The organism is Chryseobacterium paludis (genome assembly GCF_025403485.1).
Lineage (GTDB): Bacteria > Bacteroidota > Bacteroidia > Flavobacteriales > Weeksellaceae > Chryseobacterium > Chryseobacterium paludis.
Map to the genome: position 1 here is coordinate 1614802 of NZ_CP099966.1, position 115343 is coordinate 1730144.

Below are 115343 nucleotides of genomic sequence, written 5' to 3' on the forward strand. Positions count from 1 at the left end.
CAATACCGTAAATGAAAATTGGATCATTCCTTCCCTTTTGATTCAGCCTTTTGTTGAGAATGCTATAAAGCATGGAATCTCCAGTTTAAAAGACAGAAAAGGATTTATTCATATCCTATTTGACTATGTTGATTCATTACTTTGCATTACAATCGAAGACAATGGTATCGGAATAGGAAGCAAACCAGAATCTACTGCAAAGGCCAATTCTTTTGGTGTAAAATTATCTCAAAAAAGAATTGAAACATTCAGGCAGCTTTTTGAGACTAATATAACTTTAGAACTCAATGATCTTTTTGAAAAAGAGCAAAAATCAGGTACACAAATAAAACTATACATGACTCCTTATGAAAACGAAAGTACAAGTCTGCATCATTGATGACGAACAAGACGGAAGAGATTATATTTCTCTTTTGCTTAAGAATGAATTTCCGGATATTCAGATTTCATTTCAGGCTTCAAGCGTAGAAGAAGCATATATTAATCTTATAAAGAATGCTCCGGACATACTGTTTTTAGATATTCAGTTAAAAGATGGGACGGCATTCGACCTGCTCTCAAAGTTTAGAGAAATCAATTCTCAGATCATTTTTATAACTGCTTTTGAGCATTTTGCAATTCAGGCTATAAAAAACGGTGCCACAGATTATCTCCTGAAACCGATAAAAAAGATGGATTTTATTATGGCTGTTAATAAGGCTTTAGAAATCAATAAAAAAAATAAAAGCTCCACAACAGCAATTAATCAAAATAAAATCAGCCTTCCTACTTTGCAGGGTTTTAAATTAACTAATATTACTGATATTGTACGTTGCGAAGCCGATTCCAGCTATACAACTTTTTATATGAGTGATAAGACGAAGATTATAGTATCTAAAACGCTGCATGAATTTGAAGAATTTCTAGCGGATTATAATTTTTTCAGAATACATCATAAACACCTTATTAATCTCAGTCATTTAAAAGAATATATAAAAGGAAAAGGTGGTCAGGTTATTATGACGGATAATTCTGTTTTGGATGTCTCAGTACGTAAGAAAAATGATTTTCTAAATAAAATTGAACATATGGAATAATTACAAGGGATGTCAGATTTTTTATAAATAGCATAGTCATCTATTCCTGCTTACTAGCCATACTCCTTTTACTTTAGGTTAAATAGTTCTTTTAGAATACAGATCTCTCCATTAAATAATTTAGTGGGGAGATTTATATATCTAAAAATACTCAATTTCGTTCAAAAAGCACTCAATTAGTCACAATTAAGGGAAGTTACATTACACTTACTAATGAAATAAGAACACTTATTAAATCAATATATTATGATAATTAATATCGTTATACTTTTATCAGGAGCTCAATACACAAATTATTAATACTAAAGTTTTTCTTGGTTTTTGATTTATAAAATCAATATTATATAATGACAAGAATATATTTTTTTTTAATCTATCTATTACTCGGATCTCTTTTATTTAAAGCACAAAGTCCCTGTTCCGATTTCAACAGCACCACCAATCCCCAGGGAAATTGGAATACTGCTCCATATCCCAACGGAAATGTTCTTGCTTCAAGCGGCAGCCCTAATACATTTGACAATTCCCAATATCTCGCCTTAGAAGATCAGTCGGGGGGTTCATTTTTTATCAATACCACTGATTTTAAAAATTTAGGTCAACGCTTTTTGGGTCAATGCCTGTATTTTGATTTTTATCTCGAAAAAGACGGGAACTTTGGAGCTCCTATCCACCCTGCTATTCATATTATGGCAGGTGATAAGATCATAACATTTACTGCCAATATTACGGTAACTCCAAATAGCGGCTGGGTTCGCGTACGTGCTCCAATAGCTAATGCTACAGCCTCAGCCTTTCCAAGTAATGCAGAAGGAACATGGAGCATAGCAGGGGGAGTATGGACAGAATTCAATAATGTTATGAATAATTCTACCGCTGCAATGATCACTCCTGACTATACTTCCAATATTGGTGAGAGGGTATGGTACGATAATATCTGTATTAAATCATGCGATGGATGTTCTGCTGATTTTAAATTAGAGACTATATTTGGTAGCAACACCAATACAGCATCTGTAAAGTTAACGCTTAATAATCCAATTTTAGTATCTACACCATCCAGCCCTGGAAGTACCTATACAGTAACCTGGGGTGATGGAACATCATCGGCGTATACTTTATCAGCGTTAACACATACGTATGCCAATTCTGGTACTTACACCATATGCGTAACCGAAAAACAAGGAAAATTAACACTATGTACACGATGCTTTACTTTCTGTTATTCGAAAGCCAGCGTACCCTCAAAAGAAATTAATACAGCGAATACACCCCCTCAAATCGACATTAAAGCAATTGGCAAAGCAGAACTTGCCACAAATAATGACTACAAATTAGTTCCTAACCCAGCCAAAGCCTATGTAGATGTTCAAACAAATCTATCAGCGAGAGGCTCTGTTTCTGTGAGAATAATTGATATGTCCGGAAAAACAGTTTTGGAAAAATCCGAAACTTTAGAAAGCGGCCGTCAAAATATAAAACTAAATACTCAAAATCTTATTCAGGGAAGTTATATTGTTGAAATTAAAACCGACAATAAAACGAACTCTCAGAAATTACTTATTTCAAAATAAATCCTTTTGAAATCCAAAAACAGAGCTACCCTTTTGGGGTAGCTTTTTATAACTTCTTATTTTACTATTGAAAAAAATAAATTAAATTCGGTGTACATAAAATACCATCAATGATACAACTTCCTTTTTCCAAGCTTTCTGATATCGGAACTACAATTTTCAGCCAGATGACTCAATTGGCTAATGAAAACCAGGCAATCAATCTATCTCAAGGATTTCCTGATTTTATGCCTGACAATGAACTTCTGAACTATGTAGATGAATTTATAAAAAAAGGATTTAACCAATACGCTCCTTTAGGAGGTATTATGGGACTAAAAGAGGAAATTGCCCGAAAAATTGAAAACAGTCACCAGGCTATTTATCATCCTGATTCTGAAATTACAATTACCGCTGGCGGAACGCAGGCTATTTTTACCGCCATTGCTACCTTTATTAAAAGAGATGATGAAGTAATTATTTTTGAACCCGCCTATGACTGCTACGAACCCACTGTAGAACTTTTTGGAGGAGTTGTAAAACGTTTTGAAATGAAAGCTCCCGATTATGAAATTGATTGGAATGTGGTGAGGCAGCTGATCAGTGAAAAAACAAAAATGATCATCCTAAATAATCCTAATAACCCTTCAGGAAAGATATTAAAAGAAAAAGATATTCAGGAACTCATCAGTATTGTAAAAAATACATCAATACTTATTTTGAGTGATGAAGTATATGAAAATATTGTATTTGATGGAAAGCAGCATTTAAGTATCTGCAAGTATCCTGAACTGAAAGAAAGAAGTCTCCTGGTCGCTTCATTTGGAAAACTTTTCCATGTTACGGGCTGGAAAGTAGGATATTGTGCTGCCCCGAAGGCATTAACGGATGAATTCAGAAAAGTACATCAGTTCAATGTTTTTTGTGTAAACACACCTATTCAGCTTGCGTTAGCAGAATACATGAAAAATGATGATCATTACAATTATCTGAACGAATTTTTTCAGGAAAAAAGAGATTTCCTAAGACGAGGACTGGCCAATACTTCATTTGAATTGCTTGATTGTGAAGGAACCTATTTTCAAGCATTGAAATATGATAAAATATCTGATAAAAATGATTTTGAATTTGCAAGTGAATTAACGATTACCCATAAAGTGGCTAGTGTTCCTTTCTCTTCTTTCTACAAAAATAAACTGAACGAAAATGTGATCAGATTATGCTTCGCTAAAAAAGAGGAAACTTTAGAAAAAGCAATCGAACATCTCATGAAAATTTAATCCAAACAAATAACCACCACATGAAAGCCCTCAATTTAAACAAAGCTAAAATATTTGATTATTTTATACTAGTCATAAGATTCTTATTGGCTTATACCTTTATTCGTTATGGGTATTCTAAATTAACAGATGGACAGTTTGGTTTAAATGAAAATGAGCTTTTACAGCCTATAAAAGATCTAAACCTAATGAAAGTGGGTTGGTACCTATTCAGTTTCCAACCTTTTTCTTACTTTATAGGTGTATCTCAAATATTATGTGCCATTTTCTTATTGTTTAACAGAACAGTTCTATTAGGTGCATTATTGTTTCTTCCTATTGCTGCTAATATTTTAATAATAGACCTAACAATTATGCCAAAGCAAATGGCAAATGCTTTTGCTTTTCGTCTTTCTTTTTATATCCTTTTAGATCTGCTTATTTTCTATCACTACAGAGAGAAAGTAATAAATGCTTTTAAATCCTTAACATCAGGAATTAAGTTTAAATTCAAGCATCATTTCTCATTATATCTTCTTCTTCCTCTTTTTGCTCTTTTTCTTGAGTTCTCTTCAGCAATACCTACTGCTATATTTATATTTTTGAAGGAGCCTCAGAAAAGCTGGAACTATATCACAAGTATCGTAAATGTATTATTGAAAAATATTTAAAAGCAGTAGAAAAATCCACTGCTTTTTTTATTCTATTCTATTTCTAAAAGTTCTTACTGAATGTTCTTATTATATTTCTTATTACAATGCCATTCCTCCGGAAACTTCAATTCTCTGTCCGGTTATCCAACCTGCATCATCGGTACATAAGAAGGCTACCACTCCACCAACATCTTCAGGAAGTCCTGCTCTGCCCAGAGCGGTAATATTTGAAACCAATGTGTTAACTTCTTTATTATCTCTGGTTCTGCCACCACCAAAATCCGTCTCTATAGCTCCAGGAGCAACAACGTTCGCTTTGATCTTTTTAGGACCTAATTCTTTTGCCATATACTTTGTAAGCATTTCTACCCCAGCTTTCATTGATCCGTATACTGAAGATCCTGGTAAAGCCACTCTGGCAAGTCCTGAAGAAATATTGATAATTCCTCCACCTTCATTTATAAAAGGTAAAAACTTCTGACTAAGGAAAAACACACCTTTAAAATGGATGTCAACAATATCGTCCAACTGTTCTTCTGTAGTTTCTGAAATGGGTGAATACAAAGCTGTGCCTGCATTATTGATAAGATAATCAATGTTTGTACTTCCCATATTCTCCTGTAAATGATTAGTCACATTTTGTACAAAAGCATCAAAACTTTTTATATCTTTCGTATCCAGCTGATAAGCAACAGCTTTTCTTCCTAATGCTTTGATCTCATTAACGACTGTATCAGCTTCCTCTTTACTGGTTTTATAAGTTATAATAACATCAAGCCCTTTTTCAGCAATTCTAAGCGCTGAATTCCTTCCTATTCCACGACTTCCGCCGGTTACTAATGCGATTTTTGTTTTTGGATTCATTTTTTGTTATTTTTAATGGGACAAAGTTCAGATATTTAAGAGTGTCGATGTTTGCTTCAATCAATCTTATATTTGCAAAATTCAAATCAAGAGCGAAACTGCAATGGATTGAAAGATGTTTTTCTCTTAAAAAAGTTTGAAAAATGAGCGATCTCCTCAAAACCGAGAGCATATGATATTTCGGAAACATTCCATGTAGTTTGTCTCAGTAATATCTTAGCTTCCTGAATAAGCCGGTCAGCAATAAATTCTGTTGTTGTTTTACCTGTATTTTCCTTAAGTTTTTTATTTAGATAGTTAACATGCACGGCAAGCCTGTCGGCATAGTCTTTTGCTGTTTTTAGCTGCAACCTCTGATCGTAGGATTCGATTGGAAACTGCCGTTCCAATAGTTCTATAAATAATGAAACCACCCTTAATGAAGCATCATTAGATGTTGATAATTTAGTTGCCGGTTGTAATTTCTGCCCGTAATGAATAAGTTCCAATACATAGTTTCTGATGAGATCATATTTAAAAATATAGTCAGATTCTATTTCATTTTTTATTTTCTTAAAAAGCATCTCTATTTCATTGGCGAGCTCATCATCAATTTCAAATAAAGGAAATCCTCCCGGCTGAAATATTGGGAGATCTTCAAGGGAATTGTGCGATTTATCTTTAATAAAAAAATCCTCTGTAAATACACAAAAACTACCTGACTGATTGGGATCCTCGGGAACCCAGTGATAAGGAACTTTTGGTGTAGCAAATAATAACGCATTATTTTTTATGGCGATTACTTTATCAGCATATTCAGCTCTATTGCGTCCGCGGATCAGACTTATTTTATAATATTTCCTTCTATTATAAGGCATTTCAGAAGTTGTTCTTGCTTTTTCGATCGTTTGTGCTATATCAAATACATTAAAATGGCCTATATCTTTATGTAAACCTTTTGGAAAAATACTTTCCAGATCTTTCCCAAGCTTAGCCGTCATTTCTTTATAGAAATCTTCTAATGAAGCATGAACAATTTTTTCCATAATCACGAATTTGTAAAATTCAAATATATAAAGTTACGTAAATATTGAATTTGATTACTTTATTGCGATAAATAAATATTTTTCATAATAATGTGATATAATAAGTATTTTTTTATAACTTAGATTTAAACTAATCTATTAAACTCATTATCATGAAAAATCAAAATTTACAAAAAGGGAAAAAATTAAACAAAAGAGAGTTAAGAACAATTACCGGTGGTCTGCAAATGTGTATAGATCCTGACACTAATCAGTGTATTGCTTATGGACGCCAGTGTGCGGAATTTCAATGTAGATATATTCCTTAAAATTGATATTTTTTTATACAACCACTCGTAATGAGTGGCTTTTTTTATTCATAAATCTTATAAAACCCTAACACACTTACATATACAAACGGAAAAACGTATAAAAAATAAATATTATTCATAAAAACGCGAGATACATTGAATTATTTTTAATACATTCGTTATCAACAAATTTATTAATTTATAATATGAAAAATCTAAACCTTGGAAAAGGAAAAAAACTGAACAAAAAAGAATTGAGAGTAATTACTGGTGGACGAATGATATGTATTGATCCGTTTACAGGAAGCTGTAAAAGAGTCGGGGCATTTTGCGCGGAACCAGAATGCAGGCCTGATCCTATTGAACCATTAAATTAAATCCTTTAATTATTTACGACCATTTTAACTAACTTATAAAATCAATATTATGAAAAATCTAAACCTTGAAAAAGGAAAAAAACTGAACAAAAAAGAACTGAGAGTAATTACAGGTGGATTAATGCAATGCCGCGATCCAAAAACAAATGGCTGCAGAGTATTTTCAAATGGCTGCGCTGAGATTGACTGTCGTCCGGGATTGATTCCATAAGATAAAAAAGATTATAAGAAAATGCCACTCCACTATTGAGTGGCATTTTTTATTATTTAATTAATTACCCATTGTTTCATTAAAACAAAATCCTTTTTTATTATTTACAACTAAATTAATCCTTCAAAAGTGACATAAAACTAATTATTTTTCCTACCTTAGTTTTATCTAACCTACTAAAAATCATTAACATGAAAAATCAAAACCTACAAAAGGGGAAAAAACTAACAAAAAAAGAATTAAAAACAATTGTTGGCGGGATGCTGGATTGCAAGCAACCTATTGCATGCCCTACTTACCCTTGTGATCCTCCACTTCCAGATTATCCAAATGGTTGTACTACTATTGCTGTAGGTTGTGCACAAAAAGAATGTCGCCCAGGAATTGATCCAGTATAAAAGACTGTTACCGAACAATCCTTTTAAAAATTTATTTATAAAAAACTATAAAAACAATCCTATATAAAGTGTTATTTAAAATAAACTTTATTCCACTTAATTTTTAACTAAAAATCCTTACTATGAAAAATCAAAATGGAAAAAAACTGAGTAAAAGAGAATTGAGAAGCATTACAGGTGGATTACTTGACTGCATCGATCCTGCTACAGGAGGCTGTAAAAGAATATCAATAAGTTGCGCTCAATTACAATGCAGACCAACAATAGAGCCTTAATAAAAATACTATTAAAAAAATACCATTCTTTAATTAGAATGGTATTTTTTTTAATATTCTATTCTCCATCTATTACCCTTCTTTGAATATTTTGTATGATCATTGCATACAAAAAACGCTCCCAAATTCATGAAAGCGTTTTTTTAATTACTATAACTTTAATATTCTTTATACGTTGAATCTGAAGTGCATAATATCACCGTCCTGTACGATGTATTCTTTTCCTTCTACAGATAATTTTCCTGCTTCTTTTACTTTAGCTTCAGAGCCATAGCTTAAATAGTCGTTATATTTAATAACTTCTGCACGGATAAATCCTTTTTCAAAATCAGTATGGATCACTCCAGCAGCCTGAGGAGCTGTCCATCCTTGTCCTATTGTCCATGCTCTTACTTCTTTAACTCCAGCCGTAAAATAAGTCTGAAGTTTCAACAGGTCATATGCTTTTCTGATCAAACGATTAACACCTGGTTCCTCCAAACCTAATTCTTCCAAGAAAATCTCTCTTTCTTCAAAAGTTTCCAATTCATTGATATCAGCTTCAATCTGAGCAGCTAAAACAACAATCTCAGAACCCTCTTTTTGGGCCATCTCATCGATTTTAGCAATCCATTCATTTCCATTTTTAATTGAATTTTCATCAACATTACAAACGTAAAGAACCGGCTTATTTGTCAACAACTGAACATCTTCAATGATCCCTTTTGTCTGATCATTTAAAGGAAATTCTCTTGCATTTTTTCCATCTTCTAAAAACTTCTGTAAATTCTGAAGAGTCTCATAGGTAAGAATATCTTCTTTTTTTCCAGATTTAATAAACTTTTTAGCCTTCTCAACTGCTTTTCCAACAGTCTCAAGATCTTTTAATTGAAGTTCAATGTCGATAATTTCCTTATCTCTCATAGGGTCTACAGAACCTTCTACGTGAATAATGTTTCCATTTTCAAAACATCTTAAAACATGTATAATCGCTTCACACTCGCGAATGTTTGCTAAGAACTGGTTTCCTAAACCTTCTCCTTTACTCGCTCCTTTTACCAAACCTGCAATATCTACAATTTCCACAACAGCCGGTAAAACTCTCTCTGGGTTTACTAATTTTTCCAACTCAAATAATCTTTGATCCGGTACAGATACCGTTCCTAAGTTCGGTTCTATAGTACAGAAAGGATAATTGGCTGACTGGGCTTTTGCATTGCTCAAACAGTTAAAAAGAGTTGATTTACCAACATTCGGTAAGCCTACGATTCCACATTTCATATTGTTCTATTCAAAGTTTAATGTTCTATTCTGACTTCAAGGTTTATATATCTTCAATCATTAAAATTTTAAATCAAGCACCTTGAATTATAAGTTTGCAAAGATAGTGATTTTAAGACGAGTTTCATAATAAAAAAATCTGCCAAAAGTTTGGCAGATTTCTATGATTTCTATTTTACTGTTAAGGATTTGAGCCTGTAGCATTTTGAGCCAATGGGGCATCATCTGGTGTATTCTGTAACGTTTTATCTAAAGTAAATAAAGATTCATCTGTTGCACGATCACCACCGGCAATTTTCAACTTGTCAATTAAGTTCTGAGCCAAGGTTTCTTCTTCTATTTGCTCTTGTACGAACCACTGCATAAAATTCCATGTTGCCCAGTCTTTTTCCTGTAAAGAAAGATCAACAATCTTATAGATTGCAGTTGTATTATCTACTTCATGTTTAAAGATCCCATCAAAACAAGCAGTTAAGGATTCGGGATCAGCAGGAGGCACAGGAATAGCATCTACTTTAGGCTTTCCTCCTCTGTTTAAAACGTACTCCATAAATTTAATCGAATGATTTCTCTCTTCCTGCGCGTGTCTGTATAAGAAATTAGCAATCCCCTGATATCCTTTATCGTCGGCCCAAATTCCATAAGACAGAAATGTATGTGATGCATGAATTTCTTTATTCATCTGATCGCTTAAAGCTTTTTCAATGGCAGGTGAAAGTCTGTTGGTATTCATAATATTTATTTTTAGTGATTATGAATAAAATGATGCAAAAATGGTTCCGATAAAGTTTTTAATTTTAATTAAAACAAGAAAAACGCCCTATAAATAAACTGATAATCAATAATTTAAATTATTAATTTATAGTTATTCTAAAATAAAAACCAATTCTTATTAGAACTGGTTTCTATTTTTTTCGGGTTGTAAGCTGTTATAGCTCATGTTTTATATGGAATGACTATTTTACTTTCTTTGCCATATAATCACTCTCATTTCCTAATCTATCTACTGCTTTTATAGCCACAGCATTTAGTGTTTTTCCATCTTTATATTTTGGAATATCTTTTGAAAGTGTATCCAGTGTTAAAATTTCTGTTTCCCAAACACCATTGTACTGCTTAAACAGTACCCATTGAAAAACGTCTTTCAAATTTTTACTACTCCAGTTTGCCTGCGCAAAGCTTCCATTCTCCGTAATGAATAGTGTTGGAGTCAATATTGGTAAAGCTTTAATCCAAGGGCTCTTAGGAACCAAAGCTTTTTCTTTATAGGGCCCGTTCTTCAATGTACTTAGCATCATTGGATTTTTTGTTAATCCCGCAATACTCCAATGAACCTCTCCGGCATCACTTTTTAAGATCTGTCTGGAAAGTTCAATTTGGTTTTTAATTTCATTAGGACGATCTGGCGTTCGAATTTCGACCGTGTTCAATCCCGGCCATAAATGACGATTCATTGTGTTTTCAGATTTCCACCAATTTAATAAAGCTTCAAAACCTTGTCCCTTAGAATCAATCGGCCAGTATAATTGTGGTGAAAAATAGTCTACCCAGCCCTTATTTAGCCATAACTTTGCATCAGCATACAATTCGTCATATTGAGAAGAACCTGTAATTCCTTCGGGGTATCCGGGCTTCCAAATTCCAAAAGGGCTGATCCCAAACTTTACATAACTTTTTTCAGCATGAATTTCTTTATAGATCCGCTCTACAAACTTATTTACATTATCTCTTCGCCAGTCAGCTCTGGATAATGTCCCACCACTATTTACATAAGCACTCCAGGTAGCATTATCCGGAAAATCAGCGCCTTTGTTATAGGTGGCATAAGGATAGAAGTAATCATCGAAATGAACAGCATCTATATCATATCTTGTCACGATATCTTTTACTACATTGGAAACGTGTCCCTGGGTTTTAGGATTTGCCGGGTCAAACCAATACATTCCATTCTTTAATCTCACAACAATATCAGAAAGCTTATTGGCCATTGACAGACTGTTTACAGAACCTCCATTCGTATGATGTGCTCTGTATGGGTTTAGCCAGACATGAAGCTCCAACCCTCTTTTATGTGACTCTTCAATCCAGAATTGTAAAGGATCATAATTGGGATATGGTGATCTTCCTGTTTCACCTGTCAAAAAATAAGACCAGGGCTCCAAAGAACTTGTATATAATGCATCTGCTGATGGACGTACCTGGAAAATAACCGCATTGAAATTATTATCTTTCAGCATATCGAGCATACTGATTGCCTCAGCTTTCTGTTGATCAATAGACAGATCATTTCTTGACGGCCAGTTGATATTGGCAACACTTGCGATCCAGGCTCCACGAAATTCTCTGTTCACAGCTGGAAGAATGACTTTCAAAACTTCATCAACAGGTTTTACGGGATTGGGTTTATTCACTACCACCAGATCTTTAGGAATATTTTTAACGGGATTTGTTGTGTTTGGATTTCTGGTAGGCTTTACCGTGTTATTCTGAACAGTATGGGTACTTCCACAAGAGGCTAAGACACCCAGAAACAATACCAGTTTTAAATTTCTCATTTTCATAGTTTGCAAAACTACATTAAATTATTTTTTCTAGAATTTTAAAAATATTATAATAAAATGGATTATGTATCTTTTTAAACATAAAAAAGCCTCGAATTCTCGAGGCTTTTATTATAATAAGGAATTTTTATTAAGCTTTTCCTGATCTTTCCATTCTTTTTCTTTCTTCTTCAGAAAGAACTTTCTTTCTCATTCTGATGAAGTTTGGAGTTACCTCAATCGCTTCGTCACCTTGGATGTATTCCATACATTCTTCAAGTGAGAATAAGATTTTCGGGGCAACACCTGTATCTTTATCTTTTCCAGAAGCTCTCATGTTATTTAACTGTTTTGCTTCTACGATGTTTACAACTAAGTCACCTGGCTTGTTTTGCTCCCCAATGATCATACCTGCGTAGATTTCCTCACCCGGATCAACATAGAACTTACCTCTATCCTGTAATTTAGCGATAGAATATTCTGTAGCAGGACCTTGAGTTTTGCTGATTAACACCCCGTTGCTTCTTCCAGGAATAGCACCTTTGAAAGGCTTGTATTCTGTAAAACGGTGTGCCATAATAGCTTCACCCGCAGTAGCTGTTAACATTTGAGAACGCAATCCGATCAAACCTCTTGAAGGAATTTCGAATTCCATGTGTTGCATCTCACCTTTGGTTTCCATAATGTGAAGGTCACCTTTTCTCTGTGTCGCTAAATCGATTACTTTAGAAGCAAATTCTTCAGGAACGTCAACAACTAAAGATTCATAAGGCTCACATTTTTCTCCGTCGATTTCTCTTAAGATAACTTGTGGCTGTCCGATAGTCATTTCATACCCTTCTCTTCTCATTGTTTCAATTAAAACTGACAAGTGAAGAATACCTCTACCAAAAACCAGGAAAGTGTTTGCATCACCAGTCTGCTCAACTCTTAATGCTAAGTTCTTCTCTAATTCTTTAGTTAATCTTTCCTTTAGATGGTTAGAAGTTACATATTTACCATCTTTACCAAAGAAAGGTGAATTGTTGATAGAGAACGTCATGTTCAATGTAGGCTCATCAATTGAAGTTCTTGGTAATGGTTCAGGATTTTCAAGATCTACAAAAGAATCACCAATCTGGAATGCATCGAAACCTACTACAGCACAGATATCTCCGGCTTTTACTTCACTTACCTTTTTCTTTCCAAGACCTTCGAAAACGTATAATTCTTTTACTTTTCCTTTCAAAACCTTACCGTCAGCCTGTGCCAGACCAATCCATTGAGATTCTTTGATATCACCTCTGATTACTTTTCCGATAGCAATTCTCCCTAAGAAAGAAGAATAATCTAAAGAAACGATTTGCATCTGTAAATTTCCTTCCTCAACTTTAGGTTCAGGAACATATTGTAAAATACCATCTAATAATGGGAAGATATCTTCAGTTTGCTCTAATGAAGTGTTGAACCAACCTTGTTTAGAAGAACCATAGAACGTAGGGAAATCCAATTGTTCTTCTGTAGCTTCTAAGTTGAAGAACAAATCAAATACCTGATCGTGAACTTCATCCGGACGACAGTTTGGTTTATCAACTTTATTGATAACAACCAATGGTCTTAATCCTAATTCCAAAGCTTTTTGAAGTACGAATCTTGTTTGTGGCATCGGCCCTTCAAAAGCATCTACCAACAAAATTACTCCGTCCGCCATTTTTAAAACTCTCTCAACTTCACCACCAAAATCGGCGTGACCAGGAGTATCAATTACGTTAATTTTAACGTCTTTATAAGTAACAGAAATATTTTTAGATAGAATGGTAATTCCTCTTTCTCTTTCAAGATCGTTATTATCCATTATTAATTCTCCACTTTCCTGATTTTCTCTGAAAATGTTTGTAGCATGAATAATCTTGTCAACCAAAGTCGTCTTCCCGTGGTCAACGTGTGCGATAATCGCAATATTTCTAATGTTTTGCATGAATGATTTTTACGGGTGCAAAAATAGTGTTTTTTAATTAATTAATTAGTATGATTATGTATTATTTAACAAATTCATAATGAGAAAGTTAAAATAAATAGTGGAGTTAAGGCCTTACACTATAAGTTATCATATAAACTCTAAGTGCTTAATAGTCCGATTATAAGATCATACTTGATATATAATCTCAGGTATATTTTCTGAAAAAATAAATCAATGCTATTTGAATAAGAAGGATCAGTCCAAATTTAAGTAAGAAAGATTTTTTAGAAATTTTGTGCCTGAAAATCAACATTCCCAATATCGCACCAATTGTTCCGCCCAGAAATACTGAAATTAACAGGGTGTTTTCCGGAATTCTTCTTTGATGCTTTATAGCACGCCTTTTATCGAACCCAAATACAGCAAAAGAAAATAGATTAATAATCAAAAGAATGTAAATCATAAGTTTGCAAATGTAATAAAATTGGTAATTCGGAATTTCTCTGCATCCAACGATTGATAGTAATAGGTGGCTCTCGAAGCCACCTCTGCCCTCGAGGACCCCGGATCACATCAGGTAATCTCGGTATCAGATTCATTTCTTACATCTCTATAAGCAATTGCCAATTTTGGTAAAAGTTCCGGCATACCATTGATCAGTGCTTCTTTTTTCTTTCTGCTCCATCCCCGCACCTTCTTTTCCCGATAGAAGGAAAAATACACCTGTTCATACTCTTCAAAATAAATAAGATATACAGGAAGTCTTTTACGGGTATGATTGGCACCTTCACCCTTTTGATGTTGTAAAATCCGCCTTCTCAGATCATTTGTACTACCGGTATAATAGCTACCATCGGAGCATAGCAATATGTACAACCATCCTTTCATTGCTTTCTTTATGTTTTATATAAAGATAGAAAATTTAGTTAAAGGTGGCTTCGAGAGCCTCAGCCACCCGGTAGAATTCTATAACGTATAAAAATTAGTCCAAAAAAAAGCATCCAATTTAAAGTATTAAATAAACCTTACTTCATCATCCTGGAAAAGTCAGTATTTTAGCGGTCTAATTTTACATAATGACACATATTGAATTCATCCAGAAGATTGTAAATATTTCCGAAAAAAGTATCCGTGCTACGCTTGAGCTATTGGCAGAAGACTGTACCATTCCTTTTATATCCCGCTATAGAAAAGACAGAACCGGAAATCTGGATGAAGTACAGATTGAACAGATTTCAAAAATCAATAAGCAGTTCGAAGAAATTTTAAAAAGGAAAGAAACCATTTTAAAATCTGTTGAAGAACAAAATGCACTAACATCAGAATTCAGGCAAAGAATAGAAGAAAGCTTCGATATTCAGGAGCTTGAAGATTTATACCTTCCTTTTAAGAAACGTAAAAAGACAAAAGCAGATACTGCAAAGGAAAAAGGATTAGAGCCTTTGGCAAAGATCATAATGAGTCAGAAAAGTAATGATCTTCAATCTTCAGTGTCAAAATATTTAAATGATAAAGTCATCTCTGAAGAAGAAGCTCTTCAGGGAGCCCGAGATATTATGGCAGAGTGGATCAATGAAAATATGTATGTCCGTAAAAACCTTCGTCGTTTATTTCAGCGTAAAGCTATCATCTCCTCTAAAGTAGTTAAGGCTAAAAAAGAAGAAGAGGGAGCTCAAAAATTCGCGCAGTATTTTGAATGGGATGAAAGCTTAAACAGAACTCCATCTCACCGACTTTTAGCCATGTTAAGAGCAGAAACTGAAGGTTTTGTAAAGGTAAATGTGGACATTGATAAAGAAGAGGCTATTGATTTCATAGAGAATGCCATTATCAAATCCAATAATGAAAGCGCTGAACAGATTGCCCTGGCTATAAAAGACAGCTACAAAAGACTATTGGAGCCCGCTATTTCTAATGAAACATTACAGGAGGCTAAAGAAAAAGCAGATAAAAAAGCAATTGAAATTTTCTCTGAAAACCTCAGCCAGTTATTATTGGCACCTCCTTTAGGTGAAAAAAGAATTTTAGCGATTGATCCTGGTTATAAAAGTGGTTGTAAAATTGTCTGTTTAGATGAAAAGGGAGATCTTCTTCATAACGAAACCATCTACCCTCATGCTCCGCAAAATGAATCAGGAATGGCTATGAAAAAAATCCGCTCTATGGTTAATGCATATAATATTGAAGCCATTTCTATAGGAAACGGAACGGCGAGCCGTGAAACAGAGTTTTTCATCAAGAAAATTGCCTTTGACAAGCCATTACAGGTATTTGTGGTTTCTGAAGCCGGAGCATCTGTTTATTCCGCGAGTAAAATTGCCAGAGAGGAGTTTCCAAGTTATGATGTAACCGTTCGTGGAGCGGTTTCTATAGGAAGAAGACTGGCAGATCCATTAGCTGAACTCGTTAAAATTGATGCCAAATCTATTGGTGTCGGGCAATATCAACACGATGTAGATCAGACCCAATTGAAAAATGAACTGGATTCTACGGTTATGAAATGTGTGAATTCCGTAGGGATCAACCTTAATACTGCGAGCAAATCATTGTTAAGTTATGTCTCCGGAATTGGTGAGAAAATGGCTGAAAATATCGTTAATTACAGAGCTGAAAATGGCGCTTTTGAAGACAGAAAGCAATTAAAAAAGGTTCCTCGATTGGGAGAAAAAGCTTTTCAACAGGCTGCAGCATTTATTAGAATAACCAATGGGAAAAATTCTTTAGATAATTCAGCTGTACACCCTGAAGCTTATGGTATTGTAGAAAAAATGGCAAAAGATCTTGGAATTAAATCCAATGAATTAATTGCCAACAAAGAGAAAATCGCTTTAATTCAACCAGAAAAATATATTACCGATGATATTGGTATTTTGGGTATTAAAGATATTCTAAAGGAACTTGAAAAACCGGGACTGGATCCCAGAAAGGCAGCTAAGGTATTCGAATTTGACCCTAAAGTAAAAAGTGTAAAAGATCTGAGAATAGGAATGATCCTTCCCGGTATCGTCAATAACATTACCGCTTTTGGATGTTTCGTTGATCTGGGAATCAAAGAAAGCGGATTGGTTCATATTTCTCAGCTAAAAGAAGGTTTTGTTTCCGATGTGAATGAAGTGGTAAAATTACATCAGCATGTTCAGGTAAAGGTTACAGAAGTGGATGAAGTAAGAAAAAGAATTCAACTAAGTATGATCTTATAAAAATGATATGAAAATATCAGAAATCAAGGAAAGAAAAATCATTAACAGACCTACTCCATATTTTGATGAGTTGGGTTATCGTATCTACCATGCTTATGAATATCACCTTCCTTATAATCCCAGTTATAAAGGAAATGAAACAGAAAGACTTTTTGCCAAGTGGATTGATATGCTTCCTTTCTGTCTCATTTTTTACTTTATATTCCACAAAGTGGTTTTTATAAGCATTTTATTTTCTGTTCCATGTGTTCTGATTTTGGGAACAATAACAGAGTTTTATTGGGGAACAACTTTGGGTAAGAAAATATTCAAAATTAAAGTCCTCGATGACTATGGGAATTATCCAAACTTTTTAAAATCGCTAAAGAGAAATCTTTTATGCCTGGCTAATTTCTCTCCTGTTTTTTCAGAATACACTTCCAGAACCGTTGCGATGGGAAGAAGAACAGGTACGCGAATGAATTTCAGTATGCATATGAATAATTCAATTTGTACAACTTATATTGTAAAAGAAAGTAAAATACCGGAAATCAAGGAACTTCTCAAATACCAGGGAAAACAAGATTTACTTGATCATGTTTCGAAATAAAAAACCGTCTCAGTACTGAGACGGTTTCATTATATTATTTAAATTCTTTAGAATCTCTTCTTGGCTCTTTTGCTTCAGGCCATTTTATGGTCTCTCCTTTTTCATCCTGTGGCATTACCCTTCTCTCCCTGCTCGTAAATTCAGGATCTTCTGATGCCATATATGCTAACGTAGCTGTCAGGATCACATTATTTTTAAGCTCATCAAAAACAATCTTATCATAGGTATCTTTAGTTGTGTGCCAGGTATATCCGAAATACCCCCAATTCAGTGAGCTTAAAGAAAATCCAGGTACACCTGCTGCAACAAATGAAGCATGATCAGAACCTCCACCTCCAGGCATTCCTGGGAAGTCTGTTTTGATATTATCTCTTACGCTTTTAGGAGCAGCATTCAGCCATTTTCCTATATAGTCATAGGACTTTACGAATCCCTGACCACTGATATTCACCACGCGACCAGTTCCGTTGTCCTGATTAAAAACCGCCTGAGTTCCTTTCATAATTTCAGGATTGTCTGCTACAAATCCTCTGGAACCATTCAATCCCTGTTCCTCACTTCCCCACAGTCCTATTACAATGGTTCTTTTATTGTTGGGATAGTACTTTTTCAGAATCCTCATCGTCTCAAGCATGGTGAGCGTACCAGTTCCATTATCTGTAGCCCCTTGAGCTCCGTCCCATGAATCCAAATGCGCAGAAAGAATGACATATTCATCAGGCTTTTCTTTTCCTTTAATCATTCCTATCGTGTTAAAGCTTTTTGCATCAGGAAGTATTTTTGACTGGGCTTCTACTTTAATTTTTGGCTTTTGACCTTTTTCAGCCATCCTATACAGCATTCCATAATCTTCTACATCGATGTCGAACATTGGGATTTTTGTGGTTTTAGCACCAAAAATCCTATTGGCTCCCATAACTCCAGTCCAGTTGGATATTGCAATTCCTGCTGCACCAGCCTTTTCTAAAGCCTCTGGAAGTGTAGTATTATCATATCCTATATTCTTTACATAATCACGAAAATCTTTAGAAGCCTGTTCTTTTTCAGCTTTCAGTTTCTCATAGAGTTCCGGAGTACCAAATTCTTTGATCTGTTCATCAGAGCGGCCAATCTTTTGATATTGCGCCATCAATACAATTTTACCTTTTACAGAAGGTAACCATGTGTCGAATTCGGCTTTAGAAGATACCTTAGGAAGTACGATCACTTCTGCTTCAACAGCTTTTTTTGTCGCCGGGCTCCAAGCCAGTTGTGTAGCAGATAATGATTTTATACGCGGATAAACCATATCTACATGCGTAATTCCTCTCTGCCAGCCTTTCCATGTTCCAAATTGCTGAAGATTTGCATCCACTCCCCAAGAGCGTAAAGTCTTTGCAGTCCATTCATTAGCTGCCAGCATTTCAGGAGTTCCTACCAAACGGGGTCCAATACCATCAAGCAGCTCGTAAGCCATATTTTCGAGTTGAGAATTAGTATTCACTTCATTAACAAAACTTTCTACAACAGGATTGAGTTTTTCCTGAGATTTTGCCGGGACTTGTGCTAATGAAAACTGCGCTGCCAGAACGACTGCGGGCATTGCAAAAAAGGTGTTTATCTTCATAGTATTATTGATTGGACTAAAGATAAAAGAATTCGGGGAAATTAAAAAAAGGAATGAGAAAAAATTGATTCAACACCACTTATACATAAATCAGTGAAATGAATCACAATCTTTAGATAAGAATATCGTTTTATTTTTAATTATTTTAGCACGACAAATACGGTAACTACCTATAAAAAAATGAAATTAACAACTACAATTTTTACAATTTGCTTAATAGCTGGTGGAAACAATCTTCTATTTTCACAAAATATAAATGAAGATAAAGCAAAAGAAATCATTGAAAAGGCTATTCAAGCGACTGGAGGCAAAGAACTTTTAAATAGTATAAAAACACTCTACTCTATTTCCGAAACTACAATGGACGGAAGAAAAGTAAATTGGATTACAAAAGAAATGGCTCCTAATAAAGGTAGTTTCGAGATTGAATACCAAGGTCGGATTGTTTATCGCTCGTGGTTTGATGGGAAAATCGGATATGAAACGGTAAATGGAGAAAAAAAATTAGCAGATCCAGAAGAGTTCAAAGAAAAACTTAATCGAAAGTATATTATGAATGAGCTGGCTTATTTAGATCCTTCTTTATACAAACTTGAACTTGTTGAAAATAATCCTGATAAAACATACAACGAAATAAAGGCGACTTCTACAGATGGAAAAGTGCTTCATCTATTTTATGATGCTAAAAGTTATTTATTAAAAAAAGAAACTAAAGAAAATCCAGACAAGAATGCCTTTTCAACTGTAATTTATAATGAATATAAGAAATTTGGAGCTCTAACTTATTGTTCTAAAACTACATTTCCTACTGAGGATGGAGAGCAAATAATAACATTAACAGATCTTTATTACAATAAAAAAATCTCAGAAAAAGATTTTAAATAATAATAAACAAGATTGTTCTATTGTCCCCTAAAAAAATAGGCCAGCTAAAATAGCTGGCTTATTTTTATTTTTTTGATTCTTCAACAGAAACTTTTCTGAAATCTTTGAACAATTTACTTAGTTCTAAAGCTGATTTACGAGCTCTTGTTCCAGCTGCTTTGTTTCCTTTTTCAGCTTGTTGGTTTGCTTCAGTTGTAAATGCTTCAAATTCCGCGTTGATTTTTTCGATTAGTTCTTTCATTTATTTTAAAATTTAGGGTGCAAATATAGGTTTTATGGTGATTCCAGCCTAACTGTGATGAAAAAAAATTAGAAATATTTAAAAAAAATACTCCTTGGGAATAAGCGATAATCATTTAAATAATATAAAGCAAATAAAATTTTTAATTTAAAGCAAAATTGACCTCTATATTTATCTTTATAATAGAAATCATTATAAAAAAAATTCTATAAAAGAAGTTCTATAAAAAGAGGGAAAATGTTTTTAAAAGTTCATAAGCTGAAAAACAATGGAAGATTTTAAATATCCAGTCTTTTCCTTTTATCGGTTTTATGTACCTTCGTTTTTTTAATAATCATTCGCTTGTCGTCAGTATGGAGTTGCCAAAAGAATATATTTTACCGGATACTTATATCAGTACACTTTCGATATATGAACTTTTAAAGCACACCCAAACGGCAAGATTCATAGAAGAAAAGGACTTCCGGGATATTGAACCTATTGCCCTTGAAATTAACTCCGGGGTTTTCACCAGAACAACTTCAGTAATCAGTTTCCCAAATGTTTCGGTAAGTCAGGTAGGATCTGCATTGGTGACGACATGTTCGTGCGAAAACCCAACCGATAAACTTTGTGAACACCAGGTAGAAATTATTTATTGCATTCTGGAACAAAAAAACTATCGGATTTTCTTTGATACTAATCTACGACAAAGAACACTGGTTGCCTTTGCTAAAGGTTTTGGTTTAGAAAACGAGCCTCATCTTGATACCTTTTTTCATCTGAACTATCAGGATGGAAAGCTCGACATTCAGCCTAAAATTAAAGAGTTGTTTCAAATTGATGAGCATGCTATTAAACAGAACTTACTGCCACTGCGAAAATCAGTCCTCAAAGAACTGGCGATACAGGATACTGATAAAAGACAAATAATGGTTATTGGTAAACACCGTTATTATAATTTTTTGAACTTTTCATTAATGGAAGCTGAGGTTACCCGAAATGGTAAAATTAAAAACCCTGTTACCCCTATTGATGCAATGCAATTGATCTGGAAATCTGAGCAGCCATCAGAAATTAAGTTTTACACAGCCATTATTGCTTTTCAAAATAAATTTAATGAAGAACAAAGCCCAACAGAGTTGGAAGCTTTGAAATTGATCGTTCAAAATCCTTTGGAGCTCGATGTATACTACCATGATCCTCATCTGGCTGAATTTGTTTCTTCTAAATCTCTGATTCCTGTGGCGCTTAAGCTTCTTAAAGCTGAGATACAGCTGACCGTACTCAAAAAAGATCCGTTCTATGAAATCACAGGAGAGCTCCTCTTTAATGATATTTCACTGCCATTTAAAAATATCATTATCCGAAATGATTATTTTATTCATTACCAAAATACTTTAAGCTTAATTGAAAATCCTGACATGCTTCGGGTCATTAAGTTTTTTAAATCTAACAATGAAATTCTTCTCATCCACGCTTCAAAGTACGAGAACTTTCTGCAGACCGTTTTAGCATCATTAGAACAGTATATTCACATTAATTACAGTTATATCCATTCTGCGACTCCCGTACAGCTGCAAGAAAAAAATTTCGGAACAGAAAAGATTATTTATTTGCATCAGGAAGGCAATTACGTGTCGATTACTCCGGTAATGAAATATGGAACTGTAGAAGTAGCTGTTTATTCAAGAAAACAGCTGTATGACACAGACCAGAATGGAAATCAGTTTAAAATAGAACGAAATTATGAGGCTGAAACCTCTCTTACTTCTATTATTATGATGCAGCATCCGGAATTTGAAGAACAACTGGAGGCAGATGAATATTTTTACTTACATAAAAATAAATTTCTGGATGCAGATTGGTTTCTAAAAGCCTTCGAAACGTGGAGAAATGAAAAGATAATCATTCTTGGTTTTAGTGAACTAAAGAACAACAAACTGAACCCGAATCGTGCTAAAATCAACATTCAGGTTACGAGTGGCATTGATTGGTTCAATGCTAAACTGAGCGTCCGTTTCGGAAAAAAAGAAGCAACCCTAAAGCAGGTGCACCGTGCTCTCCGTAATAAAACAAAGTTTGTACAGCTCGATGATGGCACGCAAGGTATACTGCCCGATGAATGGATCAGTAAAATCACCAAATACTTTCAGGCGGGTGATATCGATGAAGAATTATTGAAAATCCCTAAAATCAGTTTTACTGAAATTTCAAGTTTGTTTGAAAAAGAGATTTTAAGCGAAGAGGTACAGGCAGAAGTCCTTTCTTACTCAAACCAATTTTCCATGTTAAGAAAAGCTCCGGAAATCCCTGTTCCAACTGAATTAAAAACCAATCTGAGAGATTACCAACGGGAAGGATTGAATTGGTTAGGCCTTCTCGACAGTTTCAATTTCGGTGGATGTCTGGCCGATGATATGGGATTGGGAAAAACAGTGCAGATCATTGCTTTTATTTTACACCAAAGAGAAAAATATGGAGCAAATACAAATCTTATCATTGTACCAACTTCTCTTCTTTTTAATTGGCAGGAAGAGCTGGAAAAATTTGCCCCTTCTCTTAAAGTATTGCTGCATTACGGGCCAGATAGACTAAAGAACATCGATCATTTTAAGGAATATGAAGTCATATTGACCAGTTATGGAATGCTGCTTTCAGACATTCGCTTCCTTAAATCATTTCGCTTTAATTATGTTTTTCTCGATGAATCACAGGCGATCAAAAATCCCAATTCAGAAAAATATAAAGCTGCCCGTCTGTTACAGTCCAGAAACAGAGTCGTACTGACAGGAACACCTGTTGAAAACAATACCTTTGATCTTTACGGACAGCTTTCGTTTGCATGTCCGGGATTATTGGGAAGTAAGCAATATTTTAAAGACGTTTACGCCATTCCAATTGATAAATTTGAATATGGTAAACGCACCATCGAACTTCAACAAAAGATCAATCCTTTTATTTTACGAAGAACGAAAAAGCAAGTCGCAAAGGAGCTTCCTGAGAAAACTGAAATGGTCATCTATTGTGAAATGAACGCAGAGCAGCGTAAAATCTACGACCTTTATGAAAGGGAGTTGCGTGATTTTATATCTGCTTCCACTGATGATGAGACTTTGAAAAACAGCATGCATGTGTTAACGGGCTTAACCAAGCTCCGACAAATCTGTAATTCTCCAGTTCTGTTGAAGGAGGGCCATTCCGGAGAACATTCTGTAAAGATTCAGCTGTTAACTGAGCAGATCGAAAACAAATCAAAGGAACACAAGATTCTTGTGTTTTCACAATTTGTAGGAATGCTGGATCTGATCAAAAAAGAACTTGAAGATAAAAATATTCCTTTTGAATATCTTACAGGGCAGAGTAAGGATCGTGGCTCCAAAGTCCACCGATTTCAAACGGATGAAAATATCCGGGTATTTCTTATTAGCTTAAAAGCCGGAGGTGTTGGTCTTAACCTTACTGAAGCCGATTATGTTTATCTCGTAGATCCATGGTGGAATCCTGCCGCAGAAAACCAGGCAATCGACAGAAGCTACAGGATAGGACAGACCAAACATGTCGTAGCAATACGAATGGTTTGTTCGAATACGATTGAGGAAAAAATACTGAACCTCCAGAAGAAAAAAAGCAAACTGACACAAGGACTTATAAAAACAGAAGAATCCAAAATACTTGGTTTAGGTAGAGCTGATCTGCTAGAGATATTGGACTGATCCGGAAATAAAACCTTCTTTACAGTTAGCTTATGCGATTCCTTATTGATTTAACCAAAAATCAGCAAGTTTCCGTATCTTTGATTTTTATAATTTTTAAATCATGAGTGATCATTTAGAAACGATAGAAGATTATTACAGAAACATCAGGGAAAACCAGTTAAGAATGTTTGATTCCCATGATTTTGAGTTGGGAAAATCACATTTTAACATTTCTATGCGGAAGTATTGCAGCTTCAAGAGCCCTTATAATCGCCGGGATTATTATAAAATAAGTTTTATCATAGGTAAAGGTACTTTTCAGTATGGGCAACAAAACTTATACATAGACCGTCCTGCTTTATTCTTTCCTTCTCCCAACATCCCTTATTCATGGGAATGTGACGGAGATCTACAGGAAGGCTATTTCTGTCTTTTCAATCAGGAATTTTTTAATGGAAATTCTGAATTTAAATTATTTAAAAAGACTTCCTTATTTAAAGAATGGAGCATGCCTATTGTCTTTTTAACAGAAGAGCAAACCCAATTGGTCACTGTTTATTTTGAACAAATGTATAAGCTCAATAACTCCACCTATCCATTTCGTTGTGGCAGTATAAAAAGTCATCTGGCATCCGTTCTACACCTGGCATTAGAAAATCGCGTTGAAGATGTTGATCCGGACGAGCTTCCTGCTAACGTCCGTTTATACCGTATGTTTGATGAATTGCTTAATAAACAGTTCCCGTTAGACTCTCCTGCTTACCCGCTTGCTTTAAAAACAGCTTCGGATTTTGCCGATCACCTCAACGTACATGTCAATCATTTAAACTCTTCCGTAAAATCGGTAACCAATCTTACAACAACGCATATCATTAAGGAGAGAATGTTCGAAGAATCTAAAAACCTTTTAAAATACACCAACTGGGATATTGCTGAAATCGGTTATACATTAGGATTCGACCAACCTTCTCATTTCAATAATTTCTTTAAAAAGCACTCAAACACATCACCGCTTAAATTTAAGCATGCTTTCTAAATCTTTGAATTTTGTAATTTTTACTTTGTCTTTTAAAATAGATATCAAAGATTCTTGACGTATTTTTGTATCGTTAAAAAAAGAATGAACTATGTTGAGAGAAGCATCTGAACAACGCATCAGATTAATCACTATTATGGCCTTCATATCAATCCCATTATCAGGGTTTGTTACAGATATCTATTTACCGTCTTTTCCATCAATGGCCAAGGGAATGCAAGTTTCGGAAAAAGACATCCAGATTACCCTTACCTCCTATTTGCTTAGCTATGGAATTTCTCAATTATTTGTAGGTGGAATTCTGGATAGTATTGGACGCTACCGTCCAAAACTGGCAGCACTACTTCTATTGGTAGTAACGAGCTTTTTAATCACCATGACCAATAGTATTTTACTGATATGCCTGCTTCGTGTTCTTCAGGGAATAGCTGTTTCTGTAATGGTTGTTGCCACCCGTGCTATTTTCGTAGATATTTACGATGCAGAAAAAGTAAAACATTATCTGAGTTATTTTACTATCGTATGGTCACTTGGGCCTATTTTAGCACCTTTCCTTGGTGGTTATCTTGAAAAATTATTTAACTGGCATGCGAACTTTTATTTCCTTGCTTTTTATGCTGGGGCTATATTCTTATTTGAATGGTTTTTCAGTGAGGAAAGTCTGCCTGAGAAAAAGAAACTGAATCTTTCAGAAAATATCAACCTATATAAGATGATGTTGAAAAACCGCATTTTTATGCTGGGAATTATTATTCTGGGGCTAAGTTATTCTATTGTCATGTTATTCAATATTACAGGCCCTTTTATTATTGAAAATACTTTTCACTTTACTCCTGTTGTCATTGGATATTGTACACTAATCTTAGGGTTCTCATGGATGATTGGTGGTTTTATCGGAAAGAAACGGGTTTCATTAGGCTTTAAATCAAGAATACTACAGCCTATTATTTTACAGTTAATGCTTATTACAGGATTAATCACGGCAAGCTACTTTACAGAAAGCTTATATATCATGATTCCATTCGCCTTTTTCATTCATATTTGTTCGGGAATCTTATTTACCTCCTTTTTTACGACAAGTATGTTATACTTCCCCAAGAATGCAGGTACAGCGGGCGGACTAATGGGTGGACTGGTTTACATCATCACCTCTGTTACAAGTTTTATTATCTCAGTAAGCGGAACTGTTTCCTTACAAAAAGATCTCTCCTGGCGGTATTTAATTATTGCTCTGATCCTTTTTGGTATTATACTTACCATGAATCACACCTTAAAAAAAGAAAAAGCAGAGAATTGATCTCTGCTTTTTTATTTTATACCTCCTTTATTTAAGATGTAATTTTACAAATTACTACAATCCAATTGTTGGTGCCTGCAATCCAATTGTTGGTGGATAATACTTTCATTATAAGCTATATCTGAACTAATATTGCACTGTCAATATAGGATTACTATGATTTTTATGGCGAATACGGAAATTTATTTTTCTATTTTAATTAAAATAAAAATGATAAAAAGTTTAAAACAAGGTGTCAAAAATAATAGCATTCGTCAGAAAACAATGGAAGCAGATATTAGTTACTCTAGTCATTTTTGCAGTATGGAGTCTGGCAGCTTTTCTATTTCTTATTACCCTAATTCTATTGTTGACACCAGTAATAGATTCGTTGATGAATAATATTCTTATTGTAAACAGCATATAAACTAATATTGCAAATTATTGTAATTTTAATAGGTATAGCAGAAATTTATTTTTCTTTTTATCTATTTCCCATTAAATTATAAAAAACTAAAAATAAAGTATAAAAATGATAACGTTCGTCAGAAAACAATGGAAGCAGATACTGATCATTCTGATGGTTTACACGCTATGGAGTCTGGCGGCATTTTTATTTCTGATCAGATTGCAGGGATTGGAGACGACCCTTAAACAATTTGGAACAGGCAAAATGCTTTACATCAATTTTATCCACACTATTGTTAAAGGCACTATTGTATATTATATCCTTATTTATCATCTGGCCATTCCTTTAATAAAAACCAGGAAATGGAAAAAAATACTTTTACAGGTGATCCTGTTTTTCATCGCATTAACTGCTTATGAATATGTATGGAATTTTAATATCCAGGGTTCAAAACCCACCGACGCCGGCTACGTGACACCGAATGTATTTTTTCTCACTGCCGCATTGCTTGATGTAGTTATTATAATGATATCTGTTTTCTTTGCCACTTTAATAACTTCCAATGAGATGCGTAAACATAAAGAAGAACTTGAAAAGGAAAAATTGAAAGCTGAACTGGCTGCTATAAAATACCAGATCAATCCTCATTTTCTCTTTAATTCATTAAGTTTTATTTATACAAAAACAATTAAAACAAGCCCGGAAGCAGCTCATGCCGTACACCTGCTTTCAGAAATTATGAGCTATGCCCTGGACGATTGGGATGAACTTGGAACTGTACCTCTGGCATTGGAAATTGACCATATGAAAAAAGTAATAGAAATGAATCAGATCCGGTTCAATCATATGCTGAAAGTGAAATATCATGAAAATATTGAAACAGATGATGCCTATGTATCTTATGTTCCCACTTTAGCTTTCGTTACATTGGTAGAAAATGCTTTTAAACATGGGGAATTAAATGATGAAAAAAACAAGGTAACTATAGAGCTGGAAGCTACCAAAAGTAAAATCTACTTCCTGGTTAGCAATAAAAAGAAAAATGGACCAAAAGAACCTTCAAAAGGAATAGGATTAAGTAACGTCCGACAGCGACTGGAATTGATGTATGGTATCAAACATTCGTTTACCATCAAAGAAGATGAGAACTATTATTTAAATGAAATAACCATAAATCTTTAGATCATGATCAATTGTATTGTTGTAGATGACGAAGCCCACGCTATAGAATTACTGACCCTTCATATTGAACAAACCCCCTTTTTAAAGCTGGTAGGTTCCGCAATGAATCCGGCAGAAGCGCTACAGCTTTTGAATACAACCGATGTAGATCTTATTTTTCTGGATATCCAGATGCCGGGAATGTCCGGTGTTGAATTTCTACCCTTACTGAACGATAGGTATAAGGTTATACTAACGACAGCTTTCAGAGAATATGCCCTTGACGGATTTGATCACAACGTTGTAGATTATCTCCTGAAGCCCATTTTCTTTCCAAGATTTCTAAAGGCTGTACAGCGCGTGCAAGAAGGTATTTCTTCCCCTAAAAAAGAAATGGAAGATGATTTCATCATGGTGAAAACAGAATATAAAGGAAAATTGCTAAAGATCAAGATCCAGGATATTATTTATATCGAAGGAAAAGGAAAATACGTTTGCTTTCATACTAAGGATGGAGAACAGGTAATGGCTCTTCTTAATATTGGCGGGCTAGAAAATAAACTACTCGGTGACCGTTTTTTACGTATCCATAAATCCTTTATTATTGCCATTCCTTTTATCATGATGATCCATGGAAATCTGGTACAATTAGAGTTTACCAAAAACCAGATTCCCATTGGCCAGACCTACCGTGATAATTTTATGGGACAAATGCTCAACAAAGTAATCACCAATAAAAAAGACGAAGGTGAACAAGAGCCTAATAATTAATATCTATTTCAAAACATATTTAAAAACCAAACAATTAAATTATAAACAAAAAAAATGCGAAAATCATTATTTATCCAATCCGTTGGAATTTTAGCCCTTTCAGTGGCAACATCATGTGCACCCTCTTACTTTGGAAAAACCTACGCTCCTACTCAAAACGTAGATGTTTATTTCGCTGCGGGAGATGTAAAAAGAGAGCACGAAACTATGGGGACAACAGAAATAGACCAGGGATTCAGTTCTATGGATAAGATGCAGCAGAAAGCCATTGAGCTTGGAAAAGCCAGAGGTGCTGACGGTGTTATTATGAAACTGACAGAAGAAGTTACGGGAAGCTCTAAGAGCGATTTTGGAAATGTAAAAAAAGGCAGCAAAAACGATACATATAGTGGCGGATCTGTCACCACCAATATGAAAGTAAAAAAAATACAGGCCACTTTTATCAAATATAAATAGGATCTTTAAAACTTATTTAAGGCAGCTTTTCTGACTTCTGTCGCAGATCATATTCTACTGTTAGCTGCAAATTTCATCTGTTTTTCAATCATTTCAACATCATTTTAATAGCTTGTCATATAGCTATTGGAAAGCTATGTGTCATAATCAAATATCAATCCCCGAAAAATAGATTTGAAAATATCAGAAGTCAGTTAAGCCTGCTGATTATATCCAATACAACCTGTAATTATTAAAAAATCAATCTATCTTATTATTGAAATAGTCGTTTTTATTATGAACAATTCAGATTGTTTTTATCCGGAGTCAAAAGTGGCTTCGGATTTTTTCAACTAAGAAACGAGCTTCTTTTAATTCAAAAAATATTATAAAAAATCGAGGAATAACTTCGTTTTCTTACAATTTACATCCTCTCTAAATCGGTAGATTTGTTTATCAAAATATTCTAAAAAAATATCATCATGAAAAAGATTCTTTTAAGTATTCTCGTTTTAGTAGCTGCATTAGTTCTCATAATTGGTATCCTTGAGCTTACCAGTAATTATAAAGTTACGGAAGATATTAACCGGAATGCACCCGTAAAAACCCAACAGCAGATCGTCATTCATGCTTCTGCGGAAAAAATATATAAAATTATGAGTGATGTCAATCACTGGTCCAGTTGGAATAAAGATATTCAGGATCCGGTAATGAATGTTCCTTTCCAAAAAGGCAACAGCTTCGACTGGAAAAGTGGTGGCCTTACCATTCGATCAACTTTACATTCCACAATTCCGTACCGAAAAATAGGATGGTCCGGACCCGCTTTCGGCGCTTTTGCAATCCACAACTGGATGTTGGTTCCCAATGGTGATTATACAACAGTAATTGTGGATGAAAGTATGGAAGGATGGCTGGTTTCTATGATGCACAAAAAGTTCCAGAGTCATCTTGAACAGTCATTACAAGTATGGCTGAAAGACTTAAAAACTGAAGCTGAGAAATAAATAATTCATCTAAAAAAGGATAATAATTAATAAATATATTATTAGTAATTGTAATCCTAAAATTTAAAATTAAAATTTTGTACTTTTATAGTCTAATAACCTGTGTTATTACAATCTCAACAGTTTATTAACCTCTCGTTCACGCGGGAGGTTTTATTTAAAAAAAGATTTCTTGTTAGTTTTACAACTGGAAAAGTTGAGACCTCTCAGAACTGAGAGGTTTTTTATCAACTCTTATTTTTGCTTATTAAATAACCCGTTTCTTAATTTTATATCCATTCTTCCAGCAAATGATACCAACTGATGCTGTTATCAGAATGTAATAAAAATACAGCAGATGCCTTTCTGGTATTTATTTCTCCATCAGCATTTTGTTTTTCTACATATTCTGCCAAAGCATGTTGTCCTGAAAGTTGAATATTAATCTCAAAAACCTTAATCTCCATTTCTGAAAACCTTCCAAAAGCATCAGGTAACCAATTTACCAAACCTTCATAATCCAGTTCATTTCCCCTACTCCCTTTCATTCGGAAATAAGGATGAAAATCCTTCAACATAGCTGACAGCAATGCTTCTTTATCCGGTGTATTTCCTTTGAACCAATTTTCAATTTTCTCATGAAAATCCAAAATCTCTTTCTTTACTAAATCTTTTTTATCCATTTCTTTTTATGTTGTTTCGAATAATTAAATGCAATGATCAAACCCAGGATCTGAAAACCTCCAATAGCAGAAAGAGCAACAACAATCGCATCAGTCATCTGAGTTCCTTCTGCAATTGAGAAAAAAAGTGAACCAATGACCGCACCTCCAAGAACACTCCCTATCTGAATAGCAGTGCTTACAACCCCTGAAGCCTGTCCGGCTTCATTAGCAGCAATATCCGACATCACATTCTTGAGCATTGCAGGCATAACTGTTCCATGCCCTGATCCTGCTATCAATAATGCCAGATAAACACAAAGTCCCGGTTCGGCATCCCAATAGAACATAAAAGCCGATAAGAATATCCCAATAATCAACAAAAGTAAACCTGCTTTAGTGAGGCTAATACTGCTTGCATTTATTTTAGTACTGATTAATGGAGCCACAAAAAAACCTATTCCATAAGGTAAAATCGCCAATCCTGTATCTAGCGAAGACCACAATAAATACTTTTGAAGATAGAACGGATAACAAATAAAAAGTCCTGCCGTAAAATTGTAGATTAAAATAATACAAAGACCCAGACTAAATGTTTTGTTCTTCAGAAGACCTGTATAGATTAACGGCGTTTTTCCTGATCTCTCCAAATGGGATTCATATTTAATGAAAATATAAAAAAACAGCAATCCTAAAATTATCATCATAAAAATCCAGATCGGCCAGTCTGAATTATTTCCTTCTATCAGAGGATATATAACACATAACAAGGCGCCAATAATAAGAAGAATTCCTATAAAATCTATATTTGTTTTTTTCTCGGATCTGGTTTCCTGAAGGACCTTTGACACTCCAATAATACAGATCACAGCCACAGGAATATTAATTATGAATACAGACTGCCACGTAAATCCAAACAGCTGAAGTTTAAGGAGTATCCCACCAAGCAACTGTCCCATAATCGCAGCAAAACCAAAAACAGAGCCAAATATTCCGATTGCTTTAATCTGTTCCGTGGAGGGAAATATCACTCTTATATTTGCCAATGCTTGTGGAGCCAGCATTGCAGCACCTACTCCCTGTAAAATCCTGAACCCTATTAAAAAATAGATTGTCGGTGAAAAAGCACATCCCGCTGAAGCAATCATAAAGACATAGAGACCTATAATAAACATCTTTTTCCTTCCAAAAATATCACCAAATCGTCCGCCACAAACTACTAATGCAGCATACGTTAATCCATAAGCAGCAATTACCATTTGTAAAGAAGCATTACTTGCATTAAAATCATTTCGGATCGCAGGCAGTGCAATGTTGACAATAAAATAATCAAGAGGTGAAAGGAAAGCTCCCATCGTAAGGAAACCTAATGCCCGCCATCTTTCTTTACTATATTCCATTCTAAAATTCTTACAGCAAAGAAACCATAATAAATACACGTATATTTGTACAATTAAAGGTTTATTATGTAAGATTAAATACCATGAGCAGAGAAGGAATCGATATATTTTCAGTACAGGAAAAAGAGCTTAATGATCAGACATTTTCAGTAAATTCTAGGCAGTCCTTTACCATAGTTTTTATTAAAGCGGGAAAAGGATCTGTAAACGTAGATGAACACCATTATGACTTTAAAATCGATAAATTTTTCCTATTGAATACCTCGTTGATTTATCATTTTTATGCTCAAAAGGCCAGTTTAATTGTCATTCAATGTCCGCTTTATTTTATTGACCAGATCAGAACTGAGGCAGACCGTATTGAAACCTGTGAAAATCTGAATAAACTGAATTACATTTCTAATAATTATCACAGCAAGGCCGGCTGCATTTTCCGCAATAATGAAGATCTCCAGTTTGCTACACTTTTAATCTATAATATACTGAGAGAATACAGATCTCTATCCAACAAAGATTACCTCATTATCCGGCAATCCATTTCCATTCTCCTTAATCTTGTGGCCCGGAATCTCATATTGAGCGACACTAAAGAAGTAAACGAAAACAGCACTGAATTCCTGGTTATGAAAATCATTAGCTATGTTCAACAGCATATTAAAGATCCTGAGAAAACAAAAGTCACTGTTATCGCTCAACAATTCGACCTTTCTAAAACTTATTTCGGTGAATTTTTTAAAAAAAATGTGGGTGTTGCCTATCAGTCATATCTACTTGAATATCGTTTGAAACTGGTCGACACCCGCTTAAAATTCAGTACGATGAGATTAAAAGAAATTGCTGCTGAATTTAGTTTCAATGATGAAAGTCATCTGTCTAAAACATTTAAAAAACACAGAGGATTAAGTCCTTCAGAGTACAGAAAAAGTTAAAACACAGAAAATAAAAAGCCTTAAACTTCCGTAAAGTTGTTTAAGGCTGTTCTCATACTAGCTAGTAAGCTCTCACATTGTAATAGAATTCATGGTTTTGATGGTTTCAATTCTTTAGCACTAATAGTATATTTTACCGTGTTCAATCTTTAGCGTTTTTTCATTTTCCATTTTTTTAACCGTTCGTATAACGGTTTCTACCCGTAGGCCAGTCAGATTAGCAATTTGTTTCCGGGTAAGTGGAACCTGAAAAGAATAAGGTCCATTGTCAGAGGTATCTCCTTTTAAATATTCTATTATGGTTTTAATTTTAAAAGAAGGATCTGTAGCCGAAATATTGAAGAGCATTATATATTTATAATAAAGTCTGTCGGCAAGACATCTGAACATATTTAAAGACAGTTCCTGGTTTTGGTTTAATAAATTGAAAAAATCAACTTTTGACAATTTCAATATTTTACATTTGGTTTTAGCGACAGCACTCATTGGATAAGGCTTTTCATTAAACAATAAAGATTCACCAAAACTTTGACCGGCGGAAAGAATATTTTGTGTAAATTCTTTTCCATCCTCATGGTAATTGTTTAATTCGACAATACCATCTACAATCTGAAAATAGAATTTAGGCAGACCTCCTTCATGAAAAATACTTTGATTGATATCATAATCTTCGTAGTCTGCACCGTAAGCTAATAGTTGATCTTCACTGATTATCATATAAAAACTTTTTTAAGGTTAAGCGATGAATATCTTAGTAAAAATGGTACTAACTGCCGTACAAATACCGAGCCATATTTATTAATTTTTAAAGATAATTGCAATAATCATCATTAAAATATTAATTTTAATTAATAATTAGAGAAAAAAAGCAGTTTAATCTCAATGATATTTAATTTAGATTGAAAGAAAGCTAAACCACTTTTGCTTTACGGGTAATTTTCGCCAGCCAAGAGGGGAAAAATCTTTTAAGAAAAACTCCCATAACTTCCCTGCCTCCGATAGCTGACTGATATTTTTTCTTTTCTATAGCACTAAGCATCTTTCTTGCAAAAACATCAACAGGCATTCCTTTCTTAGTGGCATCATCCATTGTTCCCTGTACTGATCCGTCTCCTGTAACCGCATTAATTGAAATATTGGTTTGTATAAAGCCAGGGCAGATAATCGTGATAAGAACTTTCTCTTTATACAGCTCAGCACGCAGAGAATCAAAAAAACCATGCAGTGCATGTTTTGCCCCACAATAACCACTTCGCATTGGGGCTCCGAATACTCCCATCAGACTGGATACTACAACAATTTGTCCACCACCGTTTTTGATCATATAGGGCAGCGTCGCCTTAGTAAGTGCCACTGTTCCGATATAATCAACATCTATTAAATGTTTGTCCACTTCAATATCAGTTTCCATGGCTAAAGAACGTTGTGATAAGCCTGCATTATTGATTAGGATATCAATGGTTCCGAATTTTTCAATTGCTTTTGCGGCAATAGCAGGCATATTTTTATAATCATAAAGATCTAATGGTAATATCACATAACGATTTTGTGCCAATCCTATCTTTTGTGCAATTAACTCCAGCTGCTCCTCTTTTCTTGATGAAAGAATGATCCTTGCTGCCGTTTTTGCCAATTCAGTTACGAGTGCCTCTCCTATTCCAGATGAAGCTCCTGTGATCCAGATTGTTTTATCATCAAAATAATTACCCATACCGATCTTATATTTTTAAGTTTTTATTTCCGTCCACCAATATATTTTCCGGCTGTCATTCCAGAAAACAGACATCCACCAAGAAATGTCCCTTCCAGGGCACGATAGCCATGCATGCCACCACCTCCAAATCCTGCTACTTCTCCGGCAGCATATAATCCTTCAAGCACAGTTCCATCCTCTTTTAAAACCTGCCCGTTAAGATTTGTCTGAATTCCACCCAGTGTTTTTCGCGTTAGGATATTTAGTCTTACTGCAATCAGGGGTCCATTCTCAGGATCTAATATTTTATGTGGTGTGGCAACTCTTCCTAGCTTATCGCCGATATATTTTCTTGTACTCCGGATATAATTAACCTGTGTGTCTTTTGAAAACTTATTATCCAGTTCCCGGTCTCTGGCTTCGATCTGCAATTTTATCTTTTCATATTCTAAAAGATGATCACCTGAAAGTTCATTCATCCTTTGTACAAGATCCTTCAGGTTATCGGAAACAATAAAATCTTTCCCGTGTTCTTTAAAAGCTTCCACAGGTCCGGGAGCTTTCTTACCGAAAATCCTTTTTAAAAAGAGCATATAATCTTTATTGGTAATATCCGGGTTTTGTTCTGATCCTGAAAGGGCAAATTCTTTTTTGATAATTTTCTGTGTCAGGATAAACCAAGAGTAGGAAAAGCCCGTATCCTGTATATATTTCAAAGTTCCTAAAGTATCGAATCCTGGCAAAAAAGGCGCCGGAAGTCTGTTTCCTTTTGCATCAAACCAAAGGGATGATGGCCCGGGAAGAATCCTGATTCCATGATCCGGCCAAATAGGATTCCAGTTTTGAATTCCTTCTGTATAATGCCACATCCTGTCGCGGTTGATGATATTAGATCCTGCATTTTCAGCAATCCCTATCATTTTTCCGTCCACATATGCAGGTACTCCACATACCATATTTTCAGGAGCTTTTCCTAATCTTTCCGGCCAGTTTTTACGCACAAGCTCATGATTCGCCCCTATTCCTCCGGAGGCAATAACAACATGAGGTGCATTATATTTAAATTGTGAAACAACCGTTCTACTGGTTGCTTGCCCTCTCTCTTTATTATCATTTTCCAACACATCACCTTCAACACCTGTTATCTTACCATTTTCCATAATAAGATTAGTAACCCGGTGCCTGAATTTCATCTCTAGCAGTTCTTTTCCCTTTGCTTCATAAGCTTTTTCAACAAAAGGTTTTATGACACCAGTACCTGTACCCCAGCTAACGTGAAAACGTGGCACTGAATTTCCATGACCATCCGCCGATCCATCCCCTCTTTCTGCCCATCCCACCATAAACATCAGCTTAATTCCCATTTTAGAAATATAATCATACTTTTCAGTGGCCGCAAACTTCAGATAAGCTTCCGCCCATTGCTTCGGCCAGTAATCTTCCTCGCGGTCAAAACCTGCCGTCCCCATCCAATCCTGTCTTGCGAGTTCATAAGAGTCTTTAATTCCCACCCTGCGTTGTTGGGGTGAATTGATGAGGAAGAGTCCACCAAAAGACCAGAATGCCTGACCCCCGATGTTCTGTTCTGTCTCCTGGTCGATCAGCAATACTTTTTTTCCGGCATTGGTAATTTCCATAGCAGCGGTAAGCCCTGCTAATCCGGAGCCGATGATAATTGCATCAGGTTGAAATTCTTGGTTCATTTGTTTTCTTTATCAGTCTAGATTTCTGTAAACTAAGATAATCGTTTTTAAAATTATAATAAACTGATATACCGATCTTTCGTTTAAATTCTTTCAAAATTTAGTATGTATTAAATATGATATTTAATAATATCTTAAAAAAGATTATCTTTCATCAAATAAGAACTACCATGAGAACATTAACGATTCAGTTATTAACGATCCTTAGTTGCTTAATGTGGTCGACGACAGCTTTCTCACAATCAAAAACATATATACCAGTTTCTAAAGAGCTATATCAGACCATTTTGAAGAAAGACAGTCTACTTTTTAGTGCAGCTAATTCCGGAAACATTGAAAAGCTAAAAACTTTCTTTACAGAAGATCTCGAATTTTTTCACGATGTAGGAGGCTTGGCAGGATACAAAGAAACTATTGATAATTTCAAAAGAGTTGCTGAAAACTATGGTTATACCAGAAGAGTTCTCGAACCAGGTTCTATAGAAGTTTATCCAATCAAAGATTATGGAGCAGTTCAGACGGGAGTACATAAATTCTGCCGTTTGGAGAATGGAATACTTATCAATTGTGGAACGTTCAAATTTGTTCATGTTTGGAAAAATACCTCTGATGGTTGGAAAATCTCAAGAGTCATAAGCTATGGCCATTAAATAATCTTGTACATTTGCAATCCGTTTCTTAATTGAAGATTCCCATGAACATTGAATATCGAACCCTTTTACCTTATGAAAGCAAAATATACAGAACCATTAGATTAGAAAGTCTGGGAAAATTTCCGGAAGCCTTTGGAGCTAAATATGAAGAGGCCTTACAAATTGAGAAATTCCGAATGGAAAGTGATATTGAAAACCAACTATCAGAAAGATTTGTCGTTGGAGCTTTTGCTGATCAGGAGTTGGTCGGAATTTGTGCTTTTGTAAAAGAGGAAGATCATATCGGTCATCTCTATCAGATGTATATTAAAGAAAATTTTCAGGGGAGAAATATTGGATTAAGATTGATTCAGGAAGTAGTGAATGAAGCTGAAATCCGATTTGATGCCATTGAAATTATTTTGGAAGTAACTCATAACAATGTAAAAGCCTATCAGCTATATAAGAAATTCGGATTTCACGAAGTCATTGAGGCTCACAAAAGTAAGGAAAGTAACCACCATATCGTTATGAGGTATTATAAAAATCAATTTTAACATCATTTTTAGAAATTCAGCAAAATACTTTCCGCCTATTTTTTGGAAAGCCCAAGTGAAGCAATAGAAATTTATTACTTTCAGTGTACTATAGAATTAGTGGTGATTTTAGTTTTATCAAACTTCTTTTCTTTCTAATTTATTTTGAATAAAAGGAACCACAACTAAAGGGTACTGCTCTACTTCCAAATGACTTTTATCCAATCCAAAATTAATATGATCTTTTACAGACAGATAACGCAAATTGTAATAAGCTTTCATAATGAAATTCTTCCAAAACGGTATCCTGTTATCATAAGAAAGGAAACTATCCATTAGAATAAATTTAAAATCACCTATTTTATTTTGCTGATAAGCCTGCTCCAGGGAATCAATAATATCTATTTCCTCTTTTTCTATCATATCATTCACGACCTGTTTAAAATAGTAGCCAACCCTTGGTTCTTCACGGAATCCTAAATCAAACTGTACATAATAGACATCATTTTTTATAATAGTATCAACAGAATATTTCTGTGCATAAGGTTCGTCCAGGATATTTACATGTACAAACCAATAAATATCAGCTCGTTTTGGCAGTCCGAATTTTAATATTGAATCTATGATTGTTTTTTCAATCTTCTTTTCAGAATTTGAGTTAGTAAGATAAACGAGATTTGTTGCATATTTCGGTATATTTTCATCTACACTCAATTTGTTAAGCGTTGGAATATAGTCTGCTAATTTTTCAAAAGACTGAATATCCGATTTTATTTGTTTTCCCCGCCACCAAACATACATAATGGCAAATAGTGAAAATCCTATTATTAAAGTGATCCATCCACCATCTTTTACTTTTTGCAGATTGGCGATCAGGAAGCTCATTTCTACTGTTAAAAAGATCCCAGTAATGATTATGTTTAAAATTAAAGGAACTCTTTTTATTCTTAAATAAGAATTGATCAGCAAAGTACTCATCAGCATTGTAAGGGTAACACTTAGTCCAAAAGCGGCTTCCATTTTGGTACTTTCCTTGAAATGTAAAACCATACCGACACATCCACACATCAGAAACCAGTTGATAGCAGGGATGTATAACTGTCCTTTTACATTACTTGGAAACAACACCAAATGTTTAGGCCAGATATTTAACCTGATTGCCTCGTTGATCAAAGTAAAGCAACCACTAATTAAGGCTTGTGAAGCAATAATTGTCGCTAAAGTTGCAATTCCTAAAGCAAGCCAGAAAATAGATTGTGGAACAATATGATAAAAAGGACTTAAGTTTCCTACTTCCTCACCTACATGATTGAGTAACCACGTTGTTTGTCCGGCATAACTTAGTATTAAAGCAATTTTTATAAAGACCCAGCTTATTCTTATATTATTTCTTCCGCAATGTCCCATGTCGCTATATAATGCTTCAGCACCTGTAGTACATAGAAAGATACTACCCAAAAGCCAGAACCCTTTCGGTTCATTTACCAGCATCTGATAGGCATAGTAAGGATTTAACGCCTTTAAAACACCCCAGTTATCACTTAATGCCATTGCCCCTAAAACTCCGATAAATCCAAACCAGATTACCATTGCCGGACCAAATACTTTACCTATTTTATCCGTTCCAAATTGTTGAAAAATAAATAAAACAATTAAAATCCCTATGATCACAGGAACCGTGTTAAATCCCGGAATAACAGCCTGAACGCCCTCTACTGCAGAAGCTACTGAAATTGGTGGGGTAATAATCCCATCAGCCATTAAAAAAGCACCTCCCGCCATTGCAATAAAAACGAGCCACTTGCCACTATATCTTCTTACCAAAGCATATAATGAGAAAATTCCGCCCTCGCCTTTATTATCAGCCTGCAGGGTAATGAGTACATATTTTATTGTAGTTTGAAAAACGAGTGTCCAAAAAATACAGCTTAAGCTGCCAAGCGCAATGGCTTCAGTAATAATTTTATGATGAAAAACTGCATTTAGCGTGTATAATGGTGAGGTACCAATGTCTCCAAATACAATACCTATAGCTATTAATGATCCTGCAAGAGTAATTTTCTTATGAAAATCTGAGCTATTCTGTCCGGTCATATGATGTTTTAATGCAAAATAAGTTAAATTTTACAATCTAATTATCAAAGATGTAATATTTTTTTCTTCAAAAAAAGATTAAGCCTCACAGCTAACTGCTATGAGGCTTTTGTGATAGTTCTATTTTATAATCAATCTGTTATGCTCTTTTTTTATAAACCCTCATTGCAAAAATATAAGCCACGATCATAATTCCCATACACCATGCAAGAGCAACCCATATCTCATTACCCACAGGTTGGTTTGAAAGTAATGCGCGGATAGCTTCAACTATTGAAGTTACAGGTTGATTTTCTGCAAAGGCACGAACTACAGATGGCATTGATTCTGTCGGTACAAATGCAGAGCTTATCAATGGCAGAAAATGGATTGGATAAGCAATTGCAATGGCTCCATCTACAGATTTTGCAGACAGTCCTGCAATGGCGGCTACCCAAGTTAAGGCCAATGTAAATAGAATAAGTATCCCTGCCACAGCGAGCCATGATAATATTCCTGCAGGTGAACGAAAACCAATAATAAGGGCCACTAGAACCACTACAACAACTGAGATCACATTGGATACCAATGAAGTCAGAACATGACCCCATAATGCAGCAGAACGTGCAATTGGCATAGAGTGAAATCGCTCGAATATTCCCCGTTGTACATCGGTAAACAGACGGAAAGATACATAGCCTATACTGTTTGCAACAGCAATCAGAAGTATACCGGGTAAAAGATAATTTACATAGTTATCCGTACCTGTTTGAATGGCACCACCTAGCACATATACGAACAATAGCATAAGTGCGATCGGCATGATGGTAACGGTGACAATGGTATCCATGCTTCGGGAAACATGACGGATAGAACGCCAGAACATAATAACCATGTCAGTGAAGAAATAACTCTTTATTGTTTCCATTTAGTTTTCATTTTTTTTACCGATGATTGCAAGAAATATTTCCTCCAGGGTCGGCTGTTTTTCAATATATTCTACTCTTGCTGGCGGAAACTGTTTTTTAAGCTCCGTTAGCGTACCACTTACAATGATTTTGCCTCCATGAAGGATGGCAATTCTATCTGCAAGCTGCTCAGCCTCATCCAAATACTGTGTGGTAAGAAAAATTGTTGTCCCACCAGCAGCAAGCTCTTTAACGATTTTCCATACTTCAATACGAGCCTCAGGATCTAATCCGGAAGTAGGTTCATCAAGGAAGACAAGCTGCGATTTTCCAACAAGGCTCATAGCGATATCAAGTCTACGGCGCATCCCTCCTGAGTAGGTTGATGCCCTCCGGTTGGCAGCATCAGATAAACCAATGCGTTTAAGCAGATCATCAGCAACCTGGTGTGGATCATTAAGATGTCGCAGCCTTGCAATCATAACTACATTTTCCCGTCCAGTTAAAACCTCATCTACAGCTGCAAACTGTCCTGTCAGACTAATTGATTGTCGTACATTATTGGGTTTTAATAAAACATCGAATCCGTTTACAGTCACGTTTCCGCTGTCTTGTTTTATCAGCGTACTCAGTATTTTGACAATTGTTGTCTTGCCTGCACCATTGGAGCCAAGTAAGGCGAAAATACTGCCTGCTTTGACTTCAAAATCTACTCCTGTTAATACAGAGATATCCTTATAGGATTTTTTCAGCCCTTGTACCGAAATGGCAATTTCATTCTGTAACATATTTTCCTAATTATGATGTTAACAAAGTGATACCGGCCATATCAGCTTTTCCATTTTTCAGGAATTCATAGGTCATTCGATCTGCGTGACAGTCAATAAACTGTATCTTTTTCAGATTATTATTTTTAAAAAAGGTATTTATAAGTGTTGAATTCTGAAATGTAACCCTTTTAAAATCAGAATTTTCAAAATAACAATCCTCCAGTCTACCATCGAAAACAATATCTTCAATCTGTATCCCAATAAAAGAGGTCCTATTCCATACTGCACCTTCAACGGTATTATTGATGAAAGCCCCGGATTTAAATTTCACGCCTGAGAAATCAGCTTCGGAAAAATCACAACCTTTGGTATGGCTTTCTAAAAATTCAGCATCTTTCAGTGAACACTCAATAAACTGATTATTAGCAAGGCTGGAGCCCAGAATATGACTGCTGCTCATATCAGATGTTGAAAAGTCGCACCGGTCAACATGATTTCTTTTAAGAAAATTAATTCCAGTAAGATTGGCGCCAAAGAAGTCACAGCTTTTGATGTAGCTTTTTGAAAATTCAGTTTCTTTCAGGGAGCAGCCTTTAAATATATTATTGACTAAGTTGGAGTTCTGAATCTTGCTTCCGCTAATGTTGGAATCTGAAAAATCACATTGATCAACATTATTCCCTTTTAGGATAAGACCTGATATATCCGACCCAATAAACTTACATTTCTGTATATCGGACGAACTGAATTTGTCATGAAGATTATTTAACCCCGAAAAATCCGCATCTATCCAACTTCCGTTTGACATATTCCAACTGGGCTTTTTCTCATCTTTTCCGGATAAAGGTTCTTCATTTTTTTCAGCTAAAGGTTCAATCGGGGTTTCCTCCGGGATTGCTGACTGAAAATTATCTGAAAAATAATTAAGATCAACACCCAGAATTTCCGCAAGACGGATAAAAGTAGTGATATCGGGCATTGATTCGCCACGCTCCCATTTTCCAACAGCCTGTGAGCTTATGAATAAACGCTGGGCAAGCTGAGCTTGTGAGATATTAATTTTCTTTCGTGCCTCGACAATTTTATTGCCAATGATTTTAGTATTTAACATGATCGTATTTATTTATTTTTTCGACACTACAAAGGTATTGGGGCCTATTTCCAGAATCAAAAAAATACAGAAACTTATAGTTGTATTTACGCTACTTTTAGTTGTAATCCACCACTGTGAGTGGTCTATTGAGTTATTTCGATGAATTTGCTCTTCATAAGACCTGAATAGATACATTTTCTTTAAAAAACTAATGATCTATTTTTTCTGCTATCCTGTCTTTCTTTAATATCAATTTATATTACTTCCATTCTGCCCTGTGCATGATAAAACTGCTTTCCTGTTTTACGAATCCTACTTTTGGATAATACTCCATCGCGGTTGGCACTGATAAAAGCAATACCATCGATTGCTCACCCACTTTTTCTTTCGTTAAATTGATCAGTTTTCTTCCAACACCTTCTTTTTGATATTCACCTCTAATGGCAAGATCGGAAAGATAGCAGCACCAAACCCAATCTGTAATAGATCGCGAAACCCCTACCAACAGATCATTATGCCAAGCTGTAACAATGAGATCTGAATTGTTGAGCATCTTTTGAATCCTTTCTTTATCATTCGTTGGGCGAGGCAGCCCCGCATTATCATAAAGTTCAATAACCTGATCAGCGGTTGGTATTTTATCTGTACAGTATTCTATTTCCATGGTTCATATATTTTTTTATTCATAATTATTCTTTAAAATTGATGTCTTTGTTTTTTATCATGGTATTTCTAACGTCAGATATGTAAAATCAATTAAGATCATTAGTTAAAATAAGTATCTAAATTAAACATAAAATATATAAATCATCTGTATACAAAACACAATATAAATTTCATACAATACATTGATTAATATTGATTTATATTTGTTTTTGAAAATAATACGTATAAATAATTTTCCACCAATCATTAAAAAATGAAACTTAATCACCTTAATTTAAGTGTTCCAGATATAGCATCAGCGCGTTCTTTTTTTGAAACTTATCTGGATTTTACCTGTACCGACAGCAAGTTAAACGATAGCCTTTCCGTATTAACCGGTGAAGATGGCTTTATCTTGGTACTGATGAGCCAACAGATGAATCGTAATGGAAACAACGCTTACCCAGATAGCTTTCATATTGGGTTTTATCTTAAAAATGAAGCGGAAGTTCTGGCGAAATTTGAACAGTTAGCAAGCGCTGGGTTTATTCTGGAACACGAACCACAAAGGATCAGAAAAGTCTTTGGTTTTTATTATCTGCATCAGAATATACTTATAGAAATTGTCTGCGAACTTCAGGACCCCAATGAATAGGTATTTAAACTTATAGCATAATGAACAGCAAATTACGACTTAGTTTTCGTTATATCTTTTGCTATATCTAAATAAATAACAGCTCTAAACTCCTATTAATAAAGGGTTTTTAATTTTTATTATGTTCAGACATAATAATGTTATATTTACTCCGTTTACTATACACGTAAGCTCATATTTTGAGTTTTCATGGTTATTAGTTTTTAATCCTCAACTTCGGTTGGGGATTTTTTTGTGAGCTATAAATATAATAATCCCTTTCTACCAGAAGACTTTGTTTATAAAAACGCCTACCCCAAAAACCTTTAAATAAAAGATTTCGACAGTCTCCTTTTTTAAAATCCTTTTTTTAAATTTGACTCATATTTGTCATATATTTGTAAAAACACATATATATTTTGGTTATGGAAAAGCTAAGAAGTTTAAGAAAACAAAGAGGAATATCACAGGAAAAAATGGCTAATGCAATTGCCACTGATCCTTCCAATTATTCACGCAAAGAAAGAGGTGAGGTAAGGATATACGATGATGAATGGGAAAAATTAGCAAAGTTCTTAGAGGTTCCTGTTGAAGATATTAAAGAAGAAGTTGTTGCAAATATTGTCAATAATAATGACAGTACCACTTTCAATGATAACGCAGGTAACTTTAACCAATACTATACTATTCCTAATTCTATCATAGAGAACTTACAAAGTTTTATTAAAGTATTGATGGAGCAAAATGAAGATTTGAAAGAGGAAAATAAGAAATTGAAAGGTTAATAAGGGTAACAGTACCTTTTTTTTAAAAATATAAATACCACTTTAGAAGCGGTATTTTTTTTTTAAAATTAATAATGAAAATTTAAAGAATAGTAGAGTTAAAATCTAATACAAGATTACAAATATTTCTAAATCCTTTTACAAAATCAAAATTCAGTTTTTCTCTTAACTTTACAGGAATACGAAGTGAGCTCATCTAATAGAGATGGCTTTATTTGACTCGTTATTTATTATGGATTTTAATAACATTTATTTTAAAGATCAATACTTAATTATTGAAAACTCTTTCATGTTGGAAAAGATTGATATAACCTCTTTTGATGACATCATCATTTCCCATGAATTTCCGACCCAGAAATACAAGTTGTACATGTTCTTTACACAACCTGTAAAATATGAACCAAGGAAAGGCTTTATTAATAAATTGATTTGCGCAATCTTCAATCGCAATAACAACCCTAAGGAGATCAAGAGGTCTTATTATGATACTTCTGTAGAAAAATTGCTTCCAATGATTAAGCAATGTCTACCGGAGGCTAATATTCCAGATTTAAGAAACAGTGTATTTTGGGGAACAGAAGACGAAAAAAATGGGTTTCAAAGAACCCTTCATATTTACAGTAAGGATAAACTTTCTTTAACCGATGTATTTAAAAAGCATAATATGATGCGTAAATAAGAGGCCTCATAAGTTTCTTAAACCAGTTTAAGAAGGTATAAAATCTAAGTATATAAATTTGTTTCAAGAAATTAATACAATGGCATTACATACACCAAAACTCGTCGCTGGTATATCCATCCCTGATAGCAGTTTAGCCAAACAGGCTACTGAACTTTTAATTGAACATGGTTCAGAATTCCTTTATAATCATTCACTGAGGACGTTTATTTTTGCCTCATTGAATGGCGATCAAAGAAAACTGGTTTATGATCCGGAACTTTTATATATCTGTTCTGTTTTTCATGACTGGGACTTACGCCACATTACAGCAGTCCTAATAAACGTTTTGAAGTGGACGGAGCCGATGCAGCACGTAATTTTCTGAGGGGACATGGCTTATCAGATCAGACCTTACAATTGGTTTGGGATGCCATTGCACTGCATACTACACCAGGAATTGTAGAATATAAAGAGGCTGAAGCGGTATTACTAAACTCCGGGGTTGCACTGGATGTGGTAGGAAAAGGATATGATCAGCTATCGGATACTATTCGAAAGGAAATTACAAGTTATTTCCCACGCACCAATTTTAAGAAAACAATTATACCCACTTTTTTTGAAGGGTTCAGACATAAACCACACACGACCTACGGCAACATGAATGCTGATATCTGTACCTGTATGATCCCAGGTTTTAAAAGCCCCAATTTTTGTGATGCCATCTGGCAATCTCCCTGGGAGGAATAATATATAATTTTCAAACTCAGGTCTGTAGTATAATTTAAAAAAGAGGCTGCTCACAGTGAGCAGCCTCCTTATACCTAAAAAAATTTTATCAAAGATGATTAAGGGGTTACATAGAATCTTGGCCCATGATATTTCCACGTGTCATTTCCATATCCCAATTCATTAAAACTGGTTGTATAGAAATGTGATCCTCTTTTAGTATTGAAATATTCGTATACCGGAATGTTAGTTCCATTTAAATTGATAGGTGCACCTAACATTTTAATTTTCCTCCAACCGTTTGCTTCTTGCAATTCATCAACAATTCCACTAATATAAGAATCCCCGGTGTTTGTATTATGCCAAATTGTAATATAAGGGTTACTGGTTACTACAGGACCTACAGCTCCTAAAACTCTCTCTTTAAAATAGGATGCAGGAAACGGGTGATCCTGAATGGTATAATAATGTTGCATTCTAGAGTCACTGTAGTAAGCTTGAATTATGTTAGGCATTTCAAACTTAGCCTCTCCATTCTGTGTTCTTGCTTTTGCTGCCACTACATTCATGTTTTCATCATTTTGCATATCTGTATCAGATGAGCAGCTTGTGAAAGTTAAAAATACCGTTAATGTCAACGCTGACATTCTGAAAAAATTTCTCATAAAACTGTTTAATTATTTAACGTTAAAGTTTTGACAAAGGTACAAAAATTCTTTAATTAGTGATTAATAAACAATATATAAACACCATTAATATTACATTTCTTACAAAAATTATATCACTTATTAGTGTAATAAAACAATCAATATTTACAAATTTTAAATGATAAAGAATTTAAACATTCTTTTTATTAAATTATTTTAAAATAAATTATAGAAGTGATAATTTATTACACAATCTCACCAACCGTTTCAATTCTTAATAAGAAATCTTTCACTAGTATTTCATTGTGTCTTCTTACATTTTGAATATCTTATTATTTTTTATAGCTGAATTATTTTAAAATACGTTCTAAAACAATTCACAAATCAGGGATCGTATAAACAACTGCAGACAAATCATTTAACATAAAAAAAAATATTAAAAAAACACAAGTAAATAATATTTATATCTATACATTTGACTAATTAACACATAAATACAATGAGAAAAATTTTTATTATTGGTGCTTATTTAGGGATATATTCTTTGAATGCACAAACGACCATTTTTGAAGACAGCTTTGAAAGCTATGCAGACTTTGCTTACACGACAGGAACTGTTGGCAGTTGGACTTTAACAGACCTTGATGGTAAAAACTCGTATATTTTAAACGGTTCTAGTTTTCCTAATCAGTCGATTCCAAAAGCCTTTATTGTCTTTAATAAAGCAGGAATAGTTCCGGCTACGATATCTGACCAGACAGGTGCCAGAACTGGTAATAAGGCAATGGCCTGTTTTAATGTGAGTACTCCAGCTCCACTTGTCAATAATGACTGGCTGATCAGTCCTAAGATTACTTTAGGATCTACTGGAAATAATGTTAGCTTCTGGGTAAAATCAATCAATGAATTATACGGTGAAGAAAAATTTAATGTATGGGTATCTACTACAAATACCAATACCACAAGTTTTACTAAGCTTAATCCTAATGTGATTGTTACTCCAGCTGTCGTAGAATATAACCAGCATACTTTTAATTTAGATGCTTACGCCGGACAAAGTGTATATATTGCTATACAGTGTGTTTCAGATGATCAGTTTGCCTTGTTTGTTGATGACTTTAAAGTTACAACAACAGGAACCTTAGGTACTTCTGAAACGTCTAAAGCTTCTTCTAATATCTCTGTATATCCAAATCCGGTATCCGACATTCTTACTGTTAAATCTAAAGAAAAGATTAATAATATAGAAGTTTTCGATATCAGCGGAAGAAAAGTAAATGCTACTTTAAATAATGACAAAGTTGATGTGAGAGCTTTAAATTCGGGAAGTTATATCATCAATATTGAAACTAAGGAAGGTAAAACTACTGAGAAGTTTATCAAAAAATAAGTACTGACAGACTTGAATTCATAATTGAAAAACACTCCAAATGGAGTGTTTTTTATTGGATACAAATCCACTTTCTACATTTTCCTATTGTCGACAATGACATCAAATGGGTTTTCAAAAGAACTTCTATCTTTTAAATATTGCTTGTCTTCTTCTGTTAATTCATCTGTTCCCAGCCCAATGTCTTCCCACTCCTTTCCGTCCTCTCTTCTATGGGCAAATTCAATACTTTTAATTGTTGGTTTTTTATTTAATCCTAAAACAGTCAGATCCATCAATTGACCTTCTTTAATTTCACCCTTCATAATTCGTCCAAACAGGAAAAACTGTCGTCCTGTAATTTGGAAAACATAATCAAGTTTAAACTGAGCAACAACTCGATCTCGCCAACTATGTCCACAATACCTGCATTGCTTTGCCTTTGGTGTACGGGCAAGTTTATAACACTTCGGACAGTTGTTGAAAAATACCTTTTCTGGAGTTTCAGCCATAATCCGCTTAGCTACTTCCAGTTCAAATTCTTCAGGAGTACTCTGAATATACATATGATACTGCAATGCTAACATTTCATCATTAGTCATCAAATTGCTAAAATAGTTTTTGATATAGTCTACAGTCTCTTTTTCCACGTTCAGTCTTATTTTGATTCTTACTCAGTGAAAAGGATTTTCAATCAGAACCTTCCTTTTCCATTTCTGTATTAATATTTCCTAATTTTCACACAGGAAACACCATTTATTTTTAGCTTCTTCCCTATTTTTTTTAGTAAGCCTGTTTTTTCATCACGCCGGAATACAAAAACATTTCCGCTACCTGCATTGGCTACAATTAAAAACTTCCCTGTTTCATCCATATCAAACACCCGTGCCTGTTTTCCATAAGTAGATTGATAACCAACATTTTTTAATGTTCCATCATTAAGAATTGAAAAAATGGCAATATTATTTTCATCACCCCGATTAGAAGCATATAAAAACTTACCGTCTGGAGAAATGTGAATGTCAGAGCTTTCAAAATTTTCTTTAACCTCATCTGAATGGGTATTGATCCTTTGGATATTCTCTAGTTTCCCATTATCATATGAATAAGCATCGACTGCTCCACCCAATTCTTCAATGCAATAGGCAAATTTACCATCGGGATGAAAAGTAAAATGTCTTGGTCCAGTTCCCGCATTGGTCGTTATAAAAGGCTGTTCAGCAGTTTGTAATGGTTCGGTTCTATCACCTTCAAATCGATAGGATCTAATTTTGTCCGCACCCAGATCAGGGGCAAAAAGGTAATTAAAGTCTGGTGAAAAAACAGTTGAATGAACATGGGAGCGGTCTTGTCTATAAGGATTGATACTCCCTTCTGAAAACTGAAAATTCTGAACACCCGGCTGTATGGTTCCATTTTCTAAAATCGGATATACAGAAATACTTCCTTCTGTATAATTTCCATTGACCAGCCATTTTCCATTCTTGTGAACAGTTACATACACCGGATTCTCACCGCCACTCTTTTGACTGTTGATAAAACGGAGCGTTTTCTTTTCGGGATTAAATTCAAAACTGCTTACACTTCCTGCATTTTGCGTTTTACTTTCGGTGCATGCAAAAATGTATTTCCCATTGGGAGATAAAGTTAAATAGGACGGATTTAAAACACCTTTAAAAGATGTTATTTTAGATAGTTTTCCACTAATGGTATCCAGTCGGTATACATAAATACCTTCTGTAGTTTTATCCCGGTTAAAAGATCCGAAAAAGACGTAGTTATTTTGTGAGTACAGATGTATTGATGCAAAAACGGCAACGGTTAAGGCTATTAATTTTTTCAATTTCTTTAAAGTTTATTGGAAGCTCTGGTAATAGAGTAATACTCCACAAATTTAATCATTGTACCCATTCATTGCATCAGATACATCTTTATTATTTTGATGTATAAAGTAAGTTGCCAAATCTGTATTGGAAAATCCGGTAAAATTCGCTTGGCGCAACAATGTCACCAATTGTCCCCTATGATACGTAGCGTGATTAACATAATGAGGAAGTGTTTGCCAAAACAGCATTTGTTCTTCTCCACCTCTTGGATATCTAATCGTGATTGGCTGTTGATAGTGATCTTCAGGATAGCTTTCTATAAAGCTTTTTATGTCAACGGATGCCTTTTTCCAAATTTCTATCAACTCACTTTTCGTCCCTTTAAACTCAGTTGATAAATAAATTGGATCAGGAGTATTTGTCCAGAAGTCAATCCAAATCTTTTTGGCACTGACCATATGGACAACAGTTTGTTTAATACTCGTGAAACTACTAACAATAGGGCGCTCCCATTGCTCATCATTAATTTGATCAAGCCATTCAATCGTAATTTGGTCTGCCCAATTGTTGTAATTAACTAATTCTAAAAAAAACTTTTTTGTCATTTTACTTTTTATTTTAAGTTCAATGCAAAAGTAAGTTCAGGGAAAGCTATAAAGCTGTAGTTAATCGTTCAAAAGCTGTTTATAAGCGTTCATATTTTGTTGCTGAAATTGTTTTGGACTTATTCCATAAATCCGTTTAAATGATTGAGAAAAACTTGAATGATTTTCATATCCAACTTCGTAAAATACTTCGCTCGGGTTTTTGTTTTGTAGTAATAGTGATGTTGCTATTTCCATTTTCTTTTGCAGGAAATATTTACTGGGTGCCACATTGTAAAGTCTTAGAAATTTTCTTTTGAAAGTAGAAATGCTTGTATGGCACAAAAAGGCTAATTCATCTAATGTAAGATTATTGGTGAGATTTTTTTCAACTGCTTTCTTTATTTCAATATCTGAATATTCTTCCATTTTTCTTGTTTGAAATGACAAGATAGCACTGGGGTATTTTTCAAGGAGATATAGCATTAATTCTTCAAACTTCAGTTGCAGCATTTGTGTTGAGACAAAAGATGATTTTTGCTGAATTAATTTAAGTGATAAAATATAATGGTTAATGAATTCATCCTTTTCAAATACGAGAAAGGGCTCTTCAACTTTTTCTGCATAGGCAGAAATACTTTTAATAATATGATCATATTTAATAAAAAAATGCGAGAGTGCCAGATCATTAAAAAAAAATAAAGTGCTGCGGTATTCATTATCAACAGAAAGCTTTTCTGTCATTAAACAATTATTTGAAGAAAGAATGGCAAATTGAGCGTTCGTAATTGTAGTTGCTTTATTTGCATAATGCAACACTTTTTCACCTTTTTCTAAAAAATTAATAAAATTCTCCTGAAGGAGTATTTTATTTCTTTGAGCCTGTTCCTTAGAAATGTAGCTGTATGTGCTAAGAATATCTCTGTCTGGTTCTCTGTTCACCTGTTGTTTGATCGTTTCCATAGTCCATCTGATGTCTTAGATGAGGATTCAGTTATATACAAATGTAGTAAACAGAATTCATTCTTAAGGAGTTTTAGTTTTTATTGAGACGCTCCATAATTAATGATGAAAAACATTTAACTCCTGTTCTGATACTTTCTTCGTCCACCTGAAAATTAGGTGCGTGATTCATCGCAATAATTCCTTTTTCAAAATTGGAACCACCAAGTAAGAAATAAACGCCGGGTGTTTTCTGTTGGAAATAAGCAAAGTCATCATTAAAAAATGGAACCTGTCCGTAATCGGGAGTGACTGCATTTTTTCCATATATATTATCAAGCGCTTTTATAGCAACTCCTGTTAATTTTTCGTCATTGATCACTGTGGGATTTTCCTGTATAAATGACAAAGAAAGCAGTTGGTCTTTATAACCGTTGTCTTCTATTATTTTCTTAACACGAGGAATGATCTCCGTCAGATGAGATTGATCTGTTTCATATAAATAAGCTTCCAGGAAGAATTGATTGTTCTTAGAACGGGTAGAAAAATGTTCATCAACAAACAGATAGTTCTTAAAAATAGTATTGGGGTTCATCAATCCAATTTTTGGATCAACCATATTTTGTATTTCCCATGGCTTACTCCCAGTAGTTGCACGAAATAAGGAACTACTGATCTTTTCCATTAATCCTTTTGCATCGTCTTTTGATAGCTCATTTTTTAACTGGATTCGTATTCTTTTCTGATAGGCAAACATCTCATTGGGTTTAACCATTATTTGTCCTACCGGTAGAGCTGACACATGCAATCCGTAGATCTCATCAGGGTTTATTTTGGACAGCAATCCACTATCAACCATCGACTTGGCACCCACAAAGGTTTCTTCTTCCGGTTGAAATATAAAATACACTGTTCCCTTTATAGATTCCTTATTTTTTGCAAGGACATCAGCTATTCCCAATGCAATAGCCATATGCACATCATGGCCGCAACCGTGCTGAATACCTTTTATTTTAGATTTAAAAGCCACTGCATCAGGAAAATCGTTTGGCAATGCATCCATATCAGATCTCCACGCAATTTTTTTTCCTTTTTTACCTCCTTTTAAAATTCCCACAACACCATGACCATACACATCTGTTTCCACTTCAAGCCCCAGATCAAGTAAATATTGTTTTATGATCTTTTGAGAACGAACTTCGTGACCTGCCAATTCCGGATTTTCATGAAAGTCTCTCCTGATGGCTACCAGTTTTTTAAAGATGCGATCTGTTTCAAGCTCAATAGACTCGTGAACTAAGTGCTCTTTTGTCTGTTTTGGATTAGCAGTTTTATTTTTCAGTTTTTGAGCAGATGCAATGGTAGTAACAAGGCACATTAAACTTAAAGCAAGTTTTTTCATAGTCTATGGACGGCAATTTTAAACACTTAAAATAATCAAACAAATATACCTCAAATGATATTTGCTAAATTGTAAAAATGTAAGCCTCTTCATGAAAACAATTATGGCGCTTGATCTGTTACATTCAAGCAATTTATACCACTTTATATCACTAAGTTATGTAAAGAAGGTGTATACATTCATCAAACGTCTATATTTCTGTATCGATTTGAGTAGTAGATTGATATTATAAAAAATACATTATATAAAACATTAATAAAATATCCATAATTATATTTTTCCGCCGAAAGTCCAGAATCTATAGAATATCCTGAAATATTAATTATTACAGCAATAACTAGCAATGCTAACCAAAAAAGAATAAAGCTTACCGTGTTTCCTTTTAAGTTATCTATGGATTTTTTATCTTTTAATGAATATGAATAAATATAATTAGGCAACCAGGAAGCCACTGTAAGTAGCATAGATAGATTAAAGGACATGAAAAAAGGGAACAATGTTAATGCCAACAATGCACAAAAAAAATAAATAGCTACAAATCTATTTTTATCCTCTTTTTCACCTTCCTTATAAATAAACAATGGAATATTCATCAGTAATAGAAAAAACAACACCCAAAAATTAAAGAAAGAGGATTTTTCTACATTTTTGTTTTCTAAAAACATATACAAATTAAAGCCAGCCCATATCAGGTTGATTCCTATTTGCACAAATGCAGATCGGGTCAATGGGCTGGTTTTCTTTTTATTCTCCCGGTATTGTTGTTGAACTTTTTCAAGTTCTTCTTGCAATTTCTTGTTTTTGCTAAACATTCCTTATCTAATGATTTGCAGGCTGTCCGTCCCCTTTGGAATATACAGTAACATGTCTATAAAAGTTTTTCTATTCATCCCATTTTTGTCAATATCATCATAGCCTAATAGAGACTCACCACGATTTAACCCTTCTTTTGGTTCTAATCTAACTATTTTATTATTGGCATAAAATTTCATCACATAATTTTCTATAGGATAAACATTTTGCGAATATTTATCTGAATTAGCACGTGTTGTAGATACAGATTTTCCCTTTCTACCTTTTGTTGACTGAAATTTTGTTATCATGTCTTTAGGAAAATACTCTGCCTGATACCATTCTGAGTCTGCATTTAAAAAAATTGTATTCAAATAGTCATAATCCTTTTCTTTAAAGGCTGAAACCATATTTTTATAGAAGCTTACAACTTTTAATTCTAAGTCTTTTTGATTTAATTTTGACAGGTCTTGTCCATCCTCCCATCCTTTTATAGTATAAGGTACAGAAGCTTCGAAATTCATGCTGGTTCTATATTCTGCTAACTTTGAATAATCAATGTTCTGATCACTATTCTTAAACTCTAATACCTCTTCCGGAGTTTTTATTGATCCATCCTTGTTCCATGCCGTTTTTTCTACTTTCAGGATAAAGTTCTCACCATTCTCAAGAAAATTCTTTTGAGTTCCATTATTATCATATCCCGGATAAAGCTCAACCTCAATGCTTTGTTTCCCACTTTTCAGAATAGAGGAATTAATATTTACTCTTGCCATTCCAGGAATTTTATCAAAGTTTGAATAAACAGGAACTCCATTTACCATTACTTTGAAGTTAAATATAGATTGGATATCTAATTGATAAAGCGGTTCATTGTCAAATTTCTGAATTTTTTTAGAAATATATTCTATTCTCTGTTCTGCCGTCATTGTTTTATTTTTTGATTCTTGTGCACAGCTAATAAGACTTGCTGTCAATAATAATGTTAATATAAATTTTGTCATTATCTCATTATATTATAGGTAATTTCCAACCTGTTTTCCATGTATAAGCGTCTAGTACTACTATTTTTCCATCTGCGGTATAATGTATTCCGTCTTTTTCTTTTAATGCTTTTATATCACCTGCTCCTCCATCATCAGCAACAAATCCAAGACTGATATTAGCTTCAAGTAACAATCCTTCAAATTTTACTTCAGGCTCTACATAAATACTGTGGGTGTCAGCTTTTGTAACAAACTCCAAAGCTACTCCTGTCTTTACTTCAACACTGGCTTCAATGTATGCTTTTGATTTCCAAAAAACAAAAACTTTCATACTTCCATTAGCCTGTAAATATCCTTTAATAGCAACTGAAACCTTTCCACCAAATTTACAAGGACTTCCATCATCATCCTTCATAAGTCTGGTCGTAAAATCACTGCCGGAAGCAGTGTTAATACTTCCCTTTAAAGACCCAAAAATTTCACTGCTGATAATTAGATCTAAATTAATATCAAAATTATCACCTAATGCTTCATCAAGGACATCAAGTATAGCAACAACTGCAAGAACTACAGGATGTTTAATTTTGTATAGCAGCTGATAGAGATCATATTTTGCTTCAATTCCAAATAAAGGATCTAAATTAATTGCCCCTTCTATTAAAGTACCCATTACCGGAGTTTTCAAATCTGAAGGTGCTTCAGCACACCAGCTTACAGAAAGTCCCACTTTCGGTGGCGTAAGTTCGAAACTCCAATTGCTTTTACTTTCACCTCCCCTTTTTTTAATAAGCTCCTCTAGTTTTGCTTTACGGTTACTGATTGTGGCATTACCAGAAGGGGAATTTCTGGTAGTTTCGCTATTATTTCCTTTAACAATTTTTTCAATAAGTTCCTTTAAATTTACAATCTTTTGAAGAAACTCTTTAGCTTTACCAAATTCAGAACTAAAATCGAGTGCTGCATACGGCCTGTCAAATTCACAAATCAGATTGAATTCTGCATCAAGTGTACCATGTGCTTTTTTAATAAGATTCGTAGCCTGACTTCTTACAGAATTACTTTTACGCGCCCTGTTTCTTTCCTGCGAAGCCTGTTGAATTTTTCGTTTGTTTTTTTTCTTTTTATCTTTTGGAATATTTCCTTCCTGCTGGGCATTTAGCTGCTTGATACGTTCATCGGCTTCCAGCTCTTTAAGTTTCCATGTTTCATGATATTCTTCCCTTAAATCATTGAATTTTTCACCATCATAATTATAAGCTATCTGAAGAGTCCATTTTGTATCTGGATAGACAATAATATTTAATGGGGTGCGAAATGCACACGTATTGAGATTTACGGGGTATTTTTGAGCAGCCCAGCTACTATTGGGCCAAATGGTGTTTACCAGACCAATCAAAGGACTCATTGTATTGCCCCAACTGTAATCATAGCCTATCTTTAACTTAAGCAATTCATCAGTCGGAGGCTGGTATTCAAACGGATAAGAATCTTCTAATATTTTAAAGCCTGATTGTCCTTTCACTTTTTTACCACCCGAAACCAAAGTAATCGCCTGGGTCAGGGTACTTTTATTTTCTGCTTTTTTTGTCTGTGCTTCACCTCCACTAAATAGTTCTTTGCTTTCCGCTAATCTCCATTTCCTTTTTTTTGTTGTACTATCGATCTTCAGAAGCTCTTCTATTTTTGAGATATCTATTACTTTTCCTGTATGCCTTAGCTTACCTTCATACAGACAATCTTTTGAGTTGACGTCTTTTAATTCAATGGTCAGTTCTTTTCTCATTTTATCTACTCCAGCAACAACAGGAAATATTAACTGTGTAGGATTTGGATTGTCTTTCAGTGGAAAAACCTGTATATCTACTTCCTCTTCATCCTTTTTATACTTCCCATGAATTTCTGAATAACCACAAGGTAGAAAATTAGCATAGTTCGTTTCAACATCTCCAACTAATATCACTTGATTTCCTGTAGGTTCAAGCAAAGAAACCCCAGTATGTAATTTTACTATATTAATACTATTCTTATCGCATTCCAATTCCTTTCCTGAAAAAAAGACAGAGGCTTTTAATTGAATTGAATTTTGATCAAATTTATTATTTTCATCATTTGCATAAAAACTCCAAACAGGATCAACGTAAATATTTGTTATACATTTCTGGTAATTTACACCATCTTTTAATTCACTTTTAGTGGTGTTAAAAGCAGGTTTATTCTTAGAGAGATATACTCCTACTTCTCTCGTAATTTTAGGAAATGAATTGGGTAATTTTTCTTTACTAATTTTATCCAATTCTACTTTTTCACCATCTTTCTTCCATTTTCCATCCACTTTTTCGTGCATAGGTAAATCCTCTGCCTTATAATTATTGTCAAATAATTGTATTTCTATGTCTTCCCCATATAATCCATCTGTATAAATATGTAACTGAATAGTTTCTCCATATTTTACATCTCTGGTTATTTTTTTACCATCGTTATTAATGTCATATTCTCTCCATTCATAACCAAAAACTTTTGGTTTAGTTTTTACTTTTACAAATACTCCATTTTTTGTGCTGTTCCCTGGTTTACCCTTTCCGAGAATGTAAGGTTCCAACCATGCGATCCCACCCCAATACAGACTAATAAAATTCATGGAGTGGCCTTTAACCTTACCAATACCTACAGTGGTATTATAAGAACCTTCCTGGAAATCAGGTTTATGTTTACATACACTCCAGATCCATACTAAATTATTTTGTTCGTCAACTGCCAGTTTATCCCAGTTTTCAACTTCTGCTCTTAAATATGCTTTTCCTTCCTTTGGTTCCAGAAGGACATACTTATTCGTTTCGTTATACTGATCTTTACTTTCAGGATATATTTTTATTTTAGGACTATTCATGACAATACATTTAACTGGACATAACTTTGATTATCAACAAAAAAGGGTAACATCTCAGTTAAAACTTCCTTATCTGCATTCTTCGCATTCTTCTTGGTGGCTTCAGCTGTCTGTCCGTGATTAATGATCATTATACAATCAGGGCCACCAATAGGGCATGTTGCCTTACTGTCTTCCAGTAAAACTTTTCCACTATTATCCTGAAGTGTTATCTTTTCGTAGAAACCACTCCATTGGGTAACTATAACCTGACAAGGATTATTATTTAATTTTGCACAACTTCCAAAAGTGTTTTTCTCAAACGTTTTGCCAATATCCATATGTGTGGCTATCAGTTTATCACCGCCATCCTTATCATTGATATAGCGTTTACTCTGTGTCTTCACCTTAAGTTTATCTGGCGTAGTACCAAAATTACACTTGCAGGTAGCACCTTGGCAGACTAAATGTTTTTCACTCATCTTGTATTTTTTGGCATTTAATTACTATGATCTATTCTGGTCATAAAACTGAAAATCAATCATATATTCTATCTCTTTTTCAAAAGTTGATAGATATCCATTGATTGAAAATATTTCGTTGGTTTCCTGATTAAATTTATACAAAAGCTCAACTTTCCCTTTTTTTCTGTTTTTATTGAACATATCTTCTTCTTCGGTTCCGGTGATCTTTAATGCTATTCTATTCCCTCCCGTATATTCATGACTTAAAATATATTCAACTTCATATCCGACATTACGTGAAAGACCTGAAAAGTAGATATCCAAAGAATCCTTCTTTAAAAAATACGGATAACTTTGATAAACAGGCATAAAGAACAGTTTATAAAATGTATTCCTGCTAAATAAATCTTTTTTTGAGTCGATGTCAGCATATGCCTGGTTTAGCTGTTCTATTATTTCGTCTGTAACTTCTGACTGGTAATATTCTTTCAGTTTTGGAAAACATTCTGTTTGCCAACGTTTAGCAATGTCTTCATTATTCAGTATACTTTTAAGTTCTCCATTCTTGTTGGTAGAAACTTGTAAAGGGTACAAAACCTGTTCAGCTTTCTCAAACAGCTGCTCAATAATTTTGTCGATTTCCTGGTTATTTATATATGTCTTTTCCTTTATCAATTCAATATACGCTTCTGTTCTTTTTACTCTGATTGTATAATGAATCTGTAAATTTTTAGGCTTAAACTTTATAATTACCCCATACACTTTATCACTCGGTTTCTCTGGAAGTTCTATTGTCGAACTTTTCAGCAACCTAACGTCCCTTACCTTATATTTTTCTGAAGGAATATAGATGTATTCAACATATTTAGGTAATGAAACAGTCAGTAATTCTAAAAGACCACAGTGTCTATTATGAAAGCCCACAAGTTCTTCAGCTGTCATATCATATTCATTACAGAGAATTTCCAAATTAAGGATTCCCTCTGTTTTTACTTTGATATATTCTTTTACGACAGAATCTTTCATAATTCTTTAATACCCTTTGACTAACAATTATTTTGTTGCTGGTGCTGCGTATCAGCTATTTCTTTTTCTTTCTTTCTTCAAATGAAGCCTCTGTTACCTTTCGGCTGTCATGATCTGATTTCGACTCAAATCCTATTTTAAGATATTCCAATTTCTTGGTCGCAGTATAAGTTAATTCATAATACTGTAACCTTCCGTCTTTACATTCCGCTCCCGGAGCACGGTAATCACCACCAAAAGTCTCAGTTGTAGTTCCTGAATCATTTACACCATCAATATCATCATCTACATATCCGAATTTACCTGAATAAGGAAGATCTGAACGATAAGAATTAATCTCCTCAACTTTCATACCCGCTTTTACCGGAAAACCATTAAGATTAACAGCTTCTTTATATACTTTAAAGGGATAGATGTAATTTTTCTTCTTTAATTCATTTTCAGCATTAAACTTTTTTACCTGATCATCACTTATTAATGATTTTCCACCCTCCATATTTCGAGCTGCTATATTTTCTCCAGATTCAAAATCTCTTGCGTGATTTAACTGCTGAGACTTACCTTCCGGGCTATCCAGATTGAGAAAGAAAATATACACTCCGGCAACTTCTTTATTATTGTTCTGCCAATCATCTATCGCAATACCCAAATCATCCCAGACATAGGCAAGATCTGTATCCCGGCTTGGTTTTCCCAATACTTTTATCCAATCTTCAATCGGTGTTCCCAACTCTAACTTTTTCCCTTTGTAGGTTAATCCACAGGATTCTATTTTAATAGTGGCTTGGGACACATCTATAGTTTCTTTTTTCATATTTTGACATTGAAAATTTAATATTGCAAATAACAGTACTGAAAAGATGATCTTTATTTTATTTCTCATTTTATTTATTACTTACAAGGTATATTGTTGAACGACTATTGTCATAATATCGACGTACTATTACTTTATCATTAAATGGATTTTTCCACTGCATTAAATTTATCTGATCCAGATTGTTGTTATAATATTTAAAATCCATACTATTCTTACCAATTTTCAGGCGGTAATAGGCATATCCATAAGGGTAGAATGAGAAGAAAAAGTGGTTTCCAGAACTGCTATTTCCTAATACAGATGTTTCATACAACTTTAAATTAGTTTCAGTCTGGATCATCTTTTTTCCTGAAAATAAACTAAACATCTTTTTTTTACCCTCATATTGTTTTTTTAATTCATAATCATACAGACAATACTCTTTATCTTTATAGGTATACAAAATATAACCCGAATCTTCAAAACTATAACAAGATATATAATTTGAACTTATTTTTCTCCCCAGAATCTTTAATTTTATACTATCAACTCTTTTTTGTTTAATACTATCGTTGTTCTTAAAATCCACTTGTGAATTTTCTAAGCTTGTACGAATAGAATCTCCAATTTTATATCCATTTATGATTTCAATCTTTTTTATTTTGGACCAAGGAAATGAATATTTATAAACCCCATCATTATTGTACACATAAATATTTTTATTCTCGTCTACCTCAATATTATAAAAATCATTTTTTACTTGCCATATCTTTTTAAAATCTCCATTGTAAACAAAAAGAGATTTATCACTGGTTGCATAATAATATTCTGAATCATGTTTTAAATTTATAATACTGTCATTAATAGAATCCATTTTAAACTTAGAATCTGAAAGCTTAGGAAAAGAATCCTGATCAGGATGCTTATCTTTTTCCGGTATAGAATAATTACAACTAAAAAGAAATATAAGAAGAAGCAATCCTCCAATAGATCTTATAAAAGACGCTTTTCTCATTTGGTCATTTTTTCAAAATATCCCATGATTTCTTTTATCTTCTTTACCGCCTCCGTGTTCATTTCTTGTAGTTCGTGCTCTGCATGATCATAAATAGTACCATATTTTAGATCTTTTGTTATAGCAGGGTTTCTTGCTACCCAATCATTCAGATATTTATCACACCATCTTGCATTGGGAGATGATGGATGTACAAAATATGTTTTGGTGGTATAATCAGCTAAGGCAGAACCGTCCATTCCATTTTTAAACCTTGTGGTCACTTCTTTTATTGCCATCTTTGCCAGTTCTGCACTGATCTTATTCAGCGGATGAGAATAGCTGTCTTTTGCAATCTGGGAGTGAGAAGGATTAACACCATAATTGGTATTCAGATGGGACTGTGCTTCTGGAATAACCTCATCAAAAGAACCCAGCACCAGATTGAAAACAAGTTTCGGGAAAAAGGCCATGATCTGTCCGGTATACCCCATTCCTTTCTGAAGGTTTTCGGCACTACGAGCTCCTAATTTTTCAAAGAAATCCCTCGACATCCACTCTTTCTTGTCTGCATTCTGATATTCCTTTGCAAGAAAATCCTGAAATTTAAGAAATTGATTGAACCAAGATAGCCATGTAGCGAATTCTACACCCAGATAGCTGGAACTTTTCTCCGCTTTATCAGATTTCTGTCCTTTAGAAAGATCTTCCAGGACACTAATAATAAATTTCTCAGCCAGAGATCTTTGTCCCGGTACCCGTCTTTTGTATTCTTTGATTTTAGGATCAAACAAAAGGTCTCCCATTTTCGGTCCGACACTGGCCATTGTATCATCAGTCAAAAAACGACCGCTGACTACTGGAATTCCAGTATACTCTTTTCCTTTATAATAAGACACCCATGGATAAGCATCAACTCCCAGTCTTCTCAAAGAGATTTCAACAAAATTGGTATGTGAGAAATAATCTTCCAAAACGTGAAGTGCCCCTCCCAAATGTCTGAAGCCTTCCGGTGTTCCTCTTTTAGAAACCGCAAGTTTAAGTTGTTCTTTTACATAGGTAACAGAAGACGGACGTTCAGGAAAGTCTTTCCAAAAGAAAGATGACATATTTCTGGTTGCGTCTATTTTCCAGGATTGACCATTATCTCCGGCATAAAGTTTTTTTTCTGTACCCGTTCCATCATACATAAAAGAAATAACCTTTCCTTTATCATCTTTAGCATCAGATTCATCTGCCAGTCCAAAAGGATTATCAATATGCTCTTCCGGACGGTAAATTCCAAGAATATCTTTTGTAAGGCCTCCATATTCTTTATTAAATTTTTCTTCCAGTGTTTTATAATCGTCAGCAGGATTTTTTCCCGCATCTTTCAATGGATCAAAAACAAATTCTCTAATAGCCAGAATTTTGATCAACTGCACCCAGCCTTCATGTGAAAGCTGCATTGGGCTTACTTCTTTGATCACCTTATTTTTCTGGGCTTTAATAGCCGCATTCGTTCCTCTTACTGTAATTTTTACAATTACCTGGGAAAAATCCCTTAACCAGTTTCCAAAATAAATTTTACGAACCTGTTCTTCTGTATACAGCTCCTTTGAAACTAAAGCTTCAAATTCTATATCTCCATGAGCAAAAGCGGCATTTTTATTGTGTTTCCTGTTTCTTCCGGCACCGTAATTGGAAATATCGTCAGTAGGATCTTCATCATATTGCCTGTCTTCTTCCACATACGCCGTGACTTTGGAATGTAAGGTAGAAAAGTCTATGATAAGATCACCCTTAAAAGTAGGAAGTTCTGCCTTGGCAAAATTCAGCTGAGATTCATTAAAGATGTCAAACCTAAACAAATAATAAGCAAACTTTGCCCCTTCGTCTATCACATCTGTATCAGGAATTCCGTTGGAAGTTAGTTCTGTACGCAGAAGATTATCTATATGGTGACCATATTCTTCAACCAGCGCTGCCATTAATTCAGCTCTTTTATCATTGTCTTTCGAAGCTTCTTCTACAAACTTTTCATTAACAATTATTTTTTTCCTTTTATTACTGTATCCGGCGGGACCACCTCTCCTTCCTACCAAACCTTTAGAAACAATAATTTCAGGAGCTTTGATCTTGTTATCGCTCAGATCTCTGTAAAGCCTGCTTAATGCCTCAGCATCGATCTCATAACCGAAAATCTGGGTCATAAATAACATGAAGGTAATCTCTCCAAGCTCTTTTGCAAGACTCATCAGCTGCTCGTGAGCATAGGTACTTTCAAGTTTATATTCACTTTCCTGCACATCTATCGGAGGTGGAACAAATTTTTCCGGCTCTCCGTAAACTACTCCATTCTCTTTTCCTATCTGGATAACTTTACTTCCAATATTTTCAATGTCATCTTTAGAGTACCTTTTATAGTCCCCACCGATAACTTTGGTGATATTCCCTTTAACAATTCTTGTTCTGCTCATGGCTGTAATGATTTAAAAATTATTACCCTTCTCTGAGCTGTTATTCTTTACCGTTTTATCAGAATGCTGTTCGTTAGTACCCGTACTTTGTGTTATGATCTTACCTTCACTTACTTCATTTCTCTCTTTCTTTGTCTCACTGTGTACATCTCCATCTATAATTTCCGTAAGTTTTCCTGTAATCATCATACTTGCATCGCCAACAACAGAAGTAATTTTCATCGCACCAACACTTTGTGTGTCATTCATTGTAACAGATTCGGTTTTATTCATCCCCACTATATTACTTTGATCGGCACCTACAGTAGTGCTCATATTTTGCCCTACATTAATCATGAGATTTTCTCCTGCTATAAAGGTCATATTTTTGGGAGCACTTACTGTAATATTCCCTTTGCCATCCATAAAATAGGAATTGCCACTAGGATCTTCAATAAAGATACTTCCTTCAGTATCATTAAAGATTACTTTATTACCACTTCTTGTCTGAATGGATTTAATATGATTTTCAATTCCTCCACCCAGAGCTACCTGACCATGAAACATTCCACCCATTGCGAAAGGAAAATCGGGATGATTATATTCGAAGCCTATCATAACCTGATCTCCAACTTCTGGAACTGCTACAAATCCTCTATTCTGAGTAATCTGATCAGTACCTCCTGCATCGGGGCTCATCATCCGGATAAAATGGGTCGTATTATTTTGCTGCCAATCGAAACGTACCTTGATGCGGCCTTGATTGAGAGGGTCGGTATTAGAAATGACTGTTGCAATTTGAGGCACTGCATTGGGTGTTTCAAATTGAGGTTTGGGCATAAAACCGGTTCCATCGGCTATCGCTTCAAACGATCCTGTATAATATCCTCTTGCATCTACTTCGTGAGTGGCTTCTGTGATCATTAATTTCGTAAAATGCGAGGTTTGGTTTGTGTCCGGCTTTCTCATTTCAATATCTGCAGTACATCCCGGATATAAAAATGGGACTGTGGTATTTCCTGAAACCGTAAAAACCTGGACAGCTGCACTTCCTGCTGCGCTTTTTTGAGACTGATCTACATCTAATGAAATATTAGCATTAATAGGAGCCGGAGTTAATGACTGACTTGTAAAAATATTATCATTCAACTGGTAAGCATTTGAAGCTAACTCGCCAAGGTGCTGAATGTTTGTAGATGTACTTAACATTTTTGTGTTGCCGATACTGTCATATCCAAAAAATTGGGGTTTGGTATGTACCGCATTCATCTCAACTTGCACATCAGTTACATTGCTTCCATAAACAAGCTTTACCGGTTTCTCTGAAGGAGGAAGATTTCCAAAGCGCAGAACATACCCATCATAATAAAACTGCTCTCCATAAGCCTCTGCAATCCTTGCCAGGTAATTATAGTGGGTTTCATTGTATTGAGCACTGTAATTGATATAACTCTTATTCCGGCTGTCTACATTAAAATCAAATTTCCCTGAAGCTGAACCTAATGTTTCTTTGATAACGTTTTCGGCAATAATCCCTGTGTTTACAGATTGATCCCCTCCGAAACTTTGTGTATGAGGGGCAGAATCCATTAGGATAGTAGGGCTTTTTCCTCTTAAAATAACATTGCCCAGACTCATCTTATCCTGGCTGAAGGCTACTTTTGTAATAAGCCCCACAAAACTTCTTTCTGGGCTCTCATTTTCGGCATCCTTATACCTAAATGTTACGGTCAAACGCTGTCCTAAGAACTTTTGACTATCCAAAAGGTTATGATTTTGTGCTTTACCTAAAGAATCATGCGCTAAAATTAACTCAAAATCATGGTGTTTTTTGGCACTCTGTTCTAGTCTGAAATGTTTAAAATGCTTGATTATATGGCCATCTATAACGATATCCAACTTGATTACACGGTTTATACCTGCGATGTTATTCTCTGAAATTCTTTCTGAGTTGGAAATACTTCTTTTCATTGGTGTTATTTCATGAAATATAGAAATATTTTACCTTTTCATCCTCTTTTAGTATATAAATTTAAAAAATTGTAGTAGAAGTACGATTTTTTTTAATGAAATCATTTGGATTTATTTGTGCTATTTTAGAAGTATTAAAACATTTTCAGATCAGATTTACGCATAGAATATTTGCCTGTTTTAATTAGTATTTTACTTTTTGGGAATTACAAAAGTAAAGAGAAAAACCTAAATAAAGCGATTAAGTTGCATTAATATAAAAAGAAAACAATCTGCTTATTAAATTGGTGGATATCTATAAAGCAAAAAACCTTCAAATTAATATTTGAAGGCTTTATTTTTAGCAGAGTATGAAGAATTATCAAAAATAGATTCTAAACCGCTGCAAAAATTTTTAATTTATTTTAGTCTAAGGAGAAAATATATGTAAATAAAACATCAAACAATTAAATCACAGTTCCTCCTTTCGATTGAAAATCTTTCTTAACACGCTCATATCTTTCTAAATCTATCGGCTTAGAGGCGTTCTCTATAATGCTTGATTTAAAGCCTAAATCTAAGGCATCATTAGCTGTATAATACACACAAAAATCAGCTGCCACACCGCAAACTGCCACCTCTGTAACTCCTCTACCTTTAAGATAATCGGCCATGCCTGTAGATTTTTTCCTACCATTATCAAAAAAGCCACTGTAGCTATCAATTTCTTTATCCATCCCCTTTCTAAAAATAGCTTCAATAGCATTCGTTGAAAGTTCTGGAACCAATTCAGCTCCTTTTGTTCCTTGGATACAGTGCTCTGGCCAAAGCACCTGATTTAATCCGTTTAATGATATTTCTTCAAAAGGTTTTTTATCCGGATGGGAGGTAAAAAAACTTTTATGCCCTATTGGGTGCCAATCTTGCGTGGCTACTACGAGATCATATTTTGACTGTAACTCGTTAATTGTTTGTACAATTTCATCACCATGGTTAACAGCTAGTGCGCCTCCCGGTAAAAAATCATACTGTACGTCGATAATAATTAAAGCATTCATAAATAAAATGTTATTAGTTTAATGGTTGAAAGCAAATTTAACCATTTTTCCACATAGTGTGATTTTTTTTCTTATAAAGCATTATATTTTATCACAATTTATTGAATTAAATACCATTTACGCATTTAATATCAACTTACACATATAATAAAATTACTTTCAATACTATTTTCTCCCTACTATAATTTTTATCACATTAATTTCAGGCTAAAAAACAGCACTATTAGAAATCTAATAGTGCTGTTTTTTCTTGAAAATGATTATTGGTTTTTAAATCCAACAACTAATCATATTTCTTTAAACTAATATTTTTCAGCCTTTTGCTTTTTCATCTGTAAAAAACAGAAATCCTTCCTTTTTCTCAATAAGCTGTAGTGGATACAATTTAGGATTGTATTCTCCATTTAACACCTCATTCAATGCCTGTTTTTTTGACTCACCAAATGCAACGACCAGTATATTTTCAGCTTTATTGATCAATGGTGCAGTTAAAGTGATCCTGAACATTTCCTGAGGTTTCAGATAATACGCAGAGACCCATTTTTCATTTTCATCCAAAACACTTTCACCTGGAAATAAAGAGGCAGTATGCCCGTCATCTCCCATTCCTAGAAGGATAAAATCAAAAATACCTTTATCTCCAAGAACACTTCTGATCTGTTGCTCATATACTTTAGCATAATCCTCAGGAAGTATTCCGTCCTGATACATTGGAAAAATCTGATCTCTATTCACCGGAACTTTATCAAGAAGGGTTTCGAAAGTCATCCGTGCATTGCTTTTATCATCATCCAGAGGAACCCATCGCTCATCTACCCAAAAGAAGTACACCTTATTCCATTCAATTTTTTCTGCATATTCTTGCGTTGCCAACAAATTAAAAATTGCTTTAGGAGAAGAACCTCCACTTAATGCTACAACAAAACGATTGTTTTTCTGAATAGATTTTTTTGAAAGATCAACAAATGTATCAGCTGCCTTTCTATATAATTTTTCCAGATCTTCAAATATGGTAATATTCATTTTTAGTCTATTTAATTTATATTGTTACACCCAGCTGTGACCTTGTCTTTCAACCAATGCAATACTTTCTTTTGGTCCCCAACTTCCTGCTTCATAGTTTGGAAAAGATGACTCTTTATTATTTTCCCAGGCTTCCTGTATGGTTTTTACAACATCCCAGGCTTCTTCTACCTGATCAGAACGCATAAATAAAGTAAGATCACCTATAAGTGCATCCAGCAATAATGTTTCATAGGCTTCAGGAGTATCTTCCTGACAGGCCAAATTATCAAAAATCATTTCAACCGGCTTTAAAACCAATGAAAGTCCCGGTTTTTTTGCCATAAACTGAAGTCTAATATCCATCAGTGGCTGAATATTGATAATAAGTCTGTTAGCTGATAAGTGTTGAGAACTCTCTGAAAATGTGGAATGTGGGAGTGGCTTAAACTGAATGGTAATATAAGAATGCTTCTCTTTCATTTTTTTTCCGGTACGAACGTAGAAAGGAACATCCTGCCATCTTTCATTATCCAGATAGAATTTTACAGCTACAAAAGTCTCTGTATTAGAATCCCCGGCAATCCCATCTTCCTGATGATAACCTTTAGCCTCAACTCCGTTTATAACCCCTTTTCCATATTGACCTCTTACTGCATAATGATCAACCTGATCAGATGAAATCCTGCGAATTGACCTAAGGACATCCACTTTGCGATCTCGGATCTCACCCGATTCTACTGAAGCAGGAGGCTCCATAGCAACCATACACAGAATCTGTAATAAATGATTTTGAACCATATCCCGTAATGCTCCGGTCTGCTCGTAGAAAGCTCCCCTAGTTTCAACGCCCACTTCTTCGGCAACTGTAATCTGTACCGATTCTATATATTTATGATCCCATAATGGTTCAAAAATAGAATTTCCAAATCTAAAAGCCAATATATTTTGTACCGTCTCTTTTCCCAAATAATGATCAATACGGTAAATTTGTTCTTCTTCAAATGTTTGTGCCAAAAGACTATTGAGTTCTATCGCCGATTGTTTATCATGACCAAAAGGTTTCTCAATGATGATACGATCTTTTTTAGAATCAGAAGCTAATGAGGCATTTTTAATGTGATTGGAAATAGTGGAAACAAAATCAGGTCCGATCGATAAATAAAACAACCTGTTCCCTCTTGTTCCATAGACCATATCAAAATCCTCTAATTTCTGATACAGGTTCTTATAGGAACTCTCCTCATCCAACTGATGTTGAAAATAGGTAATATGAGCTTGGAAACCTGCCCAATCTTCTGAAGTTATTTTTTTCCGTGAAAAATTTTCAAGATTTTCTTTAATGTAATTTTTAAAATATTCGTTGGTATTATCCGCCCTTCCCAGTGCCAGGATATTAAAGCCTTTGGGCATCCTGCCATCTATATATAAATTATAAAATGCCGGGAAAAGTTTTCTTTTTGCCAAATCTCCAGTAGCACCAAAAATGATTATCGTCGTTGGTTTTAGGATTTTATTTTCGTTCATTTTTCCGAATTTTAGTTATTTGTACTTTCCCAAGAAGTATGAAAAACACCTTCTCTATCAATCCGCTGATAGGTATGTGCTCCAAAATAATCACGTTGAGCCTGGATTAGATTTACTGGCAACGATTCCGTGGTATAGGCATCAAAATAACCTAAAGCAGTCTGAATTCCTAAACTTGAAATTCCATTTAAGGCAGCAAACGCAGCTGTTTTTCGCAATGAATTAACTTTTTCTTTAACAATGACTGAGATCTCTTTATCCAATAAAATATTGGAAAGATTAGGATTCCTGGTATATGCCGAATAAAACTTTTCTAACAGAACTGAACGAATAATACAGCCTCCTCTCCAAATTTTCACAACGTCCTTTAATGGAATCTCAAAATGATATTCATCAGACGCTTTCACCAATAAAGATAAACCTTGTGCATAGCTGATTAAAGTAGCCAAATAAAGGGCATCTCCCACTTCCTTGATAAATATATTGATATCCTCCGGACTTGTAATTTCTTTTTCTGAATATAACCCAGAAGCCTGAATTCTTTCATCTTTATATGCTGATAAAATTCTCGATGTAACAGCAATATCTATTGTTGGGATAGAAACACCAATTTCCATAGCTTGTTCTGAAGTCCATTTTCCAGTTCCTTTTGCTCCCGCTTTATCTAAAATCTGATCTACAAGATAATTATCCGTTAATGAATCCCTCTGTTGAAAAATATCTCGCGTGATCTCGATCAGAAATGAGTTCATATCACCATTGTTCCAGTCTCTAAAAACTTCGTATAGCTGCTCATTATTTAATTTAGCTCCTCTTTTCAGTAAATCATAAGCCTCACTGATAAGCTGCATAATGGCATATTCAATTCCATTGTGTACCATTTTCACATAGTTTCCGGCAGAACCTTTTCCCATATAAGCTGTACAAGCTTCCTGATCAACTTTTGCAGAAATGGCTTCAAGCATTGGCTTAAGAAGATGGAAAGCTTCCACATCTCCACCTGGCATAATGCTAGGTCCTGTTCTTGCACCTTTTTCACCTCCTGAAACTCCCATTCCCATAAAGTGTAGATTTTTTGATGCTAAATCAGCAATACGCCTGTTGGTATCTTCGAAATAAGAATTACCAGCATCAATAACGATATCCCCACTGCTTAAAAGTGGTGTAATGCTTTCCAGGACTGCATCAACTGGTTTCCCTGCAGGAACCATAAGAATGATTTTTCTTGGGGTTTCTAGCGCAGATACAAAATCTTCTAGTGTTCCTGTACCTTTTACTTTCATTTCTGAAGTTGCACCTTCTTCAAGTTCTTTTACCTTCTCTTTATCAAGGTCAAATCCTGCGATTGAAAACCCATTATCAGCAATATTATAAAGAAGATTTCTCCCCATTACTCCGAGACCAACCATCCCGTAATTATATCTCTCCATTTTATTTATATTAATATGAATTCTGTTATTCCTGTTAAACAAAGAATAAATTTACGCAAATGCCTAAGAGGAAAAAAATAAAAGAGCGGAAAAGTTCCCTAACTTTTTACATATAGCTAATTGATAAGCTGATAGTATGATGCTCACTTTTATAATCATACTTAAGAATAAAAAAAATCCGACTCTTGTCAGAATTTTATGTAAACGCCATCTGTTCTATTAATTAGGGCATATATATTTCTTTAAACGGTGAATAAAAGCACAATTCTTTAGTATTCTGTATCTAATAACTGAATGGGGCGTTATAATTATGAAAATAATCTATCAAAAAATGACTGCTATTTAGTACAATTAACTATATATTTGCCAAAATTTAAATTCATGAACTACAAACTTGCGCTTAATACGCAGGAGCCTAACTCTAACATTGTTTTTAATACAATTATATTTGATTCATTCAAGATTAATATAATTGAGAGGTATGCTGGATCAATGAGTTCTCATCCAAAATTATGCGAAGTTATATTTAAGGTCAGAACTTTAGATGATAATCTGATTGAAAAAAGAGATGGTAATACAAGGGTAAAAATCACAGGTAGCGATTTCGAAGCCTATCTGAAATTAACTCAAAAACTGAATTCATACGAATATAAAAACAAACTGATCAATAGAAAAGACAGCGAGCAGGATTATGTTCATTTTATTCTGGGTTTGGTAATTTCTAATTATAATCTCAATTAGTTTTACTTTTTTTGATCAAATTTGTAACCTATCCGGTAAATATCAGTTCGTCCGGGGCTTTCTGGAAGATGAGAACTGAAATACAGGTACCCAGCCTCATTAAAATTAACCGAAGGTCCAAAGGTCCAGAATTCTTCAGCATTGATTTGAGAAGGTAATGGTGTTGGGACACCAAAGCTGTTCTTATTTTTATAGGACACAAAAAGAGCTGCTTTTTTATTTTTGCCAACAAGTGAAGTAAAAATCAAAGTATGATTGTCTGGCAATAGAACGGCATCAAAATCATCTTCCGGGCCATTAACTTTAGATCCCAGATTGACCACTTTTGAAGAATTTCTTAATGGCAATTCAACCGTGAAAAGATCCTGACCACCAAAACCGCTGTGTCCATTAGAAGAAAAAAAGAGATTCTTAGCTTTAGCATCTGTTACAGGAGCCCATTCATTGCCGGAGGTATTAATTTTATCCCCCATATTTACTGGTGGATCAAAAGCATCTGTAGTTGCATTGTAACTTGCAAAATAAATATCATCGCCACCAAAACCCTCTGGGCGATTTGAAAAAAAATATACTCCCTTTCCATCTGGCGAGAAGAAAGGATCAAAATCATTAAAATCACTGTTGAATGTTGCTGGTTTGGGAGTTGTCCAGTGTCCGTCTACATAACTTGACTGCCAAATATCCATATCCTCTTTTCCTTTAATCCAACCAATTCCTCCCCAAAGCATTTTTTTATTATCGGGGCTAAAGGACATCTTTACGTCAGCATTAGGTGTTGATACCAAAAAAGGCATAAATAATTCAGAATGATCTTTGAAGATAATTTTTTGGCTTTTTACAGGTACTGAAATAAACATCATTATGCTTAAAATACCCATGCAATATTTTGATCTATTTTCCATAGCACTCAATCTTTTTAAGATATTCATTTCCTAATGGTGAAAGTTCATAACCTACCAGATGACTTATCGTTAGACCCAGATTCTTTAGTTTTCGAATATTAAGTTTAAGCCACTCTTTTTCAAATCCCGTCAAATTTGCAATTCCAATTGCGTGAAGCTTAGGATTTTCTTTTATAGTACATAAAACAGATTTTGTCCAGGATCCATGTTTACTGAATTGATCCATGCGCTCCAGCTTTTTTGTCAGATCTGTAAATTGCTGTTGTGACAGTTCCGATTGTTCTCTTAACTTAATACGCGGATCTGTGGAATGATAACTTACTTTTATTTTAAAAAGTATTCCTGTGCTGTTGTTCTTAAACGATTTTTGCAAATCCTTTTTATCAATAAAACCTGCATTTAAAGCATCTTCATCGGTTATATCATTTTCATTCACGGTTTCAATGTTATGGATTTTAACTAAGCCGATAGAAGTATGTAAAAGGCTTCCAGTCTTTACAGAAGCCTTTTGCCAGTTGCGAAAAGCCAATGTAATTTTTCCAGATTTGATACCTTGCAGATGTACTTCCTTAAACAGCATACTTCGTTAAATTTATTCCATTTCGTAGCTTAAAGCTACATTTAATCATAATTGTATTTAGTTTAAGATAAATATACTTAAATAAATTTTTAATGGATTAAACTATTTCATCCATAATAAGAGAGCATAATTTTATTGATCTAAAGCTTTTACTAATCCAAAAGTGTCTTCCAGCAAGGTATATTTTACAATCAGCCCATCAATAATCATTATTTCAGTGAAGAATAGTGATCTGAAATTTTGACCAGTTTTAATCATAATTGTTTCAAAACTTCCTGAACTAAGTACTACATTTCCATCGGTTACTATATGATCAATTTTTGCAGAAACGGGTTTTGTATTTTGCCATAAAAGCTCAAAAAACGCTCTTACCTGACTACTGGTTTTTCTGTGTCCCAACCAAGGTGCAATTGTTTCGTTACCTGGAACATACCAGTCCAGCTTTTCAGGGAACAGTTTCATTATCATTTCAATATTACGTGCTCCCAATGCTAAATAATATCTTGAAACGACATCGATTGGGGCTTGGCTTTCAATTAATTCCATTTATTTACTTTTAAATTATTATTTGCCTGCCAGATTCAATTCACTTGATCTGGCAGGTTTTAAGTTTTATTTTAGCTCTTCCAGAAGTTATCCTCCTGTGTCATATCTGCGGAAAAAATATCTACTCTTGAGATTTTATCATGCTCAACCGTATAAATATCCGTATTGTAGACATCAAGTTTTTCTCCGGAAACTTTTTCTGCTGTCCAATGTAGCTGGCATGCAACCCGGTTATCATTTATGCTAATGGAATTAAAAGCATTTAATTTTAGTGTATTACCTGTAATGGCAAACATCTTTCCTACCATTTCAAAGACTTCCTGCTGAGAATTCTTCAATCCTGAAACATCATTATTTCCAGGCTGGGACCATTTTACTTCAGGGTCTAATAAAGAACCAATTTTTTCAAGATCAAGTAGTTTAACGGCTGTCAAAAATTCTGTTACTAATTGTTTTTGTTGATTTTCCATACAATTTTTTATTTTTTGTCTGGGTCAAAGTTCGCCGCTTTACCTGAAATCTGAAGTACCCCAAAACGACATTTAATGATCATTTCCCGCCAAACTTTACGCTCACCTGCCAGAATATTAATATTTTAGCATACTATAGTGATCTACCATGGAAGACCAATCTAAAAATTTCTGCTCAAAATTAATCAGCTACACAGTTCAGCGAGATATTTCTGTGGATCAGCTACTCCTTTCTTCAAACATCACTCTAAAGGAACTGACCAATTCAAAAAAGCCACTTAGCCCCAAACAAATTGATAATCTATGGATTAATGCAGTTACCATGACCAAGGATAATATGTTTGGCCTTCATCTTGGAGAATCCTTACAGTTGCAGGCTCTTGGAATAGTAGGAGAAATTATCAAAACAAGCAAAACTGTAGGTGAAGCACTGATGAATGCTGCTCCACTTACCCGCTTGATCACAACGTCAGTCGAACTTAGTATTTTCAAGGATGATCATCATTTCTCTATAGCTTTTATCCCTCTCAACCCTTCTTGGCATAAGAACATTGTCGACATACAAATAGTCGATCTTTTAATGGTTTTGGTGATACATGAACTTAATGGATTATTATTTAAAAAGCTTTATCCCAGCTCCGTCAGCTTTGCCAGACCATTGGAGAATCCTGACGAATATGAGCGTGTTCTACGTTGCAAACCTCAGGACAATGCAAAAATCAACCAGATTTCATTTGATCTGTCTTATTGGGATGAAAGAATTATAACTGCCAATCACGAACATCAAAAACTTCTGCTCAGCCAATCAGGTATTTGGCAAAATAATGTTATTACCGAGCCATTATTTAAAGACCGTGTGTACAATTATATACGTGCAAACTCTTATCTGAAAATGATTACCCTGGAAGATCTCGCAGGTAACTTCAACCTCAGTACACGAACTCTTCAGCGTAAATTAAAAATTGAAGAAATTAATTTTCAGCAGCTTGCTGATGAAGCGCGTAAAAACCTGGCTTTAATGTATCTTAAAAATGATTCTTTTCAAGTAACTGAAATATCCATTATGCTAGGTTATAATGAATTAAGTGCATTTATACGTGCATTCAAACGATGGACAGGAATGTCCCCTGCACATTATCAAAAAACGTTACGCCAATCACTAAAAGAAGTTTCTTCTTATTAAAAAATATTTCAAACGTATTGACCCGAACACTATTGTCAAGTATTTAACTAACCTAACTCGCTCATCAAGCTGAGTACTTTCCGTTAACTGATTTCTGGCAAATTTCAATAAAGATGGTTAGATTAAAAAATATCCATTATAAAATAAAAATCATCCATTTCTTACGAATGATTAATAAATCATCTTTGCAACAGACAAAATTTACATATTTAAAACCTTAAAAATTCAAACAAAATGTCTGTTTCTGATCTATTTAAACCACTCACTCTGCTGCATGGTCCGGCAATGAGAAACCGTTTCATGCTGACTCCATTAACCAGCCAGCAAAGTGATCATGATGGTACCGCATCAAAATATGACCAATTGTGGATGGAACAGCTTTCAAAAGGTGGTTATGGATTGATACAAACCAGTGCCGCTACTGTGGAGGCGGGAGCCATTGCATTTGAGCATCAGTTGGGTATTCACAGTGACAAGCATCTGCCCGGATTGATCCAAATGGCTACAGCTATTCGAGAAGGAGGTACATTATCTGCAGTACAATCTTCGGAGTTTAAAATCCTGGAGACTGAAATCATTCCAAAATGGGGTAAAAAACCTACAATTGAATCAGGAATATTGCAACATGAATGTGAACTCCTGAATCAGCAATTTACAAATTATCTATCCAATCAATAAAACCTCGTGCAGGCTTCTTTGATATAGATCTTAGATAAGTCAAAACATTCTTATCAATTTCCAAAATTCACAAAATGAGGAATGTCTGTTCCAAAATTGTTGATTGGCAGAAGGTTGTTTCTATTACTATTAAAATCAAAAACCGAATTATTATCGAAAGGAACACGGGGATAATAGGTAAAAGAAATCTGGATCCTATTGAAAACGAGAAATGGATTATTAATTAAGACACCAATTCCTATTTTTGTGTTTGCATTTGTTTTCAGGAGTTTATCATCAGGCATCCCTAACCAACCGACTGCTGCAGTTAAATACGGACTGAAATGAAAGTTCTTCCACGTTTTATTAATAAACAGTTGAAGTTGATATCTTAAAACCAATTTTTTAGTTCCTATATAATCTGAATTATAAACAGGAAATTCATCTGCAGAAGAAAGATTAATTCTGTCTTTATAAGTATAATTGTGTTGTGGATTTCCCAATGCCAGAGTCGGAGAAAAGAAATGTCTTACTTTAGCAAATTTCCAATCCATAAGATGGGTAAAATAAGTTCCATCCAATCGGAAAGATTCGCGATTTTGGTCATCTTCATTAAAAAATCTTCCAAACTCAGCTTTCAAATTGAAATAACCCAACTTTGTAAATTGACCATAAGATCCTGAAATTCCCACATAGGGTTTAACATCATTACTTCTTGATAAACCTCCTGCAGTAAAATTTACCGAATTACCATAAGCAATATCCTCTGGCAGATCATATTGAAAAATATTCTTCTGAACCGAAAAATTCCTGTGAATAAATCCGATAGACATGAGAAAACTGTTGTATGAGCTAAAATACTTATACTGATCACTTTCAGGACTGTCTTTGTATTGATAATTTTGAAATCTCCCAACCACTGAAATATTGCTGGAGACTTTTTCACTTGGGTCAGATGAAATAGGGATTTGATAACCACCCCATAAGTCCTGACTGAACACTTTGATCTGAACTTCCGGATAAGTCGTATCAGTTTCTATAGGAAGCAGAACATTTCGCATAAAATATTCAAAAGTAAAACCACCTGCCCATCTTGTCAGAGGTGAGAAAAAATCTCTTCTGACATTGAAATTGATCCTCTCATTTCTAAAAAAATCACGTTCCCCCAGAACCTGGGCATTGATATAAGAACCAAAAAGATTATATGCTGTATAGCTTCCCAAAAGATAGTTTTGTTTTTCCTTGGAATCATTTCTATAAAGAAAATCCAGGGTATGGCCTAATCCCAATACATTTTCTTCGGTAACCCCCAAACCTATTTTACTTCCTGAATAGCTGACTCTCGGTTTTAGGCTCCAGGAATCGAGAACTTTTACAACAACATCAATAGAATCTTTGCTGGAGGTACTATCAGAAACACTGATATTAACTCTGTTTATAAAAGGCATTGTTCTCAGCAAACGTTCAGATTCGTAGAGTTTCTGAGCATTATATTCTTCACCTTCCTTAAAAAGCAAATAATTATTAACTGTAGAAGTTTTTGTGTTAGAATGAAGATGATCAATCAGCCAATCGTACCATTTGAGTTTTTCTTTATTATCTTTAGAGCCATATCCAAAAGGATCGATGGTCTCTACCCGGATTTTTCTGATATATTTTTTATTGTAAGTCTCCTGAAGCATCTTTTCGGTCCTGGATTTAACAGAAGCTGAATCCGCTTCCCTACGAAATATCAAACGATGAATGAATTTGGTAACTTTTCTTTGATCTGAAAATTCTTCTATTTTATAATAAAGAGAATCTTTTTTTTCCTGTGCATTTAAAAAGGAAAAACCACTTATAAGCATAATTAAAATTACAATCGATCTAGTCATTAGTCATCAAAAATTCAATAAGATTTCTAATATCAATTTATAAGCCAATAAAGATTAAAAACATACTAATATCTCGAAATATTCATGTAAAGATTAGAAGTCGTTGTTATTTTGAATTTTCGAAGGCAGCAGAAACATAGCTTAGTAGATAAGAACCTTACCATAAACCATTGCGGATATACTGGATTTTGAAAATATGGCAATTATTATCATTTAGTGTTAAAGAATTAAAATCTTCTTAATTTTTTCAATTATAAGGCAAATATCCATTTTCGAAATCTTTAAATGAGTAATTTAGCATTGGATTAAAAATGCGCTAAGATATTTATGAAAAATATATTCTTTTTATTGCTTCTTTCAATTGCACAACCTGTATTGTCACAAACTAAATTAGAAAAAGCAATTACAAATCTTGAAAATAACTACGAACAAGAAAAAGTATACCTACTTACCGACAAATCACAATATGTAGCAGGTGATAAGATATGGTTTAAAAGCTTTGTATTTGATGGCTATAATCGTTCTGCATTGTCTACCACTCTATTCGTTGAATTGTACAATTCCGATAAAAAATTAATAGACTGGAAAACCATACTTCTAACGAATGGTGAAGGCAGCGGAGATTTTAAACTGAAAGAGGACCTTCCTGAGCAAGTTTATTTCGTAAGGGCTTATACGCCTTATATGAATAATTTTAGTGAAGATTTTCAGATTGTTAAAACTATTCCTATTTACAATCCCAATTCAACTGAAGCGTTGGAAATTTCTAAAAATTCTGATTGGTCCGCTAAAGCTTTTCCGGAGGGTGGAACTTTCATTAATGGTATGCCAACAAAATTTGCCGTAAGATTATCAGGCGATGCTTCTTTACCGGAAAGCTGGACCGGAAAAATAATAGACATACAAAATCCAAATGTGCCTATAACGACCTTTACATCTTTTGATAAAAATGTTGCATCTTTTAAAATTACTCCGGTTTTAGGAAAAAAATACCAGGTCATCATTCAGGATAATACAGGGAAAAGTCAGACCATAGATCTCCCACAAGTTGCAGGCAGTGGTGTTAATCTGGAAGTTTCCAGCTCTAAGGAAGGTATTAAATACAGCTTAAAAGGAGTTAATCTAACACAACAGCTCCAAAATTATAAAATCGTTGGAACCATCAATAATCATCTTGCTTATAAAGCTAATATCACTCAGTTAACCAATGAAGCTTCAAGTCTTATTCCTACAAAAATTAACAATGGAAACAACGGTGTTTTACAATTAGCCATTTTTGACGGCCAAGACAATCTGGTCGCACAAAGACTTTGTTTTATAAAGCCCAATAATTTAAAAATTGAAAAAGCAGAGATTATCGGTCAGAATTTAAAACAAACGCCAAGATCATTCAACAGCATTGATCTTTCACCAGAGTCTGTTTTTAAAAATTATACTGTTTTGGTAAGTGAGGATGACGGTAGCCACAATCAGGACGAAGAAAATATACTGAGTAGCCTTTGGTTAACAGGAGATTTTACTACAAAAATAGACACGCCAGCACAATATTTTTCTAAAACTGCCAATAGCGAAGCTTTGGATGCTCTGCTTATTTCTGAAAACTGGAAGAGATTTGACTGGAACTCTTTACTTAGCAGATCTTTACCGGTCATTAAAACCAATTCTCAAAAATTTCTTTCTTACAGGATAAAGCCACTTAAAAACAATGCTTTGCTGAAAGATACTAATGTAAATTTAGTATTAAAATTAGGTGAAAATGAGCCTGTCATTAATCAATTCAAAACCGATCAAAATGGATATATCTATTTAGACAACCTTAGCTTCAATGAGCCTCTGGATGTTTCATTATTTGTAAATTCAGAAAGTAATAAAGAATCGGGAACAGATAATTTATTCGTTACCATAGAACCACTGGTAACTCCTACACAATTTAAAGGCAGTTTCCCAAGTACAAAATACAAATTGGTGAAAGCCGCTGAAAATAAAAAAGTTTCTCCAGCAATTTCCAGAGCCATCAACACTCAGAAAAACATAAAAAAAACAGAGAATATTGATGTACAAATTGAAGAAGTAAAATTAGTAGGAAAAAAGAAAGATCCAAAAGAAGACTTAGACAAACAACTTTCTACCGGAATGTTTAGTTCTATCAATTCTACAATTTTTGACTTTGTAAATGAAGACCAACAGGCCGCAGGATCAAACAATATACTAGATTGGCTGCAGGGAAGAGCTGCTGGATTAACATTTCAAAGAGATAACTCAGGTGTGAATGTCCCCTACATTCGTGGTCAGAAGGCTAAGTTATATTTGGACGAAGTACCTACTGATCCCAGTATCATTACAAGCCTTCCTATAAGCAATATTGCGATGGTAAAAATCATTAAAGAATCAGGGTTAATAGGTAATGCCGTTGCAATCTATACCATGAAAGGAAATATGAAATCTAAAAATAATGTAAAAGAAACTCAAAATAACAACTCATCTATACTAAAAGGTTATGATAAACCTTCAGAATTCCCTATTGAAATGTTAGATGATGATTCTCCAGCGAAAATTGAAAATGACACCCGGGAAACACTCTATTGGAATCCAAATTTATTTGATAGTGATTATGTTCCGCCGATGATTAAATTTTATAATAACGACAGTGCAAAACAATACAAAGTACTTATCATAAGCTTTGACGAAGACGACAATCTACTTTACGATAAAGAAATTTTAAAATAATATATTTCTCTACATTAAAAAGCCTTTCAATTATTTTGAAAGGCTTTTTTAATATTTTAAAATGTCCTCGTGGTTTGAGGATATTCTTTTTGTCAAAATAAATTCAGTACATTTAAAATATATCGAGCGATTTATTTATGAGGAAGAAGCAAGCTTGCCCATTACATTTGATAACTATTGTCTGGTTTTTATCGATTGCATAAATGTAACTTATTTACCAAGGTATTTGTTAAGGTTCCTTAACCATAACCTAAATCCGCCCAACATTGGGATACATAAGATTGTGGGTTACTTTTTAATACGATTAATGACTTCTTGTTGTGTCATTTTCTTATCCAAATATACTTAGATTTTTAGCAATATCTTTACCTGCATATGGAGGAAATACATCTAGTTCTAGATCAGGGTTTCCTACTAGTATAGATTTTCTATTGCTTAGTGCTTCGAAACCTGCTTTTCCATAATATTTACCCATTCCTGCATAACCTACGCCGCCAAACGGGAGACTGTCTATAAAGCAGTGTACGTTAGTCTGATTGACACACCCTCCACCAAAAGAAACGGCATTTAGGAAATAATCAATATTCTCCTGGTTTTTACTAAAAATATAAGCAGCTAAAGATTTGGGCTTGCGTTTAATGATTTCTATAGTTTCTTTTAGATCACTGTATATTAGAATTGGAAATACAGGACCGAAAATTTCCTGCTGCATTGCGGGGTCTTCCCAAGTACTCGGGTATAAAATAGTAGGCTCAACATACCTATCTTTAACATTAAAACGACCTCCTAAAACCACTTTTTCAGGAAGGATGTATGATGCAACTCTTTCAGTATCGTGTTCACTTATCATTCTGGCAAAATCTGGACTTTGACTTGGATCTTCTCCATACATTTTGACTGTTGCCTTTTTTAGCTTATCAACAAATTCATCAGCAATACTTTCGTGTATATATACATAACCTGGCGCAATACACCACTGACCAGATATAGCCATATGTCCCCATAGAACACGGTCAACAGCAATATCTAGATTTGCCGTTTCATCTACGATCGTTGGATTTTGTCCCCCAAGCTCTAAGATAATAGGCGTTAAATTTTCGGCAGCTGCACGCATCACGACTTTTCCAACAGCTGAGCTACCAGTAAAGAAGATAAAATCGAAAGGAAGTTTAAGTAGTTCTGTGATTTCTTCTCTCCCTCCTGTTACTACAGATACGGATTCTGGTTCAAAATATTTGGGAATTAACTCAGCAAATAATTTAGCAACTGTAGGGGTCGTATTCGCGGGTTTTAAAATTACAGGATTTCCAGCAGCAATGGCAGCAATAGCTGGGTCTAATAACAATAAAACAGGAGCATTAAACGGACCTATAATTAATGTTGTACCAAATGGTTCTTTATAGATTAAACCTCTGTTACCTGTTTCTTCTAATCCTATTGGTATCTCCACTGGTTCAGGAGCCATCAGAGCTTTCAGATTTTCTTTAAAGTATTTAATTACTCCCAAGGGAACGGTTATCTCAAACAATTGCTCGAATGGCGGCTTATTGAAATCAGTTTTCAAAGCCTGACAAAAGGTTTCTTGATTTTCGGTTAAGAATTTTTCTAACCTGTTGAGTTGATCTATTCGCCACTCATAGGTTTTGGTAACATCGGTATAAAAAAATTCTTTTTGTTTGTCAAATAATGATTGGTAAGTATTCATAATTTTGTGTTTTTGGTTAATTTTCCTGATAAATTATTTCTAATTTTAGTCTGATAAACACCCGACCTTATTTATTCTGATAAAGCCTCAATAACTAATTGAGATGCCAGAAAGCTACTGTGTTGTTGTTGGGCAGTAATCAACCTACCATCTCTAATGGCAAATGGTTCCAATGCTCCGGCAACTTCAAAGTTGGTGTTTGGGTTTTTTCTAGCTTCTGTTTCAATGGTGTAATCATTTACCGTCATTCCAAACATTTCGTTAATCATATTTTCTTCACTATCTGCAAACCCAGTCCAGGTTTTTCCATCTGCCAGGAGTTTTCCATCACTTAATTTTGTCCATAAAAGCAAAGATGTTCCGTGGCAAATTAAACAGGTAATTTTTCCAGCTTCATAAAAATCGGCAATCAGTTGATGCAGCTTAAGATCATCTTTGAAATTAATTAATGGCGCTCCACCACCCGATACACAAACGGCATCATAATCGGCTATATTGATATCTGCAATAGGAAGGGTATTTTCCATCCATTGACCAAATGTTGAGTGATGTACAAAACCAATACTTATCAAATCGTTTGGATAAGCACCTTTAGGGTTTTCGGGATTGCTGTGTCCATCAAACACTACTTTACCACCATTGGGAGAAGCCACATCTACATCATAACCTGCATTGATAAAATCAAAAAATGGTCGTGTCATTTCTTCGGCAAAAAATCCAACTTCCATTCCGTGGAGTTGTGCTGCATTGGAAACCAAACACAAAACCTTTTTCTTAGGGAAAGTATGCTTGGGCTGTTTTCTAATAATATTCTTTTGTTGGTTCATAACTTTTATTTTTTTTATTTTTATTTATTTAAGAAATTGCCCTTTTAATAGCTGCTATTCTTGTTTCCCAAAAATCTTTAGAGACTTTTGCATCTGGCACCAATGTATCAAATACATGTGTCATACCTGGATAAATATGCAACTCTACCTGTACACCTGAGGCGGCTAATTTCTGGGCATATTCAATACCTTCATCCCTTAAGCAATCCATTGTTCCCACAGCTATATATGCTTTGGGCAGATTACTCAAATCTTCTACCAAATTGGGTACTGCCTTTTTATATTCGCTTTCAGGAACACCGGTAAGATAACTTTGAAAACCATAATGATTCATCCAACTATCCCAAACTCCTATACTACATATTTCTTTGTTACTTTCAGAAGTAACTCTAATGTCGAGCATAGGATATGCTAGTACCTGTAAACATATTTTAGGACCTTTTTCATTTCGGGCCCTAAGGCTTACTGAGGTAGATAGTAATCCTCCGGCACTGCCCCCTCCAACAACGATCTTATCTGTATCATTCCAAATTCAGCTGCGTTATCCGATACATATACCAAGCCTTCGTAACAATCATTCAAAGGTTTAGGATAAGGATTTTCTGGTGCCAAGCGATAGTTTACGGAAATGATAACACTATCTAATTCCAATGCCAGTTTATATAAGGTGCTGTCTTCCTGTTCTGGTAATCCGCTGATCGTTCCCCCTCCATGCATCCAATAAAGAAGTGGTTTTGGATTGGTCGCTGTTCGTGGCGTAAAAACTCTTAACTGTATTTCAATCCCGTCGCTGTTCGTGAAAAATTTGTTCTCTACTTTTAATTCAGAGGTGCTATTGACACCTACTTGCAGAGCCATTTGTTTTAATGCACCACGAAATACCTCGTGGAGAGGTGTTCCATTGGGTAGAGCAGGCTGACCAGCATATTTTCTTAGTATTAAGGCCAGTTCAGGGTCTACGTTTAATTGATATTTCATTTGTGTTTTTTATTATTAGAAGATACCTTAAAAAATCAGCAGTTTCCAGGCTGCTGATTTTTAAAATATTTCTAACTTATCTGGTTGTATAACCACCATTTGAGAAAATAGTTTGCCCAGTAATCCACCATCCATCAGTTACTAAGAATGTAATTAATGGAACGATATCTTCAGGATCTGTTAGTCCTGTTTTACTAAAGCTACTTAATGCTGCTGCAGATTTGTTATAAGCTGCCGAACCATCGGTTTCCTGACCATAAAAGAATGGAGTTTCCATAGGACCCGGTCCTACAGCTGTTACCGAAATCCCTCTTGATCCAAACTCTTTAGAAGCTGCACGGGTGTAATGCTCAATAGGAGCCTTACTTCCTGGGTAGATAGCATAATCATTGGTATAGGCTGCTAACAATGAACTAACAATTGTACAAATCTTACCATTATCAGCAATTTTTTTTCTGCCTCTTGTAAAAAGAAGAAAGCAGCTTTTGAATTTACAGCAAAAATTTTGTCGTAGTCTTCTTCTGTTACGTTCACAATTGGTTTCTTAATAACCATACCTGTAGTATTTACGGCTATATCTACTTTTCCATATTTTTCGATCGCAGCATCAAACAATTTTGTATTGTTTTCTACTACTGTTAGATCTCCTTGTATTGCAAAAGCTTCTCCACCTGCTGCGATAATATCAGCTACTGTTTTGTCTGCATCTGGTTTAGTTGCATCACTATTGAAGTGCACTACTACTTTAGCCCCTTTACCTGCAAAATCTAAAGAAATTAATCTCCCTAGGTTTTTCGCACCACCACCTACTATGGCTACTTTGTCTTTTAAATCATTTCTTGACATACTTTTGTGTTTTTTTAAATTAAATAAATTGAGAAAATAAATATGAAATCATTCCATTGGAAAATATACCTTTCTAATTTTATATTATTTTTAAAAGCAATATAAAATTAGGTTTAGTCCTTTTTTTGCAATCTATTTGCATTTAATTGATAGTGGAAACAATTCCTCCATTGATGTAATTTGTTGTACCTGTAATCCAGCGCGCTTCAGGAGATACAAGATAGAGTGCCAAACCTGTAACATCTTGGACGTTGCCAATGCCCCCGTCAATAGACATAGATTTAAGCCATGCAATGTTTTCATCTGATTCTGCAGGATAAAAAAACGAAGTATCAAGTGGCCCTGGCGCAATACAATTGACTGTTATCCCACGGTTCCCTATTTCTTTGGCAAGCGATTTCGAAAAATGCTCTAATGGAGCTTTACTTCCTGCATATCCAGCATACGTAGGCGCGAAAGCAGCTACCATTGTTGTTACGAAACTTAAAACTCGTCCATGATTAGCCATCTTTTGTGAGGCTTCTTTCAATAGAAAAAATGCTGCTTTTGCATTAACATTGAAGAGATCATCGAACTCAGTCTCTGTAAATTCAGCTAACGGCTTACGTATTATTTTTCCAGCTGTATTGATAAGAATATCAACCTGTCCAAATTCGGCAAGCGCTGCATCAAAAAGTTGTGTGGCTTGTTCCGGACGTGTTAAATCAGCCTGAAATACAATAGCTTCACCGCCGTATCCACGTACAACAGATGCGACCTCCTCGGCTTGTTCTCGCTTTGAATCACTATTATAATGAACAACAATCTTAGCCCCTTCTTGTGCCAATAATTCGGTCAGTGCTCTACCAACATTAGCTGATGCCCCCACCACAATTGCAACCTTGCCAACAAAACGGCGGGCTCCAGTGCTCGTTGCAGTTGGATAACTTGTTGAAGTTAAATCTTTCATAATCTTTGTGTTTTTTAATTAAGAACTAAAGATATAAAAAAAAGCATTAATCACACTATTGGTTGAAGCTACCCATTTTTTTGTACAACCTGTACCAAGTCCATTATACCATTTTTAATTTAATTTCGCCCAAGTAAAGTTTGATGTAATGCTTTCAGCTTTATTTAAATTCAACAAAGGTGCTGTGCTTTTTAAATTTACAATACTTTTTTCATTAATTGAAATGCCTGTTTGTAAATAAAAGTATATTTCTTTAAGATTTGGTTTTATAAAATTATTTTGAAAATCTTCATCTAAGTTATCAAGAGCAGATTGTGATTTTATATAATTTTTAAGTCTTCTTCTTTTTACTGTTCTGTAAAATTTAATACTGAAGTATTTAACAACGTTCCAATAATCACACCTGCAATAGGAGTTATGATTTTCATAATTTCGATGTTCATAATTAAAGAGTTTTAGATCAAATTTATTTTGTCTACTTGTGGTAATACAATACCCTTCAAAAAGAAAATATTATATTTGAAATGAAAAGGTAATTTTTTTCATCATTTGTGTTTTTTAAGTCTCTCTTTTTGTGGGAGGTTTTTGTATTAGGTCTAATTAAAAACCTTTACCAAAATTGTGGTATAGAACTGCGAAAAATTATATTAACTAATTTATTTATTAGTAAAGAAAACCTAAAGTGTATATAAAAAGAATAACCCCTATAAATAGGGGTTATTTGTGACCGCAGAAGGACTCGAACCCTCACTGTCGGAGCCGAAATCCGAAGTTCTATCCATTAAACTATGCAGCCAGTTCAGGTAGTGAATTCTAGGACTTAGGTAATTTTTTACTTGTATCCTCCAATTTTACTACTAGAAGGTAATCTTCACACCACCCAAAATTTGAGCTCCCAACACTTTATATCCTTTATAGGTTTGATAGTTTGAGTTCAGAAGATTATTTCCGGTTGCGAAAATACTGAAATTTTTGTGAAATTTATACTCTGCGGAAAGATTTAAATCAGCATAACCACCAACTTTATCATTGGTATTCTCCGTAGACTGGTATACCATTGCCGGATTGGCTACTCCTTCAATTGAGTAAGAGTTTGTTGTTCTGTCACTTGCAAAGATTCCTTTGAATCCTAACAATAATTTTTTATCCAACATGCTATACTTAGCTCCGATACTCGCATTGAATAATGGAACGTTATAAATGTTATCGAAGTTCTTCAAATTATATTTTGTGAAATGAAATTCACCGTCTAAAACAAGATTAGCTAAAGGAAAATACTGAATACTTCCTTTGATATCACTTACATTACCATCATCATAAATTGCAGAAAATGTATTTGCGAAATTATAAGCAGAACGGTTCAATGTATAATCGTTGTTGAATAAATCATTTGCTTTAAAGAAAAGAATATCTCTCATTTTCCCGAAACCAGCAGAGAAATCATATTTAATTGTTTCATCAATATCTCCTCTTAAACCTGCATAGAAATGATATTTTGTTTCCGTTGGCTTCAGCATCTGATCAGAAAGGATAAAAGGATTCTGCTGTAAAAGATCACTATAAGTATTCAGCTTTAAACCTCCATCTACCCCACCGTAGAATTTAAATTCTTTAGCAGCAGCAACCTGAAATTCAGCTTTTGGAAACCAATAGCTTTTATTATTTTTCACCTGCTCCATCATAGTATTTGAATTTTTAGCATTCAAAAATGCAAATGAAGAACCTACCATCAAATAAGATTCTCCTTTAGCAAATGTAACTTTCGGATCTAAAGTAGCATTGAAAAAGTTGGATGAGTTTTTATCTCTGATGTCAAAATCTGTTTTTACGGTTTCTAATCCTACTCCTAAATCAGCATTCATCAGAATCCCATTTTTAGACAGTTCTACTGCATGTTTTGATAAATTAACCAAAACGGATGCCTGATTTTCCTGCGCATCAAAATGGTCTTTTAAAAATGATGATTTCACCCGTACATCGTTTAAGATCTCATTAGAATAAAAATCATAGTATCCATTCACTTTAAACTGATTCACCCTTTGGTCCAAATCAATATCCGCAGCAGGTTCTAATGCGTAGATCCCATAATATTTATTATTATCCAATCCATATTGAGCATTCAAATTGAATTTCCCTTTTTCACCATAAGAATTTAAAAAAGCTCCAATAGATGCCGAGCTCTGTTTAGAATCCCAGGCATATTCTTTTTTCAAACCTAAAGTCGAGAGAAAATGAACGTCTGCTCCTACTTCCAGTTTATTATTAAGTGTTTTAGAAATATTGGCATCACCAAGAATTTTTCCAAAATTCCCCATTCCAAATTGGAGATAGTTGTTTTGAGCTGTTCCCTCAAATTTTGGAGTTACATCCTGTCCCTGAATAGTCGAAGTTTTGAAGTCTGAAACCGCTGGAACATCCGTAATTTTATATTGTACAGGATTCTGAGATTTCTCTTCAGGCGGGTAATTCTTAATCGTTTCAATAGAAGTTTTTTTCTTTTCGATCTTTTTAACTTCCGGTTCTCTTTTTTTATTAAGAATCAGTTTCTCTTCTTTGATCTGGGAAAACGCAATCTGCGAAACCCCTAAAAATAATATGGATAATATTTGAATTCTTCTGTTCATTACGTATTGTATTTATGTATTCACGTAAAATGTATTAATGAATAATACCGATGAATACGAAGTACATTTTTATTTTTTGATCTGTTTTTTCACTTCTTTAGCTTCTGCTACGATTTCCGGGAAATCCTTGTAGTTGGCAATGATCTGATCACAAGTATAACTTGCCTGATAATTATCTTTTAAGCCAATATAATTTTTAGCCATTATTACCAGAGCTTTAGCTCCCCAATATTCTTCGGAAGAATAATTGTTCGCCAATTTGAAGATGGTTTCGTTGGAAGATTTGAAAGCTTTTCCTTTATTCTGGTAGAATGCTTTTGCATATAATGCTTCTGCCGCCACTTCTGTATTGGAAGACTTTTCAAGAGAAGCATATGCGGTCTGAGCATCTTTATCTTTGGAAGAGTTCATTAAGCTTCTTGCTTTGATCACTTTTGCCGTTTCAATTACTGCTGCAGAGTTTTTTGTATTAGCAATGACATCATTAGCCAGTTTTTCAGCCTGTGAGAAATCTTTTTCTTCAGCATACATCTTCATCAATTCTACGTTAGCATAGTTCTTAATATTAATATCAGAAGAGTTTTTAATGTTCTCTAAATATTTTTTGGCTTCGGCAGTATTACCTTGTGCTACATAAATCTGCGCTAAACGGGTCTGAGCATCATCCTGATAATCATTCTGAACGTTGGCAACCTCCTGCAACACTAATAATGCTTTTGTAGAATTGTTCGTTTGATAATAACTTTCTCCCAATTCATATTTAGCCTGATAAAGGCCGTCTCCTGTTGGGTTTTGGGTTAAATATTTTTCGTAATAAGAAATAGCATTCTTGTAATCTTTCTTCGTGAAATATTGTTTTCCCGTAGAAAGATTGATCTCATCGATCTCTGAAGCATCTACATTAACCCCAATATTTTTAGCAAAGCTTTCGTACCCTGCAACATCACCACTTTTAGTGAAAATTGGTTTCGCTGCTTGAACAATTTTCTGAGCATACGCTGTATTCTTATACTGGTCCCCAAGAGTTTTTAATTCAGCAATCGCCTTATCATTTTGATTCTGATCAATGTAATTCTGAGCTCTGTAAATAGATGCATTGGCAATTAAATCTTTATCTGAAGATGTTTTAATTACTTTAGCGAAATAATCATTTGAATTCGCAAAATCATCCTGTGCTGCATATGCCGTTCCTATTTCATATTGAGAATCATCATAATACTCAGATGTCGGATACTTAGATAAAAGTGATTTTAAACTGGTTATTTTTGCCTGAGTATCACCTTTAAATCCTAAAGCCATTCCTTTTTGATATAAAGTATAGTCTGTAGCATCTTCATTTTTATCATAGATCGCAATTGCATCATTCAGCTCATTATTGGCATAATGAATATCTGCTAAACGAAGTTCTGCATCGTTTTTAAATTCCGGTTTAGGATTAGTTAAATATTGTTTGAAATAAGTTTGTGCCTGATCAAACTTTTTAGATTTAAAATAAGCATAGCCAAGATCGTAAGGCAACTGTTGCTTTTCAGGGAAAGTTGCTGTAAGAAGTTTTTCATAACGGGCAATTGCAGAAGGATAATTTCCTTTCTGGTAATACGTCTGAGCCAGCCAGTATAAAGCTCTGCTATTAAATTCTTTATTGATGTTGAAAGCTAAACTTCTTAAAAAATACTTCTCAGCTTCATCATAATTTCCTTTGTTGAACTCTTCAGTTCCCAGTAAATAAGAAACTTCCTGATCTACTTTGTCAATTTCAGGAGTGGAGCTTTGCAATCTGTCGATCGCATTGAGTGTTTCTTTATAATTTCCTGAGTACAAATAAGATTTCACCAAGAGAGACCTCATCTCTGAAGCATTGTCTGCATTCTGATTTTCATTGATATAGCTTTGAATAACCCCTGATGCACTTTCAAAAGGGTTTCCGATATCGTAGCTTAATTTTGCATACTGTTCATGAGCGAGCTTTTTCACCTTCGCATCATAATCCATCTGATAAGAAGAACGGAATGCTGAAAGAGCTTCCTGTTTTTTATCAACTGCCAGATAAGCATTCCCTAATTGGTAATAAGCATTTTGAGCCAATGCAGAATTGCTGTTTAAGAGCTGATTGTAATAAGAAACGGCTTCATCGTATTTTTTCAATTGTGCAGCTACAAATCCCATTTCATACAAGTCATTTTCAGAAGGACTCTGCTGAACACTCAGATAATCTTTTAAGTGCGGATACGCTGAAGTATAATCATTCTTCATGAAATAACTTTCTCCAATGATCTTATGAACTTCCGCTTTATAAGAATCGGAAATATTTTCGTTCAATAACAGATTTCCTTCAGAGATCGCTTTATCATAGTCCTTATCATTGTAATACATCTGAACATAATACGGGCGAACAAGTTTAGCATATTTAGGCTGATCTTTTACAGAATCAAAATACTGAAATGCTTTATCATTCTGTTTATTAGAATAATATAAGTGCCCAAGCATGTAAGCAATATCTCCTTTTTGAGATTCATCCGCAGATTTGTAAGCTTCCTCCAGGGCATCAGTCGCTCCTTTAGAGTCTCCTGTCATAAATTTTGCGTACCCTAGTTTCAGAATATATTGTGTATTTTCCTCCTTTGAAAGCTGATACTGATTCACATTTTTTAAGGTCTCTAACGCCTTATCAAAATCTTTTTTAGCCAAATAATAATCCGCTAGTGGTAGATTAGCCTGAGCAAAATAAGCAGAATTCGGATATTCTTTAATAAAAGCAGTTAAACCTTCTTCAGCATGATTCTTCTGAAGGATCACTCCGATCACATTATCAAAAAACTGTGCAGCTTCTTTCTTAGACCTGGACAGATTTTGATTATAAAAATACTGTCTGGCATATTCGTATTGAGAAGCGTTGTATATTTTGGTCTGGTAAAGATTTTCGGCTAGATTGAATCTATAATTTTCTTTCTGGGTAAAGTATTGGGACTGTTGAGCATCGGAAATTCCGAAATAGATCACAGCAGCCGCTAAAAGTATTTTTTTTGATTTCATTCTTTATTTGAATAAAAAAATTAGTCTATATAAGTTAACGAAAATATTAAAAACTTATTGTTTAAGCAAGTTTTAAAAGGTTTAATAATCAAAAATATCAATTGAATACATTTCACTATTTCATGACAAAAATTGATTAATTTAGTGTCATAAAAGATTAATTATTTCAATATAAAAATATCAAATTAAATTTTTTAATCTGACATCCATTTTACAGCATCTAAAAACATACCATTACATGAAATTTAAAATACTTTTAGCATTAATATTTGTAAATCTGCTGCACGCCCAAAAGTTTTACTTTCCAAAAACTGCTGTGACGGACTCTACAATACTCGAAAAACAACTCCCTGTTCTTGCATCGGAACTTATGACCCAAAAGCCTTTGCTTAAACTTAAACAACAAAGTAAAGTTAACTTTTTGGATAACCTCTTCCGTTTGGAGATGCTTTCAAAAGATTATAAAAAATCTATAGCTACTTTATCAGATTATCGTAATGAATTCGCTGATCATGATATGGTTGGAAATAAATTCATCGCTCACGAAGTCTATAGTTTAGCTAAATTAATTGAAAAGAGGGACAATATAACCTTCCACAATGCACTTCAAAAAGCATTTGATAAGAAATACAAAAGCCTCTCCGATAAATTGCTCGTTAGATTAGGCACCTATTTTGACGGAGATGTCAACAATTTCCGAAAGCTTTTTAAAAAGGCGATTGATAAACAAAAAGATAAAGACAGTATAGATTACCCGTCAGCTTTGGCGTTATGTAAAAGTTATTTAAGTTATAAAATATATGCCAGCATTAAGCCTCAGATAATGCAATTGCTGGCTGCAAAAGATCAGGAAAAATTCATTATTGAAACTAAGGATATTAAATTAAAAAGTGGAAATACTTTAACGATTACCATTGTCAGAAAAAAAGAAAACAAAGCTCCACTCCCTGTTATTCTTAGCAATAACATCTACGCAGGACCAGTTGATGTGCTTTTTGGAAAAAGAGCTGCCATTTATAATTATGTAGGTACAGTTATCAATACCCGTGGTAAAAGAAACAGTAAAGATGAAAATAATCCTTTTGAAAATGAATCACAAGATCTTTATGAAGTTATAGATTGGGTAAGTAAACAACCCTGGAGTGATGGTAAGGTTGGAATGATTGGTGGAAGTTACCTTGGTTTTAGTCAGTGGGCAGCTGTAAAAAAATTACACCCAGCATTAAAAACGATTGTTCCTCAGGTAGCTGTAGGAATAGGAATAGATTACCCAGCTCAAAATAATATATTCATGAGCTATATGCTACAGTGGATCAAGTATGTTACTAACAATAAATTTACAGATGAAGCTGACTTTAATAATTTCCCAAAATGGGATTCTATCAACACAGCATGGTACAAAAGCGGAAAATCATTCAGAGCTTTAGACACTATAAGTGGTCAGCCCAACAAGATTTTTCAAAGATGGCTGGATCATCCGGGTTATGATGAATACTGGCAGAAAATGGTTCCTTATAAAGAAGATTTTGCTAACATAGATATTCCTATATTAACGACAACCGGTTATTATGATGATGATCAGATAGGAGCATTATCATATTTTAAAGCTCACCATCAATACAATAAGAATGCTAATCATTATCTTGTAATAGGCCCTTATGACCATGGAGGCGCACAAAGTTTTGGATATACCTATGTCAGTGGAAATCGTATCGATCCGGTTGCGAGAATAAGTATTGATGACCTTGCTTTTTCATGGTTTGATTACATTCTTAAAAATGGTAAGAAACCGGATCTTTTAAAAGATAAAATCAATTTCCAGGTGATGAATACCAACACATGGAAACACGTTCCTACCTTAGAAAAAATGCACACCTCAACCATCAAGTTTTATCTTCAGGATCATAAAGATATTCCATCCGTTTTTATTCAGCCTCCAAATAAAAGTTTCACTAAACAAACCGTTGATTTTAAAAATAGGGATCAAAAAGATTCTTATCGTCTGGTAAGTAAAAAAGACAGTGTAAAAGCGACCAATTCAGTTTATTTTGAAAGTGAAGTCTTAGACAAAGATCTTATTATAAGTGGAAATCTATCCGGATTTTTTAATGTCTCTATTAACAAGAAAGATTTTGACACTGATACTTATTTATACCAAATACAACCGGATGGTAAATCTTTTTTACTATCAACACATATCGTAAGAGCCAGTTATGCAAAAAACAATGCGGTTCGTCAACTTCTTGAACCAGGTAAAGTTGAACAAATCCCTATTAAAAATTCAATATTTATCAGTAAGAAAATAGAAAAAGGAAGCAAACTGGTATTATTGGTTGGCGTTAATAAGAATTCTGCATGGCAGATCAATTACGGAACAGGAAAAGACGTAAGTGATGAAACCATAAAGGACGCAAATGAACCGTTGGAAATAAAATGGTATAATGACAGCTATGTGGAAATACCTATCTACAAAGAATAAAGGTTTTTATTTATTTAAACCACACCATTTTACCTAAATATTGTGGTCTTCGCTGACAACCAACCAAAAAATCATTACATTTGCTTTTTTTCAAACTCAAATATAGACATTGAATGAATCAACTTTTCAGAAGGAAAAACTATTCAGCAACAGACACATCGACTAGCCTTTTAAGGGTTTTAGGTGTTTGGGATATCGTTTTTTTTGGTATTGCAGCCATTATAGGAGCAGGAAGTTTCAGCAGTTTAGGTGAAGCAGTTTTTAGAGGTGGTCCCGGAGTTATTCTATTATATTTGATTTGTGGCTTTGCCTGCGGCTTTACAGCACTTTGCTATGCAGAGTTTGCAAGTAGAATTCCTACAGCAGGTTCTGCTTATACCTATGCTTATGCAAGTTTTGGAGAATTAATCGCATGGATTATCGGTTGGGCATTGATCATGGAGTATTCTTTTGGAAATATCTATGTTGCCTTTTCGTGGTCAGATTATTTTACCAGCTTTTTAGAAAGGTTGGGAATGCATATCCCAGATTATCTGACTTGCAGTTATACAGAAGCCAAAAAGGCTTTTATGAGTGGCTCTGAAAATAAGGAATTGCTTAATGCATGGAAATCTGCCCCTTTAATCGGAAGTTTAAAATTTATTGTTGATATTCCAGCATTGGTAATCAACGGATTGATCACATGGCTTTGTTATGTCGGGGTAAAAGAAAGTAAAAACTTCAACAACTCACTGGTTATCTTAAAACTAGCGGTTATTGTTCTCGTAATTTTAGTAGGATTCTCTTATATTAATACTGAAAACTGGACTCCGGTAAATCCCGAGACACATGTAGCTTCTTTCATGCCTAATGGTTTTGCCGGTGTAATGAGTGCCGTTTCCGGAGTTTTCTTCGCCTATATAGGGTTCGATGCTTTAAGTGTACTTTCTGAAGAAACTAAAGATCCTCAAAGAACATTACCTAAAGGGATGATCATCTCTCTTGTACTTTGTACAGTGATCTATATTGCTTTGACCTTAGTTCTAACGGGAATGGTGGATTACAGAAAATTTGATGGTATTGGAGATCCGCTTTCATTCATATTTGAGAAATCTAATGCTAATGTTGCCTGGATGGAACTCGTTGTTTCTTTCGTTGCCATTGTTGCAATCACCACAGTATTATTGGTGTTCCAAATGGGGCAGCCAAGAATCTGGTATGCGATGAGTCGTGACGGATTGATGCCTGAAAAATTCAAAACGGTACACCCAAAATATAAAACCCCTTCATTCGCAACTATTGTTACTGGTATTGCAGTGGGAGTTCCTATTTTATTTACTGATAAAACGTTCATTCTTGATTTTACAAGTATTGGAACCATCTTCGCTTTCGTGCTTGTTTGTGCCGGAGTTTTAATGCTTCCTGCAAAAGAAAAAGTTAAAGGTACATTTCACCTTCCTTATATTAATGGTAAAATCATCTTCCCTGTTATTTTTATTGGTGGATTAATCGGTTTCTATATCTGGCAGCCTGAATTTTTCCATAACCTAATGGATTGGAATGATCCTAAAGAAGGTGAATTTAGAGCTTCTATTTTCGTTTTCTTCCTGATTAATTTAGCTCTGTGTGTCTTTACCTTTATTAAAAACTTTTCTCTAATTCCATTAATTGGTTTAAGCTCTTGTTTATATCTTCTTACGGGAATGAGCCATGAAAACTGGTTCTGGTTTGGAATATGGTTCGCTATAGGTCTGGTAATTTATTTCTGCTACGGATATAGAAACAGTAAACTGGGGAAAGAGCATAGTTTAAAAAATTAAATAGTATAAAGCGAAAGACTTGAAAAATCAAATCGCTGAATAATAAGATAAAAAAAGGCAAATTTGCGGCTTCGCAGTTTTGCCTTTTTTTTATTAAAAATTGGCCAACTTATTGCTTTTATTTATAAGAACTTAAAACCAATATACCATGTCCGACAGAATAAAAACGTACAGAGAATTTTATCAGTTCTACCTTACTGAACACAGTAAACTGGGAACAAGAATTTTTCACTTTCTGGGAACACTCCTTATATTCGGAGTCATTGCTTATGTGATCAGCTCCGGTAAAGAAAGGTTCTTATGGTATATTCCTATTTTTGGATATGGATTCGCCTGGTTCAGTCATGCGGTAATTGAAAAAAATAAACCAGCTACTTTTAAATATCCTTTATGGTCATTAATTTCAGATTTCAGATTGTTTTTTGAATTGCTAACAGGAAAGCAGAAATTTGTAACAAAGTAAATCATATATCATATTAACAATTCTTCTTTTTTCACACTATTTTATCATAATTAAGGCTTGTTCTTTGACTTTCCAGAGCTTTTTTTAATCTCTGTATATAATGCCTCTAGTTCTTTAGGTGGCTTCCCTTCATCGAAACTAGCGGAAGTGAATGTAGATCCATTGGACACAATCACGATTGTTGCAGACAAAGCCTGATCGGAATACCTTCCTGTAGTGGGTGATTGAAGTTGTGATATTTTCGATAAATCAATCATTTCCGCTTGTGTGGATATACTCTTCCAATAAGAAGGGGGAATAGAAGATTTTACAGCTTCTCCATTTAAACTTGATACTATAAATGTAGGGGTAAATACAGTACTTTCATTAATACCTCTTGTTTGTTCTATTAATTGAATATTTTCAATATTCTGTACTTTCATCGAAGTAGTTGATTTATTTTCGTTGTTTTCATTTTTACTCTGATGAAAACAACCTGTATTAAAAATTATCAAAATAATATTAATTGTCAAAAATCGCTTTTTCATTGTGTATTTTTTATTTTATTATGATATTTTATGATTGTTAAGTCTGTTTTTTAATAAATTATTATATATTTGCTAAAATACAAAATTATTATAATAATGACAAAATCTATTATTTCGAAAATTTCTTTAACTCTTTCCATTTTTATTGTTACCGGAATGGTGAACGCTCAAAATAAAAAAGAGATAAAGTTTCAAAAACAATCAACAGAAGGGAATACAGATCCCCGAGGTATTGAAAGATGTGCAACCAATGAATATGAAGATGCTTTAAAAGCGAAATTTCCGGGAAGACTAACAACAGAACAATTTGAATCCTGGTTAGCTCCTTTAATAGAAAAGGCTAAGCTGAATAAATCCCAAAACGGAAATGTTATTACCATACCTGTAGTAGTACACGTAATTCATAGTGGACAAAATATTGGAGTAGCTCCCAATATTCCAGATGCCCAGGTAATGTCTCAGATTACCGTTATGACTAATGATTTTAGAAAATTAGCCAATACTCCAGGTTTCAACTCCAGCCTAGTAGGAGCTGATACTGAAATACAATTCGTACTTGCTAAAGTAGATCCTAACGGAAACCCTACCAATGGCATTGACAGAAAAAATCTTTGTCAGGAATACTGGAGCAAAGATCATATTGATAGCATTGTAAAGCCTCAAACTATTTGGGATCCTACTAAATATATGAATATGTGGAGCATTGATTTCGCAAGAAATGGACTTTTAGGATATGCACAATTTCCTTCCAACTCCAGTCTTGCAGGATTAGATGCAAATGGAGGACTAGCTAATACAGATGGTGTGGTTGCCGGTTATAATACTTTTGGAAGTATAGATTATAACGACGGAACATTTATTATGCAACCTGGTTATGACAGAGGAAGAACAATGACCCATGAAGTTGGACATTTTGTAGGATTGAGACACATCTGGGGAGATGCAACATGTGGAAACGATTACTGTGCAGATACCCCTACTGCACACGGTGCCAATTACAGTTGTAATGCCAGTATTCCAAGCTGTGATAATCCAGCAGTATTTGAAATGGTTCAAAATTATATGGATTACACCAATGATACTTGTATGAATATTTATACTAATGATCAGAAGACAAGAATCAGGGCAGTGATGGACAATTCTCCAAGAAGAAAGGAATTGAAGACATCTAACACTGATCAGGCAATTCCATTGTTTGCAAACGATGCCGAAATAAAATATGACGGAGGCTGCTCAATAGGTGTTACTAATTGTGGAGCTGGTGTATTACGCCTTGTTATATATAACAGAGGAACAAGTAATTTGACCTCTGCAGTTGTTTCCTACTCATTTAATGGAGGAACGGCTCAAAATTATAACTGGACTGGTAATCTAGCTCAAGACAAATCAAGTGTAATCCTTATTCCTGTAGATAACACTATTACATCTTCACCTGTTTCTGTTTCTATAGTATCAGCTAATGGAAGTGCTGATCAAAGAAGTACGAATAATGTTTCAACAGGTAATTATGTAAAACCTGTAGCGCCTGAATATTTTGCAACAACTACTGTAACGTTCAAATTACTAAGAGACAGATATGGCAGAGAAACGAGATGGAATTTAAAAAATAGCGCTGGGCAAGTTATCAAATCCGGAGCTTACTCTAACACTCCAGCTGGACAACCAAGCCCCTCTTTAATCACTCAAACATGGACACTGCCATTGGATTGTTATGTATTCACAATCTCTGATGATTTTGGCGATGGATTAAGTGACGGAGGGTATGTAAAACTATCTACAAGTACTGGCCAGGTTATATATCATGCAACTGACGATTTTGGATTCTACGGAACTAAAGCATTTACGACTCAGAACAATCTGGGAATCCACGAAACTACTAAAAACAATAAGTTTGGTATATACCCTAATCCTGTAAATGATATCCTCAACATCGTTAACATCTCTGGAAAAACCCAATTTGAAATTCATAATGCAGTAGGACAGATTGTTAAAAAAGGGAACGTTAATAATAGCCAGATTCGTGTATCTGATTTAACCAAAGGAACCTATACCATCACAATAAATAATGATAAAATCTCTGAAAGCATTAAATTCATTAAGAAATAATAAATAGATCAAAATTTAAAAATCCCCATGAAAACTGGGGATTTTTTATACTTCCTACTTATTCAAAAACCATATTTTACACCATAAAAAATTAGTTCAGGTTTTGCTTTGCAAAACCTGAACTAATTATAATTAAAATTTTCAACTTATTTAAATCGCTTTTTAAAGCTGAATTTCAATCTGTTCATTAATCCCGGTTCAATGATATCAATTCCTAATCCGAAGTTACTGTCTGCAACCGTATGATGTGCTGTTCTAAAAGCTTCAAATTCTTCCTGAGGAATCTCCAGATTCACTAAAGGTTTATAATCAATAAAAACTGTAGCCCCATTTTTTGTTATCTTTTTACGGCTTGTATAATCAAAATATGGATTTTTAATTGTACTTTCCTGAACCGTATATTTTTCTTCCGTATCTATCTTCTGATCCGTATACAAATTGATCTCATATTTCTCTGTATCGAAATTATGCCAGAAAGGTAAGTCTTTATGTAAGAAATCCCTTGCACTGGCTTTGATCACATTACGATCAAAATACATTAAGAATCGATTGTTCTGTGGATCTACATAATAAGGTTTGTCAACGGTTGCATGATATTCAATTTTAAATTCATTCAGCTTTTTATCATCGCTTACAATATCTATTGAAGCATCTTTAAAGATGTTTCTTACATCCGTTCCATTTCTGTCATTAGAATAATTTAAACTATAGAACAGAAAATTATTCCAGCTGTCTACTACCTCTCTTTTATTTGTATTTTTAAAATACCTTCTCATAGCATTAGCGCGATTTCCTTTGTAAGTGGTGGTTAATTTTAATTCTCCAGAAGCATTCTGAGCATTAAATTCAACTTTTTCATCGATACAATAATAAGGATAGCGGTACGCTTTCCTTTGCTGTAGCTCCTGATCAGGTTTTACTTCCAGATAATGCATAAAGTATAAAAATCCCCTGTTTTCTATTAATCCAAATTCATCACGAATGGTAGCATCGATAAAGTATTCTTCTCCTTTATAGTTGATCCTTACTACAACATGATTAAATGAAAGCAAAGAAGGCAGATAATATTTAATATAATAATCCGTGTGATAATTTACCAGAACTACAGAAGAATCAATTCCTATATAATCTAAAATAACCTTCAATAAAACACATTTGGCCTTACAGTCACCTTGTTTATTTTCATAGGTCACAGAAGGTTCCTGAGGTTTATGCCCGTTCATTTCATCTGCATTGAAAATATAATAGATATTATTCTGAACATACTCAATCGCAAACTGGAGTTTCTCATCCTGATCGGCGATAGCATCCAATTTTTCAATTAATTTCGGAGCAAAATCTTTTATAGATGATTTATTATAAATCTCTGCATAGATAGGAGCAATATAGTTGGAAAGATCTTTCCAGTTACTTTCTGTTGCGAAATCAATGAAGGGAAAAATCTCACGACTTGCATCTACTGGATTGATATAATTTTCTTCCTGAATTGCAAACCTTTCTCCTTTCTTTAGCTGATAGACTTCCGGTTCTAAAACATTCCCCTGTTCATCTCTAAAGAATACTTTTTTATAGGCTACAGGTTCTTCCCTGTCATTAACGAATGTGAATTGATAACTTCCATATGCCCAATAATTATCCGGGCTCACCCATACATATTTAGAAAATTCTTTTCTTAAAAAATCACGTTCAGTAAAAGCTTTTACCCTTGAGTCTTCGAGTATTAGAATATCATATAATCTCAAATCCTTTATGGTGATATTAATCTTTTTGTTACTGCTTAAAATCCCACCACTACTTTGATTTTCACTATCTAAAACTTTGATCTTCATATCAGGAATTTTATCAATTAAAACGCCTTCTCTCAATACACTGATCCTATGAAGATTGTAAACTTCATTTTCTTCAACCACGATATCCATTACGGATGCCCTTTCAAGGTTGGATGGTTCATTCAGCGTATAGGCCATACATACATATTCATTGCTTTCTGCATTGCTTGTATAGTAGATCTTATCAAGAAAATAGCAGTAATCCCTTCCTTCATTAATTTGCATATTGGAGAAATCCGATTCTTTTATTTTTTCAATAAGCTGCTGATCATCTACGCTTCCCGCCCACGATTCAGGCTTTTGAATTTTGTAATTTTCAATTTGAATTTGATTATCCATATTATTATTTGCTATTTAATGTGTTTTGATTGAAATAATTAAGGGGGATGAAATTAAATAATTAAAAATTAAAAAACAAGAGTAGAACAGCGACGATTCTTAATTTGCATTCGGCACAGTAATTGTCGCGTTTTTTTTAAAATTAGATTTATGAAAAATATGATGACCGTTTTAAAAGGCGCTTTTCCAGTATTGGCTATTGCTGTATTAACACAATGTACAACTTCTGCAAAAGTTTCTGACGGAAGTGAAAAGACTTTTATTGTAGGACCTCAAACCGCTGACTGCACAGGAGTAGCACCAATGAAGTGTCTTCAGGTTAAAGAAAAGGCTTCAGAAAACTGGACTAATTTCTACAGTAACATTGAAGGATTTACCTACGAACCAGGATATGAATATGTATTAAAAGTAAAAACTGAAAAAATAGCAAATCCGCCTGCCGATGGATCTTCTATCAAATATACTTTGATAAATCAGGTTTCTAAAACAAAAAAATAGTAAAAGCCTCCTAATATTGGGAGGCTTTACTTTTATTATACATTTGATATGTTAGTGTTCATGATCTTTTGGGGGTGGTGTATACTTTCCTTTGGTTGTTTCACCTACTGCATTTGCTGTAGTCATGGCAACCACCAGATCGTTAAGCATTCCACTTGCTGCTGTAGGTGAATTAGGAAGCAAAACCAAACTGCTCCTATTTGTCGCACCTATTGAATGTAAAGTATCATAATGCTGCGTAACAACAATCAGTGCTGATGCTTCATGAGAATTGATATCTACATTATTCAGCATTCTTACAGATTCCTCAAGACCTTTAGCAATTTCCCTTCTTTGATCTGCAATTCCCTGTCCTTGTAATTTTTTAGATTCTGCCTCTGCTTTTGCAACGGCTACGATTCTTATTCTTTGTGCTTCTGATTCATATTCAGCAGCAGTTTTTTCCCTTTCTGCAGCATTGATTCTGTTCATCGCATGTTTTACCTGTTCATCAGGATCGATATCTGTTACCAAAGCTTTAATAATATCATAGCCATAACTCTGCATTGCTTCCTGAAGCTCCGCCTTCACGGCAACAGCAATATCATCTTTTTTCAGGAAAACATCATCCAGCTTCAGTTTTGGAACTTCTGCTCTTACCACATCAAAAACGTAAGAAGTAATTTGATCATGTGGACTTTCTAAACGATAAAAAGCATCCGCTACCTGTGATCTGATCACCTGGAACTGAACTGAAATCTTCATTTTCACGAAAACATTATCCAGTGTTTTTGTATCGATCATAACATCTAATTGCTGAATTCTAAGATTCATTCTTTTAGAGATCTTATCTAAATAAGGTATTTTCAATTGCAAACCTGCATGACGAACAGAATGAAATTTTCCCAAACGCTCTACAATAGCTGCTGTTTCCTGTTTTACAGTAAAAAAGGACGCAAATAAGGTAACAAGTCCAATGAAAATAATAATGCCTAAATATGCCATAGTATAATTTTTAATCGATTAGTCGTATAAGTTACGCATTTGTTATTTTTAATTCTATTAAAATTACATGGTCATCCCTATATCGATACCCTTTATTTTTCTGTAGAGATCAGTAGCATAATTATCCGTCATTCCCGACACAAAATCAATAACCCCCAATACTTTCTGATAATCTGTTCCACCCTCATATAGAAATTGATTAGGTAAAAGTTTTAACGCCATTTTATCGTAGGATTTTCTTTCGTCTTTCGATTTTAAAACAGAAGGAATAAAATGATCTAGCAACTCATACATTACATTATATCCTGCATTTTCAATTTCAACGACAGCTTTATGATTGTAGATCTTCTCAATAGAGAAACTTTCAATATCCTGTAGTGTTTTATTATTCGATTTATAAATATCAAGTAACGCCCTATCTAAATTACCATGAAGAATTGTTTCAAAATTCTCTTTATAGGTTTCAATTGATTTGTTGATCAGTGCATTAATCACTTTAGCCCTTAAATAGGAAATCCTTTCATTATCATTAGAAATAGACGTTAACTTCTGCTCTACTCTTTTTGTATCTTGGTTTTCAGATTTTATCAATTCTAAAAATAAATTCTCACAATCTGCTGTAGAAACAATTCCCAATCGGTGGGCATCTTCCATATCAATGATATTGTAACAGATGTCATCCGCAGCTTCCACGAGCCACACAAATGGATGCCTTTTAAAGATATGAGGTTCATTACTTTCACATATCAGATTTGTTTTTTCAGCGATCTCTAAGAATGTTTCTTTTTCATTTTGAAAGAACCCGAATTTTTTTCGGTGTATAATTCCTTTTTGTCTGGCGATTGCTTCACAAGGGTATTTTGCAATACTTGCCAGTGTCGTTAAAGTAAGCTGAATTCCGCCTTCATCCTTTCCTTGCTGTTGATGAGCTAAAACCCTTATCGCATTGGCATTCCCTTCAAAATTAACCAAATCTGCCCATTCTTTCTCTAAAAACTTAGGTTTCAAATCCTTTTCATTTCTTTCAAAATAGCTTGCAATAGCATCTTCTCCTGAGTGTCCGAATGCGGGATTACCTACATCATGACATAAACATGCTGCCGCTATCACATTGCCCAAATTATGCAGATAAAAATTTTTAGAATCTTCTGTAAGTTCATTCACATAATTTTCAGAAATAAACTCTCCAATAATACTTCCCAAACTTCTTCCAACTGATGAAACTTCTAAAGAATGTGTAAGACGGTTATGTACAAAAACACTTCCAGGAAGTGGAAAGACCTGTGTTTTATTTTGTAATCTTCTAAAAGCAGCCGAGAAGATAATCCTGTCAAAATCTCTCTGAAAATCTGTTCTGGATGCTATAGTATGTGGGTTATTTCCGGTACGCTGATTGGTAAAAATCTGATTTAAATTCATCATTTTTCAAAATTACTTCAAATTTTACTTTTACGGAATACTATTTGAATTTTTATAGAAAATTAAAGCTATGCCAGAAGGACCGTCTATATTATTAATGAAAGAAAGTCTGCAGGAATTTGTAGGCAGGAAAGTGACTGAAGCTTCAGGAAATGCTAAATTTGAAAAGAAAGCATTAGTAGGGAAAACCCTTCTTGATATCAGAACTTTTGGAAAACAAACCTACCTCGTTTTTCATGCTGTGAGTGTCCGAATTCATTTACTGATGTTTGGTTCTTATAGCATTAATGAACAGACAAAGCCTGACAAGAGCCTGCGATTATCATTAAAGTTCAAATCCGGATCTATGTATTTTTATACATGTTCTGTAAAGCTCGTCGAAGCTGAGTTCTTAACAACCATCGATTGGGAAGCTGATATCATGAGTGAGGATTGGAATCCCAAGAAAGCTGAAAAGAAACTAAAAGCAAAACCAGAAATGATGGTTTGTGATGCTTTAATGAATCAGGATATTTTTTCCGGTGTGGGAAACATCATCAAAAATGAAGTCCTATTCAGAATCGGAGTACAGCCTGAGAGTAAGACTGGAAATCTTCCACCTAAAAAATTAAAGGAACTTATTAAAGAGGCCAGAAATTATAGCTTCGACTTTTTAAAATGGAAGAGAGAATTTGTTTTGAAAAAACACTGGCTTGTTCATACCAAAAGTACTTGCCCCAAATGTGGTCAGAAACTCATTAAAAAGCAAACCGGCATTGGGAAAAGGCGGAGTTTTTATTGTGAAAAGGATCAAAAATTTTATTAGTTTCTATAATATATATCATTAAAACAATAACAAAAAAACTAATAACAAGTTATAAGGTTTATTGGACAAAAATACAGCTAAAGCCTGAAATTGTTTCTAAATCTAAACGTCAGAATTTAAAAACCCACCTGTATATTTTGTAAAAAAATCTAATTTATATACCTCTCCTATGGGAATTTCTGAATCATTGATATAAATATTGTGATTATCAAAAGAGTCAATATAATCAATGTTAATTACATATGATTTACTAACCCTTATAAAAGAATCCGATGTAATTTTCTGATGAATAGTTTTCAGGTTCATTGCTGTAATCAGTTTCTGATTTTGAGTATGAATAACAACATAGTCCTTTAAACCTTCAATATACTTAATATCTACAAAATTGATTTTATAAAATCTTCGTTCCGCTTTAATAAATAAAAAATCGGCTGTATTAGACTCCACGGTACTTTTTATGGTGTCTGCAGATAAAAGTTCAGTATACAGAATGGCTTTATCTATTGCTTTTTTTAACCTTTGCTTATCAATAGGTTTCAATAAATAATCCACCGCTTCCAGTTCATAACTTTTCAAAGCATATTGTGAATAAGCGGTTGTAAAGATGATTAAAGTACGCTTTGGAAGCATTTCTACAAATTCCAATCCAGTCATCAAAGGCATTTCTATATCCAGAAATATGAAATCAACTAAGTTATTCTTAAGAAAATCCAAAGCGGAATGTGCATTAGAAAATTCACCAAGAATCTCAATTTTAGAAACTTCATTAATTAAAGAATGCATTTCTGCTCTTGCCAAAGGCTCGTCATCTATGATAATACAATTCATAAGGGAATGGTTAAATCAATGGTAAATTCTTTTTCTTCGGAGGTTATATTCAAATGATGTGTATCACCATACAAAAGCTCCAATCTTCTTTTAATATTGGCAAGCCCTAACCCACTATTACTAACATTAGAAATAGGAAAATCCGGATTTTGAGAATTGCGGCATATAAAATGAAGCTTTTGGCTTTCTATTTCCACAACTATTCTAACCCACGACTTTTCACCGCTAATATCTACACTATGCTTTACGGCGTTTTCCACAAAAGATGTAAACAGATTAGGTGGAATAAATGTGCTATTCAAGAGTCTTTTGTCTGTATCACTATGGATATCGAACGAAAAATTTTCCCTTCTTATATTTTCCAGATTGAGAAAGTTTGATAAAAACTCAATCTCAGAAACCAGCAATGTTTTTTCCTCACCATTCTCATACAGCTGATATCTTAAGAACTCTGATAACTTCACGATCATCGTAGATGCCTTTTCAGGATCAGTTCTTATTAATGCTTTTACATTATTCAGCATATTGAACAAAAAATGAGGGTTCATCTGGTTCCGGAGCTCATTTAATTCCATTTTCAATGTAAGATTACTCAACTCTATAATTCTTTTATTATCCCGTGTCCATTTCTGGAGTAATTTCACTGTAGTTGTAGCCAATATAATAGGAACACATGTCATCACTCCTTCATAAAGGCCACCTTTGTTACTATTTTTAGGTATTTCAGTAAGCCTGTAATCCAAAAAGAAATGATTAAAACTATATGCAATAAGATTCAGCCCAATAACCCCGAGTAATATCAACAGAATTAAATACGAAATATAATACGTTTTAAAGAAAAATAATGGCACCAGAATATAAATATTAATATACACCATACTTACTAAGCAAACGTATACATAACATAAAATATAATATTGGTAATCTTCAGCAAACCAACGCCAGAAACTTGCACTATATAACAATGCAAAAAAGATTATCAAAAACACTAAATGTCTTAAAAACCGATATCGCTCTTCTACAAGAAAATCGATAACTAAAATATTTTTCAACTCCCGTGAACTGTATTTCATATCATTACAACGAGCAACAAAATTAGTATTATTAAAAACAAAAAGCCGAAAATTATACCAAATCCGAAGTTTATTATACCAATTTTCCAATCAGGATTTGGTATAATATCTAAAGGATTTGGTATAAAAAAATTCTAATCCCTCCCTATTCTATTTTTCTTTGCCCTGTTTAATTTACCATTTATGGATATTACCGTTTTCCAAGAACTAACAGAACAAATAACATTGGAATGTTTTTTTATGACCGATTCTCAACAAGAAGAAAAAGTAATTCAGCTAATTGACCTTCATCATTTTATTGAATGTTATGATCCTGGAATAAAAATCCACAAAGCTATTCACAATCCTATCAATATTATTGAAGAGAATGGCATTAGGAAGGGAATTTTATTTTACGACCATAAACATTCCAGTCTAATTGACATATCTGATTGTGAAGCATTTAAGAGACTACATCAATTACAGGAAATGTGGTTTGTATTCGTAGAAGAAGACATGCATAATCATTCTAATCGTCATATTGACTTTATCATAGAAAATAGTCTTGAAACATTTTATGACAGAATATTTCTGTTCAATTTCTTCCAATCAATAATTAACAAATTAAAATAATTTATGAGAAACTTCCGAAAAATCCTCTTGCCATTCGCTATCCTCCCTTTTAAGAGTATTATTTCTGCCCAAAAAAAAGATAGCATCCCGCAAAAAGTCATTGCTTTTGTAACTGATAAATTCCCGCAAACGAGGGATTTCAATCTTGAGTATACTCAACTCACTCCTTATAAATATTCTTCTTCCTTATATGGAGCCAATCAACCGGATAATAAAATCAAAAACTTTCAACAACTGAAAGCTAATGCAAATATTTATTTTTTTAAACATGAAAAATGGATTTTGAATGCAGCATTAAATTATCGTTATACCTCTATTAATGCTGAGAACAACGTCTTCTTTTTACCTGAAGAAAACAATAAAGGAGATTTCCATTATCATTCTGAAGCTTTGAGTATTACCCATATTTCTAAATTATTCAATAAAATGGCCATCTATTCTGCAACAGCCTCAGTGGATGGAAGTGAACAACACTTTGAAAGAGTTCGTGGAATGCTGACGGGTTCTTTAATATTAAAAGCTAATGCTAAAACTAAAATGACATTGGGAGTTGCTTTATTTCTGGATCCAAGCACACAGGTTCCGGCACTTCCTATTTTCACTTATGAACATAGGTTTAACAACGGTTGGGTCGCAGATGTTGTTCTTCCTAAAAAGATATTGATAAGGAAAGATATGTTTTCAAATGGTAGAATTTCTTTTGGAACTGAAATGGATAATACATCTCTTTATATTTACCGATCAGATAAGAGATACGAATTCAGGCAACTTGAAATTAACTCTGGAGCAATTTATGAACATAATCTCGGTTCAAACCTTATCGCCACGCTAAAAACCGGGGTTAGAGTAATGCCAAGGGCTAGGCTATTTGATAAAGAAGAATCTTTCAAAGATTATACGTTAGAAACCACGGCAAAGCCTTCTTTATATTTCAATCTGGGTATTTCTTATAATCCTTTTGCAAGACCGAAGGCGAAATAATTAAAATTTTCCGGTTTCATATTTAACCTCAAGGTTAAATCACTATCAAACCTCCAACACAGCATTTAGTTTTCACATTAATTCGCCACTAAAATTATAGTGGCCGGTTCTACTATTGTGTATTATCTAAACCTGTTAATTAATTAAAATATGTCCATTCCAAAACAAATATTCCAGACTTTTAAGTCTAAAAAACTTCCCTGGCTAACCCAATGGTATATCTGGAGGATGAAAAGAAAAAACCCAGAATATCAATACCACTTTTACGATGATGCTGATATCGAAAATTTCATAACAAATGAATTTCCACCTGAGTACATCGAAAATTACAACAAGCTAACTATTGGTGCTGCAAAAGCCGATTTTTTCAGATATGCTATCTTATATAAGAAAGGCGGAATCTATTTAGATGTAGACAGTGCGGTTACAAGACCGTTCAAAAATCTGATAAATGATGATGATGAAGCTGTAATCAGCAAGGAAAGGCATGAAGGATTATATGTGCAATGGGCACTTATTTTCAATAAAAATCATCCTTTTTTGAAAAAGACATTAGATCTGATGCTTGATAATATAAAGACGCATCGGTATCCTAATAATATCCATGCTACTACGGGTCCATCAGTATTTAGTAATGCAATCAATCAAAGTTTAGAAGAGAACTCAAATATACCATACAGTTTATTTAAAGGGGTTGAATTTCGTGGGTATCTACAATTCAAATATAAATTAGGGAAGTTCTTTTTATACGAAAAAAGGGCTGAACATTGGAAACAGAAACAAATATCCCAGGATATTATTACACAAAATCGAATAACACTATAGAGTTCTTTATATAAAGTATCCTTATAATCATAAAATATTCATCTTAGAATATATCAAATTAAGATCAGATTAATGTTTAAATTTGTTTTCGGGTATTCACTTTTAAACAACATCTCTGCTCATGATTAATATCAACGATTTCATTGATAATTTTTTTGATTTCAATTCTAATATTTACACTCTTCCCTGGGAAATCATCAGTAACCTTGATGATCTTCTGAAAGAGAAGTTTGATAATTTAAATGATGAGTATGAAATTTCCGGTGATGTTGCCGTTCATAAAACGGCAACCGTAGAGCAGAATGTTATTTTCAAAGGTAGAATCATTATTGGCGCAAATTCTTTTATTGGTGCCAACGCTTATTTAAGAGGCCCTATTTATATAGGAAAAGATGTTAAAATTGGTCCCGGAAGTGAGATCAAGCAAAGTATAATTTTTAATGAGACTGCTGTGGCTCATTTTAATTATATAGGAAATAGCATTATCGGAAACAGAATCAATTTTGAGGCAGGATCTATTTGTGCTAATCATTACAATGAGAGAAAAGACAAAGAGATATCTGTTCTATTGAATAATGAAATTATAAAAACAAATACAGAGAAATTTGGATCTTTAGTTGGTGATGATTCCAGGATAGGTGCTAATGCTGTTCTGTCTCCCGGAACTTTATTACCAAAAGAAAGTATCGTTAAAAGATTGGAACTTATTGAACAGATTAAATAGATAGATATACGTTACCATATAAAAATTTAAACCCAAAAAGTTGTAAAAGCTTTTCTTATCAATTTAAAAAAAATCTGACAAAAGTTCGCAAAGGATGAAAATCTATGATTTTCATAACTTACTTATTTTTAACGTTAAGATATTTCAGGGTCTCCCATTAATGGGTTCCCATTTTTGAAAAAAGGTTGATAATGATCACGCCAATCACAATTAATGCAATACCTATGATCGCAGGTAGATCTGGAACCTGTTTAAAAGCTACTACTCCTATAATTGTTATACATATAATGCCGACACCTGACCATATCGCATAAGTAACTCCAATAGGAATATGACGAAGTGTAAGGCTTAGGAAATAAAAAGCAGCAGAATATCCGGCAATGGTTACAAGAGATGGTATAAGCTTTGAAAACTCTTCAGATTTCTTCAGAAATGTTGTAGCAATGATTTCAAAAACAATTGCCAAAATAAGATAGATATAACTGCGGCCCATAGAAAAAATCTTTATTTACAAAAGTAGTAAAAGTGACTGTCATTTTTTTGCTCAAATTCTGTCTATTATTAAATATCCGTAATGAATTATTTATAAGCGCTTTAAAAATAAATTTTTCTTAATATTTAATCTCCCATTTTTCACTTTTAAGTGTTTTATATGATAATGCATTTTATAATAATATGCATAGCATTTCATTTATCAATCTGTAAATACAGAACGGAAATCTTTTATCAAATTAATAATTTTTACGAATAAGATAATAATAATACACATATTTTTTCAATAATACATTAAATTAATGTAAACAATTAATCACGAAAAGCACACACATAAAACACCTAAATACCTGATAAACATCACACTTATTCTATTTGGCATGTCGTTTGAGAGTTGTAATATTGCAATTAGAAAATTAGTAAAGAAAGTATAATTAAAATTTAAAAAAAACAAAAATGGTAACTTACGCTTTTATCGCAACATGTATAGTAGTATTCGCTTCTTATTTTACAACAGTTAGAAGAGAAAGAAATTAATTAAAAACGCTTAGCTGCATTCAGCTTCGACTATTTATATTAGTTTGTATTGTTTATGTTTGCAATCTGAAAAATCAGATCGCCGCTCTTTTACTCCACTGGAGTAAAAGGGCCCAAAACATAAATTAAATGATCCACCAACTTACTCATATTCAAAAATCAGTTTTTACAAAGCTGAATCAGACAATTTCCAATTTACATCCCGATTTAGAATGCGAAGAATACTCGGGGTATAACTTCCGGCTGAATCAATACCATATCAAATTCAGAAAAGCTAAAATAACTCCGAAGAAAATCGGACAATTTGTTACGTTATGGAAAAGAAATCCAGACACACAACAAACAGAACCTTTTACCATTTCTGACCAATCCGATTTTTATATCATTTACGCTGAACTTGACAACAAGTCCGGTTTTTTCTTTTTCCCGAACACTATACTTTCTCAACAATCTATTTTAACCACGCCTTCAAAAGAAGGAAAACGAGGATTCAGAGTTTATCCTGACTGGGATATTCCACAAAATAAACAGGCTGAAAAAACAAAGAAGTGGCAAGAAAGTTTCTTTATAGATTTTTCAAAAAGTACATATCTGGAAAAATTTGAAGAGATTTTAAACCTAAACCTATAGCAAGCACCTCAAAATACTCTAAATTTTTATCTTTGTATATTCTAACATGTTCTATAAGAAACATCTTAAAATCATTTAAAAAGCATGAACCTGTACAATCTTATCATCCAAGACAAAGAAGAAGTTACCCTTAATGATGTATTTCTGGAAGAAACCAATAAAGAACAACTTGTACAACTGATCAAAGAACATACATATCTCAAGGAGCTTCAGGAATATGGGCTTCCTGTTAACAATAAAATTTTTCTGCAGGGAAGTTCAGGATGTGGAAAAACAATGACTGCAAAAGCTATTGCCAATGCTCTCGGTAAAAGCATCATTATCTTAAACCTCAGCAATATTGTTTCATCCCGTATCGGAGAAACTTCTCAGAATATCAAAATGATCTTTGATAAAGCAAGCCGGGAAAGATCCGTTCTCTTTCTGGATGAATTGGATCAGATAGGTAAGGCAAGAGGTAGTGATGATAAAGATGTTGGCGAAATGAGGAGGCTCGTTAATACTTTGATCCAGCTTATCGATTATTATCCCGAGAATGCTCTATTGCTTTGCGCCACCAATCATCCGGAAATTATTGACACTGCTCTATTAAGACGTTTTCAATTAAAAATTAATTATAAAATGCCTCCAAAAGAATTCCTGGATCATTTTTATGACAATCTGCTATCTAAATTTCCAGAGGATTTAAAGCATATTGATCGACAATACAATATTTCTTTTGCTGAGGCTAAAGATCATACGTTTACTGTTGTTAAAGGGAATTTAATTAAAAAACTGGAAACTGAAACTCAATCCGCAAAAATATAAGATAACCTTCAATGGTTTACACAGCTTTTTTAAATGACCAAGATGACAAAATAAAAAGTAATACCTCTCAAAAATTTGAGAGGTATTACTTTTTTAATTTCAAAAAATACCTGTACAGCTATAGTTTAAAACGATGTGCTATTCGAGGCATATAACTCTAAAATAATTCACTCGTATTCGGCATATTTATTGCTGATAATTCACTAATAACCAAACATATGTAAATATGATAAAAAAACTACTCCCTATTTGCCTATTTATGGCAACACTATTCTTGTATTCTTGCGAAAAAAGCAATAGTAATTTACAAGTTAATGAAAGTCAATCTGCAATTAAAACTACATCTATCATTACGTTTGTTGTAGTGGCAGTAATACTTCTCATAGCATATACGTCAAAATACATGTCGAAAAGAAGACCGTAGAATAAAACGTAAGATTATTAAAAATAATAACCCACTCAGATTTTGAGTGGGTTATTTATGTTTATCTAGAAATAGTCTATTACATATAAGCTTCAATAGGCTCACAAGTACATACTAAGTTTCTATCTCCGTAAGCTTCGTCTACTCTGGAAACAGAAGCAAAGAATTTGTGATCTCTTACCCAATCCAATGGATAAGCTGCTTTTTCTCTGCTGTATGGTTTATCCCAGGAATCTGAGATGACCAACTGCTCTGTGTGTGGGGCATTTTTCAGTACATTATTTGCCTGATCTACTTCGCCGTTAGCAATCTCATCAATTTCTTTTTTGATCGCAATTAACGCTTCCGCAAAACGATCGATCTCTGATTTGCTTTCAGACTCTGTAGGCTCAATCATCAATGTTCCTGCAACAGGGAAAGAAACAGTAGGGGCATGGAAACCGTAGTCCATTAATCTCTTCGCCACATCAGCCACTTCAATTCCTAATGATTTGAACTGACGGAAATCTACGATACATTCGTGAGCTACTTTTCCGTTTTCGTTTGAATATAAAATCGGGAAGTGTTCCGCTAAAATTTCTTTTAAATAGTTAGCATTTAAGATCGCATGCTCTGTCGCTTTTTTCAACCCTGATGTTCCAAGCATTTTAATGTATGCATAAGAAATATTCAAGATCAGTCCTGAACCGTAAGGAGCTGCAGAAATTCCATCAATAGCTTCTTTAGATCCTATTTTAATGTTAGCATTAGTAGGCAAGAAAGGCACTAAATGTTTAGCAACACATATTGGTCCAACTCCAGGTCCTCCACCTCCGTGAGGAATTGCAAAAGTTTTATGAAGATTTAAGTGACAAACGTCAGCTCCAATGTTTCCAGGACTTGTGTATCCTACCTGAGCATTCATGTTGGCACCATCCATATATACCTGTCCACCATGTTCGTGGATCAGTTTGGTAATTTCTTTAATATTAGCATCAAAGAATCCGTAAGTAGAAGGATAGGTAATCATCACTGCGGATAAATTCGCTGAATTAGCTTCAGTTTTAGCCTTTAGATCTTCGAAATCAATCTCCCCGCTTTCAAGGTTTTTAACAACAACGATCTTCATTCCAGCCATTGCTGCAGAAGCAGGATTTGTTCCATGTGCAGATTGAGGAATCAGCACTACATTTCTATGACCTTCACCTCTTGAAATATGATATTCTCTGATTACCATTAAACCTGCATATTCCCCTTGAGCACCAGAGTTTGGCTGAAGAGAAGTTCCGGCAAAACCAGTAATCTCAGCTAAATCTTTTTCCAGCTCACGGATCATTTCCTGATATCCCCCAGCTTGGTCAACCGGTACAAATGGGTGAACACTTCCCCAATTATCCCAAGAAAGTGGCAACATTTGAGTGGCAGCATTCAGTTTCATTGTACAAGAACCCAAAGAGATCATTGAATGTGTTAATGATAAATCTTTTCTTTCCAGACGTTTGATGTAACGCATCAATTCTGTTTCCGTATGGTATTTATTGAATACTTCTTCCGTAAGAATTTCATCTTTTCTTAAATTCTCTTCAGGAATACTGTAGCCTTCTTTTATTTCTAATTTAAAAGTCTGCTTATCTTTAAACTGAGCGAAAGAAGCCATTAGTATATTCAACTTTTCTAATGTTGTACTTTCATTGATCGCGATACTTACAACCCCTTCTGTAAAATAGTTCAGATTAAGTTTATGATCAAGCATCATTCTTGATAACCTTCCTTTTTCATCTTCGCTCATCGCAATCTTTACAGTATCAAAGATCGGTTCTTCAACAGTCTGATATCCTAAAGCTTTAAGACCACCTTTCAAAGCATTTGCTTTAAAGTGAATCTGATCGGCAATATAATTCAATCCTTTTGGACCATGATAAACGGCATACATTCCAGCCATTACTGCTAAAAGTACCTGAGCTGTACAAATATTTGAAGTTGCTCTTTCTCTCTTAATATGCTGCTCTCTTGTTTGTAAAGCCATTCTTAATGCACGTCTTCCGTACATATCCTGAGAAACTCCAATGATTCTTCCTGGAATATCTCTCTTATAATCCTCTTTACAAGAGAAGAAAGCTGCATGAGGTCCTCCATAACCCAACGGAATACCAAATCTCTGTGAAGTTCCAACCGCACAATCTGCTCCCATTGAAGCAGGAGATTTTAATTTTACTAAAGCCATAGGATCACAAGCTAAAGCAACCTGAAGATCGAATTTTTTATATTCTACGATATCTTCAGTATAGTCAAGAACAATTCCATTCTTTCCAGGGTATTGTAATAAAACTCCATAGTAAGATTCATCAAACTGATGGGTTTTATGATCTCCTTCTACGATTTCTATTTCTAAACCTTCCGCCTTTGTCTTTAGTACCGAAACAGTCTGAGGTAAAACAAGATCAGATACGAAAAATTTATTTGCATTTACTTTTTTCTGATCTTTCGTTCTGTTATTGAAGAACATATGCATTGCTTCTGCTGCTGCCGTAGATTCATCCAATAACGAAGCGTTGGCTAATGCAAATCCTGTAAGATCACATACTACAGTCTGATAGTTCAATAATGCTTCCAATCTCCCTTGAGCAATCTCTGCCTGGTAAGGTGTATAAGCAGTGTACCAACTTGGATTTTCAAAAATATTTCTCTGAATCGCCGATGGTAAAAGCGTATTATGGTATCCAAAACCAATATAGCTTGTATAATCAGTATTTTTAGAAGCCAATTCTTTTGAATGAATGAGCATCTGATATTCTGAAAGCGGTTCTGAGATATCAAGGTCTTTTTCTAAACGGATAGAAGAAGGAATGGTTTGAGAAATTAACTCTTCGATACTTGAAACGCCGACTCTTTCTAACATCGCCTGTTTATCGGCTTCATTAATAGAAATGTGACGGCTCACAAACTGTTCTGTATTCATTTTTTTTATTAGATTTTGTTTGTAAAAAAGATGGGTAAAATTACATTTTTTTAGGGGATTTCACAACAGTCAAAAATAAGTGATGGATATTGATAATTACTATTGATTAATAAACGAGTGTTTAATAAAATCAATTCAGAAAATGATAATAGTTGAAAATTTTAATTTGTCATATTTATTTTAAAGCTTCAACACACTTTATGAAAAAGGTATAAATCCCATGATTAAACAATAAGAACAACATGCTGATTTTCAGGGTTGATATTTTTATGAAATTTTATTAATTATATTTATTCTAAATTAATATATTTGCAGCATGAATATGATTACCCCTTTTAAAGTACCGCCTCTAACTCCTGTTTATGCCTTCAATAATGAAGATATGTATTGCGAAAAAAAATCTTGCTGCAAGAAATTTAAGAAAGGAAAAAGATGTAAAAAATGTCCGGGAAGGAAAAAAATGGCTTAATCTAGTTGAAACTTTTTATTAAGAAATAAAGAGCAACTGCCAAAAGTATTATTGCCGCTAAAATTTGTATGATTTTTGGCTGCCCTTTTGGATTTGTTACTGTTCGTGGTTGGGCTTTAAATAAGTCTTCCGCTCCACTTCTGAACTTCTCCGTATTATTTTCAAATACTTC

The 115343-nt window shown here is 34.1% G+C and carries 103 protein-coding genes, 1 tRNA gene and 2 pseudogenes (2 of these 106 only partly in view); 45 read left to right on the forward strand and 61 right to left on the reverse strand.

Annotated elements, in window-relative coordinates; all coding sequences use genetic code 11:
* The 5 genes from NG806_RS07075 to NG806_RS07095 all read left to right on the forward strand — a co-directional run.
* A protein-coding gene (locus NG806_RS07075) for a sensor histidine kinase (RefSeq protein ID WP_214831349.1) crosses the window boundary here: on the forward strand, nt 1-379 show its final stretch. Its footprint begins 2549 nt before the window's first position; only the last 379 of its 2928 coding nucleotides appear in the window; its start codon lies beyond the left edge, outside the window; its stop codon occupies nt 377-379.
* A complete protein-coding gene (locus NG806_RS07080; RefSeq protein ID WP_261512491.1) occupies nt 348-1076 on the forward strand; it encodes a LytR/AlgR family response regulator transcription factor in 729 nt (242 codons plus the stop codon). Before NG806_RS07075 ends, NG806_RS07080 begins: the two co-directional genes overlap by 32 nt.
* A gap of 347 nt (nt 1077-1423) precedes the next feature.
* Nucleotides 1424-2650 (forward strand): T9SS type A sorting domain-containing protein, encoded by a 1227-nt coding sequence (locus tag NG806_RS07085; RefSeq protein ID WP_214831354.1) that lies wholly within the window; start codon nt 1424-1426, stop codon nt 2648-2650.
* A gap of 110 nt (nt 2651-2760) precedes the next feature.
* Entirely contained in the window at nt 2761-3909 is a 1149-nt protein-coding gene (locus NG806_RS07090; RefSeq protein WP_261512493.1) for a methionine aminotransferase, read from the forward strand.
* A gap of 20 nt (nt 3910-3929) precedes the next feature.
* A complete protein-coding gene (locus tag NG806_RS07095) occupies nt 3930-4559 on the forward strand; it encodes a DoxX family membrane protein (protein WP_261512495.1) in 630 nt (209 codons plus the stop codon).
* A gap of 81 nt (nt 4560-4640) precedes the next feature.
* On the opposite strand, the gene NG806_RS07100 is transcribed toward NG806_RS07095, so the two are convergent.
* On the reverse strand, nt 4641-5405 hold the full coding sequence (locus NG806_RS07100; RefSeq protein WP_214831363.1) for an SDR family NAD(P)-dependent oxidoreductase: 765 nt from the start codon (nt 5403-5405) through the stop codon (nt 4641-4643).
* 86 nt (nt 5406-5491) lie between these two features.
* The gene (locus NG806_RS07105) at nt 5492-6430 is read right to left on the reverse strand and encodes a helix-turn-helix domain-containing protein (protein ID WP_214831364.1); all 939 of its coding nucleotides are present in this window, start codon (nt 6428-6430) and stop codon (nt 5492-5494) included.
* A 152-nt stretch (nt 6431-6582) separates the two neighbouring features.
* Here NG806_RS07105 and NG806_RS07110 point away from each other — a divergent pair, with 152 nt between their 5' ends.
* The 5 genes from NG806_RS07110 to NG806_RS07130 all read left to right on the forward strand — a co-directional run bounded on the left by NG806_RS07110 (nt 6583) and on the right by NG806_RS07130 (nt 7981).
* Nucleotides 6583-6738: a hypothetical protein gene (locus tag NG806_RS07110; RefSeq protein ID WP_214831365.1), complete on the forward strand. Its 156-nt coding sequence runs from the start codon at nt 6583-6585 to the stop codon at nt 6736-6738.
* A 188-nt stretch (nt 6739-6926) separates the two neighbouring features.
* Nucleotides 6927-7097 (forward strand): hypothetical protein, encoded by a 171-nt coding sequence (locus tag NG806_RS07115; protein WP_214831367.1) that lies wholly within the window; start codon nt 6927-6929, stop codon nt 7095-7097.
* 49 nt (nt 7098-7146) lie between these two features.
* A complete protein-coding gene (locus tag NG806_RS07120; protein ID WP_214831368.1) occupies nt 7147-7308 on the forward strand; it encodes a hypothetical protein in 162 nt (53 codons plus the stop codon).
* Nucleotides 7309-7499: 191 nt separating this feature from the next.
* The gene (locus NG806_RS07125; protein WP_214831369.1) at nt 7500-7706 is read left to right on the forward strand and encodes a bacteriocin; all 207 of its coding nucleotides are present in this window, start codon (nt 7500-7502) and stop codon (nt 7704-7706) included.
* A 122-nt stretch (nt 7707-7828) separates the two neighbouring features.
* A complete protein-coding gene (locus NG806_RS07130; RefSeq protein WP_214831370.1) occupies nt 7829-7981 on the forward strand; it encodes a hypothetical protein in 153 nt (50 codons plus the stop codon).
* Between the two features lie 168 nt (nt 7982-8149).
* On the opposite strand, the gene ychF is transcribed toward NG806_RS07130, so the two are convergent.
* From ychF to NG806_RS07160, 6 genes are all read right to left on the reverse strand, one after another.
* On the reverse strand, nt 8150-9241 hold the full coding sequence (gene ychF, locus NG806_RS07135) for a redox-regulated ATPase YchF (protein ID WP_261512496.1): 1092 nt from the start codon (nt 9239-9241) through the stop codon (nt 8150-8152).
* A gap of 181 nt (nt 9242-9422) precedes the next feature.
* Nucleotides 9423-9974 (reverse strand): ferritin, encoded by a 552-nt coding sequence (locus NG806_RS07140; RefSeq protein ID WP_214831374.1) that lies wholly within the window; start codon nt 9972-9974, stop codon nt 9423-9425.
* 223 nt (nt 9975-10197) lie between these two features.
* Nucleotides 10198-11802 (reverse strand): glycoside hydrolase family 10 protein, encoded by a 1605-nt coding sequence (locus tag NG806_RS07145; protein WP_261512497.1) that lies wholly within the window; start codon nt 11800-11802, stop codon nt 10198-10200.
* A gap of 130 nt (nt 11803-11932) precedes the next feature.
* Nucleotides 11933-13738 carry a translational GTPase TypA gene (typA, locus tag NG806_RS07150; protein ID WP_214831378.1) on the reverse strand — a complete coding sequence of 602 codons (1806 nt, stop codon included), beginning with the start codon at nt 13736-13738 and terminating at the stop codon, nt 11933-11935.
* A gap of 187 nt (nt 13739-13925) precedes the next feature.
* Nucleotides 13926-14183 (reverse strand): DUF1294 domain-containing protein, encoded by a 258-nt coding sequence (locus tag NG806_RS07155; protein WP_214831379.1) that lies wholly within the window; start codon nt 14181-14183, stop codon nt 13926-13928.
* A 110-nt stretch (nt 14184-14293) separates the two neighbouring features.
* Nucleotides 14294-14608 (reverse strand): GIY-YIG nuclease family protein, encoded by a 315-nt coding sequence (locus tag NG806_RS07160; protein ID WP_214831380.1) that lies wholly within the window; start codon nt 14606-14608, stop codon nt 14294-14296.
* Nucleotides 14609-14796: 188 nt separating this feature from the next.
* Here NG806_RS07160 and NG806_RS07165 point away from each other — a divergent pair, with 188 nt between their 5' ends.
* Nucleotides 14797-16920 carry a Tex family protein gene (locus NG806_RS07165; RefSeq protein ID WP_214831381.1) on the forward strand — a complete coding sequence of 708 codons (2124 nt, stop codon included), beginning with the start codon at nt 14797-14799 and terminating at the stop codon, nt 16918-16920.
* Nucleotides 16921-16927: 7 nt separating this feature from the next.
* Nucleotides 16928-17509: an RDD family protein gene (locus NG806_RS07170; protein ID WP_214831382.1), complete on the forward strand. Its 582-nt coding sequence runs from the start codon at nt 16928-16930 to the stop codon at nt 17507-17509.
* Nucleotides 17510-17543: 34 nt separating this feature from the next.
* Here NG806_RS07170 and NG806_RS07175 read toward each other — a convergent pair whose 3' ends face one another.
* Nucleotides 17544-19115 carry a M20/M25/M40 family metallo-hydrolase gene (locus NG806_RS07175; protein WP_261512498.1) on the reverse strand — a complete coding sequence of 524 codons (1572 nt, stop codon included), beginning with the start codon at nt 19113-19115 and terminating at the stop codon, nt 17544-17546.
* 180 nt (nt 19116-19295) lie between these two features.
* Here NG806_RS07175 and NG806_RS07180 point away from each other — a divergent pair, with 180 nt between their 5' ends.
* Nucleotides 19296-20000: a hypothetical protein gene (locus NG806_RS07180; protein WP_261512500.1), complete on the forward strand. Its 705-nt coding sequence runs from the start codon at nt 19296-19298 to the stop codon at nt 19998-20000.
* A gap of 64 nt (nt 20001-20064) precedes the next feature.
* Here NG806_RS07180 and NG806_RS07185 read toward each other — a convergent pair whose 3' ends face one another.
* Entirely contained in the window at nt 20065-20241 is a 177-nt protein-coding gene (locus tag NG806_RS07185; RefSeq protein ID WP_034684091.1) for a histone H1, read from the reverse strand.
* Between the two features lie 311 nt (nt 20242-20552).
* Between NG806_RS07185 and NG806_RS07190 the strand changes: the two genes are divergently transcribed.
* From NG806_RS07190 to NG806_RS07225, 8 genes are all read left to right on the forward strand, one after another.
* On the forward strand, nt 20553-23936 hold the full coding sequence (locus NG806_RS07190; RefSeq protein ID WP_261512501.1) for a DEAD/DEAH box helicase: 3384 nt from the start codon (nt 20553-20555) through the stop codon (nt 23934-23936).
* 103 nt (nt 23937-24039) lie between these two features.
* Nucleotides 24040-24954 (forward strand): helix-turn-helix domain-containing protein, encoded by a 915-nt coding sequence (locus tag NG806_RS07195; RefSeq protein WP_261512503.1) that lies wholly within the window; start codon nt 24040-24042, stop codon nt 24952-24954.
* Between the two features lie 91 nt (nt 24955-25045).
* Nucleotides 25046-26251, forward strand: a complete 1206-nt coding sequence (locus NG806_RS07200; RefSeq protein WP_261512504.1) for an MFS transporter — start codon at nt 25046-25048, stop codon at nt 26249-26251.
* A gap of 165 nt (nt 26252-26416) precedes the next feature.
* Nucleotides 26417-26632, forward strand: a complete 216-nt coding sequence (locus tag NG806_RS07205) for a hypothetical protein (protein WP_261512506.1) — start codon at nt 26417-26419, stop codon at nt 26630-26632.
* Between the two features lie 130 nt (nt 26633-26762).
* A complete protein-coding gene (locus NG806_RS07210; RefSeq protein WP_261512507.1) occupies nt 26763-27821 on the forward strand; it encodes a sensor histidine kinase in 1059 nt (352 codons plus the stop codon).
* A gap of 3 nt (nt 27822-27824) precedes the next feature.
* Nucleotides 27825-28571: a LytR/AlgR family response regulator transcription factor gene (locus NG806_RS07215; RefSeq protein WP_261512508.1), complete on the forward strand. Its 747-nt coding sequence runs from the start codon at nt 27825-27827 to the stop codon at nt 28569-28571.
* Between the two features lie 54 nt (nt 28572-28625).
* Nucleotides 28626-29027, forward strand: coding sequence for a hypothetical protein (locus NG806_RS07220; RefSeq protein ID WP_214831391.1), 402 nt, complete (start codon nt 28626-28628; stop codon nt 29025-29027).
* Nucleotides 29028-29488: 461 nt separating this feature from the next.
* Nucleotides 29489-30013: an SRPBCC family protein gene (locus NG806_RS07225; RefSeq protein WP_261512509.1), complete on the forward strand. Its 525-nt coding sequence runs from the start codon at nt 29489-29491 to the stop codon at nt 30011-30013.
* A 269-nt stretch (nt 30014-30282) separates the two neighbouring features.
* Here NG806_RS07225 and NG806_RS07230 read toward each other — a convergent pair whose 3' ends face one another.
* On the reverse strand, nt 30283-30675 hold the full coding sequence (locus NG806_RS07230; RefSeq protein ID WP_261512510.1) for a hypothetical protein: 393 nt from the start codon (nt 30673-30675) through the stop codon (nt 30283-30285).
* A complete protein-coding gene (locus NG806_RS07235) occupies nt 30657-32054 on the reverse strand; it encodes an MFS transporter (RefSeq protein ID WP_261512511.1) in 1398 nt (465 codons plus the stop codon). The genes NG806_RS07230 and NG806_RS07235 overlap by 19 nt, the downstream gene beginning before the upstream one ends.
* A gap of 83 nt (nt 32055-32137) precedes the next feature.
* Here NG806_RS07235 and NG806_RS07240 point away from each other — a divergent pair, with 83 nt between their 5' ends.
* Nucleotides 32138-32983 (forward strand): helix-turn-helix domain-containing protein, encoded by an 846-nt coding sequence (locus NG806_RS07240; RefSeq protein ID WP_261512512.1) that lies wholly within the window; start codon nt 32138-32140, stop codon nt 32981-32983.
* A 120-nt stretch (nt 32984-33103) separates the two neighbouring features.
* Here NG806_RS07240 and NG806_RS07245 read toward each other — a convergent pair whose 3' ends face one another.
* From NG806_RS07245 to NG806_RS07255, 3 genes are all read right to left on the reverse strand, one after another.
* Nucleotides 33104-33700, reverse strand: a complete 597-nt coding sequence (locus NG806_RS07245; RefSeq protein ID WP_214831396.1) for a Crp/Fnr family transcriptional regulator — start codon at nt 33698-33700, stop codon at nt 33104-33106.
* A 193-nt stretch (nt 33701-33893) separates the two neighbouring features.
* A complete protein-coding gene (locus NG806_RS07250) occupies nt 33894-34694 on the reverse strand; it encodes an SDR family oxidoreductase (protein WP_261512514.1) in 801 nt (266 codons plus the stop codon).
* Nucleotides 34695-34717: 23 nt separating this feature from the next.
* Nucleotides 34718-36379, reverse strand: a complete 1662-nt coding sequence (locus tag NG806_RS07255; protein ID WP_214831398.1) for an FAD-binding dehydrogenase — start codon at nt 36377-36379, stop codon at nt 34718-34720.
* A 170-nt stretch (nt 36380-36549) separates the two neighbouring features.
* Here NG806_RS07255 and NG806_RS07260 point away from each other — a divergent pair, with 170 nt between their 5' ends.
* Both NG806_RS07260 and NG806_RS07265 read left to right on the forward strand, forming a co-directional pair.
* Entirely contained in the window at nt 36550-37029 is a 480-nt protein-coding gene (locus NG806_RS07260; RefSeq protein WP_261512515.1) for a nuclear transport factor 2 family protein, read from the forward strand.
* A 44-nt stretch (nt 37030-37073) separates the two neighbouring features.
* Complete coding sequence (locus NG806_RS07265; RefSeq protein WP_261512516.1) at nt 37074-37568, forward strand: GNAT family N-acetyltransferase; 495 nt, start codon at nt 37074-37076, stop codon at nt 37566-37568.
* A 117-nt stretch (nt 37569-37685) separates the two neighbouring features.
* Here NG806_RS07265 and NG806_RS07270 read toward each other — a convergent pair whose 3' ends face one another.
* The 5 genes from NG806_RS07270 to NG806_RS07290 form a co-directional block, all read right to left on the reverse strand.
* The gene (locus NG806_RS07270) at nt 37686-39641 is read right to left on the reverse strand and encodes a KUP/HAK/KT family potassium transporter (RefSeq protein WP_261512518.1); all 1956 of its coding nucleotides are present in this window, start codon (nt 39639-39641) and stop codon (nt 37686-37688) included.
* A gap of 139 nt (nt 39642-39780) precedes the next feature.
* Nucleotides 39781-40506, reverse strand: a complete 726-nt coding sequence (locus NG806_RS07275; RefSeq protein ID WP_285439797.1) for an ABC transporter permease — start codon at nt 40504-40506, stop codon at nt 39781-39783.
* 42 nt (nt 40507-40548) lie between these two features.
* Complete coding sequence (locus NG806_RS07280) at nt 40549-41316, reverse strand: ABC transporter ATP-binding protein (protein ID WP_261512519.1); 768 nt, start codon at nt 41314-41316, stop codon at nt 40549-40551.
* A gap of 10 nt (nt 41317-41326) precedes the next feature.
* The gene (locus NG806_RS07285) at nt 41327-42409 is read right to left on the reverse strand and encodes a pentapeptide repeat-containing protein (protein WP_261512520.1); all 1083 of its coding nucleotides are present in this window, start codon (nt 42407-42409) and stop codon (nt 41327-41329) included.
* Nucleotides 42410-42650: 241 nt separating this feature from the next.
* Entirely contained in the window at nt 42651-43055 is a 405-nt protein-coding gene (locus NG806_RS07290; RefSeq protein ID WP_261512522.1) for a GNAT family N-acetyltransferase, read from the reverse strand.
* A gap of 255 nt (nt 43056-43310) precedes the next feature.
* Between NG806_RS07290 and NG806_RS07295 the strand changes: the two genes are divergently transcribed.
* From NG806_RS07295 to NG806_RS07310, 4 genes are all read left to right on the forward strand, one after another.
* Complete coding sequence (locus NG806_RS07295) at nt 43311-43691, forward strand: VOC family protein (protein ID WP_261512523.1); 381 nt, start codon at nt 43311-43313, stop codon at nt 43689-43691.
* Between the two features lie 404 nt (nt 43692-44095).
* Nucleotides 44096-44455, forward strand: a complete 360-nt coding sequence (locus NG806_RS07300) for a helix-turn-helix domain-containing protein (RefSeq protein WP_261512524.1) — start codon at nt 44096-44098, stop codon at nt 44453-44455.
* Nucleotides 44456-44744: 289 nt separating this feature from the next.
* Nucleotides 44745-45134 (forward strand): hypothetical protein, encoded by a 390-nt coding sequence (locus NG806_RS07305; RefSeq protein WP_261512526.1) that lies wholly within the window; start codon nt 44745-44747, stop codon nt 45132-45134.
* 333 nt (nt 45135-45467) lie between these two features.
* Complete coding sequence (locus NG806_RS07310; protein WP_261512528.1) at nt 45468-45863, forward strand: HD domain-containing protein; 396 nt, start codon at nt 45468-45470, stop codon at nt 45861-45863.
* A 98-nt stretch (nt 45864-45961) separates the two neighbouring features.
* On the opposite strand, the gene NG806_RS07315 is transcribed toward NG806_RS07310, so the two are convergent.
* A complete protein-coding gene (locus NG806_RS07315; RefSeq protein ID WP_261512529.1) occupies nt 45962-46507 on the reverse strand; it encodes a hypothetical protein in 546 nt (181 codons plus the stop codon).
* 481 nt (nt 46508-46988) lie between these two features.
* Between NG806_RS07315 and NG806_RS07320 the strand changes: the two genes are divergently transcribed.
* The gene (locus NG806_RS07320) at nt 46989-47879 is read left to right on the forward strand and encodes a T9SS-dependent choice-of-anchor J family protein (RefSeq protein ID WP_214831410.1); all 891 of its coding nucleotides are present in this window, start codon (nt 46989-46991) and stop codon (nt 47877-47879) included.
* Between the two features lie 74 nt (nt 47880-47953).
* Here the strand turns inward: NG806_RS07320 and NG806_RS07325 are convergent, their stop codons facing one another.
* The 18 genes from NG806_RS07325 to gndA all read right to left on the reverse strand — a co-directional run bounded on the left by NG806_RS07325 (nt 47954) and on the right by gndA (nt 69941).
* Nucleotides 47954-48508, reverse strand: a complete 555-nt coding sequence (locus tag NG806_RS07325) for a hypothetical protein (RefSeq protein ID WP_261512530.1) — start codon at nt 48506-48508, stop codon at nt 47954-47956.
* Between the two features lie 71 nt (nt 48509-48579).
* Nucleotides 48580-49701 carry a lactonase family protein gene (locus NG806_RS07330; RefSeq protein ID WP_261512531.1) on the reverse strand — a complete coding sequence of 374 codons (1122 nt, stop codon included), beginning with the start codon at nt 49699-49701 and terminating at the stop codon, nt 48580-48582.
* Between the two features lie 51 nt (nt 49702-49752).
* Entirely contained in the window at nt 49753-50289 is a 537-nt protein-coding gene (locus NG806_RS07335) for a DinB family protein (protein WP_214831413.1), read from the reverse strand.
* Nucleotides 50290-50349: 60 nt separating this feature from the next.
* Nucleotides 50350-51231: a helix-turn-helix domain-containing protein gene (locus NG806_RS07340; protein ID WP_261512533.1), complete on the reverse strand. Its 882-nt coding sequence runs from the start codon at nt 51229-51231 to the stop codon at nt 50350-50352.
* A 73-nt stretch (nt 51232-51304) separates the two neighbouring features.
* Nucleotides 51305-52612 (reverse strand): M20 metallopeptidase family protein, encoded by a 1308-nt coding sequence (locus tag NG806_RS07345; RefSeq protein ID WP_261512534.1) that lies wholly within the window; start codon nt 52610-52612, stop codon nt 51305-51307.
* 182 nt (nt 52613-52794) lie between these two features.
* Nucleotides 52795-53403 (reverse strand): hypothetical protein, encoded by a 609-nt coding sequence (locus NG806_RS07350; protein ID WP_261512535.1) that lies wholly within the window; start codon nt 53401-53403, stop codon nt 52795-52797.
* A 24-nt stretch (nt 53404-53427) separates the two neighbouring features.
* Nucleotides 53428-54408: a hypothetical protein gene (locus NG806_RS07355; protein WP_261512537.1), complete on the reverse strand. Its 981-nt coding sequence runs from the start codon at nt 54406-54408 to the stop codon at nt 53428-53430.
* A gap of 7 nt (nt 54409-54415) precedes the next feature.
* Nucleotides 54416-57277: a hypothetical protein gene (locus tag NG806_RS07360; protein WP_261512538.1), complete on the reverse strand. Its 2862-nt coding sequence runs from the start codon at nt 57275-57277 to the stop codon at nt 54416-54418.
* Nucleotides 57274-57738 (reverse strand): DUF4280 domain-containing protein, encoded by a 465-nt coding sequence (locus tag NG806_RS07365; RefSeq protein WP_214831419.1) that lies wholly within the window; start codon nt 57736-57738, stop codon nt 57274-57276. Before NG806_RS07365 ends, NG806_RS07360 begins: the two co-directional genes overlap by 4 nt.
* Nucleotides 57739-57762: 24 nt before the next feature.
* Entirely contained in the window at nt 57763-58746 is a 984-nt protein-coding gene (locus NG806_RS07370; protein ID WP_261512539.1) for a hypothetical protein, read from the reverse strand.
* A 55-nt stretch (nt 58747-58801) separates the two neighbouring features.
* The gene (locus NG806_RS07375; RefSeq protein WP_261512540.1) at nt 58802-59560 is read right to left on the reverse strand and encodes a DUF7738 domain-containing protein; all 759 of its coding nucleotides are present in this window, start codon (nt 59558-59560) and stop codon (nt 58802-58804) included.
* A 70-nt stretch (nt 59561-59630) separates the two neighbouring features.
* Entirely contained in the window at nt 59631-60557 is a 927-nt protein-coding gene (locus NG806_RS07380) for a hypothetical protein (RefSeq protein WP_214831422.1), read from the reverse strand.
* A complete protein-coding gene (locus NG806_RS07385) occupies nt 60554-62995 on the reverse strand; it encodes a Het-C domain-containing protein (protein ID WP_261512542.1) in 2442 nt (813 codons plus the stop codon). Before NG806_RS07385 ends, NG806_RS07380 begins: the two co-directional genes overlap by 4 nt.
* Before the next feature lie 12 nt (nt 62996-63007).
* A complete protein-coding gene (locus tag NG806_RS07390; RefSeq protein ID WP_261512543.1) occupies nt 63008-64945 on the reverse strand; it encodes a type VI secretion system Vgr family protein in 1938 nt (645 codons plus the stop codon).
* A gap of 446 nt (nt 64946-65391) precedes the next feature.
* The gene (gene pncA, locus NG806_RS07395; RefSeq protein ID WP_214831425.1) at nt 65392-65982 is read right to left on the reverse strand and encodes a bifunctional nicotinamidase/pyrazinamidase; all 591 of its coding nucleotides are present in this window, start codon (nt 65980-65982) and stop codon (nt 65392-65394) included.
* 312 nt (nt 65983-66294) lie between these two features.
* Nucleotides 66295-67005 carry a 6-phosphogluconolactonase gene (pgl, locus tag NG806_RS07400; protein WP_261512544.1) on the reverse strand — a complete coding sequence of 237 codons (711 nt, stop codon included), beginning with the start codon at nt 67003-67005 and terminating at the stop codon, nt 66295-66297.
* Between the two features lie 24 nt (nt 67006-67029).
* A complete protein-coding gene (zwf, locus tag NG806_RS07405; protein WP_261512546.1) occupies nt 67030-68511 on the reverse strand; it encodes a glucose-6-phosphate dehydrogenase in 1482 nt (493 codons plus the stop codon).
* An 11-nt stretch (nt 68512-68522) separates the two neighbouring features.
* On the reverse strand, nt 68523-69941 hold the full coding sequence (gene gndA / locus NG806_RS07410) for an NADP-dependent phosphogluconate dehydrogenase (RefSeq protein ID WP_261512548.1): 1419 nt from the start codon (nt 69939-69941) through the stop codon (nt 68523-68525).
* Between the two features lie 381 nt (nt 69942-70322).
* Between gndA and NG806_RS07415 the strand changes: the two genes are divergently transcribed.
* The gene (locus tag NG806_RS07415; RefSeq protein WP_214831429.1) at nt 70323-70682 is read left to right on the forward strand and encodes a prevent-host-death protein; all 360 of its coding nucleotides are present in this window, start codon (nt 70323-70325) and stop codon (nt 70680-70682) included.
* Between the two features lie 2 nt (nt 70683-70684).
* On the opposite strand, the gene NG806_RS07420 is transcribed toward NG806_RS07415, so the two are convergent.
* From NG806_RS07420 to NG806_RS07435, 4 genes are all read right to left on the reverse strand, one after another.
* Nucleotides 70685-71584, reverse strand: coding sequence for a TolB family protein (locus NG806_RS07420; protein WP_261512549.1), 900 nt, complete (start codon nt 71582-71584; stop codon nt 70685-70687).
* Nucleotides 71574-72164, reverse strand: a complete 591-nt coding sequence (locus NG806_RS07425; RefSeq protein WP_214831431.1) for an ASCH domain-containing protein — start codon at nt 72162-72164, stop codon at nt 71574-71576. Before NG806_RS07425 ends, NG806_RS07420 begins: the two co-directional genes overlap by 11 nt.
* Nucleotides 72165-72296: 132 nt before the next feature.
* On the reverse strand, nt 72297-72710 hold the full coding sequence (locus NG806_RS07430; protein ID WP_214831432.1) for a nuclear transport factor 2 family protein: 414 nt from the start codon (nt 72708-72710) through the stop codon (nt 72297-72299).
* A gap of 71 nt (nt 72711-72781) precedes the next feature.
* Entirely contained in the window at nt 72782-73180 is a 399-nt protein-coding gene (locus NG806_RS07435; protein ID WP_261512550.1) for a nuclear transport factor 2 family protein, read from the reverse strand.
* Between the two features lie 148 nt (nt 73181-73328).
* Here NG806_RS07435 and NG806_RS07440 point away from each other — a divergent pair, with 148 nt between their 5' ends.
* Nucleotides 73329-74363, forward strand: a complete 1035-nt coding sequence (locus NG806_RS07440) for an AraC family transcriptional regulator (protein WP_261512552.1) — start codon at nt 73329-73331, stop codon at nt 74361-74363.
* 234 nt (nt 74364-74597) lie between these two features.
* On the forward strand, nt 74598-75041 hold the full coding sequence (locus tag NG806_RS07445) for an oxidoreductase (RefSeq protein WP_261512553.1): 444 nt from the start codon (nt 74598-74600) through the stop codon (nt 75039-75041).
* Between the two features lie 53 nt (nt 75042-75094).
* Here the strand turns inward: NG806_RS07445 and NG806_RS07450 are convergent, their stop codons facing one another.
* Nucleotides 75095-76894, reverse strand: a complete 1800-nt coding sequence (locus NG806_RS07450; RefSeq protein WP_261512554.1) for a POTRA domain-containing protein — start codon at nt 76892-76894, stop codon at nt 75095-75097.
* Nucleotides 76895-77221: 327 nt separating this feature from the next.
* On the opposite strand from NG806_RS07450, the gene NG806_RS07455 reads away from it, so the two are divergent.
* Nucleotides 77222-79621 carry a hypothetical protein gene (locus NG806_RS07455; RefSeq protein WP_261512555.1) on the forward strand — a complete coding sequence of 800 codons (2400 nt, stop codon included), beginning with the start codon at nt 77222-77224 and terminating at the stop codon, nt 79619-79621.
* 331 nt (nt 79622-79952) lie between these two features.
* Here the strand turns inward: NG806_RS07455 and NG806_RS07460 are convergent, their stop codons facing one another.
* From NG806_RS07460 to NG806_RS07495, 8 genes and pseudogenes are all read right to left on the reverse strand, one after another.
* Entirely contained in the window at nt 79953-81326 is a 1374-nt protein-coding gene (locus NG806_RS07460; protein ID WP_261512556.1) for an aldehyde dehydrogenase family protein, read from the reverse strand.
* A 71-nt stretch (nt 81327-81397) separates the two neighbouring features.
* The gene (locus tag NG806_RS07465) at nt 81398-82153 is read right to left on the reverse strand and encodes a type 1 glutamine amidotransferase domain-containing protein (RefSeq protein WP_261512558.1); all 756 of its coding nucleotides are present in this window, start codon (nt 82151-82153) and stop codon (nt 81398-81400) included.
* Nucleotides 82154-82181: 28 nt separating this feature from the next.
* Nucleotides 82182-82909, reverse strand: a pseudogene (locus tag NG806_RS07470) (alpha/beta hydrolase); the annotation flags it as partial.
* Nucleotides 82910-83207: 298 nt separating this feature from the next.
* Nucleotides 83208-83977 (reverse strand): annotated as a pseudogene (locus NG806_RS23045) (SDR family oxidoreductase).
* Nucleotides 83978-84119: 142 nt separating this feature from the next.
* Nucleotides 84120-84926, reverse strand: a complete 807-nt coding sequence (locus tag NG806_RS07480; protein WP_214831445.1) for an SDR family oxidoreductase — start codon at nt 84924-84926, stop codon at nt 84120-84122.
* Between the two features lie 724 nt (nt 84927-85650).
* Nucleotides 85651-85722 (reverse strand) — tRNA-Arg (locus NG806_RS07485).
* 61 nt (nt 85723-85783) lie between these two features.
* Entirely contained in the window at nt 85784-87550 is a 1767-nt protein-coding gene (locus tag NG806_RS07490; RefSeq protein ID WP_261512560.1) for a TonB-dependent receptor, read from the reverse strand.
* Nucleotides 87551-87619: 69 nt separating this feature from the next.
* Nucleotides 87620-90583: a tetratricopeptide repeat protein gene (locus NG806_RS07495; RefSeq protein WP_214831447.1), complete on the reverse strand. Its 2964-nt coding sequence runs from the start codon at nt 90581-90583 to the stop codon at nt 87620-87622.
* Between the two features lie 238 nt (nt 90584-90821).
* On the opposite strand from NG806_RS07495, the gene NG806_RS07500 reads away from it, so the two are divergent.
* The 3 genes from NG806_RS07500 to NG806_RS07510 all read left to right on the forward strand — a co-directional run bounded on the left by NG806_RS07500 (nt 90822) and on the right by NG806_RS07510 (nt 95324).
* Entirely contained in the window at nt 90822-93062 is a 2241-nt protein-coding gene (locus NG806_RS07500; RefSeq protein WP_261512561.1) for a CocE/NonD family hydrolase, read from the forward strand.
* A gap of 113 nt (nt 93063-93175) precedes the next feature.
* On the forward strand, nt 93176-94861 hold the full coding sequence (locus NG806_RS07505; protein ID WP_214831449.1) for an APC family permease: 1686 nt from the start codon (nt 93176-93178) through the stop codon (nt 94859-94861).
* 148 nt (nt 94862-95009) lie between these two features.
* Nucleotides 95010-95324, forward strand: a complete 315-nt coding sequence (locus NG806_RS07510) for a DUF962 domain-containing protein (protein WP_261512563.1) — start codon at nt 95010-95012, stop codon at nt 95322-95324.
* Between the two features lie 50 nt (nt 95325-95374).
* On the opposite strand, the gene NG806_RS07515 is transcribed toward NG806_RS07510, so the two are convergent.
* Nucleotides 95375-95851 carry a hypothetical protein gene (locus tag NG806_RS07515; protein ID WP_261512564.1) on the reverse strand — a complete coding sequence of 159 codons (477 nt, stop codon included), beginning with the start codon at nt 95849-95851 and terminating at the stop codon, nt 95375-95377.
* A 96-nt stretch (nt 95852-95947) separates the two neighbouring features.
* Here NG806_RS07515 and NG806_RS07520 point away from each other — a divergent pair, with 96 nt between their 5' ends.
* Nucleotides 95948-97957: a M43 family zinc metalloprotease gene (locus tag NG806_RS07520; protein WP_261512565.1), complete on the forward strand. Its 2010-nt coding sequence runs from the start codon at nt 95948-95950 to the stop codon at nt 97955-97957.
* 146 nt (nt 97958-98103) lie between these two features.
* Here NG806_RS07520 and NG806_RS07525 read toward each other — a convergent pair whose 3' ends face one another.
* The gene (locus NG806_RS07525; protein ID WP_261512566.1) at nt 98104-100125 is read right to left on the reverse strand and encodes a hypothetical protein; all 2022 of its coding nucleotides are present in this window, start codon (nt 100123-100125) and stop codon (nt 98104-98106) included.
* A 150-nt stretch (nt 100126-100275) separates the two neighbouring features.
* Here NG806_RS07525 and NG806_RS07530 point away from each other — a divergent pair, with 150 nt between their 5' ends.
* Nucleotides 100276-100623, forward strand: a complete 348-nt coding sequence (locus NG806_RS07530) for a DUF4377 domain-containing protein (protein ID WP_214831454.1) — start codon at nt 100276-100278, stop codon at nt 100621-100623.
* Between the two features lie 51 nt (nt 100624-100674).
* Here NG806_RS07530 and NG806_RS07535 read toward each other — a convergent pair whose 3' ends face one another.
* The gene (locus NG806_RS07535; RefSeq protein ID WP_214831455.1) at nt 100675-101607 is read right to left on the reverse strand and encodes an SPFH domain-containing protein; all 933 of its coding nucleotides are present in this window, start codon (nt 101605-101607) and stop codon (nt 100675-100677) included.
* 63 nt (nt 101608-101670) lie between these two features.
* Entirely contained in the window at nt 101671-103026 is a 1356-nt protein-coding gene (locus NG806_RS07540; RefSeq protein ID WP_261513097.1) for a deoxyguanosinetriphosphate triphosphohydrolase, read from the reverse strand.
* 70 nt (nt 103027-103096) lie between these two features.
* Here NG806_RS07540 and NG806_RS07545 point away from each other — a divergent pair, with 70 nt between their 5' ends.
* Nucleotides 103097-103831, forward strand: a complete 735-nt coding sequence (locus tag NG806_RS07545; RefSeq protein WP_261512568.1) for a DNA-formamidopyrimidine glycosylase family protein — start codon at nt 103097-103099, stop codon at nt 103829-103831.
* 102 nt (nt 103832-103933) lie between these two features.
* On the opposite strand, the gene NG806_RS07550 is transcribed toward NG806_RS07545, so the two are convergent.
* The gene (locus NG806_RS07550; RefSeq protein ID WP_214831457.1) at nt 103934-104659 is read right to left on the reverse strand and encodes a LytR/AlgR family response regulator transcription factor; all 726 of its coding nucleotides are present in this window, start codon (nt 104657-104659) and stop codon (nt 103934-103936) included.
* The gene (locus NG806_RS07555; RefSeq protein WP_261512569.1) at nt 104656-105732 is read right to left on the reverse strand and encodes a sensor histidine kinase; all 1077 of its coding nucleotides are present in this window, start codon (nt 105730-105732) and stop codon (nt 104656-104658) included. Before NG806_RS07555 ends, NG806_RS07550 begins: the two co-directional genes overlap by 4 nt.
* Nucleotides 105733-105972: 240 nt before the next feature.
* Here NG806_RS07555 and NG806_RS07560 point away from each other — a divergent pair, with 240 nt between their 5' ends.
* From NG806_RS07560 to NG806_RS07575, 4 genes are all read left to right on the forward strand, one after another.
* Nucleotides 105973-106344, forward strand: coding sequence for a hypothetical protein (locus NG806_RS07560; protein WP_261512570.1), 372 nt, complete (start codon nt 105973-105975; stop codon nt 106342-106344).
* A gap of 3 nt (nt 106345-106347) precedes the next feature.
* On the forward strand, nt 106348-107325 hold the full coding sequence (locus tag NG806_RS07565; RefSeq protein WP_261512571.1) for a DUF6268 family outer membrane beta-barrel protein: 978 nt from the start codon (nt 106348-106350) through the stop codon (nt 107323-107325).
* A gap of 150 nt (nt 107326-107475) precedes the next feature.
* Nucleotides 107476-108150, forward strand: a complete 675-nt coding sequence (locus NG806_RS07570; protein ID WP_261512572.1) for a glycosyltransferase family 32 protein — start codon at nt 107476-107478, stop codon at nt 108148-108150.
* Nucleotides 108151-108271: 121 nt separating this feature from the next.
* Nucleotides 108272-108874 (forward strand): DapH/DapD/GlmU-related protein, encoded by a 603-nt coding sequence (locus NG806_RS07575; RefSeq protein ID WP_261512574.1) that lies wholly within the window; start codon nt 108272-108274, stop codon nt 108872-108874.
* Nucleotides 108875-109031: 157 nt separating this feature from the next.
* Here NG806_RS07575 and NG806_RS07580 read toward each other — a convergent pair whose 3' ends face one another.
* Complete coding sequence (locus NG806_RS07580; protein WP_214831463.1) at nt 109032-109367, reverse strand: DMT family transporter; 336 nt, start codon at nt 109365-109367, stop codon at nt 109032-109034.
* Nucleotides 109368-110032: 665 nt separating this feature from the next.
* Here NG806_RS07580 and NG806_RS07585 point away from each other — a divergent pair.
* Both NG806_RS07585 and NG806_RS07590 read left to right on the forward strand, forming a co-directional pair.
* Nucleotides 110033-110533 (forward strand): MepB family protein, encoded by a 501-nt coding sequence (locus tag NG806_RS07585; protein WP_261512575.1) that lies wholly within the window; start codon nt 110033-110035, stop codon nt 110531-110533.
* 84 nt (nt 110534-110617) lie between these two features.
* Nucleotides 110618-111340 carry an AAA family ATPase gene (locus tag NG806_RS07590; protein ID WP_261512576.1) on the forward strand — a complete coding sequence of 241 codons (723 nt, stop codon included), beginning with the start codon at nt 110618-110620 and terminating at the stop codon, nt 111338-111340.
* A gap of 503 nt (nt 111341-111843) precedes the next feature.
* Here NG806_RS07590 and gcvP read toward each other — a convergent pair.
* Nucleotides 111844-114702, reverse strand: coding sequence for an aminomethyl-transferring glycine dehydrogenase (gene gcvP, locus NG806_RS07595; protein WP_214831466.1), 2859 nt, complete (start codon nt 114700-114702; stop codon nt 111844-111846).
* Nucleotides 114703-115172: 470 nt separating this feature from the next.
* Nucleotides 115173-115343, reverse strand: partial view of a J domain-containing protein gene (locus tag NG806_RS07600; RefSeq protein ID WP_214831467.1) — the 3' end only. 477 nt of this gene lie beyond the right edge of the window; 171 of the gene's 648 nt are visible here — the last part of the coding sequence; its start codon lies beyond the right edge, outside the window; its stop codon occupies nt 115173-115175.

Bases quoted from the DNA above. Each gene is read 5' to 3' on its own strand.
- NG806_RS07080 (WP_261512491.1), top strand. From the start codon at position 348: ATGAAAACGAAAGTACAAGTCTGCATCATTGATGACGAACAAGACGGA.
- NG806_RS07085 (WP_214831354.1), top strand. From the start codon at position 1,424: ATGACAAGAATATATTTTTTTTTAATCTATCTATTACTCGGATCTCTT.
- NG806_RS07090 (WP_261512493.1), top strand. From the start codon at position 2,761: ATGATACAACTTCCTTTTTCCAAGCTTTCTGATATCGGAACTACAATT.
- NG806_RS07095 (WP_261512495.1), top strand. From the start codon at position 3,930: ATGAAAGCCCTCAATTTAAACAAAGCTAAAATATTTGATTATTTTATA.
- NG806_RS07100 (WP_214831363.1), bottom strand. From the start codon at position 5,405: ATGAATCCAAAAACAAAAATCGCATTAGTAACCGGCGGAAGTCGTGGA.
- NG806_RS07105 (WP_214831364.1), bottom strand. From the start codon at position 6,430: ATGGAAAAAATTGTTCATGCTTCATTAGAAGATTTCTATAAAGAAATG.
- NG806_RS07110 (WP_214831365.1), top strand. From the start codon at position 6,583: ATGAAAAATCAAAATTTACAAAAAGGGAAAAAATTAAACAAAAGAGAG.
- NG806_RS07115 (WP_214831367.1), top strand. From the start codon at position 6,927: ATGAAAAATCTAAACCTTGGAAAAGGAAAAAAACTGAACAAAAAAGAA.
- NG806_RS07120 (WP_214831368.1), top strand. From the start codon at position 7,147: ATGAAAAATCTAAACCTTGAAAAAGGAAAAAAACTGAACAAAAAAGAA.
- NG806_RS07125 (WP_214831369.1), top strand. From the start codon at position 7,500: ATGAAAAATCAAAACCTACAAAAGGGGAAAAAACTAACAAAAAAAGAA.
- NG806_RS07130 (WP_214831370.1), top strand. From the start codon at position 7,829: ATGAAAAATCAAAATGGAAAAAAACTGAGTAAAAGAGAATTGAGAAGC.
- ychF (WP_261512496.1), bottom strand. From the start codon at position 9,241: ATGAAATGTGGAATCGTAGGCTTACCGAATGTTGGTAAATCAACTCTT.
- NG806_RS07140 (WP_214831374.1), bottom strand. From the start codon at position 9,974: ATGAATACCAACAGACTTTCACCTGCCATTGAAAAAGCTTTAAGCGAT.
- NG806_RS07145 (WP_261512497.1), bottom strand. From the start codon at position 11,802: ATGAAAATGAGAAATTTAAAACTGGTATTGTTTCTGGGTGTCTTAGCC.
- typA (WP_214831378.1), bottom strand. From the start codon at position 13,738: ATGCAAAACATTAGAAATATTGCGATTATCGCACACGTTGACCACGGG.
- NG806_RS07155 (WP_214831379.1), bottom strand. From the start codon at position 14,183: ATGATTTACATTCTTTTGATTATTAATCTATTTTCTTTTGCTGTATTT.
- NG806_RS07160 (WP_214831380.1), bottom strand. From the start codon at position 14,608: ATGAAAGGATGGTTGTACATATTGCTATGCTCCGATGGTAGCTATTAT.
- NG806_RS07165 (WP_214831381.1), top strand. From the start codon at position 14,797: ATGACACATATTGAATTCATCCAGAAGATTGTAAATATTTCCGAAAAA.
- NG806_RS07170 (WP_214831382.1), top strand. From the start codon at position 16,928: ATGAAAATATCAGAAATCAAGGAAAGAAAAATCATTAACAGACCTACT.
- NG806_RS07175 (WP_261512498.1), bottom strand. From the start codon at position 19,115: ATGAAGATAAACACCTTTTTTGCAATGCCCGCAGTCGTTCTGGCAGCG.
- NG806_RS07180 (WP_261512500.1), top strand. From the start codon at position 19,296: ATGAAATTAACAACTACAATTTTTACAATTTGCTTAATAGCTGGTGGA.
- NG806_RS07185 (WP_034684091.1), bottom strand. From the start codon at position 20,241: ATGAAAGAACTAATCGAAAAAATCAACGCGGAATTTGAAGCATTTACA.
- NG806_RS07190 (WP_261512501.1), top strand. From the start codon at position 20,553: ATGTACCTTCGTTTTTTTAATAATCATTCGCTTGTCGTCAGTATGGAG.
- NG806_RS07195 (WP_261512503.1), top strand. From the start codon at position 24,040: ATGAGTGATCATTTAGAAACGATAGAAGATTATTACAGAAACATCAGG.
- NG806_RS07200 (WP_261512504.1), top strand. From the start codon at position 25,046: ATGTTGAGAGAAGCATCTGAACAACGCATCAGATTAATCACTATTATG.
- NG806_RS07205 (WP_261512506.1), top strand. From the start codon at position 26,417: ATGGCGAATACGGAAATTTATTTTTCTATTTTAATTAAAATAAAAATG.
- NG806_RS07210 (WP_261512507.1), top strand. From the start codon at position 26,763: ATGATAACGTTCGTCAGAAAACAATGGAAGCAGATACTGATCATTCTG.
- NG806_RS07215 (WP_261512508.1), top strand. From the start codon at position 27,825: ATGATCAATTGTATTGTTGTAGATGACGAAGCCCACGCTATAGAATTA.
- NG806_RS07220 (WP_214831391.1), top strand. From the start codon at position 28,626: ATGCGAAAATCATTATTTATCCAATCCGTTGGAATTTTAGCCCTTTCA.
- NG806_RS07225 (WP_261512509.1), top strand. From the start codon at position 29,489: ATGAAAAAGATTCTTTTAAGTATTCTCGTTTTAGTAGCTGCATTAGTT.
- NG806_RS07230 (WP_261512510.1), bottom strand. From the start codon at position 30,675: ATGGATAAAAAAGATTTAGTAAAGAAAGAGATTTTGGATTTTCATGAG.
- NG806_RS07235 (WP_261512511.1), bottom strand. From the start codon at position 32,054: ATGGAATATAGTAAAGAAAGATGGCGGGCATTAGGTTTCCTTACGATG.
- NG806_RS07240 (WP_261512512.1), top strand. From the start codon at position 32,138: ATGAGCAGAGAAGGAATCGATATATTTTCAGTACAGGAAAAAGAGCTT.
- NG806_RS07245 (WP_214831396.1), bottom strand. From the start codon at position 33,700: ATGATAATCAGTGAAGATCAACTATTAGCTTACGGTGCAGACTACGAA.
- NG806_RS07250 (WP_261512514.1), bottom strand. From the start codon at position 34,694: ATGGGTAATTATTTTGATGATAAAACAATCTGGATCACAGGAGCTTCA.
- NG806_RS07255 (WP_214831398.1), bottom strand. From the start codon at position 36,379: ATGAACCAAGAATTTCAACCTGATGCAATTATCATCGGCTCCGGATTA.
- NG806_RS07260 (WP_261512515.1), top strand. From the start codon at position 36,550: ATGAGAACATTAACGATTCAGTTATTAACGATCCTTAGTTGCTTAATG.
- NG806_RS07265 (WP_261512516.1), top strand. From the start codon at position 37,074: ATGAACATTGAATATCGAACCCTTTTACCTTATGAAAGCAAAATATAC.
- NG806_RS07270 (WP_261512518.1), bottom strand. From the start codon at position 39,641: ATGACCGGACAGAATAGCTCAGATTTTCATAAGAAAATTACTCTTGCA.
- NG806_RS07275 (WP_285439797.1), bottom strand. From the start codon at position 40,506: ATGTTCTGGCGTTCTATCCGTCATGTTTCCCGAAGCATGGATACCATT.
- NG806_RS07280 (WP_261512519.1), bottom strand. From the start codon at position 41,316: ATGTTACAGAATGAAATTGCCATTTCGGTACAAGGGCTGAAAAAATCC.
- NG806_RS07285 (WP_261512520.1), bottom strand. From the start codon at position 42,409: ATGTTAAATACTAAAATCATTGGCAATAAAATTGTCGAGGCACGAAAG.
- NG806_RS07290 (WP_261512522.1), bottom strand. From the start codon at position 43,055: ATGGAAATAGAATACTGTACAGATAAAATACCAACCGCTGATCAGGTT.
- NG806_RS07295 (WP_261512523.1), top strand. From the start codon at position 43,311: ATGAAACTTAATCACCTTAATTTAAGTGTTCCAGATATAGCATCAGCG.
- NG806_RS07300 (WP_261512524.1), top strand. From the start codon at position 44,096: ATGGAAAAGCTAAGAAGTTTAAGAAAACAAAGAGGAATATCACAGGAA.
- NG806_RS07305 (WP_261512526.1), top strand. From the start codon at position 44,745: ATGTTGGAAAAGATTGATATAACCTCTTTTGATGACATCATCATTTCC.
- NG806_RS07315 (WP_261512529.1), bottom strand. From the start codon at position 46,507: ATGAGAAATTTTTTCAGAATGTCAGCGTTGACATTAACGGTATTTTTA.
- NG806_RS07320 (WP_214831410.1), top strand. From the start codon at position 46,989: ATGAGAAAAATTTTTATTATTGGTGCTTATTTAGGGATATATTCTTTG.
- NG806_RS07335 (WP_214831413.1), bottom strand. From the start codon at position 50,289: ATGACAAAAAAGTTTTTTTTAGAATTAGTTAATTACAACAATTGGGCA.
- NG806_RS07340 (WP_261512533.1), bottom strand. From the start codon at position 51,231: ATGGAAACGATCAAACAACAGGTGAACAGAGAACCAGACAGAGATATT.
- NG806_RS07345 (WP_261512534.1), bottom strand. From the start codon at position 52,612: ATGAAAAAACTTGCTTTAAGTTTAATGTGCCTTGTTACTACCATTGCA.
- NG806_RS07355 (WP_261512537.1), bottom strand. From the start codon at position 54,408: ATGACAAAATTTATATTAACATTATTATTGACAGCAAGTCTTATTAGC.
- NG806_RS07360 (WP_261512538.1), bottom strand. From the start codon at position 57,277: ATGAATAGTCCTAAAATAAAAATATATCCTGAAAGTAAAGATCAGTAT.
- NG806_RS07365 (WP_214831419.1), bottom strand. From the start codon at position 57,738: ATGAGTGAAAAACATTTAGTCTGCCAAGGTGCTACCTGCAAGTGTAAT.
- NG806_RS07370 (WP_261512539.1), bottom strand. From the start codon at position 58,746: ATGAAAGATTCTGTCGTAAAAGAATATATCAAAGTAAAAACAGAGGGA.
- NG806_RS07375 (WP_261512540.1), bottom strand. From the start codon at position 59,560: ATGAAAAAAGAAACTATAGATGTGTCCCAAGCCACTATTAAAATAGAA.
- NG806_RS07380 (WP_214831422.1), bottom strand. From the start codon at position 60,557: ATGAGAAAAGCGTCTTTTATAAGATCTATTGGAGGATTGCTTCTTCTT.
- NG806_RS07385 (WP_261512542.1), bottom strand. From the start codon at position 62,995: ATGAGCAGAACAAGAATTGTTAAAGGGAATATCACCAAAGTTATCGGT.
- NG806_RS07390 (WP_261512543.1), bottom strand. From the start codon at position 64,945: ATGAAAAGAAGTATTTCCAACTCAGAAAGAATTTCAGAGAATAACATC.
- pncA (WP_214831425.1), bottom strand. From the start codon at position 65,982: ATGAATGCTTTAATTATTATCGACGTACAGTATGATTTTTTACCGGGA.
- pgl (WP_261512544.1), bottom strand. From the start codon at position 67,005: ATGAATATTACCATATTTGAAGATCTGGAAAAATTATATAGAAAGGCA.
- zwf (WP_261512546.1), bottom strand. From the start codon at position 68,511: ATGAACGAAAATAAAATCCTAAAACCAACGACGATAATCATTTTTGGT.
- gndA (WP_261512548.1), bottom strand. From the start codon at position 69,941: ATGGAGAGATATAATTACGGGATGGTTGGTCTCGGAGTAATGGGGAGA.
- NG806_RS07415 (WP_214831429.1), top strand. From the start codon at position 70,323: ATGAACTACAAACTTGCGCTTAATACGCAGGAGCCTAACTCTAACATT.
- NG806_RS07420 (WP_261512549.1), bottom strand. From the start codon at position 71,584: ATGGAAAATAGATCAAAATATTGCATGGGTATTTTAAGCATAATGATG.
- NG806_RS07425 (WP_214831431.1), bottom strand. From the start codon at position 72,164: ATGCTGTTTAAGGAAGTACATCTGCAAGGTATCAAATCTGGAAAAATT.
- NG806_RS07430 (WP_214831432.1), bottom strand. From the start codon at position 72,710: ATGGAATTAATTGAAAGCCAAGCCCCAATCGATGTCGTTTCAAGATAT.
- NG806_RS07435 (WP_261512550.1), bottom strand. From the start codon at position 73,180: ATGGAAAATCAACAAAAACAATTAGTAACAGAATTTTTGACAGCCGTT.
- NG806_RS07440 (WP_261512552.1), top strand. From the start codon at position 73,329: ATGGAAGACCAATCTAAAAATTTCTGCTCAAAATTAATCAGCTACACA.
- NG806_RS07445 (WP_261512553.1), top strand. From the start codon at position 74,598: ATGTCTGTTTCTGATCTATTTAAACCACTCACTCTGCTGCATGGTCCG.
- NG806_RS07450 (WP_261512554.1), bottom strand. From the start codon at position 76,894: ATGACTAGATCGATTGTAATTTTAATTATGCTTATAAGTGGTTTTTCC.
- NG806_RS07455 (WP_261512555.1), top strand. From the start codon at position 77,222: ATGAAAAATATATTCTTTTTATTGCTTCTTTCAATTGCACAACCTGTA.
- NG806_RS07460 (WP_261512556.1), bottom strand. From the start codon at position 81,326: ATGAATACTTACCAATCATTATTTGACAAACAAAAAGAATTTTTTTAT.
- NG806_RS07465 (WP_261512558.1), bottom strand. From the start codon at position 82,153: ATGAACCAACAAAAGAATATTATTAGAAAACAGCCCAAGCATACTTTC.
- NG806_RS07480 (WP_214831445.1), bottom strand. From the start codon at position 84,926: ATGAAAGATTTAACTTCAACAAGTTATCCAACTGCAACGAGCACTGGA.
- NG806_RS07490 (WP_261512560.1), bottom strand. From the start codon at position 87,550: ATGAACAGAAGAATTCAAATATTATCCATATTATTTTTAGGGGTTTCG.
- NG806_RS07495 (WP_214831447.1), bottom strand. From the start codon at position 90,583: ATGAAATCAAAAAAAATACTTTTAGCGGCTGCTGTGATCTATTTCGGA.
- NG806_RS07500 (WP_261512561.1), top strand. From the start codon at position 90,822: ATGAAATTTAAAATACTTTTAGCATTAATATTTGTAAATCTGCTGCAC.
- NG806_RS07505 (WP_214831449.1), top strand. From the start codon at position 93,176: ATGAATCAACTTTTCAGAAGGAAAAACTATTCAGCAACAGACACATCG.
- NG806_RS07510 (WP_261512563.1), top strand. From the start codon at position 95,010: ATGTCCGACAGAATAAAAACGTACAGAGAATTTTATCAGTTCTACCTT.
- NG806_RS07515 (WP_261512564.1), bottom strand. From the start codon at position 95,851: ATGAAAAAGCGATTTTTGACAATTAATATTATTTTGATAATTTTTAAT.
- NG806_RS07520 (WP_261512565.1), top strand. From the start codon at position 95,948: ATGACAAAATCTATTATTTCGAAAATTTCTTTAACTCTTTCCATTTTT.
- NG806_RS07525 (WP_261512566.1), bottom strand. From the start codon at position 100,125: ATGGATAATCAAATTCAAATTGAAAATTACAAAATTCAAAAGCCTGAA.
- NG806_RS07530 (WP_214831454.1), top strand. From the start codon at position 100,276: ATGAAAAATATGATGACCGTTTTAAAAGGCGCTTTTCCAGTATTGGCT.
- NG806_RS07535 (WP_214831455.1), bottom strand. From the start codon at position 101,607: ATGGCATATTTAGGCATTATTATTTTCATTGGACTTGTTACCTTATTT.
- NG806_RS07540 (WP_261513097.1), bottom strand. From the start codon at position 103,026: ATGAATTTAAATCAGATTTTTACCAATCAGCGTACCGGAAATAACCCA.
- NG806_RS07545 (WP_261512568.1), top strand. From the start codon at position 103,097: ATGCCAGAAGGACCGTCTATATTATTAATGAAAGAAAGTCTGCAGGAA.
- NG806_RS07550 (WP_214831457.1), bottom strand. From the start codon at position 104,659: ATGAATTGTATTATCATAGATGACGAGCCTTTGGCAAGAGCAGAAATG.
- NG806_RS07555 (WP_261512569.1), bottom strand. From the start codon at position 105,732: ATGAAATACAGTTCACGGGAGTTGAAAAATATTTTAGTTATCGATTTT.
- NG806_RS07560 (WP_261512570.1), top strand. From the start codon at position 105,973: ATGACCGATTCTCAACAAGAAGAAAAAGTAATTCAGCTAATTGACCTT.
- NG806_RS07565 (WP_261512571.1), top strand. From the start codon at position 106,348: ATGAGAAACTTCCGAAAAATCCTCTTGCCATTCGCTATCCTCCCTTTT.
- NG806_RS07570 (WP_261512572.1), top strand. From the start codon at position 107,476: ATGTCCATTCCAAAACAAATATTCCAGACTTTTAAGTCTAAAAAACTT.
- NG806_RS07575 (WP_261512574.1), top strand. From the start codon at position 108,272: ATGATTAATATCAACGATTTCATTGATAATTTTTTTGATTTCAATTCT.
- NG806_RS07580 (WP_214831463.1), bottom strand. From the start codon at position 109,367: ATGGGCCGCAGTTATATCTATCTTATTTTGGCAATTGTTTTTGAAATC.
- NG806_RS07585 (WP_261512575.1), top strand. From the start codon at position 110,033: ATGATCCACCAACTTACTCATATTCAAAAATCAGTTTTTACAAAGCTG.
- NG806_RS07590 (WP_261512576.1), top strand. From the start codon at position 110,618: ATGAACCTGTACAATCTTATCATCCAAGACAAAGAAGAAGTTACCCTT.
- gcvP (WP_214831466.1), bottom strand. From the start codon at position 114,702: ATGAATACAGAACAGTTTGTGAGCCGTCACATTTCTATTAATGAAGCC.